This window comes from Pseudomonas sp. GW821-FHT05D12 (assembly GCF_059419825.1).
The window spans coordinates 115,344-230,686 of record NZ_JBWKSN010000003.1 but is presented as its reverse complement, the minus strand read 5'-3'; the positions used below and the strand labels follow the sequence as shown (position 1 = coordinate 230,686).

Genomic DNA, 115,343 nt, shown 5'->3' with positions numbered 1-115,343 from the left:
ACCAGGGCGGCGTCAGACGGTTCTTCAGCGTGGGCCGAACCTGCCAACAAAAGGGAAGTACTGGCGAGGGCGAGCAGCAGGGTCTTGAACATGAAGGCTACCGGAATCCATGGCAAGCGCAGAGAGTGCCGCGCGCCCGCCATGGTGTCCAGCGACGTTTAGCGAACGACGATACCGCGCGCTGCCATGTAGGCCTTGGCCTCGGGAACGGTGTATTCGCCAAAGTGGAAAATACTCGCCGCCAGCACCGCGCTGGCGTGGCCTTCGATCACGCCGTCAGCCAGGTGCTGCAGGTTGCCCACGCCGCCGGAAGCGATCACCGGAATGCCCAGCGCGTCGCTGATGGCGCGCGTCACGCCCAGGTCGAAGCCATTTTTCATGCCGTCCTGGTCCATGCTGGTCAGCAGGATTTCACCGGCGCCCAGGCCTTCCATCTTCATCGCCCACTCCACCGCGTCCAGGCCGGTCGGCTTGCGACCGCCGTGAGTGAAGATCTCCCAGCGCGGGGTTTCGCCCGGGGCGGAGACTTTCTTCGCATCAATGGCGACCACGATGCACTGCGAGCCGAAGTGCTGCGCGGCTTCGCCGACGAACTCCGGGTTGAACACCGCAGCGGTGTTGATCGAGACTTTGTCCGCACCGGCATTGAGCAGGTTGCGGATGTCTTGCACGGTGCGCACGCCGCCGCCCACGGTCAGCGGGATGAACACCTGGCTGGCCATGCGCTCGACGGTATGCAGCGTGGTGTCGCGGCCGTCGACGCTGGCGGTGATGTCGAGGAAGGTAATCTCGTCGGCACCTTGCTCGTCATAGCGACGCGCGATTTCCACCGGGTCGCCGGCATCACGGATGTTCTCGAACTTGACGCCCTTGACCACGCGACCGTTGTCGACGTCCAGGCAAGGGATGATGCGTCTGGCTAAAGCCATTGACTTAATCTCCGATTAAGAAGCTTCAAGCTACAAGCGGCAAGCTGGAGCAGGTGTGCTTTGACTTGCAGCTTTCAGCTTACGACTTGGAGCTGTTCGCGTAGGCATCGCAGTAAGCCTGGGCTTCGGCGACGTCCAAAGTACCTTCGTAGATCGCGCGGCCGGTGATGGCGCCGATGATCCCGGGAGCCTTGGCGTCCAGCAGCGACTTGATGTCGCCCAGGTTGTGAATGCCGCCAGAGGCGATCACCGGAATCTTGGTGGCCGCAGCCAGCGCCGCAGTGAACGGCACGTTGCAGCCCTGCATCATGCCGTCTTTGGCGATGTCGGTATAAACGATGGCGGACACGCCGTCGGCTTCGAACTGCTTGGCCAGGTCGATCACCTGCACGGTGCTGATTTCAGCCCAGCCGTCGGTGGCGACGAAACCGTCCTTGGCGTCCAGGCCCACGATCACCTTGCCCGGGAACGCGCGGCAGGCTTCGGCGACGAACGCCGGATCCTTCACGGCCTTGGTGCCGATGATCACGTAGCTCACGCCCGCCTTGACGTAGTGCTCGATGGTTTCCAGGGAGCGGATACCGCCGCCGATCTGGATCGGCAGGTTCGGGTAGCGCTTGGCGATCGCGGTCACTACTTCGCCATTGACGGGCTGGCCTTCGAAGGCGCCGTTCAAGTCCACCAGATGCAGACGACGGCAGCCACCTTCCACCCATTTGGCAGCCATGCTCACCGGGTCATCGGAGAACACGGTGGAGTCTTCCATGCGGCCCTGGCGCAGGCGTACACAAGCGCCGTCCTTGAGATCGATAGCGGGGATAATCAGCATGCTTTTTCCTTCGTCAAAAGAGTTGCGAGTTGCGAGCTATAAGCTGCAAGCAAGCACGCGTATCAATTCTTGCAGCTTGGCGCCTGACGCTCTCAGCTGCTCTTTTCAAGCGACCACAGGTCGCTTTCGATGCTTTCGAACCTTTCTTTAAGGAGCGTCTGCGTGTCGAAAATCGCCCTGTTGTAATAGTGCGGAGCCACTTCGGTGGTGAACAACTCAAGGATCTCGGCGACCTCGAACGAGCCCAGCTTGAGCTCGAAACGGTCTTCCATGAAGCGCTTGATCTTGAGGATCGCCTCACCCTCCTGCTCAGGCGTGAGGTTGAGCACCGGCAGCTTCGGCTTCTTGGCCATTTACCAGCGACCGTCCCAGGCGGCGAAGTTCTGCAGCAACTGCAGGCCATGGGTATGGCTCTTCTCCGGGTGGAACTGCACGGCAAACCGCGAGCCCTCGGCCAGCGCGGCGGCGAAGTCGACGCCATAATGCCCGCCACCCACCACCTGGCGCGGGTTACCGGCGGCGATGTAGTAGCTGTGCACGAAGTAGAAACGCGCCATGTCAGGGATTTCGTGCCACAACGGGTGGTCGACGGTGCGACGCACTTCGTTCCAGCCCATGTGCGGGACCTTCAGGTGTTCGCCGTCTTCATGCAGGTCTTTGCCGAAGAACTTCACCTGGCCTGGGAACAGGCCGATGCAGTCGACGCCGTCGTTCTCTTCACTGCTGTCGAGCAAGGCTTGCATGCCCACGCAGATGCCGAGGAACGGGCGATCCTGGCTGACTTCGCGCACCAGGCTGTCAAAGCCCAGGCGACGGATCTCGGCCATGCAATCGCGAATCGCGCCGACGCCCGGGAACACCACGCGATCGGCTTCGCGAATCACGTTGGCATCGCTGGTGATCAGCACCTTGCCGGCACCGACGTGCTCGAGGGCCTTGGCCACCGAGTGCAGGTTACCCATGCCGTAATCGATAACCGCGACCGTCTGCATTACAGGACGCCCTTGGTCGATGGCATTTGCCCGGCCATGCGTTCATCAAGCTCGACAGCCATGCGCAGCGCGCGGCCGAAGGCCTTGAACACGGTTTCGATCTGGTGGTGGGTGTTGGTGCCGCGCAGGTTGTCGATGTGCAGGCTGACCAGTGCGTGGTTGACGAAGCCCTGGAAGAATTCCTGGAACAGGTCAACGTCAAACCCGCCTACGGTGGCGCGGGTATAGGGCACATGCATCTGCAGGCCAGGGCGGCCGGAGAAGTCGATGACCACGCGCGACAACGCTTCGTCCAGCGGGACATAGGCGTGGCCGTAGCGACGGATGCCTTTCTTGTCGCCGATGGCCTTGGCAAATGCCTGGCCCAGGGTGATGCCTACGTCTTCCACCGTATGGTGGTCGTCGATATGCAGGTCGCCCTTGCTGACGATATCCAGGTCGATCAGCCCGTGACGGGCGATCTGGTCCAGCATGTGCTCAAGAAAAGGTACACCGATATCAAATCGGGCCTTTCCGGTGCCATCCAGGTTGATCGAGGCTTTGATCTGGGTTTCCAGAGTGTCGCGCTCGACGGACGCCTTACGTTCGGCCATCACCAGCTCCGCAAAATCATTGGGCGAAAAAGGCAGCCATTATAGGGGCGCGGGCGCTAAACAGAAACATCGGAGGGGATAAGACTGATGGAGTGTCGACGATAGACATGTGCATACAAGCAGGCGCCCCAACATGGTGCGCCCGAGGTATTTACTCGAATGCCCTCGGCGGCTTCGCTGTAACATGAACGCAACGTTTAAAACCTGATGAACTGAACAGTGACAATACCCAGAGTCTTAAGGCGCAGCGGCATTCTCCTCTTGTGGGCACTCACCTACTACGTGACCGGCGTCGCCTCGCTGGCCTTTGCTGATCCTGTCTCGGGCATGGCGATCATCTGGTTCCCGGCGGGTGTTTCGGTATCAGCCTTCCTCAGTTCGAAACGCGCACACTGGCCGCTGCTGTTCCTGGTGTTGCTGGCCGCGCGAGTGTTGCTGGATGAGCCAGGCTGGCAACACTTACCGGTCGCCGTGGCGCTTTCGGCCCAGGCGCTGGCGGGCTCGGTGGCGATTGCCTGGCTGGTTCGGCGCTTCGCCCGGCGTGGCGACGACCTGCACGCCATCGTGCTATGGCTGCTGGCAACCGTGGCCGTGTGTGGCGCCGAGGCATTGCTGAGGAAAGCCTGGCTGATGCTGGCCGGGGAGGCCTCGTCGCATACGCTGATGAGCAACTGGATGGCCGGCGTCAACGGCGTGTTCTTCGCGACCGTCGTGGTGATGAACGTACTGACCCGCAACCTGCGCGACGTCGCCCTCAGCGCGCGCGCGAAATGGGCCGGCGCCGTGTGCGTGGCGCTGCTGGCCGTGATGACCTGGTACGTGTTCGGCACGACGCCGCACTGGCTCACCGACATGCTGGACACCGACGCCGGTGCTGCGCTGTATTTCATCCTCACCTGCCTGCCCATCGCCCTCACCCTCGCCGTCTGCGTGACCTGGCGCAGCCCCGGTGGCTCGCTCGCGCTGCTGGTCCTGGGCAGTATCGTGGTCAATTACACCGATCAGCAGACAGGCCCGTTTTATGTGCCCGGCCTGCTGGAAGGTGAACCCTTGCTGCTTGCGCAAAGCTACCTGTCGATCACTGCTTTGCTGGTGGTCGCGATACGCCTGATGACCCAGGCAGCCAAGCCTTATGACCCGCAAAGCGGCCGCCTGGCGGGTGATGGCGTGATGTACCAACTGCACCCCGGCACGGGGGAAATCCTCTGGGACGACAATCTTGCAACGCTCCTGGATGTGAGCACCCTGCCACTGGGCACCGTGCAACAGGTCCTGGAACGCGTGCATCCCGAGGATCGCGACAAGCTCAAGCGCCACTGGACACCGGCCACCCACGCGCGCGCCGCCTCATTGGCGTTTCGCATAGACAAGGGCAACGGTGACTGGCTGACTCTTTATGACCAGAGCCCCGGCGCCCTGCGTGATGCGCACGGCCAAGTGATTGTCGGCAACTGGCAACCGAGTCGTTATGACTGACCCCATGACTATTGCCGACCCGCGCCTACCTGTACGAGTACCTTCATGATCCAGATTGCTTTACTGCTGTTCGGCGCAGAATTCGTCCGTTCCAAGTTCTGGTTTCTCGGCTTGGTCGGCATCGTCTGGGGCGCGCTGGGCCTTGGCGTGATGATTGATGGGCTGGATGGCGAGCTGTATTTCCCGCTGCGCGCGTTCGGGTTGATGTTGCTGCTCGAAAGCATTGTCACCCTGAGCGTGGCCGCCAGTGGCGTGGGCACTCAGCGGGCCGTGCTGTATTTCAAGGGCGGCATCTGCTTCTTCGTCGCGGTGCTGATTCTGGCCGACAAGGTCTACAGCAACCTGCTGCTGGCGATCATCTTCGGCTTCACCTACTTCGTGATCGGCCTGCTGACCATCACCTCGGCCTGGGTAGTGAGGTTCCCGCATTGGCGCACATCGCTGATCAGCGGCGGCGCGCAGGTGGTGTTTGCGGGGTTGCTCGTCAGTCCCTATCCGATTGCCAACAGTGCAACGGTGTCGTTTTTCCTCGGCGCGTTGATGATCGTCAGCGGCTTGAACACCGTGCGCATCGCGCGTCGCGTCCGGCGCCTGCGCCACGGCACCTCGACGTTCGAGTTGCTCGCGCCCAGGGACCTGCTGTCGGACTTCAAGAAGTTGCCGCCGCAAGCACCGCTCGAACAGGAGGAGCCCGAACCTGCCTGCAACGATCCGCTGGTGGTGCATATCTGGACACCGGAAGGCACCGCGAGCGCCACGACGATCCCGCGCCCGATCATCAACCGCTACATCGCAGCGGTGGATGCGCAAGGCGTGATTTCCACCGGGCATGCGGCCCTTGAACTGTCGCCCTCGGTGTACCTGAGCCTGTACCCGGTCGCCGACATCGATCGCTCGCCGTCAGAGTTTTTCCGCATCCTCAAGGCCACGCGCAACAACGACGTGCCCGGCACATTCCAGCCGGACTACGCCACCGAAGTCGCCAACTGGTGCGACTCAGACCGCAAGATCGTGTTTCATCGGTACAGCCGCAAGGCGCTGATTGAGTTCTCGACCCACTATCGCCAACAGGCCACCTACAACCTGACCTATCGCAACTGCTCGAGCAGCGTGGCATTTGCGTTGGAAGCCTCGATGGATGGCGTGCTGTCGGAGCGGTCCCGGCATTGGCGCTCGGTACTGCAGACCTTGCTGATGCCCGAGCTGTGGATCGCCGCGCAAGTGCGCAAGCGCGCCATGACGATGGCGTGGACACCCGGATTGGTAATGGACTATGCCCGCGCGTTGCGGGTGATTGTGCATCCGGTGCCGCAGCCATGGTTTCAACGGATTCCATGGCGCGGCACTGCGGCCAAGGCCGCGCCCGACAAGAAGCAGGACTAGCACGGCCGGATGCCCGGCCCCCCTCACCTTGCGTGAAAGGGCGCCGGGAAACTGCGTATCAGTGGAACAGTACCGCGGTCTTCTGCAGGGTCACCCACACACCCCACGCCAACGGAATACCCACCACCAGCCAGGCGGCGATCGCCAACGGCTTGCTGCCCGCAGACGCTTTCCACTCCAGCGACGTAGAGGCATCGGTACCTTTGTCATGACCCAGCGCCTGTTCGGCGGCCAGTTCGGCATCGGTCATGAAGTACTTGTCGGCCACCGGACGCACCAGCAGGTTGCAGAGGAAGCCCAGCACCAGCAGGCCCGCGAGGATGTACAAAGTGATGTCGTAGGCCGCAGCGCGATCCACGCCGATGCTCAACTGGTACTCACGCAGGTAGTTCACCAACACCGGGCCGAGTACGCCCGCAGCGGCCCAGGCGGTCAGCAGGCGACCGTGGATCGCGCCGACCATCTGAGTGCCGAACAGGTCGGCCAGGTAAGCCGGGACGGTCGCAAAACCACCGCCGTACATCGACAGGATGATGCAGAACGCGGCCACGAACAGCGCCACGTTGCCCAGGTGCCCCAGGTTCGGGATCAGCGCGTACAGGGCAAAGCCCAGGGCGAAGAACACGAAGTAGGTGTTTTTACGCCCCAGGTAGTCGGAGAACGACGCCCAGAAGAACCGACCACCGATGTTGAACAGGCTCAACAGACCGGTGAAGCCCGCGGCAATTGCCGCAATTGAAGCCAACTGACCGGCATCAAGCTGGCCGAATGGCACGTCCACACCCAGCAACTTGCCGCCGAAGACTTCCTGCAGCAGTGGCGAAGCCATGCCGAGGATGCCGATACCGGCGGACACGTTCAGGCACAGCACCAGCCACACCAGGCGAAATTGCGGGGTTTTCCACGCCACATTCACGTGCACGTGACGGTGGGTGATCATCGCGTTGCTGGCTTTTTTCGCCGGCGCGGTCCAGCCCTCAGGCTTCCAGCCGGTCGGCGGAACGCGGTACAGCAGCGCGCCGGCGATCATGAACACGAAGTAAATCGCCGCCATGACCACAAAGCTCTGCCACACGCCCACGCTGGTCGGCGTGGCAAAGTGGCCCATCAGCGCTGCCGCCAGGGGAGCGCCAACCATTGCGCCGCCGCCGAAGCCCATGATCGCCATGCCGGTGGCCATGCCGCGCTTGTCCGGGAACCACTTGATCAGGGTCGACACCGGCGAGATATAGCCCAGGCCCAGGCCGATACCGCCAATGACCCCGGAGCCGATCCACATCAGCCAGATCTGGTGGGTATAGATACCCAGCGCCGAGATCAACAGGCCGCCACACCAGCACAGGGCCGATACAACCCCGGCTTTACGAGGCCCGGCATGTTCCAGCCAGCCGCCCCAGATCGCTGCCGAGCAGCCCAGGAAAATGAAGAACAGGGTGTAGATCCAGCCCAGCATGGAGATGGGCCAGTCGCATTGGGACGAGAAGACTTGGGCGATGAACCCCATGTCCGGCGCACAGGCGACCGGCTTGGTGATGCCCAGCGCCTTGGACAGTGGCAGCCAGAACACCGAGAAACCGTAGGCCATGCCGATGCACAAGTGGATGGCCAGGGCGGCCGGTGGAACCAGCCAGCGGTTGAACCCGGGCTTGGCGATAATGCGCTCCTTGGACAGGAACGCAGGCTGTGCGGCAGTATGACCTGCTGCAGTGCTAGTGCTCATTGGTGTTTCCCCCAGTTGTTAGTATGTGTCCGTCAGGCGCTCTCTCCCTCGGCCTTGCACGCAAAGCGTTGGCCGTTGTTGTTGAGTAAAGCTCCTTTTAAGCGCGACGTTGTGTCGCAGAAGGCAGACGAACCTGCGCAGATTAGCACCTGTGGATGACAGAAAAACCAAACTGATATCACCTTTTTCAGGAAATCTGTTTTGTTTGACGCCAGAAACCCGTTCCCGCGCCCCTGGATACAATGTAACGATCCGCGAACTGACGCGGGCCGTCGGGCGTTATACTCTGCGGCTAAATTTTGAAATCGACATACAAGGACTCGCCCATGAAAGCGTTCGGCAAAATCCTGGGTCTGGTACTTCTCGGGCTGTTGCTGATCATTGTGGCTCTGGGCTTTGCCCTGACCCATCTCTTCGATCCCAACGACTATAAAGACGAGATTCGCCAGATAGCCCGCGACAAGGCCCACATCGAGCTGACGCTCAATGGCGATATCGGCTGGAGTTTGTTCCCTTGGCTCGGCCTTGAACTGCACGAAGCCAGCGTCGCGACCCTGACCAACCCGACTCAGCCGTTCGCCGACCTGCAGATGCTGGGCCTGTCGGTGCGCGTGCTGCCGCTGCTGCGCCGCGAAGTCCAGATGAGCGACGTGCGTGTCGAAGGCCTCAACCTGCGCCTCACCCGCGACAAGCAAGGCCACGGCAACTGGGAAGACATTGGCAAGAACGTGTCGTCGGCCAGCACCGGCGCACCCGCACCGACCGAGCAACCTGCCGAGACCGAGCCGGAAAAACCGTCAAAACCGATCCGCCTGGATATCGACAGTCTGACGGTCAACAACGCCCGCATCGAATACAACGATGAACAGACCGGCAAGCAGTTCAGCGCCGAAAGCATCCAATTGAGCGCCGGCGCCGTGCACGAAGGCGCGAGCATTCCGGTGAAACTCACCGCCTTCTTCGGCAGCAACCAGCCGGTGATGCGCGTCAAGACCGAGCTCAACGGCAACCTGCGCATCCAGCGCGCCCTCAAGCGCTACCAGTTCGAGGACATGAAAATCACCGGCGAAGCCACGGGCGAGCCGCTGCAAGGCAAGACAGTGACCTTCTCCACCCAGGGCCAGTTGCTGGTGGACCAGGCCGCGAATATCGCCGAGTGGACCAACCTGAAACTGTCGGCCAACCAGCTGCGCGCCTTGGGCGAGCTGAAGGTCAATGACCTGGACAAGACCCCGCAATTCAGCGGCGCGCTGTCCATTGCCCAGTTTGACCTGGCCAAGTTCCTCGACAGCGTCGGCCACCCGTTGCCGCCGATGGCGGACGGCAGCCTGAGCAAGGTCGAGCTGGTCAGCCGCCTCAAGGGCACGCCAAACAGCCTGGCGCTGGAAGACCTGAACCTGAAACTCGACGGCAGCACCTTCACCGGCCGCGTTGCCGTGGACGATTTCGCCAAGCAGTCGCTGCGGGTTCAGCTCAAGGGCGACACCTTCAACGCTGACCACTACCTGCCGGCCAAGTCCGACTCCGCCAAAGGCGCGAGTGCCGCCCGCCAGGCCGAAGTGCAGAACAGCGAAGCCGGGGCCATGGCCGCCGGTGGCACTACACCGCTGCCGGACGCGCCCACCAAAGGCGCCTGGAGCACCGACAAGCTGCTGCCGCTAACGCACCTGCGCACCCTGGACATAGACGCCGACCTCGCCTTCGGCCAGCTGACGCTGAGCAAGCTGCCGATCCAGAACGCGGCACTGAAAGCCTCCGGCGTCGACGGCCAACTCAAGCTGGACACCCTCAGCGGCGGTCTCTACAACGGCACGTTCCAGGCCAACGGCAACCTCGATGTGCGCCAGGACATTCCGGTCCTCGCGCTGCAAACGCATATCAAGCAGGTGCCGGTTGAACGCATCCTGCAGGCCCAGGGGCAGAACCCGCCGGTCAAGGGCCAGATCACCCTCGACAGCAACCTCAACGGCCGTGGCAACAGCCAGAAGGCGCTGATCGACAGCCTCAACGGTACCGCCAGCTTTGTGATCAACAACGGCGTGCTGCTCAACGCCAACCTCGAACAGCAACTGTGCACCGGCATCGCCCTGCTCAACCGCAAGACCTTGAGCACCACGCCCCAGGGCAAGGACACGCCCTTCCAGGAACTGCGCGGCAACCTGACATTCCGTAACGGCGTGGCCAGCAACCCCGACCTGAAAGTGCGCATTCCAGGGTTGACGGTCAACGGCAACGGCGACGTCGACTTGCGCGTACTCGGCATGGACTACCGCGTCGGCATCATCGTCGAAGGCGACCAGCGCGATACGCCGGACCCGGCCTGCCAGGTCGGCTCCAACTTCCAGAACATCGAAGTGCCGCTGCGTTGCCGTGGCCCGCTGGAACTGGGCGCCAAGGCCTGCCGCCTGGACAAGGACGGCCTGAGCCAGGTCGCGATCAAGGCGGCCGGCAACAAGCTCAGCGAGAAGCTGGAAGAGAAACTCGACAAGGTAAACCCGCAGTTGAAAGACGCGTTGAAAGGCCTGTTCAAACGATGAGAAACGAGCAGTTTTCAGAGGCCGTACTCAACTGGTACGACCGCCACGGTCGCCATGACCTGCCCTGGCAACAGGGCATCACGCCTTACCGGGTGTGGGTCTCGGAGATCATGCTGCAGCAGACCCAGGTGAGCACCGTGCTCAACTACTTCGACCGCTTCATGGCCTCGTTGCCAACGGTCGAGGCCCTGGCTGCCGCGCCGGAAGATGAAGTGCTGCACCTGTGGACCGGCCTGGGGTACTACACCCGGGCGCGCAACCTGCAAAAGACCGCGAAGATCGTCGTGGCCGAGTACGGCGGCGAGTTTCCCCGGGATGTCGAAAAGCTCACCGAACTGCCGGGTATCGGCCTGTCCACCGCCGGCGCGATTGCCAGCCTGAGCATGGGCCTGCGCGCGCCGATCCTCGACGGCAACGTCAAGCGCGTGCTGGCACGCTTTACCGCGCAGGAAGGCTATCCGGGCGAGCCCAAGGTGGCGAAGCAGCTGTGGGCCACCGCAGAACGCTTCACTCCGCATGACCGCGTCAACGCCTACACCCAGGCGATGATGGACATGGGCGCCACCCTCTGCACCCGCAGCAAGCCCAGTTGCCTGCTGTGCCCGCTGGAAAAAGGCTGCGAAGCCCACATGCTCGGCCTGGAGACGCGCTACCCGATCCCCAAGCCGCGCAAGAGCATCCCGCAGAAGCGCACGCTGATGCCCTTGCTGGCCAATGCCGAAGGCGAAATCCTGCTTTACCGGCGCCCATCCACCGGCCTGTGGGGCGGTTTGTGGAGCTTGCCGGAGCTGGACGACCTCACCGACCTGGAACACCTCGCCCACCAGCACGCGCTGGCACTGGGCAAACAGCAGGAACTGCCGGGGCTGATCCACACCTTCAGCCACTTCCAGCTGGCCATCGAACCCTGGCTGGTCCAGGTCGAGGAATCCGCCCATCACGTGGCCGAGGCCGACTGGCTCTGGTATAACCTCGCCACCCCGCCGCGCCTGGGCCTTGCCGCCCCGGTCAAGAAACTGCTGAAGCGCGCGGCCGACGTATTGAATGCAGGAGTGTCGTCATGACCCGCACCGTAATGTGCCGCAAGTACAAAGAACAATTGCCCGGCCTGGAACGCCCTCCGTACCCAGGTGCGAAAGGCCAGGACATTTTCGATCACATTTCCGCCCAGGCATGGGGCGACTGGCTGAAACACCAGACGCTGCTGATCAATGAAAAACGCCTGAACATGATGAACGCCGAAGATCGTAAATACCTGTCAGGCGAAATGGACAAGTTCTTTTCCGGCGAGGATTACGCCAAGGCCGACGGCTACGTGCCGCCTGCTCAATAATTGATCAAAAATCGGGGTCGGCACGTAAGCGACGGTAATAATTAAATATTTTTTGAAAACTTGCTTGACGACCCCCTGAAAAACCCGTTTAATGCGCCCCGTTGCCCAGATAGCTCAGTCGGTAGAGCAGGGGATTGAAAATCCCCGTGTCGGCGGTTCGATTCCGTCTCTGGGCACCACTATTAAGTTTCAGGTGGTGCAAATATCATCTGAAACACACAAGAAACCCGCCTAGTGCGGGTTTTTTGTTGCCTGCGATTTTTCGGTCTACCGAGGCGATTCAACATCGCCCCAAAGCATCGATCACCCTCCTCCACATCAGCGCCTTCCGCCCCTCACATGACCGGCCAACCACTCGACCGGCAGACGCATAGCCCGTCACTGACTCACTCCAGCAAAAACACCATCAGGGGATTATCGTTCAAGCGCCCCTCGAAGCTTGGCGCCAGATGTTCCAGGGGCGTGCCCTTGAGCAGCGCGGTTTCCTTGCGCGCCACGATAACCCACGCCGGGCGGGGCAGAGTGTCCAGCCGCGCAACGTCGGCGCCACCGACAAACAATGGCTGCTCGTCATGCTCCAGATTCATCATGTAGCGCACCGCCCAGGTGTCCCGACCGAGATTCACAAATACCAGCGGCCCCGGTTGCGCCGCGCGCAGGGCTTCCACCTGGCTGACAAACTGGCGGGTGTCGAACTGCAGGTCCTTGGCGGGCTCCACTACCGTCACCAGCACCAGCCACTGCGCCGCGAGTGCGAACACGCTGAGCCACACCAGCCGCCCTGCTCGCCGCCAGGCAAGCAGCGCCGCGACTTGCAGGATCACCAACCCACCGATCAACAACGGCAGCGAGACGCCAGGCCAGTAACCGTGTTTCTGCCAACTATGCCGACAGACAAACACGACAACCACGCACAACGCCGGCAGCGCCGCGACAAGCCCCTCGTAGCATCGGCGCACGCCAATCAGCCATCCTTGCGCCTGGAGCAGCCCATAGGCGGCGACAGCGGCAAACATCGGCACCATCGGCAGGATGTAATAAGCGCGCTTGAAGTGCGGCACCGACAACCCGAGCAGGATCATCAAGCCGCAGGCGCCGAGCCGCACGACCAATTGCACATCATCGTCGAAGCGCTGCGCCCAGTGCTGGCGCAGGGCAACCAGTGTGGCCAGCGCCAGGGGTACCACGGGGAAATAGCGGTACAGGCTCAGCTGGAAGTAAAAATAGAACGGCTCGCCGGTCTCATCGAGGCGCCCGCCCACCTGCATCTTGAACACCTCATCGGCAAACGCATCGCCGCCACTCAAGCGCGCGAGCTTGACCAGCAGCCACCAACAGGCCGCCAGCAACACCAGCCCGACGATGCCGTGGATCAACACCTGCTTGACCCGCTCTCCAGGCCGGGCCAGTGCCCAGTACACGCACACCACGCCACAGACTTCGATCAAGCCCAGCGGGCCGCGAATCGCAAAGCCGAGGATGAACAACGGGAATACGGCGAGATGGCGCCACCGCGAGCCGAGGCGCTCGCCGCTGTGCAGCAGGTAGAAACTGCCCAGGCACAACAGCGCGACCATTTGGTCCAGGCAAACCGAGCGCGACTTCTCCAGCAACTGGGTCGTCAGCAGGGTCAACAGCACGGTAAGCAGCGCCCAACTGCGACCGTACGGCACCAGCAGGCGATAGATCAGCGCCACCACCCCGGCCGAGGCCAGCGCGGTCGGCAGGATATTCGCCAGATGGTTGGGCGCGCCGAACAACCGGGCGAAGACAAAACTGAAGAACGTCGCGGTGCCGGGATAGTCCGCGTAGGGCTGCCCGTAGGTGGTGGGGAAAAGACTCGCACCATGGCGAAACATTTCCTGCAGGAAAAGCGCCCAACGTCCGTCAAACCCTTGCGGCTGCTGATCCCAGATGCCCAGGGTAAACAGCAACAAGGCAATCAGGAAAATGCCCAGGGATTCCATGCGAAAACGGTTGCGATGATCCATCAGTAGACCTGTCAGGTAGGGAGCGCCAACCTATGTTGCCGAGCGAGCCCCTGAATAGCGCCTGAACAAACCTGAACATTTGCGCTTTTACCGACCTGCGGGCCACACCGCTTTGGGAATCAGCCTAACGTAAATCAGCTCACCCACCAGTTCGACCAGGGTTTGCAGGATGACCGCCGTCGCCGCCAGCCCTCGCACGTCTTCCGGCAAGGCCAGCGCCAGGGGCAGCACCACCAGCGAATTACGCGTCGACGCGCTGAAGGTCACCGCCCGTGCCGTTGCCGCCGGCAGCGCGAACAGCCGCGCCGCCAGCGCGCCCATCAGCGGCGCCAGCACCAGGAAGCCGACATACACCGGGATCACCGGCAGCAGCAGGTTGATGTCGCGCACCACCGAGGTGATTTGCGAACCGATCACCACAAACAGCACCGCTGCCATCGCCGGCACCGGCAGCCACGCCCAGGCGCTGTTCCAGGCATTGATGAGCGACGATTTGCGCGCCAGCGACGTCGTGATCACCGCGAGCACCATCGGCAGCACAATCAACCACAGGAACGCCTCGATAAATGGCCCCGCCGCCACCACGACCTCGGACTGCGCGCCCAGCATGAAACCCAGGTACAGCGGCAACAGCAGCAACTGCAGCAGCAACAGCACCGGCGTCGCCGCCAGCATCAATCGCGCGTCACCTTTGCCGATGTGGGTGAACACCACCACGTAGTCGATACACGGCGTGAGCAACACCAGCAACGCGCCCACCAGCAACGCCGGGCGCTCCACCAGGCCACGCGTCAACGCCCACACCAGCAACGGCACCAGGATGAAATTGGCCAGCAGCAACGCCGCGAGGAAGCGCCTGTTGCCCAGGCCCTGACGCAGATCCAGAAAAGGGATTTGCAGGAACATGGCGTACATCAAGACCGCGATGGCAGGCGTGACCAGCGCACCCAATCCATGCCCCCAGGACGGCGCAAGCAGACCGAAGCCGACGGCCAGAATGACGGCGACGAAGTAGACCGGGATCTGGTTGTGCTCGAGGGTGTCGCGGGTCATGGACTGACTCCGGTTGATCAAAAGTTCGTAAGCCTAAGCACCCCAGGGGATAAGGTCGAGCATCGCAATAATTCCTGCGCCTGCGCCGGGCGAAATTTGTTAATTTCGGCTGACTACAAAAGCGCATGGGCCTTCCAGCCCACATCGAAGCGCAAGGATCGAGTCGACCTATGAACCTGCCCACCCGACCTGCCCCAGAAGCATTCCGCGAGCCCGCTGCCGACGGTTACCCTCTCGGCGGCTTCAGCTGGCGCCACGTCCGAACCGACCTGGCGCGCCCCGCCGTGATCATCAACGCCGCCACCTCGGTGCGCTGCCGCCATTACTCACGCTTCGCCGATTACCTGTTCGCCCACGGCTTCGACGTGATTACCTACGACTACCGAGGCATCGGCGAATCCCGCAGCGGTTCGTTGCGCGGCTTCAAGGCCTCGTGGTCGGATTGGGGCGCGCTGGATTTCGAGGCGATTCTGCGGCGGGTGCAGCGGGAGTTTCCGGGCCAGCCGATTGATGTGGTCGGCCACAGCTTCGGCGGTTGTGCAGCAGGGCTCGCCGCCTCAGGCGCGCTGATCCGGCGGATCGTCACGGTGGGCGCGCAGTTCGCCTACTGGCGCGACTACCAGGCGAGCGGGCGCTGGCGGATGTTTGCCAAGTGGCATGTGGTGATGCCGCTGGTCACGGCGCTGTGCGGGTACTTCCCGGGCAAGCGGCTGGGCTGGCTGGAGGACACGCCGGCAGGCGTGGTACGCGACTGGAGCACGCCGACGCCCAGATACGAAACGCGGCCCAGCGGTCGCGCGCTGGCGGGCTTGCCGTTCAGTCGTGTGAGCGCGCAGATCCTGGCGATCAGCATCACCGATGATCCGTTTGGCACAGTGCCGGCGATTGAGCGATTACTGGACTACTTCGACGGCAGCGAACGCACTCACCTGCGGATTGCGCCTGAAGATATCGGCGAAAAACAGGTCGGACATTTCGCGTTCTTTCGCAGCGAGTATCAGGATCGGCTGTGGCCGATTGCATTGGCGTGGCTGCAAAACGGCGAATTAACCGCAGATACCCTTGGGATTTCCCCCAACCTGCGCTTCAATACTCATCCCAGATCCTCAGGACGTTGAGCCCATGGCCTCGCCAAACAAGCAGCAAAAACGCGCCCAACGGGCAAAGGCCAAGGCCAAGCAGAACCGTACCCAGCGCGCCGTCGCGAGCAAGCCGGATGCGTTTGCCGGCGATGACAGCCGCATTGACCTTGAATCGGTGGATTTGACCGAACTGTTCGTCGAGATGCGCACAGCCGGCGAGATCAGCCAGCAGGCATTGTGTGCCGTGTTCCTGGCGCACCCGTTGCTGGCGCTGGTGCTGGAGCAGGAAGGCGAAGAGGAAGCCACCGACTTCATCCTGGCGGCACTGATCGAATATCGGCAGTGGGCCACGGACACCGATGATGAAGCGGCTGCGCTGGCGTGGATCGAATCGCCGCAGTTCCAGGCGGATTACCTCGCGGCCTCGCAGGCACTGACCCAACTCTGACTCTGTAGGAGCCGGCTTGCCGGCGATGGGGCCTTTGAAGACGCCATCGCCGGCAAGCCGGCTCCTACAGGCATTGGTGCAACCTAGCTAAGTGCTGCAGCGCCTACCCGCTGGGCCTTGCGACGGCTCGACACAAACAGCCCCGCCACGACCACCAGCAAGCTGAGGATACCGGTCGCGATGATCTCGACCCGGTGCGCTTCCTGGAACAGCATGATGGTCAGCGTGCCCACGATGAAGACCATCACTGCGTAGGTCAGGCCTGGGAACAGCCACATCTTGAACACAATCTTCTCGCCCGCCGCCGTGCGCTTCTGGCGCATGCGCAGTTGCGATACCGCAATCACCAGGTACACCAGCAACGCGATGGCACCGGAACTGGCCAGCAGGAACTCGAACACCGCCGCCGGGGCCACGTAGTTGGCAAACACTGCCAGGAACGCCGCGCCGGTCGACAGCAACACTGCCCAGTAAGGCGTGCCGCTCTTGTTGGTGCGCTTGGCGACTGCCGGTGCATCACCGCGACGACCCAGCGAAAACAGCATGCGCGAAGCGGTGTACAGCGCCGAGTTCAGGCAACTGGTCACAGCGACCAAGACCACCAGGTCGACGATCAGCTTGGCATTCGGGATGCCCATGCGCTCCAGCACGGTCTGGTAGGAACCTACGGCAGCCAGGGTCGGATCGTTCCATGGCACCAGCGACACCACGATGAAGATCGACAACAGGTAGAACAAACCAATCCGCCAGATGACCGAGTTGGTGGCCTTGGTGATTTGCTGGCCTGGGTTCTTCGATTCGGCGGCGGCGATGGTAACGATCTCGGTACCCATGAAGGAGAACATGGTGGTCAGGATCGCAGCCAGGACAGCGCCCATGCCGTTAGGCATAAAGCCTTGGGTGTCGAACAGGTGCGAAACGCCGCTGACCTGGCTGGTCGGCAGGAAGCCGAAGATCGCCGCGAGGCCGAGGATCACAAAGCCCACGATCGCCACGACTTTAATCAACGCAAACCAGAACTCGAACTCACCGTAGTTCTTCACGCTGAACAGGTTGGTCGCCGTCAGCAGCAAAGTGATGATCAGCGTAAAGGCCCAGATGGCCACATCCGGGAACCATGCATGCAGGATGGTCGCGGCGGCGTTGGCCTCCAAGGGGATGACCAATACCCAGAACCACCAGTACAGCCAGCCGATGGTGAAGCCGGCCCAATGGCCGATCGCGCGGTCGGCGTAGGTGGAGAACGAACCGGTGTCAGGCGAGGCCACGGCCATTTCGGCGAGCATGCGCATCACCAATACCACCAGCGTCCCCGCAGCGGCGTAGGCCAGCAGTACAGCAGGGCCGGCGGCAGCAATCGCGTGGCCGGAGCCGACAAACAAACCGGCACCGATGACGCCGGCAATCGACAGCATGGTGACGTGACGCGGTTTGAGCCCCTGTTCGAGGTCATTGGAGCTTTGCGTACTACTCATTGACACACCTTTACGAGGAATTGCGAAAACGGTCCGCCCGGCCTGAAATCTTTCTCGTGAAAAGAAACCAACAGGGCGTTCTTTATTTTTTACGCAAGATTTGCGCCAAAATGTTACAAGGCCGCGATTGACGCGGGCTGTAGGACGATTCAACAGCAATCGCAAGTCATTGAGAACAATGGCATTCCGCTATAGCGTTACCGTGCGACTCACTTCCAAGGCCACCCAGCGCACCAAAAACACACACAAAAAAGTACGTGACGCTCCATAAAAGGGCTGATAAGCACCGTTTGCCCGGTTAACCCTTCCAACACCCGCCCAAAGCTGGCACCATCGCGCCCTTTTTTACGCGAAGCCTGCGGTTTTACAGGTTCAAACGGTTGTTCGGTTGTTGATGGCGCGACACGCTGCTGTGCCGATGCGACACCCTGCCGCACACCGCCTGTTTACCGCCGGCCGCGCTGTTGGCTGCCATCAAGGCGCTATGCTAGCTTGGCGCCTCGCCAGGAAGGCGGCCCAACAGCAGGAACGCAATGAACACAATGAGGACCGCACATGGCCGAGGCCGCGCCCGCGCTTGAAATCCGCAACTTGCATAAACGCTATGGTGAGCTGGAGGTACTTAAAGGTATCTCGCTGACCGCTCGCGACGGCGACGTGATCTCGATCCTGGGTTCCTCCGGTTCCGGCAAGTCCACGTTCCTGCGTTGCATCAACCTGCTGGAAAACCCGCACCAGGGCCAAATCCTGGTCGCCGGCGAAGAGCTCAAGCTCAAGGCCGCGAAAAACGGCGAGCTGATGGCCGCCGACGGCAAGCAGATCAATCGCCTGCGCAGCGAAATCGGTTTTGTGTTTCAAAACTTTAACCTGTGGCCGCACATGAGCATCCTCGACAACATCATCGAGGCACCCCGCCGTGTGCTCGGCCAGAGCAAGGCCGAGGCGATCGAAGTCGCCGAAGCCTTGCTGGCCAAGGTCGGCATCAGCGACAAGCGCCACGCCTACCCCGCGCAATTGTCCGGCGGCCAGCAACAACGGGCGGCCATCGCGCGCACCCTGGCGATGCAGCCCAAAGTCATCCTGTTCGATGAGCCTACATCTGCGCTTGACCCGGAAATGGTCCAGGAAGTACTTAATGTGATCCGCGCGCTGGCCGAAGAAGGCCGCACCATGCTGCTGGTCACCCATGAGATGGGCTTCGCCCGCCAGGTGTCCAGTGAAGTGGTGTTCCTGCACCAGGGCCTGGTCGAAGAGCAAGGATCGCCACAGCAGGTATTTGAAAACCCGCTTTCGGCGCGCTGCAAACAATTCATGTCCAGCAACCGCTAACGGAGCAACATGCATGCAGAACTATAAAAAATTCCTTCTGGCCGCGGCCGTCTCGATGGCGTTCAGCGCCACGGCCATGGCAGAAACCTTGAAAATGGGGATCGAAGCGGCCTACCCGCCGTTCAACAATAAAGACGCCAGCGGCAACGTGGTCGGCTTCGACAAAGACATCGGCGACGCCCTGTGCGCCAAGATGAAAGTCGAAAAGTGCGAAGTGTATGTGTCCGACTGGGACGGCATCATCCCGGCCCTGAACGCCAAGAAGTTCGACTTCCTGGTGTCCTCGCTGTCGATCACAGATGAGCGCAAGCAGGCCGTCGACTTCACCGACCCGTACTACTCCAACAAGCTGCAGTTCATCGCCCCTAAAGCCACGACGGACTTCAAGACCGACGCCGCTTACCTGAAGGGCAAGGTCATCGGTGCACAACGCGCGACGTTGGCCGGTACCTACCTGGAAGACAAACTGCCGGAAACCACCGCCAAGCTCTATGACACCCAGGAAAACGCCTACCTCGACCTGACGTCCGGCCGCCTCGACGGGATGCTCGCCGACAAGTACGTGCAGTACGAATGGCTCAAGAGCAAAGACGGTTCCGCCTATGAATTCAAGGGCGACCCGGTGGTAGAAAGCGACAAGATCGGTATCGCCGTACGCAAGGGCGACCCGCTGCGCGAGCGCCTGAACAAAGCCCTGGCCGAGATCAAGGCTGACGGCACCTACAAGAAGATCAACGACAAGTACTTCCCGTTCAGCATCGAATGATCTGAACGGCCTGACCGGCGCGCCCCCTCGGGCGCGCCGGCTTTCAGCAATGCCTGCCGCGATATGAAAACACCATGAATTTCGATCTCTACGGATTCGGCCCGGCGCTCGCCGCTGGCGCGCTGATGACCGTCAAACTGGCGCTCACGGCCCTGTGCCTGGGGCTGGTGCTCGGCCTCGCCGGCGCCTTGGCCAAGACGTCCCCGTACAAGCCGCTGCAATGGCTTGGCGGTGCTTACTCGACCATCGTTCGCGGTATTCCCGAGTTGTTGTGGGTACTGCTGATTTATTTCGGCACGGTCAACCTGATGCGTGCCCTGGGGGAGTTCTTTGGCAACCCCGACCTTTCTTTAAGTGCCTTTGCTGCCGGGGTCATTGCCCTGGGCCTGTGCTTTGGTGCCTACGCCACAGAAGTATTCCGTGGCGCGATCCTCGCCATTCCCAAGGGCCACCGCGAAGCCGGTGTGGCATTGGGGCTGTCGAAGTTTCGCATCTTCACTCGCCTGATCATGCCGCAGATGTGGCGCATCGCTTTGCCGGGCCTGGGCAACCTGTTCATGATCCTGATGAAGGACACCGCGCTGGTGTCGGTGATCGGCCTTGAAGAAATCATGCGCCACGCGCAGATCGGCGTGACCGTGACCAAGCAGCCATTCACCTTCTTCATGGTGGCCGCCTTCATGTACCTGGGCCTCACCGTCCTGGCCATGACCGGCATGCACTTCCTGGAAAAACGCGCCGCCCGCGGCTTTGCAAGGAGCACCCAATGAGCGGCGACTACAGCTGGCTGGCGCATTTCGACCTGGGCCTGAACTGGGCCGTGATCATCAAGTGGCTGCCAAAATTGGCCCAGGGCGCGACCCTGACCCTGGAGCTGGTGGCCATTGCCGTGATCGCCGGCCTGCTGCTGGCGATCCCCCTGGGGATCGCCCGTTCCTCGCGCCGCTGGTATGTCAGCGCCCTGCCCTACGCCTATATTTTCTTCTTCCGTGGCACGCCACTGCTGGTGCAGCTGTTCCTGGTCTACTACGGCCTGGCCCAGTTCGACGCGGTGCGCAACAGCTTCATGTGGCCGTACCTGCGCGATCCGTTCTGGTGCGCCACGGCGACCATGACCCTGCACACCGCCGCCTATATCGCCGAGATCCTGCGCGGCGCGATCCAGGCCATCCCACCTGGCGAGATCGAAGCCGCGCGCGCCCTGGGCATGTCCAAGCCGAAGACGCTGTTCTACATCATCCTGCCCCGCGCCTCGCGCATCGGCCTGCCGGCCTACAGCAACGAAGTGATCCTGATGCTCAAGGCCAGCGCCCTGGCCAGCACCGTGACCCTGCTGGAACTGACCGGCATGGCACGCACCATCATTGCCCGCACGTACCTGCCGGTGGAAATCTTCTTCGCTGCCGGCCTGTTCTACCTGCTGATGGCCTACATCCTGGTACGGGGCTTCAAGCTGCTCGAACGCTGGCTGCGCGTCGATGCTTGCCAGGGACGTTGAGGCACGCTTTGCGGCGTTGGATGCGTTTCTGATCGAGCACCAGGGGCTGTGGAAACCACGCCCCTTCACGCATCGCCAGCTAGCCTGGGAAACCCGGCATCCCGACCTCGCCCAGTGGCTGCGTCAACGCTCGCTGGCCGATGCCGACGCCAGTCACAACCATCCCCACGACCTGGCCGCGCCTGCGCCTTTTCCACAGCTCGCCGAGCAAGCCCTGCAACTCAGCGCTGTGGATAAGTTGCCGACGCAGCCCCTGCACCCCGCCCGCCAGCGCTTGAACGTCGACGTGCCGGGTCGCAAGTGGGAACAAATCGAAGCCTTCGGCGCTGCGCTGCCGTTTGCACACACACCCCGGCACTGGCTGGACTGGTGTGCAGGCAAGGGCCACCTGGGTCGTCGCCTGCTGCAAACAGGCCAAACATTGACCTGCCTGGAATACGACCCGGCACTGATCGCCGCCGGCCAAGCATTGAGCGAGCATCACGGTTTGCCGGTCACCCATCGCCTGCAAGATGTGATGGCCGACGTGGCTATCGGCCCCGAACACACGCCCGTCGCCCTGCACGCCTGTGGCGACCTGCATGTGCGCCTGCTGCACCTGGCCAGCGCCGCCGGCTGCAAACAGCTGGCGCTGGCGCCGTGTTGCTACAACCGCTTCAGCGCCGACACCTACCAACCGCTGTCCACTGCAGGCCGTGCATCGCGCCTGCAGCTGTCGATCGATGACCTTGGCCTGCCGCTGAGCGAAACCGTTACCGCAGGCAAACGCGTGCGCTTGCAGCGGGACACGTCCATGGCCCGACGGCTGGGGTTCGATCACTTGCAACGCGAGCTACGAGGCCACGACGACTACCTGCCCACGCCGTCCCTGCCCGCCAGTTGGCTGGACAAACCCTTCGCGGACTACTGCCGGGAGCTGGCAAGCCGCAAAGGGTTATCCACAGGTGAGCAGGATTGGGTGGCGTTGGAGGCATACGGGTGGCGGCGTCTGGCCGAGGTCAGGAACCTGGAATTGGTACGTGGTCTGTTTCGGCGCCCGCTGGAAGTCTGGCTGGTGCTGGATCGGGCATTGTTTCTGAGTGAAAACGGCTACACGGTCGAAGTAGGCAGCTTCTGCGAACCGACTCTGACGCCGCGCAACTTGATGGTGCTCGCCGAGCGCGATTAAGGGGCGAAATTGTCGCACCCCAACCTGTGGATAACTCTGTTGATGAATTCTTTACGGAGCCCGTAGCCATCTGCGCTACAGGCCGAAAGCCGCGCTGGTCATTTTTTGTTCACAAAATAAAACGCACGTAAAACAGGCAGTTGCGGCGTGATGAGAACGGCTCCACAAAATGGCTGTTTCGTGACAACTCAGTCCAACCGATTGTGCATAAGCATCTGCTGTTACGCGTATAAACCGCTATTCACAGGTATTTTCTGCGTGCGATCAGCAGCCGGCAAAGCGCATCGATATCGTCACCCGCCAGGCTCAACGCCTGGCTGTCCAAGGGATCCGTGCCAAACGCCAGCGCCTCACTGATCGCTAAATCGTGATGCACTTCCAATGGCTCCTTCGTACCGAGGCGCTGCCTGAACGCCTCAACCATATCCAGGCTGAAGGCATTGTCCTCATCGAGCTGATTGATCACAAAGTGAACATGCGGTGGCCGCTCGCGCTCAAGGTGCGGCGCCATCAAGGCATCGAGTTGATCCAGGGTGCCCAAGGAAGCGGCATCAGCCTGGGTAATCACCAACACCACATCGGCGACACTCAAGGCTTGATGAAAATAGACGTTATTGCCGGCAGGGGTATCGATGATCACCGTGTCGCGGGCACTCAGGTCCAGGGCTGCCAGGCGCTGAGCCAGCCATTGCGGCTCATGTTTGAGCCAGCGCTGGAGGTCGTCCTGCTGGCGGATATCGGTGTCGCCAAAGGTGATCACGCGACTGCCGACAAAACCCGGCTGCTGGAGAGTTTCCCAACGCGCATTGCGCAGGCTGGCGCGGCCAATCCCGGGCGATGCTCGGCTGACACCGAAGTGCAATCGCAATGCATCCTGGGGGTCCAGATCCACCGCCACCACTGACTCACCCAAGCGCTGCAAGCCGCTGCTCAACGCCGTGGCCAGGGTGCTTCGCCCCACGCCGCCATTGACCGACACCAACGCCACCACGCACGGACGCCGCTCGGCCTTGTCCACCGGCAGGCAATGCTCATTGGCGCTGGGAGTCTGCGGGGGAAACGGGGTGCCATCATCCACGGGGATGCTGCCGAAAAAATGCAGCCGCGCATTCAGCCCACGGGCGTCGCGACTGACATCTTTGCCAAGCAAGGCAAGAAGACCATCGGTAAAACTCATAGCGCGTTCCTCGTCACGGCGAAGTTTAAAGACGTGAGAAGGTCAGCTGATACGACTGCTTACCGCAGGTCTTTTTCTGGTCGCCCTAGTCCATGGAGTCTGCTTCAAGCGCATAAAAGTGTCATTATTTTGATGCCATGGCTGGCTATTTTTTAGACAAACGGCAAGTCGTCAATTTAATGACCATCAACGCGCCTGTCATAGGGGTTTTCAATCGATTTGCAGCATTAGGCGAGGACGGGCCCCATAACTAAATTCCAGTGCGGGGCCAGAGGTAATTCCTTGCTGGCTGTGCAAACAGAAGCCATTCCAGCGGGCAAAATAACCAGCCAGGCAAAAAAACTGCAATTGCGCAAAAATAGTCAGAATTCAGGGGTTTACAGAACCCCTCCAATCGCTATAATCGTCGCCCTAACACGCCGGTATAGCTCAGTTGGTAGAGCAACTGACTTGTAATCAGTAGGTCCCGGGTTCGACTCCTGGTGCCGGCACCATACAAGGTTCCAGAGAAGGCTTTCAAAATCTCTGAAACCCCCGAAAAACCCGCCTTCTGGCGGGTTTTTTCGTTTTTGGGTTCCATCGGTTTCCGTCAGAAGCTGGTGGATTCCAACCGTTTTAAGGGTAGAGTTTGGGATACAGGTCACTTCGATAAAAGGGAGTACCCTTATGTCGCGCACCACAGCTCCGCTCTCCGACGCAGCTTGCCGCCTGGCAAAACCTACAGACCGCGCCTACAAGCTTTTCGACGGCGATGGCCTCTACCTTCCTAGTCCAGCCCAATGGCCGCAAAGGCTGGCGGCTCCGTTACGTCAAACCTGACGGACGCGAAGGACTGACCTCGTTCGGCAACTACCCCGTCATTGGCCTCGCCGATGCGCGCCGCAAGCGCTTGGAGGTCAAGCGAATGCTTGCGGATGGCATTGATCCCATAGAGACCAAGCACCAAGCCAAGGCGGAAGCCGTGATCAAAGGCAGAACCTTTGAAAGCGTTGCGCTGGACTGGCACACAGAAATGTCGGCCAAGTGGGCACCAGGCCACTCCAAGACTGTGATGAGCCGCCTCAAAACCCACGTATTCCCGCTGATCGGCGCCCGCGCCATTGTCGACCTCGACACCCATGACCTCATGCAGCCCTTGGAAGCGATCAAGAAGCGCGGAACGATCGACGTTGCTTTAAGGGTACAAAACTACCTGCAGAGCATCATGCGCGAGGCAAAGCGCCTCCGGCTTATCACCACAAACCCTGCTTACGACCTCGAAGGCTCGATCAAAGCCCCGCGGGTGGTACATCGCCCCGCTCTACCCTTATCGCGACTGCCGGAACTGCAGGAGCGGATCGACACCTACAAAGGCCGCGCACTTACCCGGCTGACGGTCATGCTCTCGCTGCATGTGTTCGTACGCTCCAGCGAACTCCGCTTCGCCCGCTGGGGCGAGTTCGACCTCAAACGCGGCACCTGGGAGATACCGGACACTCGTCCAGCATTGGACGGAGTACCCTTTTCCACAAGGGGTACAAAGATGGCCAGGGACATCCACCTTGTACCCTTATCACCGCAAGCCGTGACTCTGCTTGAACAGATCCACGTCCTCACCGGCGAATTCGACCTGGTGTTTGCAGGCGATGCCAAGCCCTGGAAACCCATGTCTGAAAACACGGTGAACAGCGCACTCAGAAAAATGGGCTATGACACCAAAACCGAAATCTGCGGGCATGGGTTTCGTTCGATGGCCTGCAGCGCACTGATCGAGTCAGGATTGTGGTCGGAGACAGCCATTGAACGGCAGATGAGCTACAAAGAGCGGAACAACGTCCGCGCCGCTTACATCCACAAGGCCGAGTTCATTGAGGAGCGCAGGCTGATCATGAACTGGTGGAGCCGGTATCTGGGGGCCAACCGGCACGAGCATGTCACCCCGCACGAATTTGCAAACCAGACCGGGACGAACGTCACGCGGCTCAAGGCGAAAAGCCGCTTGAGGGAGTAGGCCGTTAGCCTACTCCTCGTCCTGTCCACTAATGTACGCTTTGTACGCCTGCCTTTCATGAGTCGGCTTGGACGGAAATGCCAACTGAATCTGCCTGCTTTTCACCATTCCATTCAAGTACTGCTGACGGAGGGCATCTGGACTGCGCTTTACCAAATTAGCCAAAACGTTGAGCGTCAGATAGTGCTCCTTGCATAGGGTGATAATCACCTGTTGCATACGATCCTTTTGCATGCGCTCTCGATTGCGCGGCTCCTCAGCCAGTATTTCGAGCTTTTCTCGAAACCCTGCATCAAGCCTGTCCAAAGCATCGATCAGCGGCGCGTCAATATGATCGCTCAACAGGCAGCCATCATCGTTTCGCTGCATATCCAGCTCGACCTTATGTTCGGAGCTACCTGCGTTATGTTCGGAGCTAGCCCCGTTATGTTCGGAGCTGCCGGCGTAATGTTCGGAGCTCTGTAGCGGACCTGCGAACACTTGCTCCGGCGTAGGCAGTTGCTCACCCGGCAGGTGATAAATCATGCCCCGTGATCGCCCGTCGGGCACAAGGAATCCCTCGCGTACCAACCGTGCAAGCAGTTGGCTCAAGTCATGAGCATGAGTATCACAAATCTCAAGGAGACGATTATGGCTGACCACCCGCTCAATCGCGGCTGTGGCCAAAATCAACCTAGCAGTATGTTCCAAGCTTTCGAAACGAACCCCAAATCGCTCTCGTAACTGCTCCACCACCCCTTCTGGAAGCAAGTCCAACATGCGAAGCTCAAGCAGGGTTTGCTCGGGCTCGGGCTTTTCATAAAGGGCTGGCGGTCGCCAATGCTGGCTGCGCCACCCGCTGTAGATTTTTGGAACCCCAGAACCACCACGCTCGCCAAGGCCGATAAGAAGAAACATTTGGTGCATTAGCCTGTTCCGGCAATCGCTGGTACCACCTTGCAACACCTGCTCAAGGGGTAAACGTAAGCCGCCAGGATTGCGAAAACCAAACAAGTCAGGACGCTTCACGACTAACACGGAAACCCGCCCGGTATAGTCAGCATGGACCAAGGTATTAACCAAAGCCTCGCGCAGAGCTTCATGTACCGGTGTGTCATCCTGGCGCTGATCACCTTTGAGAGCGAACGGTACCTTTAAGTCCTCAACCAACTTGCGATAAACCCGCCGGTAGAAATCAAACAGATTTCCTGACCAGGTTCCATCAGGGACGAGCCTATCCACCCAACGTAGTTCTGTTTTGGCGTACGGCCGCTCCTGATAGTCCACAAAGTAATGCGGCACACTCTCTTGGATCGAAAGCCAGCGTCCGAACATGAGTAAACCTGCCAGAGTCAGCCCTTCGACTCCGTTCGCGCGGTCCTTACGCCAACCTCCTATCTGTCGGAGAAACTCAATCCCTTGGTACTCCAGCGCTGGATGGCTTGGTTTTATGTCGCTTAGCATCTGGCGGTAGATACGCAGACTGTCCGGATCAATGTCCGCGAAGTCGTAATTCGGCAAAATCCGCTCGTCCCGACAGTCCTCCACTTGCTCTGCGAACATGCGGCGAACATCTTCCTCAGAGCAACGCCGATCACCCTCATGTAATCGACGATAAGTGTTACCTAGCGGCTGACCATTGAGAAATACCGGCTTCTGCTTACGCGAAGCCGCCGGGATTTTCACTTCAAGTACCTGCTTGCCCTCCAGCTCTCTGACGACCACCTCCCGGTCAGTCAGCAGATTGACACTGACCTTGGCCGGATTGTTGAGGGTATTGAACAGGTCAGTACGTACTTTCTCGATATTTGATAGGCCTGCGACGCTGAACTGCCCATCCTTCTCGCGCACGCCAAGCAGTACTACCCCACCCTGAGTGTTAGCAAAAGCGGAGTAGGTTAACCAGAAATCCTTAGGCAACTCTCCCTTCCCATCCTGCCCCTGAGCGAGCTTGCATTCGAGCTCGACAGATTCAACCAGCGAGGGCAGGTCTTCAAGGGTGTGGGGATTGAGTGACATCAAAAGACTTCCTAAATGATCAGCCTGCTTCAAGTAGCTGCAAAAGGTCGAAGAAAAGACATACGTGCGGGGATTGTACTCAGTCTTCCATAGTCGCACGCAACTCGACGAGCGGAGACTGATCATGAACTGGTGGAGCCGATACCCAGTCACCCATCAGCAGGAGGATGTCACTCCTCACGACTCTGCACGAATGTCACACGGCCAAAAGCCAATCGCGGCGCAGCAAAGTAAGCGTACGTTCTCGAAAGCTCGATGATCCGCTTGTCCACGCGGGTCCATCCAAGCGGGGCTGCAAAGCCGCCCTGTTTGGATGGACCTCACTTAAAAAAACTAAAGCCCACACAACTATCTGTGGAAAACCACTGATTTCCACCGGTGAATAATTTCATCCACAGCCGCAGAAACCCCGACAATTCGAGCCTTGACCCGAATTATCCACAGGCGTAGAAAAGATCGGGCAAAGCGCTGTCGTTGACAGCAACCCAGGTAGCCAGAACCTTTAAGGCTACGCCACACCGTGGTGGTTCTCCCAAAGTGCGATTAGCGTCCGGCGGCTCGCACGGTCACAGCGATGTGATGGATGCCTACTTTTACCAGTGTGCCCACTGCGGCAACTCATCCCCTTTCATAGCTGCCCTGCAGCAACCCTATCCACTTGGCCATTTCCGTGCGCCAACCTGCGCCCGTCTCTTTCTTCCGGAAAGAGACGGGCGCTCCTACCGCTGCTGCAGCCCAAATCGTACAAGGCTTTGCGGCATCCCCCCTCGTGACAATCGGCGTGACAAACACCGAAATCACCAGCAACAGCGATGCAGATGATGGTGCCGCAGCCCACGGAGTGGACTGCACCTGACTGACAGTCAGGCACGCCCCGGTCATCGCTTCACTGCCTTCACCCGACTCAGGATCTCGCGGCGCCGGTCTCGTCGGCCAGTGCAGCCTCCACCCGCCCACTTCTTTGGAAGTGTTCAGGAGGTCAGATCATGAGATGCCCAAGCTCCCGGTCGTAAAGAGCCGCCAGTCCTGCGTTAGAGGACAACCCTCACAGGTCGCAGGGGCCTTGATCCCTGATAACACTCAACATTCTTGGCGGGATGACGTGGGGAAAAGCTTCAACGTTTTGGCTTCGAGAGGAGTTTGGTCATGGGATTGGTCGGTAGACGAGATGGGCGGAATTTTGGCTATGGCCGGCAACTGAGTTATGCCGGACCGCAAGCGCTCAAGGATCTGTTTGCAGGTGGCCACTTCGCCACGGTCAAAGCGCATAGCGATCGCTGGCAGGCGTTTGTACGCTGGTGTCGGTCGAAGGATGGACCAGGGATTAACGATGCGCGACAAATTGATCGGAAGACCTTACTAGATTACGCCGGCCATCTGCATCACCAAGTTGAACAAGGCGCTATCAGCATCGCCACCGCGCAAAACCGGTTGTCCAGCGTAAACCGAACCATGGCCGCACTTCGCGGTGATCAGTATGTGAAAGTGCCGAGTCCGAGCAAGACGCTGGGAATGCGGCGGAACAGTGTTCGTCGCTCGGTGCCGCAAGGCCAAGACCGCGAACACGTGAAGCGGATCGTCGACGTGCTCTGCGAACACCAAATGCCGCGTGCGGCGGCCATCGCCCAGCTGACGCGAGCCACCGGCATGCACTTGCGCGAGGCCATCTTGGCCGACCTTCCGCGCCTGCGAAGAGAAGCCGAACACTACGACAAGATCAACATCCAGGATGGCACCAAAGGTGGCCGCGGCGGCGCAACCGCGCCTCGGTGGATCAGGGTGGATGACCATATTCGCGAAGCGCTCAGGTACGCCGAACAGGTCTCTCCCGACGGTAGCCGCAACCTGCTGGCACCGAACGAGAGCTACCTCGATTTCCAACCAAGTGTCATACGCCTCGCCCGAGACATCCTCCATACGCACAACCTCAAAAGCTTCCACGAATTGCGCGCGGCTTATGCATGCGAACGCTATGAGCAGATCACCCATCACCTAGCGCCCATCAACGGTGGCAGGGGCAGGCGCCTCGATCCATGCCTTGATCGAGAGGCACGCTTACAAATCAGCTATGAGCTGGGACACGGTCGAATCGACGTGGTATCGGCGTACATCGGTGGTCGGGTATGAATAAACCATTCGATATGGAGATCTTCTTGACTGGGGCACTGACTGGAGCACATGCCACACGAGAACGTCACATCCGCCAGGCAAAGACTATTCAAGCAGCCATTTCTGAACGCTGGAACCGAGATAATCCATGGACATGGCAAAGAAAGCATCTCGTTTGGTTTTTGAACCACCACATGAACTCAAACTCGAAATCGACGCGCTACTACTACCTGCTGACCACGAGCCTGATCACTCTGCGCCTAGGAAAATCCTGGAATTTTCAACGTTAGCCGAATGCCAGCAACTGCGCGCTCTGTATCCCTAACTGGCAGATTGAGCCAGCCAACAATTTGATTGGGATTAGGGCGGACCTCTTGAGCTCCTGAACCTAACCTCTGTTGTTTGATAACCTCTATGTTTTACTGATGGACTGAGGGTTGTAGCTCGAGGCTACAGGCTTCACCTGAGACGTAGAGGCTGAAGGCGGTGATAGACACTAGTCTGGTGGCGAAGCTAAGGGCTGAGAATGCAAGATTGGTTGCCTTGCTGGATGCTCATGGCATCGAATGGCGCCCGCCTGCTGAGCCAGTCAAGATAGCGATTGTCCAAGCAGAACAATCACAGCAACTCGATACTGATGGAAAGCTTGCCCTATTTCGAAGCTTGTTTCGTGGTAGGACGGACGTTTATCCCATCCGCTGGGAAAGCAAGGCAGGCAAATCAGGATACGCACCCGCTTGCGCAAACGAATGGAGGCCTGGCGTTTGTGAGAAGCCCCGAATTAAATGTGGCGACTGCAGTAACCGCCAGCTGCTTCCGCTGACCGATGAGGTGGTCTATCGCCATCTGGCGGGCGAAGTGGTCGTTGGTATCTACCCCCTACTCTCTGATGACACTTGTTATTTTTTGGCAGTCGACTTCGATGAGGCCGAATGGCGAGATGATTCCAAAGCTTTTGTGCAGTCATGCCATGAGCTGAACGTCCCGGTGGCGCTGGAAATATCGCGCTCAGGCCAAGGGGCTCATGGCTGGATTTTCTTTGAGCGTAATGTTCCTGCCTGCGATGCGCGCCGCCTCGGTGCCGCAATCATCAGTCATGCCTGTGAGCGCACCCGCCAGTTGGCGCTCAGCTCCTACGATCGACTGTTTCCAAACCAGGACTATATGCCCAAAGGCGGCTTTGGAAATCTCATAGCGCTCCCTTTACAAAAGCGGGCCAGGGCCCAAAACAATAGCGTTTTTGTAGACGATTCGCTTGAGCCTCATCCTGATCAATGGGCCTTCCTGGCATCGATTCAGCGCATGAGTCCAGAAGATATCCAGCCCGTTATTATCCAGGCGATGGGTAATCGGGACCCTTTAGGGGTCGCCTATGTCGATGACGAAGGTGATGCAGAACCTTGGAAAAATCGTGAATCGAGATCACGTAAATTGACATGCCCGTTGCCTGCTGCTGTCAACATCACGCAGGCTAACTTAATTTACTTTGAAAAGTCGGAATTGCCACAGCCATTGGCAAACCAGCTTGTCCGGCTCGCTGCCTTTCAAAATCCTGAGTTCTACAAAGCTCAGGCCATGCGCATGTCAGTGTGGAACAAGCCAAGGATTATCGGTTGTGCCCAGAACTTCCCCAAACATATTGCGTTACCACGTGGCTGTTTGGATGCTGCGCTGGAGCTTTTAGAGGAAAACGGGGTTACCCCTATTCTTAAAGACGAACGCTTCGCGGGCGACCCCATCGACGTGAGCTTTCTCGGGACCCTGCGTTCTGACCAAGAGGCTGCTGTCAGCGCAATGCTAAGTCATGACACCGGTATCCTCTGCGCACCGACAGCTTTCGGTAAAACGGTGAGTGCTGCTGCGTTGATTGCCGCACGTGGCATTAACACGTTGGTGCTTGTGCATCGGACGGAACTGTTAAGGCAGTGGCAAGAGCGCTTGCAGGCGTTCTTGGGAGTCGGGAATGGTGTCGTTGGTACTCTTGGGGGCGGAAAAGCGAAGCTTACAGGCATCATCGACATTGCCGTCATGCAGTCGCTATCGCGAAAAGGCGAGATCAGCGATCAGGTAAAAAACTACGGCCAGATCATCGTTGATGAGTGTCATCACCTATCAGCAGTGTCATTCGAGGCACTACTGAGGAGCGCGACCGCGCGGTACCTATTGGGACTCACAGCGACCCCAGTGCGCCGAGATGGACAGCAGCCCATTATTTTTATGCAATGCGGACCGATCCGACATTCTGCTGCTCGACCACCGAGTGCGCCCCATGACCTCTCTGTCGTGCCTCGATTGCTGCCCAAACCAATAGTGGTCCCCGACGGCTTTAAGATTCAGGACGTTTTTCGGCGTCTAGCCGACGACTCTGAGCGGACAGCCAAAATCGTCTCGGAGATTGAGCTGGCGTACAACGAGGGTAGAAAAATTCTAGTGCTAACGGAGCGGACGGAACATGTGGATGCCCTTGAATTAGAATTGAAGCAGCGCGTGCATAACCTTTTCACGCTTCATGGGCGAGTGCCCAAGAAACAGCGGATTTCCCGTATGCATGAGCTTGAGTCCCTTCCCCCTGATGCTCCACGAGTGCTGTTGGCAACAGGAAAACTAGTAGGTGAAGGCTTCGATCATCCGCCGTTGGACACGCTGGTGCTGGCAATGCCCATCTCATGGAAGGGAATCCTTCAGCAATATGCGGGGCGGTTGCATCGATCACATGCCGATAAGGCCGACGTGCGAGTGATCGACTTCGTTGACGAGGGTAATGTCGCGCTGATGAGGATGTGGGATAAGCGCCAGGCGGGTTACAAAGCGATGGGCTACCGCATGGCTGATTCTATGGCCACCATGGACCTACTCTAACTCTAACGTGGTTGACCGTTGACACATCAACGGCCCAACTCTCATAGACGAATGACCGGCCGCTGTAGGGGCAACTCCGGCCCTTCGCCGTTAGTCACGTCAAGCAAGATCCTCAGCCGTACGAGGACCTTGAGGTAGTTTTAGAGGTAGAATCGCACAGGGCTTTAAGTATTAATCAGCTAATTCAATAACTTATTAGATCGTTCGACTCCTGGTGCCGCACCATACGCAGTACCAGAAAAGGCTCACCGAAAGGCGGGCCTTTTTTGTGCACTCTAGATTTTTGTAGGAGCTGCCGAAAGCTGGGAAGGCGTCATCCAACACAAGAACAAAAAGCCCCCGGACCTACCTCACTCCGCAGGAGCCGAGCTTGCTCGCGATAGCGATCTCAAGCAATCGAGCAACAACAGGCATGAACGTCGTTACAGCTTCCAGTCTGGCGCATTTAATCCATCCATTAACTTTCACTACTGGAGTCGCCTACGAACAACGACGCATCAACCGAGCAAGTCCCGTATCACTCAATGCTCGCTCAACAGCGTACGAGTATCCGTGAGCGTCGCCCGCTGCGCCTAGACGATGGCTCACAACTGGCACTGAACGCGGATACTGCATTGGATATCCGCTTCGACTCAAAACAGGGGTTGATCCAGTTGTACCGTGGCGAAATGCTTGTTAAGACCGCCCAGGATCCCACCCAGCGCCCATTTATCGTTCAGACCTGCGAAAGTCGGGCACATGCGCTCGGCACCCGGTTTAGCGTCCGTCAGCTGACCGAACAAACGCGTGTTGGAGTACTGCAAGCCGCTGTTGAAGTAAATCCGCACCAGCATGTTGAACGCACTCTGCGCCTCAATGCTGGAGAGCAAGACACCTTTGACCGCGATGCAGTCGATGTAGCCAGCCCTTTAACCCCGTAAAGGGCATGCTGAGCGTAGATGACTGGCGGCTGGGCACTTTCATCGAAGAGCTGGAACGCTATCGCCCTGGCGTACTGCGCCGCATCGGTTCAGGGGCTGAGCATCTAAGGCGCGTTCCGCATCGACGATACGGATACCGTGCTGGAAAACCTGAGTCAGGCCTTACCGGTGAGAGTGCACTACCTGACGCGCTATTGGGCTAGCATCGAACCGGCATGAGTTCGATTTGAAAATGTTTAACGAGTCACCTTGCTGATTTTGATTCTCATCCGTCAATGACACAAGCCGCGATGACGGCGACTTTCTGCCATGACAACGGAAGGATCAACGAATGCCCCTGCTTCCCCTCTATGCGAAGACTTCAATGACCCGCCCGGTTCGCTTGGCCCTCTTTGGACTGAGCCTCGCGAGTCTGTCGGGGCTGGCGCTAATGTCCACGCCAGTTTTGGCGCAAAGCCAGACGTCCTACCAGATCGCCTCAGGCCTGCTTGGCACTGCCCTGACCCAGTTCGGAGTGCAGGCGGGCGTGACTATTTCATTTGATACCGAGCAAACCCGCCGTCTGACTACGGCGGGCCTGACTGGCGTGTACAGCGTCGAGGAAGGACTGATGCGCTTGCTGGCGAACAGCGGGTTACAAGCGCAGCGTCAGAGCAATGGTGGCTACGTGTTGATCCCTGCCAATAACGGAACAACGGTGGTGCTTGGCGCGACGAGTGTCACGGGCCAATCGCTGGGAGCGACGACAGAGGGGAGCGGATCGTACACCACCGGCTCCATGAGTACCGCGACCAAACTGGCCACCTCCATGCGCGAGACGCCGCAGTCGGTCACGGTAATCACTCGCCAACGCATGGATGACCAGAATATGCAGTCTCTGGAGGACATTTCGACTCACACTCCAGGCCTGACCATGCGCAAAACCGGTGGTGAGCGCCCAGAGTTCTATTCCCGCGGTTCCGCCATCGACAACATCATGATTGACGGACTGCCAGTCGCGTATGACAGCGACACCCTTGGCACGTCGACCCTGGCGATGTTCGACCGGGTTGAAGTGGTGCGCGGAGCGTCGGGCCTGATGCTCGGTGCCGGCAACCCCTCCGGCACCCTCAACCTGATCCGCAAGCGCCCCACCGTCGAGCCGCAAGTTTCAGTCACCTTGGGCGCCGGCTCGTGGGACAACTACCGCACCGAAATCGATGCCAGCAGCGCACTCAATTCTGTCAGTTCGATCAGAGGCCGCGTGGTCGGTGCCTTCCAGGACAAAGACAGCTTTACCGATGGCTACAGCAGCAAGCGCCAGTTGTTGTACGGCATCACCGAATTTGACCTGAGCGAAGCCACGACCCTGACCCTCGGTGCGTACTACAACCGTGAAGACAACCCGGGAGCCGACTGGTCGGGCATCCCGACCAGGGCCAATGGCACGTTCCTGCCGATATCCCGCTCGACGCGCATGAGCCCGAACTGGACCTACTGGAACAAGAAAAACACCAGCGCATTTGCCGAAATTGAGCACCGCTTCGACAACGACTGGAAACTGCGCCTGAATACCACGTGGCTGCGAGGCGACCTGGACATGCTGGGCACCAGTTTTTATCGACTGGACCCCAGTGCAGATCAGTTGAACCTGAACGTGGGCCGCTACACCTACCAGCACACACAAAAAAGCGTCGACGGCTACGTTTCCGGACCCTTCGCCCTGTTTGGTGCGACCCACGAACTGGTACTCGGTGGCAGCTATCGCAATGATAAAACCGACGACGGCCCCGGCGGTGGTTTCCTCAATGACCCAAACATCGTGCTCGACCCATCAAACTTCGACTATCACGGAGTAGAAAAACCGGCCATCAACTACAACTGGTCTCGTAAGGGCAAGGTCGATCAATACAGCACCTACGCCACCGTGCGCTTCCATCTGCGCGACGACCTGAAATTGATCCTCGGTTCACGCCTGGATTGGTATGAATACGAACAGAACACTATTTCCGGCGACTACACGTTCGGCGCCGACTACAAGGCTACGCGCGAATACACCCCCTATGCCGGCCTGATCTACGACATAAACGATACCTACTCGATGTACACCAGCTGGACCAGAATCTTCCAGCCGCAAGCCAACGTGGACTTCCAGGGCAGCCTTCTGCCGCCGGTCACGGGTACCAACCGTGAAGTCGGGATCAAGGGCGAGTACTTTGACGGGGCGCTGAACGCTAGCCTGGCCTACTTCCAGTTGAACCAGGAAAATCTCGCCCAAGGGCTTGATGCCTGCGCACCGGGTGTTGCTTCCTGCTCCGTGGCCTCCGGCGAAGTGGAAACCAAAGGCGTCGACCTCGAACTGCAAGGCATGCTTGCCCGTGGCTGGCAGGCCTCCGCCGGCTACACCTACGCCGGCGCCAAGAACGTCAAGGGCGGCAGCGGTCGCTTCGACAGCGACACGCCATACAACCTGCTCAAGCTGTCCACCACCTATCAATTGCCGGGCGACCTCGAAAAATGGTCGATCGGCGGTTCATTCCGCAGCCAGAGCAGCACATACACAACCTACGGCGTATCGCAGGGCGGCTACAGCATCGTCGACCTGATGACCGGCTACAACGTGAACAAAAACCTCAAGGTCCAAGCCAACCTGAACAATGTGTTCGACAAGCACTACTACCAGAGCATCAGTAACCCGGCGGGCGCAAACATCTTCGGCGACCCGCGTAACGTGGCCGTGACCATGAAGTGGAGCATGTAAGCTACATCTTCGGAGAATGACAACATCCTGCTTGGGCAGGTGTGCGCCGCAACATGCGCTTAGGCGCTGTCCACCCCGGCAGCGCCGAGCAATAAGCCGCAAGCAACAAAAAGGGCACTTGCCTAACCGCCAAGTGCCCTTTTTATCACCCGCAAATACGCTTAACGCGCCAGCATGAACGTCTCATATTCCAGGTCTTCCAGCGCCGACGACAGGCGCGCCAGCCCCAGCAAAACACACACCAGCAACGACAGCGTGAACCCGTAGCCGAAGAAGCTCGGGCCCAGGTGCATGCTGAGGAGGGTCAGGCCGGCGTTCAACACGGCGAACAGTACGCACAGCTCCAGTACCACGCGACGTTTGTCGAGGTAAAAGAACACGTTGAGCAGCGCCATGAACACCACCTGGATGCTCACACCGATCAGGTCGATGTAGAACAGTGGCAGGTAGTAGCTGGAGATGCCGATCCACTCGAGCAAGCGCGGCGCGAAGAGGAACAGCAGGACCACGGTGAGGCCCTGGACCTTGCAGATTTCCAGCAGGCCCTGGCGAATGGACAGGGTCATTTCGGTTTTCAGCGAACCGATGTGCTGCAAGGTCTCGCCGTCGCGGATGGCGCGGAACAGCCGGTCGTACCATTCGGCGAAGTCGGTTTCGATGCGTACCAGGAAAACCGCCATGCCAGGGATGATCGCCAGGTACGCGATGAAAATCGGCATGTCATACAGGATCGAGGCGCGCAGCGGGCCGATGACGGCATTGGAAGTGCCGGGGTTGAACCAGAACAGGATCTTGTCGACCCAGATGCCGAAGTTGTAGAAGAACCCGGTGACCAGCAGGCTGAGGAACACGTTGCGACGATTGAGGAAATCGAAGGCAATCATTTTCTCGGCACGGTATTCGCGCAGGATGTCGTAGAGGTACAGGAACAGCAGGCTGCCGTGCCCGATCAACAACGCCAGCAACAGGCCGGGCATCTTCAGGAAGCTCAGCAACCAGGCACTCGCCACCATCAGCGCGTAACCCACCACCATCACCAGCAGGATGCGGTTATATTTTTTCATCCCCGAGAGGAAGATGATCACCAGCCACAGGTTGCACAGCACCACGAAGTTCGACAGTACCAGCACGCGGTAGATCAGGGGCTGATCGAACAGCAGCGCCAGCACGATGACACCCAGTACGCCGGCGCCGACGGTGACCATCAACAGGATGCCCAACAGGTTCGGCAGGATTTGCTCGTAGCGTTGCTCGAACAATTGGTCGGACACAAAGCGGGTGAAGAACAACTGCAGCCCACCCGTGAGGATCAGCGAGCTGGCCATCAGGTAGGTCACCGTCACCAGGAACTGCCCGACCAGTGAGTTGGGCAACAACAGGCCGAGGCTGATGATCCCCACCAGCATCACGCTGATGATCGACAACACCCACGGCCCGGAGCTGATCAAGCCCGCATACACGTAGGCGTGCAGGGTTGCGGTGTATGAGTCGCGCGAAAGAATCTTGCGCAGTTCGAAGCCAATACCGGCCATTTAATTGTTCTCCATGGCTGCCTGGTACAGGTCGCGGTAGCGCTGCAGCATCAAGGCTTCGGTGTAGTAACGGTGGACCCGCAAGAGCCCGCTGGCCTGTGCGGCCTTCCAGCGTTCCGGGCTGCGCAGCAGTTCGAGGATGGCCGCCGAGGTGGCTTGTGGGTCGGCGATCGCCACCACTTTGCCGGCGAGGCCAAGGTCACGGTCTTCGGCGCTGCCGCCTTCGATCAATTCTCGACACGAACCGACGTCGCTGCTGATCACCGGTGTGCCGGCGGCCCAGGCTTCGAGGATCACCAACGGCTGGGCCTCGCTGATCGAGGTCAGCACCATCAGGCCCAGTTTGGGCAGGATGTCCTGAATGCGCTGGAAGCCCAGGAAGTGCACCTTGCCTTCAAGCCCCAGACTGGCCATCAAACTGCGGCATTCGCTGACGTACTCGGGGTCTTCCTCTTCAGGGCCGACAATCCAGCCCTCGGCCTGTGGCATGGCGCTGATCACACCGCGCATGGCCCGCAGGAAGGTCTTGACGTCCTTGATCGGGACCACCCGCCCAATAAGCCCCACCACCGGCGCAATGCCCGGCTCGCGGGATTCCAAGGCCTTTGCCCACTGCGACAGGTCGATGCCATTGGCGATCAATTGCGTGCGGCTCGGGTCGGCGCCGTCCTTGATCTGGCGCTGACGGTTGCCGTCATACAAGGCAATGATGTTGTCGGCGCTGTTGTAGGCCAACTGGCCGATGCGTTCGAAATAGCGCACCCACAGCGTGCGGATATACCCCGAGCCGCCATCAAGGCTGCGGTTGAGCGCCTGGCCGGAGCTTTCGGCGATCCACGTGGCCTGGGCCAGGTCGATCTTGCGCTCCTTGGTGTAGATGCCGTGCTCGCTGAGCAGGTAAGGACATCCCCAGCGATGCTTGAGGATGCAGCCCAGGAGCCCCGCGTAACCGGTGGAGATCGAGTGCAGCACCCGCGCACGCGGCATCTTGCGCGAAGCTTCGGCGAGCATCAGCAACGGCGACTGCAGGGAGCGCAGGGTCCAGAAATAATTGACGAAGGAGGGGTCGGCGCAATGCTGGCGATAGCCTTCGCTGAGGGTCTCCCAACTGGCGCGGCTGCGCAGTACGTCGTCGAGGGTCATGTGCCCTTCGGCGATGCAATTGAGCATGCGCTCGCCCAGCTCGCGCGGGGGCGCGTCCGGGTGGTGCAAGAAGCGATACAGGTCGGCCAACTGCTGCGGGTCGGCCTCGCGCGGCTTACCGCGCTGGTTGGCGGGATGGGTTGCATCCTCAAGGAACACTTCTTCGATGTGCACCACGTTTGTCGGCACTTCATAGCGTCGCGAGGAGTACGCCGAGCGCTGGCCGCCGATGAACATGACCGAAAAGGTCAGCTCCGGCAGGCCCAGGATCATCTGGTGAATCCAGCTCGATACCCCGCCGCGCACGTACGGCCAGGTGCCTTCCAGCAACAGACAGATATCAGCGGTGGGTGTCGCTTCCTTATGATTCATTCCAGCTCCTCACCAGCTCAGCGAACGGTGGACGCTGGCGGGTTTTCTCGGGAAGGCTGGCGAGCAACCCAGGGATTTCGTGATAACGACCGGCTTCGAACGCCAGCTCTGCATGAAACGGCAGCAATTGCGCGGCGCCCAGGCCATTTCGCTCGGCCTCGTGCAACAGCGCTTCAGCCCGCTCGTTCTCGCCGCGCTCCAACGCGATACGTCCCGCCAACAGCAGCAGCTCACCGCCCTCGCCCGCGGCCAAACCTTGCTCGGCGTGTTCGCTGGCTTGATTGAGGACGTGTTCGAGCACACTGCCCTGGGCCAGGCCGAGGTAGGCCAGCTCCCAATACCAGCGCGCCAGCATGCTGTGCACCGGGCCTGCCATGCGTGGGCTCACGCCGGCCAATTGCTCCAGGGCCATCTGGATGTGCAGGTTGATGTCGCTTTCCTGCTTGTCGAGCATCGAGTACGCCAGCAGGCGCACGTCGTCACTCGGATCGCCCAGGGCCAATTTGAGGATGGGCACCGCGTCCTTGCCGGGCATGCGCCGCGTCGCCAGCAAGGCTGCCAGGCGCTGGTCCGGGTCGGGCGCGTGACGCAACACATCCTGCAGGCCGCCATCGGCAAAAATCGGCGTGCGTGTCTGTGCCTGCGCACGGAACGGCAGGCCCGGAATGCCGACAGCCTGCCAGGCCTGACGGTCGCGTTTGCGCGGCAGGTACAGCGCCGGGAAGATTGCCGCCACCACGCCCAGGGTACCGATGACCGGCACGAAGAATGCCAGGCAGAAAATGAACAGCGGGCTCCAGGGAAGCGGTGCACGGTAGCGCGCCGGCAGCATCCGCCACACGGCAGCGCACAGCATCAGGCAGGCGAGGCCGTGGCTGAAGATAAACACCAGCAGTTGATGCAACTCCGGCGCATTGAGCCACAAACTGGCCCAGCTGCCCGCCTCTAACAACAAGGCTCCGCTAAACAGCCACTTGCTGATCATTCAGGCCACACTCGTTGTGAAGAAAGTTACGCAGCCCGTTGCGGTCACAGCCAGGCTCCAGGTTGAAAGGCATTACCCGCACACCCAGGCTGTCAAAATCGGTGTCGATGCCGAAGTGCTCGTGCAGCAACAGGCCAATCCGCGCCAGGTAGCCTTGGGTGCCTTCCGGGCTGGTCAGCGGCAACAGGACCAACAGCAAAGGATGATCGCGGTTGTTGCGAACCGGCAGGTGCAGGTCGAGACCACGCTGGCTGCGCTCCATCAAACGCGTCAACTCGTCGTTGGGGCGCGTCATTTCAAACGCGAACAGGCCGGCCGGCAACGTGTGCTGCTCCGCATCCACCAGCGAGCGCTTGAGCTGCAAGGTGAATTGCTGCGCGTCGGCATCGGGCAGGCGCAGCACTTGCGGATCGCGGCGCAACAGGTCGGCGATGTGGCCGGCGAGCAACGACAGGAGGCTCAGCGTGCGGTCCTGGAACGCGAAGAACGGCATCTGCCGGACCGCCAGGATCGCCAGCAGGCGACCTTCGGCGTCGATCAGCGGGATGCATGCCTGCAGCGATGAGAACTGCGCGGAGTTGCCGGAGTCGATCAGGTCCTGACGCACGCTGACCAGTTCGCCACGTTCTAGGCACAGGGTGATCAGACCGTCGTCGGTGCCCAACGGGCCCATCACACCGATCATGGCCAAGGCCTCGGGCAGCACATTTTTTTCGCTTTCATCGACACGGTACAGCCCGGCAACGCGCAGGGCTCCGTACTGGCCCAGCATCGCCACGATCGGCTCGGCCAGGTCGCTCAAGGCATCGCCTTCGATCGGCATGCTGCGCAGCTTCTCGCGCAGGCCCAGCAACGAACTGCGCAGGCTCTGATCGCTGCCAGCGACGCGCTGCTCCAGCAAGTCATGGGAAACCCGCAGGATCTGGTGAGCGCGGGTGAACTCATCAAGACGGTACTGACGGTACTCGTTGGCCATCTGCAGACGCTCCAGGCGGCGCACCCACAGGTCGCGAACTTCACCCACGAGCATCCCGCACACCAGCACGCCGACGATAAACGACGGCTCAAGCTCGGTGTAGCCTGCATGCCCGGTGTAGCGCAGCACAAACAACGCCACCACCAGCAAACCTGCGCTGAACAAGCCGCGTACAAAACCGTAACGCACACCTAACAGCAGCGGCGCCAGGATTACCCAAGGGAAACCACCGTGCATCTGCAACGGGTCTTCGGGAGTCAGCCAGAGGCCGAGGCCAATCGCGGCACCCGTCACTATCAGCGTTTCCAGCCAAGACACCGGCCCGCTGGCGCGGGGCGCCAGGCTGTAATCCATGTGTGGAGAATTCATTGCGTTCACTCGAACCGAAGGGCGCCAACAAGTTTGTCGATTACCGTCTGAGCATTGCCCGCCAGGCTTTCACGGGACCAGCCGGCGCGCGCGCCGCTCTTGCTCCAGAGCACGGTACCGTCCTTGGCGTCCAGCACGCGCAGGCTGATGCCGACCGCTGGCTCGCCGTCCAGACCGTTCTTGTATTGCCACTCTTCGACGCTGCCTGCAACGACGTAGTCGAGCTTCTGGTCGCGGGCCCACTCGAGGGCGCCGGTGAGGCGCTCGTTGTCATCCATCAGCGCTTGTTCGCCCTGGGTAGTGGTCGGGTAGACGCGAGGCTGCAGACCGTGGCTGCTGAGGACGCTGAGCAGGATCTGCTCGCTGCGCTCACCGGCTTGCGGGGTCTGAGAATAGTTGACCATCGGCACGATGCCCCATTTCGCACTGCGCGACAGGTTCGGGCTGTTTTCACTGGTGAAGCTCGAGCAACCGGCGACGAACAGTACTGTCAGGGCCAGGCTCAGTGTACGAATTGCTTGCATAGGTTTTTCTCCCGTAGATTCTGTAATCAGCGCCCGAAACGCACGCCGTAGCTCATGCCCAGTGTGCCGCCGGACTTGCCATCCCCGCCCTGTGGGGCAGATTGGTAACCGAAGGTCAGGGCCAGTTCGTCATCACCCAGCACTTCAAACCCGATGCCCGTGTTGATGCCGTAGTTGAAAGTCTGATCGGTCCATTGCCAGCCCGCCGTCATGTCCACCAGCCAGGTGTACTGCGGCTTGCTGCGCACCAGTGCGCCGGGTATGCCACGACGCCACGAAGTGCCGACGTAGAGCTGGCCATAGCGGCTTTGCAGCAGGTCGGCGCCGGTCACGGTGTCGACATCGAGAGGATCAAGCTGGCCGGTGTCAGGGTCGGTCGACTGAGGCGTGATCTTGACGGCGCCGCCATTGCGGCTGGACAGGTAGTCCAGGTTGCGATCCTTCACGTTGTTTTTCTGGTAATCCAGGCCGCTGCGCACCGTCCAGTTAGGCCCGGCGAATTCCAGCGTGTGGTTGAGTTCCAGCTTCAACGCCTGACCAGTCCCCAGCGAGTCACCCGCGCGGGTCGAGAACGACCGCTGCGCCACTTCCCAGCTCAACTGATCGCGTGCGGTCAGGCCGTGACGGCCACCCACCCAGGCGCGGTCCTGCTGGCCGAAAGCACGCATCAGGCCGCTGTCGTCACTCTTGCGATGCCAGTCCAGGCCGGTCTCGATCTGGTGGCTGTTACCCAATTGCCACATGCGTGACAGGCCCAGGCCGTTACGGTCATCGTCCTTGCGCTGGCTGGTGTCGGCGAAGAGCTTCCAACTGCCGTTTTCCACCGAGCGAACCAGGGTCAGGGCGGCATTGCTCTCATCACCGATCCGGGACGAGATGATGTCGTCGCCCTTGTAGTTACCGTGCTCGGCTTCAAGGTCGGCGTACCAGTTGTCGCCCAGGTTATGCGCGATTTCCAGGCGCGGCGAGTCAAACGACAGGCCACCGAAATCCTGCTTCTGATAGGACAGCAACGCGCCTTGCGGGGTGCTTTCGTGAATTTCCACGGCCTGGCGACGCAGTTGCTCGTTCACTGAAGACGGCTGGTCGTCGCCGAGGGCAGACAGGCTCGTGTCCAGGGCTTCGTTGGTGCGCCCCAGACGGCTCAGCGCTTGTGAACGCTGGGCCGGGTTCAAGTCGCTGCTGGCCAGCAGGGTTTCAACCTGGGCCTTGTTGCGGCTGCGCAGGGCTTCCTGGATCTGCTCGTAGCGATCGACTTTCAAGCCTTGGCTGCGTGCCCACTCCAACCACTGGTCTTTCTGCGCTTCCTGGTTGGTCGCGTCCAGGCGGGCCAGCAGACGCTCGAACAACATCTGCTTCATCGACGGCGAACCGTCCTTCCACTTCAACAATTCCTGCTGCGCCTTGCGAGGCGAGTAGCTGCTGGACATCAACCGCAGCCAGATCGCATAACGCTGGGACGAAGGTTGCAGGTTGTCGGCCTCAGGGTTACGCAGCAGCTTCAAGCGCAGGCGCTGGGCGGCGTCCTGGTAACCGGCGGTGTCCAGTGCGTCGGCGTAGGCCGCTTGCACCAGCCAGTCGTTCGGGGTGAGCTTGAGGTACATGCGATACCACGCCAAAGCCTCGGTGTCGCGCCCCAGCAACTGGCTGGCGCTTGCAAATGGCAGCCACAGCAAGCGGTCTTCACGCGCATAGGCACGCCACTTGGTGAGCAGTGGCTTGAGCTTGGCGGTGTCGGCCTGGTCGACATACAGCCAGGTCAGGCGCTCGCGGAACAGGTTGTCATCCGGGTAGTTTGACAAGCCGAGCAGGTACAGGCGCTCGGCCTCGGCCGTGTCGCCCTGCTCGATAGCCAGCGCGCCACGCACGGCCAGGACCTGGGCTTGCTCGTAGGCCTGCGGGTATTTGCGGGCGTCATCCAGCAAGGCGATCACTTGGTCCCAGTCCTGCAATTCCTGGGCGAGCTGCAGGGCTTCGACCAGGCGTTGAGGATCCTGGGCGCGGTGCCAGCTGGCAACCATCAACTCCAGCGCGCGCTGGGGGTTGCTGACGCGGTACAGGGAGATCAACTGACTCTCGTCGCCGCTGACCAATTTGCCGTTGATGGCGAGCAGGCGCTCCAGCGACACACGCAAATCCTCATCGCGCTCCAGGTCCCAAGCCAGTGCGGCACGTGTGTGCCAGTACTCCGGATCCTGAATGGAGGGATCATCCACCTTGACCACGTCCCACGCAGCCTGCTCTTCGAACAGCTTCATGTGGGTGCTGGCCCAGTCGACCTGTTCGGCCGTGGTCAGCTTGTAGCGTTTGGCATAGTCCTTGTAGAGCTTGCCTTTGGCGGCGAACTGCCCGGTGTTTTCCAGGTTTTGCAGCAAGCGGGTCCAGGCCAGGCGGTGCGAAGGGTATTTGCGCAGGTACGTACGCAACCAGGCTTCGGCCTCGGCCGGTGTACCGCGCGATTCGTGACCGTAGATCAAGGCATCCAGCTCGATATCGGTGAGTGCGCGCTGTTGCATGATCTCGGCAAGCAACGGGATCGAGCGGTCAAAGTCGAACTGTTGGCTGGCCAGGCGCCAGGCGTGTTCGCGGGTGGCCGGGTCTTCCTTGAGCTTGAGCAGGCGAACCCAGTAGTCCAGGGCCGCTTCGTTATCGCCGCGCCATTCACCGAGGCGGGCCATTTGCTCGAGCAGCTCGGTGTCATCCGGGTAATCGACGGTCAATTGCTGGCCGGTTTCCCAGGCACCGGCCAGGTCATTGATGGCCAGGCGTACGTGGAATTCTTTCAGTGCAATTTTCGGGTTGTCCGGCTGCAGCACGCGCCACTGTTGGAGCACGCGCTGCGCAAGGTCGTAATGCTTGGTCGCCACGGCGACATCGACGCCCTGCTCCAGCCATGCCGGATCGGTCTGCGGATTGGTGAGGTCGGGCAACTCATCGGAGAGCACCTGTGCGGCTTGCTCATCTTGCCCTGCCGACAACAGGCTGTTGAACGCCAGTTGTGCGTACTCGCGTCGCTCGGCCGGTTGCTGGGCATCGCGTTTGAGTTGCAGGTAGATCTGCGCGGCACGCGCCGGTTTTTCACCGGCCATGAACCACTGCGCAGCGGCTTTGAGTGATTCACTGCGCTGCGCCGGATCGCGCGCGGCGATCTCTTCGAACACGCTGGCTGCAAATGCCGGTGCCTGCAATGTCAGCGCCAGCTTCGCCAGGTTCTGCAGCTGTGGCACCGCCAGTTTGCGGTGATCGAATGTTTCCAGGCGCTCGACCAGCGCCTGCTGCGCGATCAGGTCGTTGCTGCTGGCCGCGACCAGTGCATCCAGTTCCAGGCGATAGTACGCCTGGGTTTCCGGCTGCGGCTTGGGCCAGGCCTCCAGGTGCTGGCGCGCCTTGGTGTAGTCACCGAGGCGAATCAGCAAATCAACCAACTGCAGGCGCAGGTGGTCGTCATCCGGGTGGGCCGTCAGCAGCAGCTCGGCGTAGTTGGCCGACACTGCGTCCGGTTGGCGCCCATCCGGCTGGAAGACTTCTTCGCGCTGGAAAGTCGCCCATAGCAGGCCGCCCACGGCGACCGCGACCACCGCCAATGCCCAAGGATTGAGCAGGCGGCTATTTTTAGTTGCAGAGGAGCTGACCATTACTCACCTGCTTCATAGGTAATTGAAAAGTCCAGAGGCCGGCTGACGCCTTGCCCGCGAAACGCTGTCCATCGACTTCCACGCGACAAGCCGTCGCCGAGCGTACGGAGAAGGTCAGGTCGAACTGACCGGCAAACGCAAAGCTCACGCGATTTGCATCGATGTAGCGCCAGTCAAGCAACGGCAGATTTGCCTCCTCCAGGGCGGGCCTGGGGTCTCGATCCGGGCGCAGCACCAGCAAGGCCTTGTCGCTGCTCAGCGCCACATAGCGCCCTTGCGGCAAGTCGCGCACACCGGCGATGCCTTGGGATTGGAGCAGGTCCGGCCAGCCCATTTGCGCGTCAAGGCGCACGGTGCGCAGCGCGTCCATCCCGCGGATCTGCCAGGCGCCGTCAGCGGTTCGCGCCAGGCTCGCCTGGTACAAGCCGTGCAGGCGGTCGACGTAATCGCTCATCCACAAGGACATCGGCTGCTGATCGCGCATGTAGCCGTAGATCTCATGCATGGCCTTGATCGAAGCCTGCTTGGTGCTGGAGTAGAAGTGATAGTAAAGATGCAGCCCGCGCAGGCGGCGGGGGCTGTCGGTGAGCTCGAAGGTCTCGATCAACTCGCGGAAACCGTAATACGGCCCCTTCCACAAGTTGGTGTAGAGGTTTTCGTTGATGATCGGCGCGTAGTATTGCAGCCCGCCCGGGGTCGGTCGCAGCAGCGGGTTGAGGCCCGTGAGCGACGGGTTGGCCTTGGTCATGATGGTTTCGGCACCGTTGACGTTTTTCAAGCCAGCGTCGTAGGCCAGTTTGATCGTGTCGGACGATGGCAGCGCGTCACCTGGCCAGAACACCATCTTCACCGGCTTTTGCGGGGTGGTCAGGTTCTGGTTGATGTAGTCGCGCGAGCCGAAGATTTCACGCCGAAAATCAATTTTGTCGTAGCCGGCGATCTTCATGTTCATGCCGTATTCCGCGTTGAAGTTCTCGCGTTTCTTGGCTTTGTTCGGCTGCATGAAAAACGGGTGGCTGAAGGTGTGGGTGGCCACTTCAACTTTCGGGTTGGCGAAGATCTCGCGCGCAATCGGCTCCAGTTCGCGTGCCAGGAACGGGAACGCGCCACGCGGCGAAACTTCCCCTTCGATGATCGACACCGACGTCAGGAACGGGTTGGGCTTGATGTAGTCGTCCAGGGTGTGACGCCCGGCGTAAGGCGTGCCGCGTACTTCGGCACGCGAAGGAAAGCCGTCGCCATCAATGTGCACGGTCGCGATGCGACGGCCATTTTCGGTGGTGGTGTCCGGGCGCGGCTGGTTCGGCAGGCGCAGGCTGGCCTGGAGAAACGCAAAGGGATCGAGAATCCAGCGGCTGCGCTCGTTGTTGATTTCCAGGATATAAGGCGCGAGGGCCAGGCCACCCCATTTGCCCACTACTACCGGGGTGAATACGTCGCCACCGACGCCTTTCAACGACAGCGCCGGGGTCGGGCCGCCGGGCAGTACCGAGACCGCGGCCAGGTCACGGGAGCGCGGCACTACAGGGGCTTCAAAAGCGCCGAGCAGGGCCTTGTCCTGATGGGTGACGGTCAACACCTGTGTCGCAGGCGGCGCATCGCGCTTGAGGCCCAGGCGCTTGAGCAGCAGCTTGTCTTCGACCGGCAGCCCGCTGAAGAACACCACGGGAACCTGCTCGTCGAGGCGCGCATTGAGGAAACGGTTGAACGCCGGGGCATCCTGCGGCGGGCCGCTGGTCATCCAGGTGATCACGCCGGCGTACAGGCCACTGAAGCTGTAGAGCGGCAGATTGCTGTCGGCCGGCAGGTAGTCGACGCGGTAGCCCAGGTATTCGAGCAGGCCGCCAAGATTGGTATGGCCGGCGGCATCTTCCATCGCGCCTTCACGCGGATCGTAGATCAACGCGATACGGCGCGGCTGCACTTCGATACTGCTGATGCCCAGTGTGTTGAGGTCCGGGGTGCTGATGTACGGGATGAACCCTTCATCGCGCAGACGCTTGGCCAGCGTGCGGGCTTCTTCGCGGCGCTCCGGCGGCAGGTAGTCGATCGCGACCAACGGGATGCCTTTGGCACGCAGCGGTTGCAGGTGCGTTTCCAGCCACGCGCGGTCGGACTCCGATACCGGGCGATAACGCTTGGCGGCGGCATCCCAGCCGGCGTGGATTGACTCGACCGCAACGGCAGCGGCGACGCCGTCCAGTTCGGGCAGTACTTCGAAACCACGGTTGAAGAACAGCTTCAGCTTGGGCTGACGTTTGTGCAATTCACGCAGCAGGCTGGCCAGGCCAACGCGCTGGGCTTCACGGGAGGCTGCGGGCACCAGTTGGAAACTGTCGAGCGTATCGAGAAACAGACCGGCATAACCCTGGGCTTCCAACGCCTTCGCACGGCCAAACAAATGCTCGCGCCAGGCGGGTGAAGTGAGGTCCATGACCTGGCTGTCCCAGGCATTGTTGCGTACCGGCGAAACAGCTTTGGTCAGCCCGGCCTTTTCGATTTCCGCCTTGTTGCCGTCGAACTCCCCCACGGACAAGTAGGCAAACGGCTGGCTGCCCAGGGCCCGCAAGGTTTTCACATCGCCCGGTGTCATATGGCCTGGCTCGACCACGGCCCAGTCGAATTGCGACAACTCTGGCAGCGGCGGCTGGTCGGCGTACCAGAAAGCCACGCTGGCTGGCTGGGGTAACGCAGCAGCCTGGACCGCTGGCCCGCCGACGAACAAGGCAAGAGCAGCTAATAGCCGCTCAGCGATCACGCGGACACGCGTCCTGCGGAAAACGATTTCCATAATTCACTCTTGAAAAATGACTGAGCCAATACTGCGTTAACGACGGACAGGGTGACCGGCGAGTTACAAACTTCGCAAAAGCTGCGCCAGACCCTGGCCGATGGAGGTCGGTTCCGGGAGTGCAAAGCGTTCCAGCAAACGGGTGTTGTTGGCGCGCGAATGGCGAATGTCACCTTGGCGTGGCGCCTGGTAAGTCACGTTCAGCGGGGTGCCCGTGGCCTTGCCCAGTTCGGCGATCAGGTCATTGAGACTGGTCGCGCGGTTAAGCCCGACGTTGATGGCTTCAGGGGCCGGCTTGCGGGTCTCCACGGCCTGGACCAGGATGCTGACCAGGTCCTGTACATAGACGAAGTCGCGCGTCTGCTCGCCGTCACCAAAGACCGTGATCGGCTTACGGGCCAACGCGCGTTCGGTGAAGATGCTGATCACACCGGAGTACGGCGAGGAAGGATCCTGGCGCGGGCCGAAGATATTGAAGAAACGGAAGATCACCGGTTCCAGGCCGTGCTCGCGGCGATAGAAGTCCAGGTAGTACTCACTGGCCAACTTGTCGCTGGCATAAGGGGTCAGTGGCGACTTGGGGGTGTCTTCGATGATGGCCGTGCCTTCGCCGTTGTTGCCATAGGTCGCGGCGCTGGAGGCGAACACCACGCGCTTCACGCCGGCCTTGAGCATGCTCTGGCAGACATTGAGGGTGCCGACGAAGTTGGCTTGGTGGGTGGCGACAGGATCGTCTACCGACGCCTGCACCGACGCCACCGCGGCAAGGTGTACGACGGCGCTGCAGTCGCGCATGGCCTGGTCAACGACGGCGCTGTCCGCCACGTCACCGACGACCAGTTCGAGGTCGGCATTGTCGACGGGCAGGTTCGTCACCTTGCCGGTCGACAGGTTATCGAGTACGCGAATCTTGTAGCCTTTGCCAAGCAAAGCATCTACCAGATGTGAACCAATGAAACCTGCACCACCCGTAACCAGAATTCGTCCAACAGCCATGTAGTTTTCTTCCTAAAGACTCGAGCGCAGGCGTGTAGAAGCGAGCCTGCTAAATAAAGTGACAGCGTTTATTAGTTAACTCTGGCCGACGCCGCCGGACCGTTTGAATCCGAGCCGCCATATCCCTTTATCTTGAAAAACCACAGCGGGACGAACGCGCGTCATTAATGTCATTTTAATGGCTTAGAGCCATCAAAACCGTCGCGAATAATGTTGGATGAATATCAAACTGTCAACGCTTTGTCTTATCTGCCGCCCAACGGCATTTTTTGCGCAAAAACGTCACTTATTTGACGACATAAATGGTGCCATGGAGGGCGTTCGCTATCGAGTTCAGTCGCGGGAAAGTGCGGATACGTACGAGCGGAAAGTTATAAAAGACCGACATTTTAATAGTACCGAACGTACTAAAAGAACATTCAAAGGCCTTGCCTAATAAACGTGCCATCACAATAATGAGAGCCATTACCATTTACACTTCGGTGGCACGCTCATGTCGACCCTCGATCCTTCAACACTTCACCAGCTGTACAGCGAACACAACAGTTGGCTGAAGGGCTGGTTGCGGGTGCGCCTGGGGAATGCTGCGGATGCGTCCGACTTGGCACAGGACACGTTCGTACGGGTGATGACGGCTCGCCACACTACGCCCATCCGGGAGCCGCGCGGCTATCTGAGTGCGATTGCGCGTTCGTTGCTGATCGATAAATCCCGGCGCCGGGCCATCGAGCAGGCTTACCTGCAGGCATTGGCGCTGCGGCCGGAGCCGGTGGAGGTGTCGCCGGAGGTGCGCTTGTCGATCATTGAGATGCTGGTGTCCATCGACACGCTGCTGGATGGGTTGGGCACGCGCACACGCGAGATTTTTCTCGCGGTGCAGTTGGAAGGCTTGAATTACGTAGCGGCTGGCGAGCGATTCGGGGTGTCGGTGACCACGGTGAAAAATCACCTGGTTCGCGCCATGACCCAATGCCTGTTGCTGGTCGAAACCTGATGGCTACACCGCCGGACCTCAAGACGCTGGAGGCCGCCGCCACCTGGTACGTGCAGCTCAATGACGGTACGCCGGACGAGGCGCGCACTCATGCCTGGCAGGCCTGGTTGCAGGCCAGCCCGCAACACGCGGCGGCGTGGGCACGGGTCGAGGCGCTGCAGCAGCAGTGGGCGAAGATGCCTCGCCAGGCGGCGCTTTCCGGTCTGGGCGCGGCGCAGAAACAACGTCGCGCTGTGTTGAAGATTCTCGGCATGCTGCTCGCGGTAGGTGGCTGTTCGTGGCTGGCGGTGGAACAGGTGCCGTATCGCGCGGTGCTCGCACAACACCGCACCCACACCCGGGAACGGCGCTCGCTGAAGCTCGACGATGGCACGCAACTGGAGTTGAACACCGGCACGGCGCTGGATATCCGCTTCGACGCCCACCAGCGGCTGATCCAGCTGTACGAGGGTGAAATCCTGGTGCAGACCGCCAAGGACCCGGCCCAGCGCCCGCTCATCGTCAGCACCGGCGACGGCACGATCAAGGCGCTTGGCACCCAGTTCAGCGTTCGCCAATTGGAAGACAGCACCCACGTCGGTGTGCTGGAGGCCGCCGTTGAAGTCCGCCCGCGCCGCCAACCAGAACAGGCGTTGCGCCTGGAGGCCGGCCAACAGGTCACGTTCGATCACGATGCGCTTGAAAACGCGCGTCCTCTGCCTCCCGGCTCGGCGGCATGGGTTCGCGGCATGTTGAGCGTGGACGATTGGCGCCTCGGCGACTTCATCACCGAGTTGGGTCGTTACCGCCCAGGCGTGCTGCGTTGCGCGCCGCAGGTCCAGGACCTGAGCATTTCCGGCGCGTTCCGCATTGACGACACCGACACCGTGCTCGAGAACCTGAGCAAAACCCTGCCGGTAAGGGTGCGCTACCTGACCCGCTATTGGGTCAGCATCGAACCCGCCTGAAAACTGTTCGCGCGCAGCCTTGCCGATTTTGATCTCATCCCGAACAGTCGGTGGAAGGTTTTTGTGTAGCGGTACCCGCCATCGAGACTAGTCGGCGGGCGTCATTGACTCCAACCACCCGCACTCAGTGCCCGGCACTTTGCCCGCCGTCCACATGCAGAATCTCGCCGGTCACGAATGCCGCTTGCTCCAAATAGATAATCGCCTGGGCGATGTCACTCACTTCGCCCATATGCCCCATCGGGTGCAATTTCCCGAGTGCCGCGTGGGTTGGCTCGGCGTGCATCGGCGTCTTGATGATCCCCGGGCTCACTGCGTTGACCCGAATCCCGCGCTTGGCGTATTCAATCGCCAGCGACTTGGTCGCCGAATTCAGCCCGCCCTTGGTGAGGCTGGCGAGCACCGAAGGCACGCCGTCGACGGCATGGTCGACCAGGCTGGTGGTGACGCCGACGATGTGGCCGGCGCCGCGTTTTTCCATCTCGGCAATGGCGAGTTGGGTGATGTAGAAGAAGCCGTTGAGGTTCACCGCGAGCACATTGGCGTAGTCTTCTTGGGTGTACGTGGTGAAGGGCTTGGCGATGAAGATACCGGCGTTGTTGACCAGGCTGTCGATGCGCCCAAAGGCTGCCAGCGCTTCGCGGATGACGCGCTGGGCGGTGGCGGAGTCGCCGATGTCACCGGCGACGGTGAGGATGTTCGGGTCGGTGGACGGCTGGATCGAACGCGAGGTGGCGACCACGCGGTAGTCGAGGGCGCGGTAGGCCTGGACCACGGCAGCGCCGATGCCTTGGGAAGCGCCGGTAACGATAACGACTTTACTCATGATGATGCTCCGGTAATGGATTTGCGGTACTCAGTGGTGGTGATGCCGGCGTAGCCCCAGTTATCGGTGTCGATTTCTTCGATGACGATGTGGGTCAGGTCCGGGCGTTTGTGCAGGACGCGTTCGAGGGTTTCGGTGAACTCGGCGATGACCTGGGCTTTTTGCTCCGGGGTAACGCCGTCTCGGGTGATGCGCAGGCTGACAAAGGGCATGGCAATGGCTCCAGTCGCCGGCCATCGGGGTGATGGGCTGGCAGTGGGGCCAATTTAGGCGTGCGCCTTGAGCGGATAAAGGTGGGGCTGGGTACTTCATTAGTGACGCGGTGTAATGGATCAACAGCGCCGTATTGCTCTATCCTCGCTGGCGTATTTTTCGGTATAACCGAAGCCCACGCGTTGTGAACGGACTCCCATGAACGCCCTGAAGCTGACCTTTCTGCTGGTGATTTTCCCGCTGCTGTTGGCCGCACTCGGCGGTTGGGAGCACCAGCGCGCTGTCCAAACCAGCAACGCCGTAATCGACTACCGCCTCAATGTCGACATCGCCAAGCAGCAACTGCAGGCGCTGGCGGCGCAAGACCCGGCCGCGACCGTCGACCTCGGCAAAGAAAAAATCCGCGTGCAACTGGCGCTCTCGCGGCTGGACAAGATCGAAGCCGAACTGCCCACCGCCCATCACATCAACCGTGCACTGCGGGCGTTGGCACCGTGGGTGATCGGCCTCGGGCTGCTGGCGGCCTTGATTGGCCTCGCGGCGCTGCTCGGCACCCAGTGGGCCGGGCAACGGGCGCAGCAGTCGCGGGACAAACTCTTGCAGGCGTTCACCCTCGGCAGCCGCTTGCTGCCTTACGTGTTGGTCAGCCATGTGGTGGCGATGGCGGCAACGGTCGCCCTCGCCTTGAGCTATGAAAGTTTGGCGATGTGGCATGTCGGCCGGCTGGGCAGCGGTGAAATCAAGCTGATGGCAGTGCTGGGGGTGGTCGCGGCGTTCTGCGTGTATTCGATCTGGCTGTTGCTCAAGCAGTTGCGGCACATGCTGGGCATGTTCAAGCCCGAGCCGCTGGAGATCTTCGGCGCCGTGGTGACGCCCGAGCAGGCACCGGTCTTGTGGCGCCAGGTGAATGAGCTTTCGAGCACACTGGGTGCATTGGCGCCGGACCATATCGTCGTGAGCCTGGCCCAGGGCTTTTATGTGACGTCCAGCGAGGCCAGTGTGCTGCCGGCACAGACCCGCTTGACTGGGCGCACCCTGCACGTGCCGCTGCTGCACCTAGGCTTGCTGAGCCGCGCCGAAATCGGCGCGGTGATCGGTCATGAACTGGCGCACTTCGCCGGCGAAGACACCGACTACACCCTGCGCTTTGTGCCGATCTATGACGGCGTCAATCGCAGCCTGCAGGCCTTGCTGCAAACCCTGCTGGCGAGCGACCTGATCCAGGGCTGGCTGATGCGCCCATCATTCCTGTTCGGCGTGTTTTTCATGCAGCACTTTGATCACGCGGTGAATCATTGGAGCCGCGAGCGCGAGCTGCTGGCGGATGCCGCCGGTGCGCGCGTGGCCGGCAATCGCGCAGCGGCGTCGGCCCTGTTGCGGGTGTCGGTGCTGTATGCCCACGTCGAGGAATCGCTGCTGGCGTTATGTGACGCCGCATCAGAAGAAGACCTGCCCCGCGCCGTGCTCACCGCGCTGAGCGGTTGCGAATTGCATCTGCCGCCTGAAGCACTGGAGATTCATCAGCCGCATCCGACCGATTCCCACCCGTCCAATGGCGAACGCCTGCAGGCGCTTGAGGTGCCGTTGGACGAGGCGCTGCTCACCGCCACCCGACCCGTCGACGCCACCGCGGCAAACGGGCAAATCGATGGTTATTTCAGCGCGCCACAGACGCTGCGCGAGCAACTGTCTCGCGATCTGCTCGAGGTGGCCGTCGCCGAGAACGCCGTGCACACTCAACTGCTGGAAACCCTGGTCGTTTCGACAGATGGCGAACGCGCACTGCATGAAGGCGGCGCATGGCGCGGCGTCTTGATGGCGGTATTGACGATACCCTTCGTGCTGTTCGCCCTGTGGATAATGGCCCGCCCCTGGCTGGCCCCGGAGCGCCTGAAAGGCACGCCGTTGTCGACAATCGGCGTGGGCGCCGCCGTCGGTAGCGTCGCGCTGATATTCCTGGGGCTGGGCGTGCGGCGGTACAAACGCGCAGCGCAGGTCGCCTTGCGCCTGACGCCGGAGCATTTTGTCTTCGCCAACCTGAAGCAGCCGGTGCCGATCGAGCACATCGCCGATGTCTCGCTGCAGTTCATGCAGGGCATCTGGGTAACGCTGGAGTTGAAGCCGGATGCGCCCTTGCCTGAGCGGCGCAAGACCGCGTTTGGTGTGCCCGGCGCGCGGATCAACAAGAAGAAACGCCAAGTGCTGCTGCAGATGGCGCAGCTGTGTATCGACAACCAGAAGATCGAACCCTATGAGGGCCTGAGGCTGATGCTCGACTACGTCAATGCGTCTGTTGCACGCAAGGTCCTGCAGAGCCGGGAGGATTCTGCGCAGGCATAAAAAAACCCCGAACCAGTCGGGGTTTTTTATCGCCTTGGATCAGGCGCGACGCCAGATCAATTAGAAAACGTTGATCGGGTAGTCGGCGAACAGACGGATTTCGTTACCGCCTACGTTGTACTGGTCGGCGTTGCTGGAAACACGCAACCAGGACGCACGCGCACGCAGGCTCAGGTCTTTGGCCGGGCCACTCTGAACGACGTATTTGAACTGGTTGAAGATTTCACGCTCAGTGCCATTGCCGCGGTTGGAACCGTCGTCAATGTTGGTACCGCGCACGTAGGCAACGTTGTAGCTCAGGCCAGGCACGCCGAAGGTAGCGAAGTCGATACCGTAGGCTGCTTGCCACGAACGCTCGTCCTTGCCGTTGAAGTCGGACCAGTAGGAGTTGGCCAGCAGGATGGTGTTGCCGCCGTCGCCGATGCCGCCAGCGTTGCGGTAGCCGCCATACAGGTAGCCGGTGTCGCCGGTGCTGCGCTGGTGAGCCAGAGTGAAGCTGTGCGGGCCGACAGCCCACGTGGCGCCCAGGCTCCAGATTTTGTTGTCGCGGGCGTCTTCGTCTTTCTGGTTTTCCAGGGCGAAGCTCTTGTCCAGCTTGGTTTTGTAGCCGTTGAAGTCAAAGGTCAGCGACTGCTTCTCTGGCAGGGCCAGCACGTAGTTGACGTTGACGTATTGCTTCTTCAGCACGTCCTGCATGTCGGAAGCGTAGAGCGCAGCCGACAGGCTTTCGGTGAATTTGTAGCTACCACCGATGTAGTCGATGCTTTTCAGGCGACCGCTGTCGGTGCCTTCCATGCTCTTGCGCGCTTCTTTGGTGAAGTGACCTGCGTCCAGTTGCAGACCGGCGATCTCTTTGGAAACGATCGACGTACCGGTGTAGGTTTCCGACAACAGACGGGAGTTGTCGTACTGCAGTACAGGCACGGCCGGGAACTGATCACCGTACTTGAGCACAGTGTTGGAAACGCGGAACTTCACGGCAGCGCCGCCTTTGGCCAGGTCGTGCGGTGCCGAGCCTGGGTTGTTGCTGCCATCAGGGTTGGTGGTGCCATTGCCCTGCTTGAAGAAGTCGATGCCGCCCGCGCCGGCGCGACCTTTACCACCGTCCAGACGGATAGCGTATTGACCGATGACGTCCACACCCACACCGACGGTGCCTTGGGTGAAGCCGGACTCCAACTTACCGATGAAGCCTTGGCCCCACTCGGCTTTATCTTGCTTGCCGTTCTTGTAGTCACGGCTGATGTAGGCGTTACGTGCTGCGATGTTCAGGTGGCTGTCTTCAACAAAACCCTTGGATTGCTCCTGGTCGTTGGCCATTGCCTGAGTGGCGCTCAAAATCCCCAGAGCGATCAGACCCATCCGTTGCTTCAACATTTCTTATATTCCTTATTACTGGTTGAGTACGCGCTGTGACACCAGGCTCCGTGTCGCTTTTCTGGTGTCGACTTTTCCAGGAAAAAAGAAAGCCCGCGGACGACTTAACTGCCGCGGGCCTTTTTTATTGGATGAGTCATGGCGGTTAGCCACAGGCGTTGGGCGCAATCCTAGTCGCGCGTTGAACTATGTGTCAATTTCGTGAATCGTCTGTATTTAGGCGAAATAATTCTAAGCAAAGGCCTATTGCCGCTCTGGAAACGACAAAAAATCGCCTTTGGCGACCTCTGAAACACATCTAGTAACATATTTCAAAGCCGATACATTTGGGAATAGATAACGCACGTAAATGCAAAGCATTACCATTAACGCGCAATTTCCTCCCTAACAATTCGGATACATTTCCCCATGCCAGCCCCACGCCTGATGCCCCTCACCCTTGGGCTCTCTGTTCTGCTGTCTGCCGGTTTTGCCTGTGCGGCGACCACCCTGCCCGAAACCTCGATCAGCGCCGACGCCGACGAAGACGATCCCCGCGTCAGGGAAACCACCACCGCCACCCGGACCGCCACTGCGGTGCGTTATGTGCCCCAGGCGATCGACTCGGTAAAGACCGAAACCCTGCGCGCCTACGGCACCAATGACCTCGGCCAGGCGTTGAGCGGCATCCCCAACGTGAGCAGCGGCGCCGACACACGTTTCGACAGTTTGCGCATCCGTGGCTTCGACGCGAGCAATGATTTCTATCTGGATGGCATTCGCGACGACAGCCAATATGTGCGCGACCTGCATAACATCGAGCGCATCGAAGTGCTCAAGGGGCCAGCAGCCGTACTTTACGGGCGAGGCGGTCAGGGAGGGATCGTCAACCGCGTGAGCAAACTGCCCATCGCCGGCCACGCCTCGAGCATCGAGGCCCAGGGCGGCAGCAATGATTTGCGCAGCCTGTATGCCGATCTCAGCGCCGACCCCAGCGACACCCTCAGCCTGCGCCTGAACATGGGCAACCAGGACAACAACAGCTTTCGCGATGGCGTCAGCGGCAATCGCCAGTTGTTCGCACCGTCCATGAGCTGGCAACTGACCCCGGAACTGAACTGGCTGGTGCAATACGAATACAGCCGCTACAACCGCACGCCGGACCGTGGCATCCCCGGCGTCAACGGCCGCCCGGCGGATGTGAGCCGCGGCACCACCTACTTTGACAGCCGCGACTACATCGACGACAAGACCCAGTCGCTGCGCTCCAAGCTGGCCTACGAACTCAATGACAATTGGCAACTGCGCCAGACGTTGGGCGTGTTCAAGCTCGACAGCGATTTCGACAACACTTACCAGACCGCCTACGCGCCTGCGACTAACAGCGTCACACGCCAGCGCTGGCAGCAGGACCTGACCACCCTGAATATCTTCAACAACCTGGAGCTCGAAGGTGGCTTCAGCACCTTCGGCCTGGAGCACCGCCTGCTCAGCGGCCTTGAGCTGGGCAGCCAGCGTCGCGATCCCAAGCTGTACACCGCGACGGCGGTCAACCGTGGCGGGCAGGCCGTGCCGAGCCTGGACCTCAACCAGCCGAATCGCCACCTGAGCCACACCGGGCGAATGAGCGTGTCGAGCAACAATCACACTGAAGTCGACAGCCGCGCCGTCTACGTACAGGACCAACTGCGCCTGAATGATCAGTGGCAATTGCTCGCTGGCCTGCGCTACGACCGATTTGAAGTGGACACCAAGAACAAGCTGCTCAACACCCGGCAAGCGGTCGAAAGCCACAGCACCAGCCCGCGCTTCGGTGTGGTCTGGACGCCGCTGGAACATCACTCGTTCTACGCCTCGTGGAGCAAAACCTTTTCCCCGGCGGGCGGCGGCGTGATCGGCATCACCCCGAACGCCGCCGGCAGCGTCAACGACCTGAGCCCCGAACTGACCAAGCAGAAGGAAATCGGGGTCAAGAGCGACTGGCTCGACGACCGCCTCAGCACCACCCTCGCCGTGTACGAACTGGAACTCTACAATCGCCGCACCAGCGACCCGCTGGACCGCACCATCACCTTGCTCAGCGGCCTGCAGCGCTCGCGTGGCGTGGAGCTGACCGCCACTGGCAAGATTGTCGGCAACTGGTCGGTGCGCGGCGGCATCGGCTTGCAGGACGCTACGGTCGTGAAGGACAACAACGGCTTTGAAGGCAAGCGCGTCAGCGACGTCGCCAAGCGCAATGCCAGCCTGTTCCTCACCTGGAAACCGGAAATGGGTTGGTACGCGGAAACCGGGCTGACCCTGGTGGGCGACCGTTATGCCGACAGCCTCAACACCGTGGTCATGCCAGGTTATGGTCGCTGGGACGCATTGGCCGGGTTCCGTCAAAAGGAATGGGACCTGCGCGCGGCGCTGAATAACATCGCCGATAAAACCTACTACGCCTCGGCGACCAGCGTGGCGCAGATCCAACCAGGCGAGCCACGCAGCCTGGTGGTCACAGGCACTTACAGCTTCTAAATTCCCCCTCCACCTATAGGAGCCGGCTTGCCGACGATAGCGTCGGCGAGATCAGCGCAGGCCCAAGGCCGTCGTCGCCGGCAAGCCGGTTCCTACAAGGGTGCGATCAGTTCACACAGCGCGTGCACTTCTTCCTCACTGAACAACCCCACCGGGTAGCGTTCACTCATCACGCTGCGCAAGTCAGGCTGCTGCCGGATCTGTCGCGAACCGTTTTCCTTCAACCAGAGCGCCAGCGCATGGATCGCGTCACCGTTGACCCGCAAAGGGTGGAAGGTGCGCGTGTACATCAGGTTGGTATCGGCATTCATTTCAGCGCTCTCTCCTACTGCGTGAGCGGCTAACTTACTCAAGGTTTATGACAGAACTGCGCAGTCATCACCCTGGGCCACTGTGACAACACCGATACAAGAGCTATGCCAATGTCCCGTGTTTATAGGCATGCGGACACAAAAAAGCCCGCGACCTTGCTGGGCCGCGGGCTTGCTCAAAACGCTGAAACCGGCTAGCGCCCGCTCATCGCTCGAATGCTGTTACAACTGCACTCAGTTTTTGTGCGGGGCTGGCTGTTGTTGGGTCAGGCAATGGATATTGCCGCCGCCCAGTAACAGTTCACGGCCCGGCACCATCACCACTTCGTGCTGTGGGAACAGCTGCTGCAGGATGGCCTTGGCCTGGCTGTCCAGCGGATCGTCGAAGCTCGGCGCGATAATGCCGCCGTTGACGATCAGGAAGTTCACGTAGGAACCCGCCAGCCGCACGCTCGGGTTGCGCTCCTGGGTACCGTCCACCGGGTCCACGCCGGCGCATTCTTCCTCGGTGGCGTACAGCGGCCCCGGGATCGGCATTTTGTGCACTGTGAACGCGCGTCCCTTAGCATCAGTGCTGCTTTGCAGGACGTCGAGGGCGGCATGGCAGCGCGCGTAGTTCGGGTCTTGCGGGTCGTCGGTCCAGGCCAGCAGCACTTCACCCGGGCGCACGTAGCAGCAGAAGTTATCCACATGCCCATCGGTTTCGTCGTTGAACAGGCCGTCCGGCAACCAGATGATTTTATCCACCGCCAGGTTGGCGCTCAGCACCGCTTCGATCTCGCCACGGTCCAAGTGCGGGTTGCGATTGCGGTTGAGCAGGCACTCCTCAGTGGTGATCAAGGTGCCTTCGCCGTCGACGTGGATCGAGCCGCCTTCGAGCACAAAGCCCTCGGTGCGGTAGCGCGGCGCGCGCTCGATTTCGAGGATCTTGCCGCCTACCTGCGAGTCGCGGTTCCACGGCGAATACAGGCCGCCGTCAAAACCGCCCCAAGCGTTGAAGTCCCAGTTCACGCCGCGCACTTCGCCGCTGTTGTTGATCACGAAGGTCGGGCCGGTGTCACGTACCCAGGCATCGTCACTGGACATTTCCACCACGCGGATATTCGGCACATCCAAGCGGGCGCGGGCGTTTTCGTACTGGCCGGCGGACACCGCCACGGTCACCGGTTCAAAGCGCGCAATGGCCTTGGCCACCGCGACGTGCGCCGCCTGCGCTGGCTTGCCGCCCAGGCGCCAGTTGTCCGGGCGTTCTGGCCAGATCATCCAGGTCTGGGTCTGGGGCGCCCATTCGGCGGGCATGTAGAAGCCATCGGCGCGGGGGGTGCTGTGCAGGGTGGTCATGGCGTTCAGGACTCCGAATGGGGTGAAGGCCGACTTTATAACGGATAAAAATCGGCTTTAAAAGCGATCTGCGATCATAGTGGATAAATATGACAATAAATAGCCGATAACAATCGACTACCTATACAAGCTCATCCAGCACCTTCGACAGCATATCGACGAAGAAATCCACGCTGCGGCGGGAGGTGACCATCGGCGGCTTGATCTTGAGGATGTTCAAGTTATCACCGGTAGGCTGCATGAAAATCCCCAGCTCGCGCAGGCGCTCGCAGAGCAGCGCGGTTTCTTCGGTGGCGGGTTCCAGGGTGTGGCGGTCGCGCACCAGCTCCAGGCCCAGGTAGAAACCCGAGCCGTGAACGGCGCCGACCAACGGGTGACGGTCGATCAATGCTTCCAAACGCGCCTTGAAATGCCCGCCGACCACTTGGGCATTTTCCCACAGCTTTTCTTCCTCCATCACATCCAGCACTGCCATGCCGATGCGGCAACTGACCGGGCTGCCACCGGAGGATGAGAAGAAATAGCCCTCAGCCTCCAGCGCCTCGGCGATTTCGCGGCGGGTGATCACCGCCCCCAGCGGCTGGCCATTGCCCATGCCTTTGGCCATGGTGATGATGTCCGGCACCACGCCCTGCTCTTCAAAGCCCCAGAAAAAGTGGCCCATGCGGCCATAACCGACCTGCACTTCATCGGCGATGCACACGCCGCCCTGAGCGCGCACCAATGCATACACCTGCTGGAGATAACCAGGCGGCAGCGAGATGCCACCGGCATTGCCGTACACCGGCTCGCAGATGAAACCCGCCAATTGACGTTTGCTCGCGGCGATTTTCGCCAGGTTGTGTTCCACGCTTCGTACATAGTCCGGCGCGCTGTCCTGCCCGCGGAACTCGCCGCGATAGGTATTGGGCGCGGTCACCGGGTGCACCCACTCCGGGCGGCTGCTCAAGGCCTGGGGGTTGTCGGCAATCGAAGTCGAGACCGCATCCGCTGCCACCGACCAGCCGTGGTACGCCTCCAGCACGCTGAGCATGTCGCGCCCGCCGCTGTAGGCCCAGGCCAGGCGGATCGCCAGGTCGTTGGCTTCGGTGCCGCTGTTGACCAGGAAGACCCGGTCCATGCTCGCCGGCGCCAGCGCCAGCAAGCGCTCGGAAAACTCGGCAATTGCCGCGTAATGGAAGCGCGAGTTGGTGTTGAGCAGCGACCACTGGCGCGCCGCCACCTCGGCCATGCGCGGATGGCCGTGGCCGAGCACCGCCACGTTGTTGAGCATGTCCAGGTAGGAGCGACCCTGCATGTCGATCAGGTGGTTGCGCCAGCCGCGCTCGATACGCGGCGGATCGGCGTAATAGTGTTTCTGCGAGCGGGCGAAGCTGGCATCGCGGCGCGCCAGCAGGGCCTCGGGGTCCAGCTCGGGCTCGGCATCGCAAGCCAGCCCCAGCAGCGCGGCCGGCGAGGGGCACAGCACCTGCCACGCCTGCGCGCGCGAGGGCGTGCAGAACAACGGCGCCGACAGCTCGGTGCGGCACAGTTGCACGGTGAGCGGGCCTTCGACTTCGCCGATAACCTGGCCCTTGAGCACCGCAGCGCCCGGCCGCAGCGACGCCTTGACACCCCACAACCGCACGTTGGCTTCACCGCTGTGCACACGCAGTTCGCCGTTGGCGCCCAGGTGCACAGTGCCCGCAAACGGCGCTTCGACGGAGGTACCCTGGGGCACGTGCAGCTCGACGTGCAATGGGAACGTCTGCGGCTCATGGGCACTGTCGGGCTGAGTCCGTGACAAACGGTACTGCCCATAACGACTGGCCGCCAGGCCATGCACGGCGGCCGCGTCCTGCAGCAAACGCTGATCGGCGCCGGCAGGTTCCCAGTTGCCCGCCTCGAAATGCGCGCTGAGCACGCCCAGATCGATCAGCGCAAATTCGCGCCCCACCAGCCCTGGCAACAACGGCGCGAAGCCTTGGCTGACCAGCGCTGCAGGCGCCTGCCCGACGCTGCTGAGAATCGCCGCTTCCATCAACTCAAACGGCACCGATATCGCCACATGGAAGATTTCCCACTCGTGCTCGGCGTTTTTCAACAGGTAACTGTTATCCGGATCCAGGCGTTGCTGCTGCTCGCTGCTGAGTACCAGCACGGCCGCGCGGGCGACGATCAACGGCCACAGCACCTGCAATTCTTCGAGCTGCAGCGGTGTCACGGCATGGCAAGCCTGGATCGCCGGCAAGATCGCAAACGGGTCGCCCTCGGCATGGTGCAACAGGGCGGCGCAGGTCACGGACAGGTCAGCTATGCGCCAGGTGTGGACCAGGTCGCCGAAATCGATCACGCCCTGGACTTGCCAACGGCGCTGGGTATCGCGTTGCCAGACCACGTTGTCGTCGGTGATATCCATGTGCACCGCTTGCCACGGCAAGCGCTCGGCCAAGGGCCGGATGCGTTGCTCGACCTGCTCGGCCACCTGCTCCAGGGCCGCGCGATGCGGCAGGTTTTCCAGGCTGGCCAGCAGGTGGGTGATCAGTTCCCGTGCATGGCGCGGGTCCCATTGCAGGGTGCGTTCCAGGCCCGGGTGGGCAAAAGACGCGAGGGCCAGGCTCATACGGCCGCACAGGTCGCCGAAGCCCGCGATCACCTCACGCCCCAGGTGAGGCAGGTGGGTCAACGGCTGCCCGTCGATATAATCCAGCAGACGCACATGCAGGGTTTGCCCGTCGAGGTTGACGCTCAGCAGTTCGTCGCCGCTCAAGGCCGGGATGACCTTGGGTACACGCAGGCCGGCTTGCGCCTGCAAGCTGTTGAAGGCCGCGTGCTGGGCGTGCAATTCCACAGCGGCGTAGTCGCCCCGGCAGATTTTCAGAACAAAGCGCCCGCGCGGGCTGTCGACCTTGTAGTTGAGGTCCTGTTGGCTGCCCAGTGACTGCAATGTGCCCGCGAGGCCGTAATGTTGCTCAAGCAACTGCGCCGCCTGATCGGGGCCTACTTGCGGGCAGGGTAGACTGGCGCGATGAATCAACGTGGCGAGCAACATGGGGTGGCCTCGGTTTTTTTTCAGGGGTGTATATCGCCATTGTTCAGGGGGCTTACGCAACCCCCGGACACATACCGCCCTGTCCAGCGCCACAACACAGGCTATGCTCCATTCGCTAATCGTCCGTCTAAGGAAAAGGGCCCCCGACATGCGCATTCTCATTACCGGTGGCGCCGGTTTTATCGGTTCTGCTTTGGTACGTCACCTGATTCAGCACACCGAGCACGAAGTGCTCAACCTGGACAAACTCACCTACGCCGGCAACCTGGAGTCGCTGACCAGTATCGCGTCCAACAGCCGCTATGAGTTCGTTCAGGCCGACATCATCGACCAGGCCACCGTCAGCGCCGTATTGGCGCGCTTCGAGCCCCAGGCGATCATGCACTTGGCCGCCGAGTCGCATGTCGACCGTTCGATTGACGGTCCATCGGACTTTATCCAGACCAACATCGTCGGCACCTACAGCCTGCTGGAGGCCGCCCGGGGCTACTGGCAAACACTCGAGACCGCAGACAAAAGCGCGTTTCGCTTCCACCACATTTCCACTGACGAAGTGTACGGCGACCTGCATGGCGTGGACGACCTGTTCACCGAAACCACCCCCTATGCGCCGAGTTCGCCTTACTCCGCCAGTAAAGCGGCTTCGGACCACCTGGTGCGCGCCTGGCAGCGCACCTACGGCCTGCCGGTATTGCTGACCAACTGCTCGAACAATTACGGCCCGTTCCATTTCCCCGAGAAGTTGATCCCGCTGGTGATCCTCAACGCGCTCGCGGGCAAGCCATTGCCGGTCTATGGTGATGGTTTGCAGGTGCGCGACTGGCTGTTCGTCGAAGACCACGCACGGGCGCTGCTCAAGGTGGTCACCGAAGGCGCCGTCGGCGAGACCTACAACATCGGCGGGCACAACGAGCAGCAGAACATCAGCGTGGTTCGCAGCATCTGCGCCCTGTTGGAAGAGCTGGCGCCGCAGCACCCGGACGGCGTCGAGCAATACGCCGACCTGATCACATTCGTAAAGGACCGCCCAGGGCACGATCAACGCTACGCCATTGATGCCAGCAAGATCGAACGCGAATTGGACTGGGTGCCTTTGGAAACCTTTGAAACCGGTCTACGCAAAACCGTGCAGTGGTACCTGGATAATCTGGAATGGTGCCGCAGGGTCCAGGACGGCAGTTATCAGGGTCAACGATTGGGCAACACCGACATGAGGGATCTAATCGCATGATGAAAGGAATCGTATTGGCCGGCGGCTCCGGCACGCGCCTGCACCCCATCACCCTGGGTGTGTCCAAGCAATTGCTACCGGTGTATGACAAGCCGATGATCTATTACCCGATCTCGGTGCTGATGCTTGCAGGGATCAAGGAAATCCTGGTGATTTCCACCCCGGCGGACCTGCCGCAGTACCGCAATCTGCTGGGTGACGGCAGCCAGTTCGGCGTGACATTCAGCTACGCCGAACAGCCGACCCCGGATGGCCTGGCGCAAGCCTTCCTGATTGGCGAGCAGTTCATAGGCAGCGACCCGGTGTGCTTGATCCTGGGTGACAACATTTTCCATGGTCAGCGCTTCAGCGAGCAGCTGCACGCGGCCGTCAAACGCGGCAAGGGCGCCACGGTGTTCGGCTATTGGGTCAAAGACCCGGAGCGCTTTGGCGTGATCGACTTCGACAGCGAAGGCCGTGCCCTGTCCATCGAAGAAAAGCCGGCGGTACCGAAATCCAGTTACGCCGTCACCGGCCTGTATTTCTACGATAACGATGTGGTCAATATCGCCAAGGCGGTGAAGCCCTCCGCTCGCGGCGAATTGGAGATCACCGACGTCAACAACGCCTACCTGCACCGGGGTGACTTGCAAGTGGAACGTTTCGGCCGAGGCTTCGCCTGGCTCGACACGGGCACCCACGACAGCCTGCTCGACGCCTCGCAGTACGTGCAGACCATCGAGCGCCGCCAGGGCCTGAAAGTCGCCTGCCTCGAAGAGATTGCCTACGGCAACGGCTGGATCGATCGCGACCACCTGCTCGAACGCGCCAAATACTTTGGCAAGACCGGCTACGGCCAATACCTTTACTCACTGGCCGGAGACAACCAGTGAACGTCATTGAAACCTCATTGCCAGGCGTGCTGATCATCGAACCCAAAGTGTTCGGTGATGAGCGCGGTTTTTTCTACGAAAGCTTCAACGCCCGGGCTTTTGAACACGCCACCGGGCTGCAGCGCAACTTTGTCCAGGACAACCATTCACGCTCACAAAAAGGCGTGCTGCGCGGCCTGCACTATCAACTCGAACACACCCAGGGCAAGCTGGTGCGCGTGACCGCCGGTGAAGTATTGGACGTGGCCGTCGATATTCGCCGCAGCTCGCCGAACTTCGGCCAGTGGGTGGGGGTTCGGTTGTCGGCGCAGAACAATCGCCAGCTGTGGATACCGGAAGGCTTCGCCCATGGGTTTGTGGTACTCAGCGATTACGCCGAATTTCTGTACAAGACCACCGACTATTACCAGCCGAGCGCCGAGCGCAGCATCCTGTGGAATGACCCGGCGCTGGCCATCGACTGGGAACTCACTGCACCGCCGCAACTGTCTGCCAAGGACCAGGCAGGCAAACGACTGATGGAAGCCGACCTGTTCCCATGAAAATCCTCATCACCGGCCAACACGGCCAAGTCTCCCTGGCGCTGCAACAGCGGCTGCAGGATCTCGGCGAACTCATCGTGCTGGGCCGCGATCAGCTCGACCTGGCTGACGTCGACCAGATCCGCCAGCAGGTCCGTGCCCAGCGCCCCGACCTGATCATCAATGCCGCGGCCCACACTGCGGTCGATCAAGCCGAAAGCGAAGCAGACATTGCCTTCGCCATCAACGCGATTGCCCCCGGCGTCCTCGCCGAGGAAGCCGAGGCCTTGGGCATCCCGTTGATCCACTACTCCACCGACTACGTGTTTGACGGCAACAAACCCGCGCCCTACACCGAAGCCGACACACCGAACCCCCTGGGCGTCTACGGCCAGAGCAAGCTGGCGGGTGAGCAGGCGATTGCCGCCGTGGGGGGTGAGTACCTGATCCTGCGCACCAGTTGGGTCTACTCCAACCACGGCAAGAATTTCCTGCTGACCATGCAACGCCTGCTGCAGGAAAAACCGCACTTGCGTATCGTCGCCGACCAGATCGGTGCGCCGACCTGGGCCGGCACGATCGCCAACAGCACCCGTGCCTTGATCGATCGCTGGCAGGCCGGCAAGGCCGGTGAATGGGGGGTCTACCACCTGACCGCCCAGGGCGAGACCTCTTGGTTCGGCTTCGCCGCGGCGATCGCCGAGCAGCTGCGCGCCGGCGGCACAGCCTGTGCCGAGCTGGAGGCGATTCCCTCCAGCGCCTACCCGACGCCCGCCAAGCGCCCGCTGAACTCACGCCTGGATTGCAGTCGCCTGCAGCAACAATGGCAGGTCAGCCAGCCACAATGGCAAGACGCATTGCGCGAGTGTCTTGCAAGGCAGCACTAGGCATAATGCGCCTGTACCCACAGGCGCACGACTCCCATGAACCCACCCCTTCCGCGAAGACCCCGCTGGCGCAGCCTCGCCCTGTTGGCGTTGTGCCTGGCGCCGCTGCTGTGGCCGCTGGAGCACTTGGCCGAGCGCTATTACCGCAGTGAACTGGCCGGGCAGAACCGCCAGACCCTAGACCTGTACGTGGCCAACCTGCTCGGCACGCTGCATCGCTATGAAGTGCTGCCGCAGATTCTCGGTGACTTGCCGGCCCTGCGCACGGCCCTGGATGCGCCGCAGGTGAGCACCAACCTGGTCAACGCCAACCTGCTGCTCAAGGACGTCGCGGCCCAGGCCGGGGTGGAAGTGATGTACCTGATGGACACCACCGGCAAGACCCTCGCCGCGTCCAACTGGGACAAACAAGACAGTTTCGTCGGCCGCAATTTCTCTTTCCGCCCCTACTTCAGCGAAGCCATGGCCGGGCGCCTGGGGCGCTTCTTCGGCCTGGGCACCACTTCGGCCAAACGCGGTTACTTCTTCGCCGCCGCCGTACGCGATGGCGCCACCATCATCGGCGTGCTGGTGGTCAAGGTCGACCTGGACCACACCGAGAGCCTGTGGGGCAACACCCCGGAACAACTGCTGGTCACCGACCACAATGGCGTGGTGATCCTGACCTCGCGCCCGCAATGGCGCTTCCGTGCCACTCGGCCACTGACCGCCGAAGAACGCCAGGCCATCATCGCCATCCAGCCCTACCCGACCCGCGACCCGCAGCCATTGGCACTGAGTTCCACGGCGTGGCTGCGCCAATCCACAGCCATCGCCGAGACCGGCTGGAACGTGGAGATCCTGGCGCCGCGCTCGCTGATCAACCGCCCGGTGCGCACAGTGGTTGCGGTGGGGGGCGCCACGCTGCTGGTGTTGATGCTGTTGCTCGGCCTGATGATGCAGCGCCGCCGCCACTATCTGGACCGCATCGCCTTCGAAGCCAAGGCCCGTCGTGAGCTGGAAATGCGCGTGGTCGAGCGGACCAGCGACCTCGAAGGCCTAAACCGCCGCTTGAAGCAGGAAGTGCTCGAACGCGAGCACGCCCAGCAGGAACTGGTGCGCGCCCAGGATGACCTGGTGCAGGCCGGCAAACTGTCGGCTTTGGGCACCATGTCGGCGAGCATCAGCCACGAACTCAATCAGCCCCTGGCGGCGATCCGCAGCTACGCGGAAAACGCCGAGATCCTGCTCGACCACGAGCGCACCAGTGATGCGCGGGGCAACCTCAAGCTGATCAGCGAGCTGACCGGGCGCATGGCCTCGATCATCGCGCACCTGCGCGCCTTTGCCCGCCGCGACCGCCATGCGCCGGAAAGCGTGGCGCTGCAGCCGGCACTGGACGACGCGCTGGCCTTGCTGGCCAAGCGGCGGCGGTCGATGGAAGTCGAGTTGATCCGCGATTTGCCGGAAGCGACCCTGTGGGTGCAGGCCGGCGAAACCCGCTTGCGCCAGGTACTGGGCAACCTGCTGGCCAATGCCCTCGACGCCCTTACCGAAAAAGGCCCGCCGCGCAAGCTCTGGCTGAGTGCCCAAACCACCGAACAGGGCGTCAACCTGTACATTCGCGACAACGGCCCGGGCTTTTGCATGGAAGCCCTGGGCCGCGCCAGCGAGCCGTTCTACACCACCAAGACGCGCACTCAAGGCCTGGGGCTGGGGCTGGCAATCTGTGACACCCTGATGCGTGCCTTTGGCGGCGAGCTGCTGTTCGCCAACCACAAGGAAGGCGGCGCGCTGTTAACCTTGAAATTGCGTGCCGGCTCGCCGGGCGTCAGTCTGCAACCGTCCGAGGACCGTAGTGTATGAGTATCGATAACCAGATTCAGGTGGTGTTGATCGACGACGATCCACACTTGCGTCAGGCCCTGTGCCAGACCCTGGACCTGGCCGGGCTGAAAGTCCTGACACTGGGCGAAGCCACCGGCCTTACCGCACGCCTGTCCCGCGATTGGCCAGGCGTGGTGGTCAGCGACATCCGCATGCCCGGCATGGATGGCCTGGAGCTGCTGGCCGAACTGCACGGCCAGGACGCGGAGCTGCCGGTATTGCTGATCACCGGCCACGGCGACGTGCCGCTGGCGGTGCAGGCCATGCGCGCCGGCGCCTATGACTTCCTGGAAAAACCCTTCGCCAGCGACGCCCTGCTCGACAGCGTGCGGCGCGCCCTGGCCCTGCGCCGGCTGGTGCTGGACAATCGCAGCCTGCGCCTGGCCTTGAGTGACCGCCAGCAATTGAGCACGCGGCTGGTCGGCCACTCCCCGCAAATGCTGCGCCTGCGCGAGCAGATCGGTGCATTGGCGGCGACCAAGGCCGATGTGCTGATCCTCGGTGAAACCGGCGCCGGCAAGGAAGTGGTCGCGCGCGCCTTGCATGACTTGTCGAGCCGACGCAGCGGGCCGTTTGTGGCGATCAACGCCGGCGCCCTGGCTGAGTCGGTGGTCGAAAGCGAGCTGTTCGGCCATGAACCGGGCGCCTTTACCGGCGCGCAGAAGCGGCGTATCGGCAAGTTCGAATTCGCCAACGGCGGCACGCTGTTCCTCGACGAAATCGAAAGCATGAGCCTGGATGTACAGGTCAAGCTGCTGCGCCTGTTGCAGGAGCGTGTGGTCGAGCGCCTGGGCGGCAATCAGCTGATTCCACTGGATATCCGCATCATCGCCGCCACCAAGGAAGACCTGCGCCAGTCCGCCGACCAGGGCCGCTTCCGGGCCGACTTGTACTACCGCCTCAACGTCGCGCCGTTGCGCATCCCGCCGCTGCGCGAGCGCGGTGAAGATGCGCTGATGCTGTTCCAGCACTTTGCCGACGAAGCCAGCAGCCGCCACGGCCTGCCGCTGCACGAGCTGCAACCGGGCCAACGCGCGCTGCTGCTGCGCCACAGCTGGCCGGGCAATGTCCGCGAACTGCAGAACGCTGCCGAGCGCTTTGCCCTGGGCCTGGAGCTGGCGCTGGACAACACGCCGGACAATCCGGCGGCCGGTGTACTGACCTCCACTCCTGGAGGCTTGAGCGAGCAAGTCGAACAGTTCGAGAAGAGCCTGATCGCAGCCGAACTCACACGCCCCCACAGCTCCCTGCGCAGCCTCGCCGAAGCCCTGGGTGTGCCGCGCAAGACCCTGCACGACAAGCTGCGTAAACACGGCCTGAACTTCGCCGACAGCGGCAACCACAGTACCGACGACGAATGACCCCGCCCACCCATCAAGAGGCACCCATGAGCCGCGACAGCCGTTACCTGGAATCCATCCTTCACCACGACATTCCCCTCACCCGGGAAATGGGCCTCAAGGTGCTCGACTGGCAACACGGCCAATTGCAGCTGCACCTGCCCCTGCAGGCCAATATCAACCACAAGAGCACCATGTTCGGCGGCAGCCTGTATTGCGGCGCGGTGTTGGCGGGTTGGGGTTGGCTGCACCTGCAGCTGCGCGAGGAAGGCATTGAAGACGGGCATATCGTGATCCAGGAAGGGCAGATCAGCTATCCGCTGCCGGTGACGCAGGATGCGACAGTGATGTGCGCAGCGCCGGAAGAAAAGGTGTGGAAGCGCTTTCTCGCCACCTATAAGCGTTATGGCCGAGCGCGTTTGACCCTGGAGACATGGATTGTGAATGAGGGCAGTGAGGCGCGCGCGGTGGTATTTACCGGCCAGTACGTCCTGCACCGCTAAAAGCATCAGCGTGGAAGCGGCTAGCCTGCATCCCGCGCCCGACGCAGTTCCCATGTGGGAGCGGGCATGCTCGCGAAAGCGGTGGATCAGCCAACATGTTCGGTGACTGGCATACCGCCTTCGCGGGCAAGCCCGCTCCCACATTGGGATGCGTCGTCCATTGCTGCGGCGCAAGGCCCGGCAATTTCCACCGCACAGCCAAACGCGAAGCTTCACACCGATCAAAAATGTGGGAGCGGGCTTGCCCGCAAAGGCGGTGGATCAGCCAACATGTTCGGTGACTGGCATACCGCTTTCGCGGGCAAGCCCGGTCCCACATTGGGGGATGCGTCGTCCGCTCTTGCGGTGCAACCCGGCAATTCCAACCGCACAGCCAAACGCGAAGCTTCACACCGATCAAAAATGTGGGAGCGGGCTTGCCCGCGAAGGCGGTGGATCAGAACCGGCTAAGCTGGCTGACCCACCGCCAGCGCCTCCAAGGTGGCGCCGTTCGAATGTGGGAGCCAGCTCCCACATTGAATCCCCGACCGACTCAGGAACGCGCCAGGGTGAGCAGGCGGTCCCGCCAGGCGGCCTTGGCTGGCAATGCCAGGAAGAATGGGTTCAACAATGAGGCCCGCGCCGGGTAGCTGAACGGCTCGCCGCTCAACTCCAGTACCTCACCGCCCGCCCCTTCGAGCACGCCCTGGGCGGCTGCGGTATCCCACTGCGACGTTGGCGCCAGGCGCGGATAGCAATCGGCGCTGCCCTCGGCCAACAGGCAGAACTTCAACGAGCTGCCGATATTGGCCAGCTTCAAGGCGCCCAAGCCTTCGCTCAAGCCGTCCAGCAAACGCTCCTGCTCGGGGCTGGTATGCCGACGGCTGGCCACGACGGTGAAGGACTCGCCCACGGCCGGCGACTCACGCACCTGGATCTGCTTGGGGGCTTCGTTGACATCCGAGCGCCAGGCACCGAGGCCCGCGCCACCAAAGTAGCAACGGCCACTGGTGGGCATGGACACTACGCCAAACACCACGCGGCCCTGTTCGATCAACGCCACGTTGACGGTAAATTCCTCGCTGCCGGCGATAAACTCCTTGGTGCCATCCAACGGATCCACCAGCCACCAGCGCTGCCAACCAGCGCGCACGCTCTGGTCAATATCGGCATCCTCTTCGGACAGCACCGGGATGCTCGGGTCCAAGGCCGTGAGGCCGGCGAGGATCAGGTGATGGGCGGCCAGGTCTGCCGCCGTCACCGGCGAATCATCGGCCTTGGACGTCACCGCCACATCCGCGCGCCAATACGGCAGGATCACTTCACCCGCCTGGCGAGCCAGCTCAATCACCGGGGCGATAAACGGGTGGCCTAAAAACAGTTCGCTCATGCGATAAACGCTCCACGCTGAATCAACAAATCTCGTACCAGATACAGCGCGGCCAGGGCGCGGCCTTCGCTGAATTGCTCGTTCTGCGCCAGTTGCGACAGCTCGTGCAGGTTGACCCTGTCCACGCGCATTGGTTCGGGCTCATCGCCCTCCAGGCGTTCTTCGTAGAGATCAGTGGCCAGCACCACCTGGATCTTCTGGCTCATATAGCCAGGCGACAGCGACAGCTCGGTCAGATGCTCCAGCTGACGTGCACCGTAGCCCGCTTCTTCCTTGAGCTCGCGGTCCGCCGCCGCCAGCACATCCTCACCGGGCTCGATCAAGCCCTTGGGCAACGACAATTCATACTCGTCCGTGCCGCCGCAGTACTCTTCCACCAGCAACGCGTGCTCGTCGTCGATCATCGCCACGATCATCACCGCGCCGTAACCGGCGCCGCGGCCTACCAGGCGCTCGTAGGTCCGTTCCACGCCATTGGAAAAGCGCAATTGCACTTCCTCCACGCGGAACAAACGGCTACTGGCGACTATTTCGCGGGCGAGGACGGTGGGTTTCTGGCGCATAAGCGGCTCCTTGGCGTGATCGGGTTACTATACCGTGGCTTTTCCGATTGTCTGTGTCGGATATCTTTACTTACATGAGACCACTCCATGCCCTCTCTGCCCTGGCACGCCATCGACACCGTCCTGCTGGACATGGACGGCACGCTGCTCGACCTGCATTTCGACAACCACTTCTGGATGGAACACCTGCCCCAGCGTTACGCCGAGCTGCACGGGGTGAGCCGGGCCATGGCCGAGATGGAATTGCAGCCGCTGTTCGAGCGTAACGCCGGACAGTTGCAATGGTATTGCCTGGATTTCTGGAGCACCGAGCTGAATATCCCGGTGCGCGAGCTCAAGCTGGAAACCGCCCACCTGATCGCCCTGCGTCCGGATGCCGACACGTTCCTGGCGGCGATCAAACAGGCCGGCAAGCGGGTGATCCTGATCACCAATGCTCATCGTGACTCGCTGTCGTTGAAGCTGGAACGCATTGAACTGGCGCCGTATTTCGAGCGATTGATCAGCTCCCACGACTACGGCTTCGCCAAGGAAAACCCGCAGTTCTGGGACGCCCTGCAAGCCGACATTGCCTTCGACCCGGCGCGCAGCCTGTTTATCGACGACACCTTGCCGATCCTGCGCAGCGCCCGCGCGTTTGGCGTGGGGCATTTACTGGCAGTGAAGGAGCCGGATAGCCAGAAGGGGCCGAAGGACACGGCTGAATTTGCAGCAGTCGGTGATTACCGCGATCTCATTGTCGGACTCTGAACCATGTGGGAGGGGGCTTGCCCCCGATAGCGGTGGATCAGTCACCTTGATATCGACTGACACTCCGCTATCGGGGGCAAGCCCCCTCTCACATTTTTACGTCGTGTATTACTCAGGAATACGCAGTGTCTGCCCTGGGTAGATTTTGTCCGGATGCGACAACAGCGGCTTGTTGGCCTCGAAAATCTTGTTGTACTGGTTGGCGTTGCCATACACCGCCAAGGAAATCGCGCTGAGGGTGTCGCCTTTTTTCACCACGACGAAACGGGCGGCCGCCACGGCAGGACCGGAAACTGTAATCTGGTCCTCGACGCTGGCAACACCGGCGATATTGCCCGCTGCCAGGATGATTTTTTCTTTCTCCTCCTGCGTCGCTACCTCGCCGGAAATCGTGACCTTGTCACCCTCGACGGTAGCGTGAACGTTAGGGTTACCCAACCCGACATCCTCGATATGCTTTTTCAAATCTTCACCAGCGTTGGCATTGCCTGGTGTCAGCAGCTTGACCAGCTTCTCGCCGGCCTCCTTAACAAAGCTAAAAAGACTCATGGTGCGCTCTCCTTGGTAGTTGATGTCCAGATGCTCAAGACTAGACCAGTCCGACGGATTTGGGTTCCGGCCCGGCCACAGACCCAAACGCGCTAGAATCCCCCCGCCATTGGAATAAGCCCTGGAGCGAAGATGGACATCAAGCAACTCAAATTCCTCATCGCCCTCGACGAGACCCGTCACTTCGGCCAGGCGGCCGCGCGCTGCCACATCACGCAGCCGACCTTGTCGATGCGCCTGCGCAGCCTGGAAGAAGAGCTGGATTTGCCACTGGTCAATCGCGGCCAGCGCTTCGAAGGCTTTACCGCGCCTGGCGAACGCGTGTTGGCGTGGGCACGTACGGTGCTGGCGGCCTACGACGGCTTGCAGGCCGAAGCCGCGGCCTGTCGCGGCAACCTCGTCGGTACGTTGCGCCTGGGTGTGGTGCCGCTGTCGAGCTTCGATCCCCTGGCCTTGATGCAACAATTGCACAAGGAGCACCCGAGCCTGCGCTTCGAACTCTCGGCGCTCAGTTCCGAACAGATCCTCGAACAGCTGGCGAGCAATCGCCTGGACCTTGGCGTGTCGTACCTGGAGCGCCTCGACACCGAGCGCTTCGACTCCTTTGCCCTCGGTGAAACCCGCATGGGCCTGCTCTACGACCAGCGCTATTTCAGCTTCGGCGACACGCCGTTGAGCTGGGAGGCCCTGACCGAGCTGCCCCTGGGCATGCTCACCAGTGGCATGCATTTTCGTCAGTCCATCGACCATAACTTCCACAGCCGAAACCTGAACCCGCAGCCGCTGCTGCAGACCGACGCCGTCCACCAATTGTTACAAGCTGTGCACGGCGGCCTGTGTTGCGCCGTAATGCCACTGGACGGCGGCCTGGACGCACTCACCGAGCATCTACGCCTGCAACCGATCGAAGACGCTCACACCCTGGCACACCTGGGGCTGATCATGCGCCGCAGCGCGCCACGCTCAGCGCTGGCGGAAGCGTGTTTCGCACTGTATCAGAAATCGCAAACAACGCCTTGATCGACGTCATCTATCGGTAGATCAGTACTGGCAATTAGACGCGACGCTTTGTCGCGCCTAGTCTAAACACTGATCAATCCGTCGGTGGTACAGCCCCATGAACGCCAAGCGCCCAGTCTGCGCGGCGCCCGCTCTTGAAACACCCGCGCCCGCCGCCAGCCAGAGCTATCAGTTTTGCAACCTCGAACACACTGAAGTCGCCCGCACAGCGTTGGCGGAAGAAGTGGCGTTGGCGATTGCCTATAACGACATCAGCCAGGCGGTCATGCTGGTCACGCCGACGGATTTGGAAGACTTTATTGTCGGATTCAGTATCGGCAGCGGAATTATCGCCGACGTTAGCGACATTTATGACCTAAAACTCAGCGGTTCGGGTTCAGCCCAATACGCCCAGGTGCAAATCTCCAGCCGCGCCTTCTGGAACCTCAAGCAGCAGCGCCGCCAATTGGCCGGCACCAGCGGCTGCGGCCTGTGCGGCGTAGAAGCGGTAGAACAGGCACTGCCAGACCTGCAAGTGCTGCCAGGCGCGCCCTTGCCGCCTGCCGAATGGCTCGACGGCCTGCGCCAACGCATCAGTGCGTTCCAGCCGCTGGGCCAATACAGCGGCGCCGTGCACGCGGCAGTGTTCATGAACAACCAGGGCGAACTGCTGATGGGCCGCGAGGACATCGGCCGGCATAACGCCCTCGACAAGTTGATCGGCGCACTGATCCGCCAAAAAATTCCGACTGACGGTGGACTGGCGATTGTCACCAGCCGTTGCAGTCTCGAACTGATCCAGAAAGTCCTGCGCGCGGGCATCCAGACCCTCGTCAGCTTGTCATCGCCCACCGGCCTCGCCCTGCAATGGGCGCGCCGGCACAACCTCAATCTCATCCACCTGCCGCAGAAAAGCGCGCCGCGGGTCTATAGCCCTGCGATGGAGTACCAGCCATGAGCAATCATCACCAAGCCGACCAAACCCCGACCCCGCGCTACAAGCCTTACAAAGGCCCGGCTGGCGGCTGGGGTGCATTGATCAGCGTGGCGCAGGCGTGGCTGACCAGCGACAACGCGCTGAAAAACATCCGCATGATGCTCAAGACCAACCAGAACGGTGGCTTTGACTGCCCGGGCTGCGCCTGGGGCGACTCGCCGGAAAGCGGTATGGTCAAGTTCTGCGAAAACGGCGCCAAGGCGGTGAACTGGGAAGCCACCAAGCGCCGCGTCGACGCTGCATTCTTCGCCAAGCACAGCGTGACTGCGCTGCTGGAGCAGAGCGACTACTGGCTGGAATATCAAGGCCGCCTGACCGAGCCGGTGAGCTATGACGCCGAGACCGACCGCTACAAGCCCATCAGTTGGGAGGCGGCATTCGACCTGATCGGCAAGCATCTCAATGCGCTGCCCAGCCCGGACATGGCCGAGTTCTACACCTCGGGCCGCGCCAGCAACGAAGCGGCGTATTTGTACCAGCTGTTCGTGCGCGCCTACGGCACCAACAACTTCCCGGATTGCTCCAACATGTGCCATGAGGCCAGCGGCGTGGCCCTGGCGCAAAGTGTGGGCGTCGGCAAAGGCACCGTGACCTTTGACGACTTCGAACATGCCGATGCGATTTTCGTCTGGGGCCAGAACCCCGGCACCAACCACCCGCGCATGCTTGAACCGCTGCGCGAAGCGGTTAAGCGCGGCGCACAGGTGGTGTGTATCAACCCACTCAAAGAGCGCGGCCTGGAACGCTTCCAGCACCCGCAACACCCGCTGGAAATGCTCACCAACGGTGACAAGCCGACCAACACCGCCTACTTCCGCCCGGCGCTGGGGGGCGACATGGCCATCCTGCGCGGCATGGCCAAGTTCCTGCTGCTGTGGGAACGCCAGGCCCAGGCCGAAGGCAAGGAAGCGGTGTTCGACCACGACTTCCTCAACGAACACACGGCCAACGTGCTCGACTACCTCGGCCAGATCGACGACACCTCCTGGGATGAAATCGTCGCGCAGTCTGGCCTGACGCTGGTCGAGATCGAGCAAGCGGCGCGCATGTACGCCAAGGGCAAGAACGTGATCATGTGCTGGGCGATGGGCATCACCCAACATCGCCACTCAGTCCCGACCATCCAGGAAATCGCCAACCTGATGCTGCTGCGCGGCAACATTGGCCGCCCTGGCGCCGGCCTGTGCCCGGTACGTGGGCACAGCAACGTGCAGGGCGACCGCACCATGGGCATCAACGAACGCCCACCGGTGGCATTCCTCGATTCCCTGGAGCGCCGCTTCCAGTTCCAGGTGCCGCGCACCAACGGCCACAACGTGGTGGAAGCGATTCACGCGATGCTCGAGGGTCGCTCCAAGGTGTTTATCGGCCTGGGCGGTAACTTCGCCCAAGCCACGCCGGACAGCCCGCGCACCTTCGAGGCCCTGCGCAATTGCGACCTGACCGTGCAGATCAGCACCAAGCTCAACCGCAGCCACCTGACCCACGGTAAAGACGCACTGATCCTGCCGTGCCTGGGCCGCACCGACATCGACATCCAGGCCGAAGGCCCGCAGGCGGTGACGGTGGAAGACTCGTTCAGCATGGTCCACGACTCCAACGGCCAGTTGCAGCCGCTGTCGAAGCTGATGAAGTCGGAACCGGCCATCCTCGCCGGTATCGCCGCCGCGACGCTGGGCAGCAAACCGGTAGACTGGAATTGGCTGGTGGCGGACTACAGCCGTATTCGCGACCTGATCGCCGACACCATCCCGGGCTTCAAGGATTTCAACGAACGCCTGAAACACCCGGGTGGTTTCTACCTGGGCAACTCCGCCGGTGCACGCCGCTGGAACACCCCGTCGGGCCGCGCCAACTTCCGCCCGAATATCCTGCCCAAAGACCTGATCCACGAACGCACCCACGCCACAGGCCGCGTGCCGGACCTGATCATGCAGTCGATGCGCTCCCACGATCAGTACAACACCACCATTTATGGCCTGGACGACCGCTATCGCGGGGTGAAGGGCCAGCGTGACGTGTTGTTCGTCAACGAAGCCGACATCATCCGCCTGGGCTTCAAGCCGGGGCAGAAGGCCGACATCGTGTCGCTGTGGGAAGACGGCCGCGAGCGCCGCGTGAAAGGCTTCACCCTGCTGGCGTTCGATATCCCCGCTGGGCAGGCAGCGGCCTACTATCCAGAAGTGAACCCACTGGTGCCGCTGGAAAGCACCGGCGATGGCAGCCACACGCCAACCTCGAAATTCGTGGCGATTTGCCTGGAAGCGGCGAGCGACAGTGGCTTGATCATGGCCCGCTCGGCCTGACACACGGCGCAAGCCCGCGTGCTGTGACAGGACACCATGCTGTGTCCTGCCGGCTTGTTGCTGTGTCCAGCTGACCTGTTGCTATCTCTAGCCGGCTCACCACTGTGGCGAGCGAGCTTGTTATTGTGGCGAGCGGGCTTGCCCCGCGTTGGGCTGCGCAGCAGCCCCAATAACAGCAACGCACAGTTCCAGTCAGCCCCCAGTCGCCTGGTTTCGGGACCGCTTCACAACCCAACACGGGACAAGCCCGCCCACCCCATTACAAAGCACTCTAGAGCCCAAATCGCGGGCATAAAAAAGGCCGCTTTTGCACAAAAGCAGCCGTTCCGAAGTAACTAGAGACTCGAAAAAATTACTTAAGTTCCCCATACAAAACAGCAACTTAGCAAATTGTATACAACCCATACCACTGGTCGGTTTTCGATTGTCAGTGCCTCGATACAACCTCAGGATCGCGCCGTCATCCTCTTGAGGTCTCTCTATGAAGTTCTCCTCGATTCTCTTGTTGTCCCTTGGCCTGGTCAGTGGCGCAGCCATGGCCGGTGGCACCACCGAAGCCGGTGTGGGCGGCGCATTGGGCGGGGTACTCGGTTCAGTTGTAGGCCAGCAGATCGGCGGTAACACCGGTTCGGCCATCGGCGCAGCCCTCGGCGGTGCGGGCGGCAGTGCGGTCGGTGCCGACAAACGCAGCCGTGGCGAAGCCGCCATTGGCGGCGCCTTGGGCGCAGCCGGCGGTAACGTCGTGGGCCGCAGCATGGGCGGCAACACCGGCAGCCTGATCGGCGCAGCCGCCGGCGGTGGCGCAGGTGGCGCACTGGGTAACTACATGGGCAACAAGAGCGATGATGACGATCGTCGCTCCCGTGGGCGTGATAACCGTCGTTATGACCGTGATGACCATCGCGGCCGTGGCCATGCGTACGGGCATCGCAAGAACAAACATCACTACCGTCATCGGTAATTCAGCGACCTGAAGGACTCACCAGTCCACTGCGGGAGCTGGCTTGCCTGCGATAGCGTTGGACCAGGCTGACCGCCTGGCACCCAACCATCACGGGCAAGCCGGCGACGACATAAACGGCGTCACACCACCAACCGCTGCAGCGCCTCGCGCAGCGTCCCCGGAATGGCCACCGGCTGGTTCGTCCCGCGATCGACAAACACATGCACAAAGCGCCCCGCTGCGCAGGCGTCTTCTTCGCCAGCCTTGAACACCGCCAACTCGTACTGCACTGAGCTGTTGCCCAACTTGCCCACGCGCAGGCCAATGTCGATACGGTCCGGAAAGGCAATCGAGGCAAAGTAATCGCACGCCGAACTCACCACAAACCCCACGACCTCACCCTCATGAATATCCAACCCGCCCTGCTCGATCAGGTAGGTATTCACCGCGGTGTCGAAGAAGCTGTAGTAGGTCACGTTGTTCACATGGCCATACACATCGTTGTCGTGCCAGCGCGTGATGATCGGCTGGAAGTGACGGTAATCAGCGCGCTGTGGCATTGACTCAGGCATGGGCAGGTCTCACTGAAAGTAGGTTTACAAGTCATTCAGATGGGCTTGGGCCCACTCACGCACATCGGCGTAGGGGTAGTCCTCCAGCGCAGCAAAACCGGGAATGCCCCGCGCCTTCAGCTTGGTAAACAGCGGCACGCTGATGCCCCCCAGGAACCGCGTCAGCCGCTCGGCACCGGGCAGTTGGCCGGTATGTTCATGATGCCTGTGGATAAAGTCACCGCACAGGCCCATGAAGTTTTTATCCACAAGCGGCGGCAGACTGGGCGGTGCTGGCAGATGCGCCACGTCACCGTGGCAGACCGAACAATGTCCGCAACGCTGGGGCGCTTGTTCATCCCCGAAATACTGCGCCAGGCGCTGGCCGAGGCACTGTTCGGTGGCGAACAGATCAAGCATGGCGTGAATCCGCGCCACCTCTCCCACCTCATGCTGCTTGAAGCCTGTGTATAACTCGGCGCTCAGCGCCTGTGGGTCAAAATCGATATTGAGCAGGCTGTAGACCTCGGTCATCTGCTTGCTTTCCAGCTCGATCAGACCTTGTTCCTGGAAGTAATCCAGCGCCTTCACCACCCGATTGCGCTCGGCATTGTGCTGTTGATAAAGCGCGTCAAAATCCACGGTAGCCCAGGTTTTCGCGCGCTTGCACACCTGGACAATCGCCGCGACAAACTGCTGCCGCTCGCCGGAAAATCGTGCGAGCAACGCCTCAGGTTCAATCAGGTACTTGAAGCGGTACTCGGCATAAAACGCATAGCGCGGCGCGATCACGCCCCTGAGCTCCAATTGCACCAGCAGGGTCTTCAGGGGCAGCTCGCGGATATTGCTGTGGTCCGACAATGAGCGCAGCAGGAACTCCCATTGCCCCTCGCTGCGCGCGGCCTGCAACTCCTCCAGTACACGGCGAATACCGTCCTGCTCGGGGGTATCGCCGTACACGAAGTTCTCCAGCACGTTGAGGCTGTCGCGGTTGGCCAGCACCAGGCAGTCGGAGGGCTGCCCATCACGCCCGGCACGACCGATTTCCTGGCTGTAGTTCTCGATGGATTTGGGTAGGTCGAAGTGCACCACATTGCGGATATCACTCTTGTCGATGCCCATGCCAAACGCGATGGTGGCGACAATGCAATTGGAGCGCCCACTCATGAATCGCTGCTGGATACCTTCGCGTTTATCGTTGGGTAAACCGGCGTGGTACGCCTCGGCCTGGATGCCATTGCGATTCAGATGCTCGGCGATCTGCTCGGCGGTTTTCTGCAAGGTCACGTAGACGATGCTCGGCTGATCGGCGCGCTCGGCCATCCACTGCACCAGCCGCCGACGCTTGTCGGCGCCGGCTACCGGCTCAACCAGCAGGTTGAGGTTGGGCCGGTAGAAGCCCGTGGTGACCACATCCTGCGGCGCGATGGCGAACTTGGCCTGCATGTCGGCAATCACCTTGGGCGTGGCCGTCGCAGTCAGCAACAGCGCCTGTGGGATATTGAACTGACGCTGGTAGTCCGGCAGCTTGAGGTAGTCCGGACGGAAGTTATGGCCCCACTCGGAAATACAGTGCGCTTCATCCACCACCAGCAGCGAGATCTGCACGCTCTGCAGGAAGTTGCGAAAACGCTCGTTCTTCAGGCGCTCCACGGAAATCATCAGGATTTTCAACTCGCCCGAACGCGCGCGTGCCATCACATCATTGGCGTCATCGCGGCTTTGCGCCGAGTCGATGCTGCCCGCGCAAATACCGTGGCGCTGCAGGAAACCCAGTTGGTCCTGCATCAACGCCAACAACGGCGACACTACCAGCGTCAGGTGCGGCAGCAGTACCGCAGGCAGCTGGTAACACAGGGACTTGCCCGACCCGGTAGGGAAGATGGCTGCGGCCGAACGGCCGGCCAGTACGGCGCTGACCGTTTGTTCCTGGCCTAAACGAAACTGTGGATAACCAAAGACCTGCTGGAGGGTGTCGTGCATTCGCTGTCACTCCATTGACCGCTGAGTTGGCTCAAAAACATAGCCCGAAAAATTCAGCGAATCGAGAAAGGTCGCATGGAAAAAAGAGACAGGATGATACACAGGCTGAGGGATGGCCTAGGGCCGAAGTGGGAATTTTCGCGGGGTTTCGTAAGAACATCACAAACCAAAAGTGGGAGTTAGCTTGCCCGCGAAGGCGGTGTGTCAGTCGATAGAGTACTGACTGATAAACCGCCTTCGCGAGCAAGCCCGCTCCCACATTTTTAGCGCTGTATTACGCCTGAATCAGCGGTTCTGCACGCGCTCGATCGCCGTGTCGTACACCGGGTTGGCCTTCTGCTCCTTGGCCAACTGGTAGTGACGCAACGCATCCGGGAACTGCCCCGCCGCTTCGTAGATCCGCGCGATGTTGTAGTAAGCACCGGCACGCACGGTGGCGGCATTCGCGCCGGTCGCCAGGGCGATGGCCTTGCGGTTGGCCCAGATCGACTCGGCGGTGTTGCCAGCCTTCTGATACGCCAGGCCCAGGTTGCCGTAGGCCTTGCCGAAGCCGTTGTCCAATTCGATAGCCTGGCGGAACAGGTCAATGGCCTCGTCCAGCTTGCCAGCCTGGTAGGCCGCTTCACCTTGCACGTTCAGACGCTTCGCATCGGTCTGTGCGGAAGAGCTGACAGCCACTGCCGTGACCGCCACGCTGTCATCCAGCAGGGGTTTGACTTCATTGAGCACGTTCGCGGCATTCACTGTGACACCGCTGAAGGTGTTGATGTCCTGGAAGTCGCCGCTGCCGGTCATGCGGAAGACTGTCCACAGGTTGCCACTGCGGTTTTGCGGCACGTAGTAAGTGCGCACCAGCGATTGGCCCATGTACACGAACACCTTGGCTTCGCTGTTGGACAACTGGCGCGAACCTGGATTGCCGCGGTTGGTGAAGTCATGCACAGCGTAGACGTAACTTTCGCCGTAGTGCTTTTTCTGCAGGGTGATGGTTTCCGGGCCATAACTGTCGACGTCATCCACGTCCAGCTCGGCGTCGGTGCCCGTCTTGTTCTCGAAGTAAATATTGTTGCCGGGGAAGATCATGTGGGAGTCGAGGACTTCCGGATTTTTGCCCCAGGTCAGCACGACGCGCAGGCCGTCGAGGTTTTCCATCACGGGGCTAATGGCGTAGGTCATGCCTGCGCATGGGCACTTGACCACCAGGTTGGAGTAGCCGGGCTTCTTGATGATCAGCAGGTTGCTGGCATCGTCAGCGGCTTCGCTGGTCAGCGTCACCTGGCCCTGGGCGTTGGTGCGGCCCACGACGTTCTGTGCGCCGTTGCGCTGCAACAGCACTTCGGCATCGGCGATTTTCTGGTCCTTGACGACCGCGCTGAGCACCTCGATCGGCAACTGCGCAGCCTGGATGGAAAAGGCCACTGCACACAAAGACATCGCCGAGGCGACACGAAGCAAACCCATGCTTAACTCCCTTTAAGTAGTGGGCGGAATTGCCCTACAAGATTTTGCGGTGAAACATACGCTGAATTCAGCCCGCCGGAGGATTTTTTGTACAGAATGTGACGTGGTTTATATCCCGCCTGGCGACGCAAGCATTGCGCTACAATCAAACCTTGCTACCCAGGAGTACGCTGCGATGAGCGAACTGACGTTTGAGCAAAAACAGGATCATTACCACAAGATCCGCCGTTCCAATTACTTGGCCAGCCTGCGTCTGGAAGGGTTTGACACCCAACCGACCGACGTCGACAAGCCCCTGCCGACCCGCGAGGCCGTGCTCGCCAAGTACCGCAATAATTCGCGCTGATGCTCGACAAATACGGGGTGGGCCAGGATCCTTACTGCTATCCCGGTAGCAGCGTCCTGCGCAACCGCCTCGATTTGCTCGACGAAGCTGACCTGCACCAGGCCGAGCGCGAACTGTCCGAAATCGCCGTAGGCAACCTCCCCCTCTTTCCCCCGCCCTACGACCTCGAACGCTTACAACACATCCACCGCACGCTGTTCAGTGACCTCTACGAGTGGGCTGGCGAGCTGCGCAGCGTCAATCTCCAGAAAGGCGACACCCTGTTCTGCACCCCGGAACGCATTCCACCGGAAGCCGCGAAAATCATCCGGCATATGGAGGACGCGAACTGGTTCGTCGGCGTGAGCCAGGCTGAGCTGGTGAGCAAGATCGCCGAGGCCTATGGCGACCTCAACGTTATCCACCCCTTCCGTGAGGGCAACGGCCGGGCGCAGCGGATTCTGTTTGAACAGATCATCGTGAATGCGGGATTTTCGGTGAATTGGTGGCTGGTGAAACACGCGGCGTGGGTACCGGCGAATATTGACGCAGTGGCGTGTGATTATCGGGGGCTGGAGGCGATTTTTGAGCGGTGTATCAATCGGCCTGGCAGTGCTTGAGCGAACCGCGCACACTTAAACTATCTGTTTATTGTCGAAAACCAACTCAGTTCTAAGGTTCGCGGTGTCGCCGCCAAATCAGCGACTGGGTTTGGTCACCCGAAAAACAGCACACATAAGTTTACTTACTATTCGAACGTCTTTCGTCTCGTATAGCAGTGCTATGGCGGTTGTGGGGGGACGCTTTCGGACGTGCCGGAGTGCTGTTTCCGGCTGGCCAACCCGCGCGCAGTCCGCCGCCCATCAACGCATTCGCGCTGCCACCGACTTGCTGGAAACCTTCTCCCGCCGGACATTCGAACACGCCGACCTCAACGGCATTTCCCACATCACCAATGTCCTGTAGCTGCTAGTCCAGGACGGCTGTGATTTGCTGGAAGCACGTAGCATGTTCAACTGCAACCTCAACAGCCATACACCTCAGCTGTAACCTTTTGTAGGAGCGAGCTTGCTGGCGAAGATCGTCAAAAGTCACGCGGTGTATCTGGAATTACGCGGCGTACCCGAGCTCTTCGCTAGCAAGTTCACTGCAACAACTGAACGTTCTAACAATGGAAAATCTCTGCCGAGCTAAAAATCTCGGAAAGCCCTGTAAGAAACCTCCAAATGTCGTGCCATCCCCTTCCGAAACTGCTTAAAACTCCTGCCCGCCCCCCTACAAAACTCACCTTTCTCTGACTGAAACTAACGCCCTTTCAACAGCTCCCGGCATATATCCGTGAATATCGAAAGGACTCAATACAATGGCCACTACGGCGTCACCTTCACGGTGCTGCGTCTTATCGTCTCGCCTTCCAATCACCTTGCAATGGCAAACCTCTGCTTGCTGGAAGCAGGTATTTCTGCAAACGAGGTGCGCCGAAGACTCGTAGATCTCTACAGAAAAATGCTCGCTCGCGATTTGCCTTGCAGGATGACTGTGGCCATCTCCAAACCGCTGACCCGGCAACAGGCTGAATTACTCAACATTCGTGGGGAGATCGTTGCAGGATTAATCAGCGGCGCCGTGTCAGCACCAATGAGCCTGGCATCGCCTGCGGCGGGGCTCGCCGCTGGAGCCGCTGCAGGCCTGACGATTAAAGGGATCATTCGTAGCTATCACGCTGGTGATGTGGTTATCGGCCTCGACGCACAGGTAAACGGCGGAATTGGTCCTCAGCGATCACTGTCGGCCATGGTCCGGCAATTCCAGGGTGGCTAATGCAATGAATGAATACATTCAGTGGATCAACCTGCTTCTCCTTCTCGTACTGGCTGGAATTGTCGACAGAACAATAAAGCGCCCCTTACTCAGAAGATGGCTTGGATTCTACTTCCTGGTAGCCGGCCCAGCGCTCTTACTGTATGCCACCTCTTGGATCAGAGAGGCACAGCTTGAAAGCCTACCGATAATCGCCTTCGTGACAGGCATCGGGTTATTGAGCACCCAAAATATATATTGCAGGGCTAAAACCCATCACCCTTTATTCATCGCCCCAACCTTGAACCTTGCGCCAGACTTCCCTGATGACCCGCTCATGCTCCATCTCCTGCAAATTTTGCATGAAGGCATTGGCCTGCCCAAACACAAAACCGTCACCCTCGACACATCAGTCAACCATGACCTCGGGTGTAACAGTGCCGAAGCCAAGCAATTGATGGCACTACTGAAGCTTGAGTTCGGCATGAGGCTAGGGGACTACAACGACAAACGCTACTTCAAGCGTCGAGGCTTTGACGCGTATTTGCGATATGTGGAAAAAGGCAGCGAGGGAAAGCGCCCTTTAACCATTGGCATGCTCTACCACGCTGTTAAAGCCAAGTCCTGGGATACCCAGGCACTCGAGACGAAGGGGTATCAGAAACCGTGAATGTCTACCTGCAAGCAATGTGCTTCCTCGGTTTCTACCTGGTACTTCACTATCAAATTAACGACCGCACCCTCAGAAAGCGCTTCGCACTCACATTCCTCACAGCAGGCCTTCTTTTGACGCTCCTTCTACCCTATGTGCAAGTGATCCTCAGATTGCCCTTTCTACCTGTCTTCCTATTCTTGATAGGCTTGGCACTCTTTATCACCCGAAACACACACCGCTCCCAACGCGACCATTCCCCTCACCCATTCCTGCGTGCTCCCACCATGAACCTCGCGCCCAACTTCCCCGAAGATCCCGTCATGCGGCAACTCCTGCAACTGCTGCATGAGGAGATCGGACTGCCGAAACACAAGACCCTTCGCCTGCAGACCTCACTCAACTTCGACCTGGGCTGCGACGGCAGTGAGGCCAAGCAACTCATGGAAGCACTGGAGCAGGAATTTGCCCTCGACCTGGGCGACTACGACACTTATCGTTACTTCAACCCGCCGGTGTTTGATGTGTTTCTCAAGCGTCGGGCCAAGGGCCGTGGTGAGAAAGTGCCGCTGACCATCGGCATGCTCTACCTGGCCATCAAAACCAACAGCTGGGACACGCAGACCCTGGAAAACCTGAGCTAGTCCCAAGAGCACCGAACATCAAATGTGGGAGCGGGCTTGCTCGCGAATGCGCTGGGTCAGGTAGAGTATTTCTCACGGATACCCCCCCATTCGCGAGCAAGCCCATTCCCACATTTGGTTATGCGCTAACCTGGTGAACTGCCTACATACCAAGGACCTTACATGGACGTAATGATGGGCCTGCTGGCCGCCCTGCTCTGGGGCGGCACGGATTTTCTGGTGGGCCTCAATGCCCGCGCCGTGGGCGTTAAACGCGCGGTGTATTTCGGCCAGGCCCTGGGCTTTTTGATCATGACCCTGCTGCTGGTCATCTTCCCCGCCTTGCTGCTCAAATCCCTGGATGCCTCATTGAGCGTCTGGCTGCTGGGCATTACAGCCGCGCTGTTCACGGTCTCCGGCGCGCTTGCGTTGTCCAAGGCCTTTGCGCTGGGCAAAGCCGCCATTGTGGCGCCGCTGGTGACGTCCTACGGTGTGGTCACCACCCTGCTGTCGTGGGCGACCGGTGAACACATCAGCCTGGTCCAACTCGGTTGCATCGGCCTGTGCGTGATCGGCGTAGTCCTCTCCAGCATCCACAAGGACAACGGCGTTCCTCACAACAGCTCTAGCCACTCCATCGCCTACGCCATGCTCGCCGCAACGCTGTACGGCACCAGCTTCTGGCTGCAAGGCCGCTACACACTGCCTGCGTTGGGGCCTATCACTATGCTCTGGCTGGGCTATCTGGTCGGCCTCTGCGTTCTGGTGGTGATGGTGCTGAAGATCAAGGATGGCCTTAAGATTCCGCCGCTGAAAAACTGCGCGACATTGACCGGCGCGAGCTTGATGAACCTGGGCGGGTTCTCGGCATTTTCGTGGGGGGCGATGGAAGGGTCGGTGTCTGTAGTGACGGTGATCAGTACATTGTCAGGTGGGATTGCGGCGATTCTGGGGTTCGTGTTTTTCAAGGAGCGGCTGTCAGCAGTGCAGGTGCTCGGGGTTGTGCTGGTGCTGGTCGGCGCGGTGGTTTTGCATATCGCGCACTGACCCAACGCCCACAAAAAAGCCGCCCACGAGGGGCGGCTTTTTTACAGCGACCGAATCTTACAACTTCGGACCCGCAGCCTTGATCGCATCGCTCACTTCAAACTTCTTGAAGTTCTCGATGAACAGACCGGCCAGCGCTTTCGCTGCTTCGTCGTAGGCAGCCTTGTCAGCCCAGGTGTTACGTGGGTTCAGCAGGCCGGTTTCAACGCCCGGTACGGCCAGTGGCACGTCGAGGTTGATGGTGTCGAGGTGTTCGGTTTGCGCACCAATCAACGCGCCGCTCTGGATCGCTGCGATCACGCCGCGAGTAGTCGGGATGTTGAAGCGCTTGCCGACGCCGTAGCCGCCGCCAGTCCAGCCGGTGTTGACCAGGTAGACCTTGGAGCCGAAGCCACGGATACGCTTGATCAACAGCTCAGCGTATTCACCGGCCGGACGTGGGAAGAACGGCGCGCCGAAGCAGGTGGAGAAGGTCGACTTGATGCCGGCGCCCGAACCCATTTCGGTCGAACCCACCAGTGCGGTGTAGCCGGACAGGAAGTGGTAGGCCGCTTGCTCTTCGCTGAGGATCGACACTGGAGGCAGTACGCCAGTCAGGTCGCAGGTCAGGAAGATCACAGCATTTGGCTCGCCGCCCAGGTTCTGCTCGGAACGCTTGGCAACGTGCTCCAGCGGGTAGGCAGCGCGGCTGTTCTGGGTCAGGCTGACATCGGCGTAGTCGGCGTGCTTGGCATCGTCGATCACCACGTTTTCCAGCACGGCGCCGTGCTTGATGGCTTTCCAGATGACCGGCTCGTTCTTCTCGGACAGGTCGATGCACTTGGCATAGCAACCGCCTTCGATGTTGAACACCACGCCCTCGCCCCAGCCGTGTTCGTCGTCACCGATCAGGTAACGGCTTTCGTCTGCGGACAGGGTGGTCTTGCCGGTGCCGGACAGGCCGAAGAACAAGGTCACGTCGCCGGCTTCGCCAATGTTGGCGGCGCAGTGCATCGGCAGTACGTCGGAAGCTGGCAGCAGGTAGTTCTGCACCGAGAACATGGCTTTTTTCATTTCACCGGCGTAGCGCATGCCGGCGATCAGGACTTTTTTCTGGGCGAAGTTGAGGATCACGCAACCGTCGGAGTTGGTGCCGTCACGCTCAGGCACGCACTCGAAGTTGGCCACGTTGAGCACTTGCCACTCTTCACGACGGGCTGGGTTGTACTGGGCCGGGTTGATGAACAGGCAACGACCGAACAGGTTCTGCCAGGCAGTCTGGGTGGTCATTTTGACGGCCAGGTAGTGGTCTTCTGCAGCCCCTACGTGAACGTGGGAAACGAAATGCTCTTGCGCGTTGTTGAATGCCTCGACGCGAGCCCACAGGGCATCGAACTTGTCGGCCGGGAACTTGCGGTTGATCGGGCCCCAGGCGATGGAATCCTGGGTGGAAGGCTCTTCAACGATGAAACGATCGACTGGCGAACGACCGGTACGGTGACCGGTTTCTACAACCAGCGCGCCAGTATCGGCAAGCACGCCTTCACCGCGCTGCAGGGCTTCTTTGACCAGATCGTCAACACTCAGATCGGTGTATACGGCGTTATTGGCTTGCGTCATGAGGTTCCCCGTCGGCCTATGGCCGAGTGCTCCAAACGTTTTGTAGTAGAAAGTTGCGCACTACTACCGCGAAAAAAGTGGGCCGGATTATGCCAGAAAAGCCCAAAAAGAGTAGGGCCCTCCCGTCAGAACAGCGCTAATCCGGCATTCGTCAGGTGATTTACCTGTGCTTAAACGTTTTAGTGGCGGGTGTCGGAAGGGGTGTCGATACCTGCACCGGCAAACAACTGAGCAACATCGGCGGCATCGAACAGGTAGCGCTGGTTGCAGAACTGGCAGTCGATCTCGATATGGCCACCGTGCTCCACCACCAGATTCTGCGCATCTTCCAGGCCCAGGCTCACCAAGGCATTGGCCGAACGCTCGCGCGAGCAGCTGCAATGGAAGCGCAGGGTCTGTGCGTCGAACAGGCGCACGGCCTCTTCGTGGTACAGGCGATGCAGGATGGTTTCGTTGTCCAGGGCGAGCAATTCTTCAGCTGTCAGGGTGCCGGCCAGGGCGGTGAGTTTGCGCCAGCTATCGGTACGCTCATCGTCATCCTTGATGCGGTCAGCCGGCAATTGCTGCAACAGCAGGCCACGGGCGCGCTTGCCGTCGGCGTTGAGCCAGAACTTGGTGCCGACTTGCTGGGACATCACGAAATAGTTGGTGAAGCAGTCCGACAGGGTTTCGCCGTCGAGGTCGACGATGCCCTGGTAGCGCTGGCCTTCAGTCGGATCGACGGTGATCGCCAGTACGCCGTTGGCCATCAGGTCGGAAAGCGTGGCGTTTGGAGTAATCAAGTCGGCGTCGTAACGGGCCAGGCCGCGGATTTCGCGCTCGCTGGAGCACTCGATCATCAGCATCGGGACCGGGCCTTCGGAGCGGGCCTGCAGGATCAGCAAACCATCGAATTTCATCGTGCCGACCAGCAGCGCAGCTGCCGCCATCAACTCACCGAGCAGTTGCGCGACCGGCTCCGGATAGGGGTGCTTGGCAAGGACTTCGGCATAGCTGCGCTCCAGCGAGACCAGTTCGCCGCGGGCGTCGTTCTCGTCGAAGATAAAGCGTTGGGTGAAGTCGGTATCCGGTAGATCAGTCATAGGTCTGGGTATCTGAATTGATGACAAATTGATTACAAGGTTTATAAAATTAAACGCTTTAGCACCATCTTGGTGCGGCTTTCTCCTGGAAACAGAGAGCTTAATTGAGCGAGAGGGACAGTTTATGAACAATCCGGGTTTGTTCCAAGCCAAGTGGAACCTCCGGCGATGGGCTCTTTGCAATCTACTCGCTATCGGGCTGCTGTGTTTTTGGCTGTGGCCCACGGGCCAGATGCTGTGTGTGATTTTCGACGAGTGGCTGTTTCATCTGCTCAATGATCCGCTGGCGAGCAACTCAACGTGGCTGCATGTGTGGGCCGTGGCCAGTTTGCGGCCATTTGATGCAGTGGTCGGGGTGATTCTGCTGACGCTGCTGATTCGCGGTGAGTGGGTATTCAAGGCCGTACAAGTGCGCCAGGCAGTGTTAGGTTTTGTCGGCATTCTGCTGCTGTTGCTGTTTATCCGCATGCTGTTTTCCAAACTCGCGGCACAGATGGGCTGGCAACACAGCAGCCCGTCGATGGTCATCAGCGGCGCGATTCATATGAGTGACTATTTCCCGGGGCTGGAGAAGACTTGGGAATTGAAGGACCGCTCCAGCCAGAGCTTCCCGGGGGATCATGCCTCGGTGTTGTTGATCTGGGCGATGTTCATGACGGTGTTCGCCAAGCGCATCGGCCAGATCCTGGTGATCTGGGGCCTGGCGCTGTTGTTCATGATGCCGCGCCTGGTAGCAGGCGCGCATTGGGGGCAGGATGATTACATCGGCGGTGTACTGCTGGCGCTGTTGGCACTGGGCTGGGGCTATTACACGCCGTTTGCGGCGAAGGTGTCGAATGGGTTGCTGCGGCTGACAGCGCCGGTGTTCGGGCTGTTTCAGCGGGTGCCGCTGATCGGCCGACTGAGCATCATGAACTCGCCGCAATAACCGACTGTAGCGAGCGGGCTTGTCCCGCGTTGGGCGGCGAAGCAGCCCTGGAAACAGACGCCTCACTGGGGGTGGGATGGGGCTGCTGCGCAGCCCGACGCGGGGCAAGCCCGCTCGCCACAACGAGTCCGCTGCAGCACCGGGACAGATAGGGGTCGCCGGCGGAGCTAGTCGTCATTGCCACTGCCGCGAAACTTGAACAGATCGCGGCGTTGCTTCTTGCTCGGCTTGCCATCGGTGGTCATGCCGGTAGCGCCCGCCTTGCGCATGGCCGCCGCGTTTTCGCGCTTGGCGATACTCGCTTCAGTCTCGGTGTACAACGCCTGCGCTTCGGGCGCACCACGGCGCACAATCGAAAGCGCCTGGACCACTACGGTCTTCTCGTCAAAGCCTATACGAATCTGCAACTCATCACCGACACGTGGCTCTTTGCCCGGCTTGCAGCGCTCGCCGCGATGATGCACCTTGCCGCTCTCGATGGCAGCCTTGGCCAGGGCACGTGTTTTGTAGAAACGCGCGGCCCACAACCACTTGTCCAGACGGACCTTTTCTTCCTCTTCCTGCTTTTGAGCCACTTGAATTCCCCGCTCTGAAAAATGTCGCAACTTTACCGTTGAAACCCTTCGACGCATAAACCCCAAGGCTCACCTAAGATACGCCAGGTAGCACCCTGATTTCGCGAGGATTCACCGTGACCGACTTTCCCATTTCACTCACCTCGCCTAACCAACGGTGCGTGGGGTGCCAGCAAAGCGAGCCCTTGGGTTTCGACTTTGCCTTTGCCTACCAACCTATCGTAGACCTGCGAGACCATACGATTTTTGCCAACGAAGCCTTGGTGCGCGGTATCAATGGCGAAGGCGCGATGTCGGTACTGGAGCAGGTCAACGACAGCAACCGCTACCGTTTCGACCAGCGCTGCCGGACCCAGGCAATTGCCCAGGCCAGCGCACTGGGCATGCAAACCCACCTTTCCATCAATTTCATGCCCAACGCCGTGTACCGTCCGGAGCTGTGCATCCGCAGCACCCTGGAGGCGGCTCGCGCGCACAATTTTCCGCTGGACCAACTGATTTTCGAGACACTGGAAAGCGAGCATGTAGATAACTATCGCCATTTGACCAATATTCTGCGTGAATATCGTGAATTCGGCTTCAAGACCGCCATCGACGATTTCGGCGCGGGCTATTCGGGGCTGAATCTGCTGGCCGATTTCCAACCTGACTTGATCAAACTCGACATGGCGCTGATCCGCGATGTCGACCAGGACCGTGTCCGTCAGGTGATCGTCCAGGGGATTGTCACAATCTGTGAGCAGTTGGGGGTTACTGTCATCGCCGAAGGCATCGAAAGTGCCGGCGAGCGCGATTTCCTGTCCGACTGCGGAATATTTCTGATGCAGGGTTATTGGTTCGCCAAGCCCGCATTCAAAGCCCTGGCCGAGGTTTCCCCGCGCGCCTGGGCGAATTGACCGGTTACCCATATTGAAGACATTTGACCATTTGACCGTTGTGGGTCTGCGTGAGTGGGTGGCACTTCCCGACCTGGGAGTGGCAGGCCTGCGTGCGAAGATCGACACCGGTGCCAGCACCTCCAGCCTGCACGCCACCGATATCGAGCCGTTTGAGCGCGACGGTGAGAAGTGGGTGCGCTTCACCGCCCACCTGGGCAGCGTGGTGCAACTGCGTCACCGCCGCTGCGAAGCGCCCCTGGTGACGATGAAAACCATCAAGAGCTCCAACGGCCATGCGCAGGTGCGCTATGTGATCAGCACCACCCTGGCGATGGGGGATCGGGTATGGCGGGTGGAGTTCACCCTGGCCTGCCGCAAGGCCATGCGTTACCGCCTGTTGCTGGGTTCCAAGGCGCTGATTGACGGCCACCTGGTGGTCAATCCCGGCGTCAAGTACGTTCAAGACAAGCCGGTGTTCCCGGTCTCTACTATTTCTGCCCCAGGTGCTGCATGAAGATTGCTGTGCTGTCGCGAAACCCGCGTCTGTATTCCACCCGCCGCCTGGTCGAGGCCGGCACCGAACGTGGCCACGAAATGGTGGTGATCGACACGTTGCGTGCCTACATGAACATTGCCAGCCACAAGCCGCAGATCCACTACCGGGGCAAGCCGCTGGAAGGGTTTGATGCAGTGATCCCGCGGATCGGCGCCTCGGTGACGTTCTATGGCTGCGCAGTGTTGCGCCAGTTTGAAATGATGGGGGTGTTCCCCCTCAATGAATCGGTGGCCATCGCCCGTTCGCGGGACAAGCTGCGCTCGCTGCAATTGCTCTCGCGTCGCGGCATTGGCCTGCCGGTCACCGGCTTTGCCCACTCGCCCGATGACATCCCTGACCTGATCGAGATGGTCAACGGCGCGCCGTTGGTGATCAAGGTACTGGAAGGCACCCAGGGCATCGGTGTGGTGCTGTGTGAAACCGCGACCGCCGCCGAGTCGGTGATCGAGGCGTTCATGGGGCTCAAGCAGAACATCATGGTGCAGGAATACATCAAGGAAGCCGGTGGCGCGGATATCCGCTGCTTCGTGGTGGGTGACAAGGTGATTGCCGCCATGAAGCGCCAGGCCAAGCCCGGTGAGTTCCGCTCCAACCTGCACCGTGGCGGCAGCGCCAGCCTGATCAAGATCACCCCTGAAGAACGCATGACCGCGCTGCGTGCAGCCAAGGTAATGGGGTTGAGCGTGGCGGGTGTGGATATCCTGCGATCCAACCATGGCCCGCTGGTGATGGAAGTGAACTCATCACCGGGCCTGGAAGGCATCGAGACCACCACCGGCAAGGACGTGGCGGGGATCATCATCCAGCACCTGGAGAAAAATGGCGGGCCGAACATGACCAGGACCAAGGGCAAAGGCTAGTCTCAAGCTGTAAGCTGCAAGCCTCAAGCTGCAAGAAAGAGCAAATCGGCTTGCCTTGCTCTTGCAGCTTATAGCTTGAAGCTTGAAGCTTGAAGCTGGACCTGCCCCTACACCGCGTCGCGGGGCAACATCAGGCCGAGCGGCAGCCGTACGCGCGCTTCCAGGCCGCCCCCTTCGCGGTTGCGCAGTTCGACATTGCCGCCGTGCATCGAGGCGATCCGGCGGACGATTGCCAACCCCAGACCGGTGCCCTTGCCACCCCGCGCACGATCGCCACGGGTGAACGGGTTGAATATGCCTTCCAGCTCGGCCGGGTCAATGCCGGTGCCACGGTCCATCACACTCAGCACCACATAAGGTGCCGCGCTGTCGCCGGACACATACGCCGCCACTTCCACATCCGAGCCGGCATGGTGCAAGGCGTTGCCAATGAGGTTGTTCAACAAACGCTTCATGGACACCCGGCGCAGCGCAAACGGCTGGATCGGTTCCAGGCGCATGCGCACCTGTTCGCCGTTCTGGTTGTAAGGCGCTACCACCTCACGCACCAGGTCTGTCAGGTCGACCTCCTCCACCACCTCGTCACGACCATCGCGGATAAACGCCAGGAACTGGTCGAGAATCGCGTCCATGTCCTCGATATCGCGAACCATGTCATCGGTCAGGTCGGAATGATTGCCCATCAGTTCCAGAGAAAGCCGCAAGCGCGTCAACGGTGTGCGCAGGTCATGGGACACGCCCGCCAGCATCAGCTCGCGTTCGCGCCCGGCCTGTTCGACGTCCTCCGCCATCTGGTTGAACGCGCCATACACCTCGGTCATCTCACTGGGCGTATCGCTGACCGGCAAGCGCACGCTGCGACCCTGCCCCAGCTGGCGCGCAGCAAAGACCAGGCGCTTGAGTGGCTGGTTGAGCTGGCGCACGAAAATCCACGCCGAGGCGGTTGAGAGCAGCCCGATCGCCAGGAACCAGCCCAGCACGTTCCAGATCTTCTGTCCCCGCAGCGGATGCGGGTACAGCGGCACCTTGATCCAGGCATCCCCCAGGCTCGGCGCCCTCACCCACAATGCGGGTGAGACATGCATGCGCAACCGAACTTCGGTGTCCTCGCCCAGCTCGGCCTGCATCTGGCGCTGGTAGATCTCGCTGTAAGGCCAATGCTGCTCGCCTTCCGGCACGCCGGCCCCGTCAACCCGAATCAATGTCGACGCCTTGGCGATTTTTTCACGACTCTCGGGATCGGCTGCCCAATAGCCACGTAATGTCAGGGCGACACCGTGGCTGTACTGCCGATCCACCAGCACGTCTTCGTTCATCAACAGATAAACCAGCGTGAGCGCCTTGGAAAACAGAACGACGATCAGCACCAGCCAAAGGGTGCGGGAGAAAAAACTTTGCGGGAACCAAAGAGGGGTTTTCATAGAAGACAGCTGGACACCTGGCAGGAACGAGCGGCGCTCGCAGAATTGCAGACGCCGGGCATCCCGTCGACCCTCATGGAATCAAACGTTGGAATGCCCGCCCTGCAAATCATTGGTCACTTTGTTGCGGTGCCATCCGGCACAAACACATAGCCCACGCCCCATACCGTCTGGATGTACCGTGGTTTGGACGGATCCGGCTCGATCATCCGGCGCAGACGGGAGATCTGCACATCGATGGAGCGCTCCAGGGCGTCCCACTCCCGGCCACGGGCCAGGTTCATCAGCTTGTCGCGGGTCAGCGGCTGGCGCGCGTTCATCACCAGCGCCTTGAGCACGGCGAATTCGCCGGTGGTGAGCATGTGCACTTCATCGCCGCGCTTGAGCTCACGAGTGGCCAGCGACAGTTCGTAGTCGCCAAATGTGACGCTCTCGTCTTCGCTGCCCGGGGCACCGGGTACCGGAGCGGCCTGGCGACGCAGCACGGCCTTGACCCTGGCCATCAGCTCGTCAGGGTTGAACGGCTTGGCCAGGTAGTCATCAGCGCCCAGCTCGAGGCCCTTGATGCGGCTCAACTCATCACCCTTGGCGGTGAGCATGATGATCGGAATCTGGTTGTTCGCGCTGCGCAGGCGCTTGCAGGCGGTGAGGCCGTCTTCGCCGGGCAACATCAGGTCGAGCACGACCAGGTTGAACACTTCACGCCCCAACAGGCGGTCCATTTGCTCGGTGTTCGGCACCGCGCGGGCACGATAGCCCTTGGAGTTGAAGAAACGCTCCAGCAGGCTGCTCAGCCCCGGATCGTCATCAACGATGAGAATTTTTTCGCCTTCAGCAGTTTGTGCAGTGCTGCTCATTGGATGCTCCTCTTATCTCGGCGCGCATTATGGCGTAGCTGCCGTTATACGCACCGTGTGCATTGTTAGCAGATTTTTCCTCTACCGCCAGCGAACCCGCGTCCCACAACCACGGGCGCAGTACCCCCCAAGGACAGAACGCTGGTTATAATGCGGCGCCGTCGTGCAGGGCAACGTCAGATCGTTACCGTTTACTGCCGGGCTTTTTTTCACCCGCTTGTCGTGATTTTTTCGATTTCGAGGGTCAATAGGCAGCCTCTTGACCCAGGCAGCGGCGCCAGTCGGGCCGCTCAACCAGCCGCGCAAGGCCTTGTTTTCCGGGCCTGCGGGCTGCTTCTAAGAATTTCAGGTGGTTTTATGGACAGCATCAACAGCCGCATCGCCGAGGAACTCGGTGTACGCCCACAACAGGTCGAAGCGGCCGTCGCTCTACTGGATGAAGGCTCCACGGTGCCCTTCATCGCCCGTTACCGTAAAGAAGTGACCGGCAGCCTCGACGACACCCAACTACGACACCTGGAAGAGCGCCTGCGCTACCTGCGAGAACTCGACGAACGGCGTATCAGCATCCTCGCCAGCATCGAGGAGCAGGGCAAGCTGACCCCGCAACTGGAACGCGACATCAAGCTCGCCGACACCAAGACCCGTCTCGAAGACCTGTACCTGCCGTACAAACAGAAGCGCCGCACCAAGGGCCAGATTGCCCTGGAAGCCGGCCTCGGCGAGTTGGCTGACGGCCTGTTCAACGACCCGTCGCTGACCCCGGAAACCGAAGCCGCGCGCTTTATCGACGCCGAAAAAGGTGTCGCCGACGTCAAGGCCGCCCTCGAGGGCGCCAAATACATCCTCATGGAGCGTTTTGCCGAAAACGCCAGCCTGCTGGAAAAACTGCGCACCTACCTCAAGCAGGAAGCCACCCTCAGCGCCCGCGTCATCGCCGGCAAAGAGGAAGAAGGCGCCAAGTTCCGCGATTATTTCGAACACGATGAACCGCTGAAAAGTATGCCGTCCCACCGCGCGCTCGCGATTTTCCGTGGCCGCAACGAAGGCATTCTCAGCTCCGCGCTGAAAGTCGGCGACGAGCTGCCGGGCACCATGCACCCGTGCGAAGGCATGATCGGTCAACAATTCGGCATTCAAAATCAGAACCGTCCTGCAGATAAATGGCTGGGCGAAGTGGTGCGCTGGACCTGGAAGGTCAAGCTCTACACCCACCTGGAAACCGACCTGCTGGGCGAGTTGCGCGACGGTGCCGAAACCGAAGCGATCAACGTCTTCGCCCACAACCTGCACGACCTGCTGCTGGCCGCCCCGGCCGGCCCGCGTGCGACCCTGGGCCTCGACCCGGGCCTGCGTACCGGCTGCAAGGTCGCCGTGGTCGATGCCACCGGCAAGCTGCTGGACCACGCGACTGTGTACCCGCACGTGCCACACAACAAGTGGGACCAGACCCTGGCGATCCTGGCGGCCCTGTGCGCCAAGCACGCCGTGGACCTGATCGCCATCGGCAACGGCACCGCCAGCCGTGAAACCGACAAGCTGGCCGCCGAGCTGATCAAAAAATACCCAGCCATGAAGATGACCAAGGTCATGGTCTCCGAGGCCGGCGCTTCGGTGTATTCGGCGTCGGAGCTCGCGTCCAAGGAATTCCCGGACCTCGACGTGTCGATCCGTGGTGCGGTGTCCATCGCCCGTCGCCTGCAGGATCCGCTGGCCGAACTGGTGAAAATCGACCCTAAATCCATTGGTGTCGGCCAGTACCAGCACGACGTGTCGCAGCTGAAACTGGCGCGCGGCCTGGACGCGGTCGTGGAAGACTGCGTAAACGCCGTGGGCGTGGACGTGAACACCGCCTCCGTGGCGCTGCTGGCGCGAATCTCCGGCCTGAATTCGACCCTGGCGCAGAACATCGTCACCCACCGTGACGAGAACGGCGCGTTTAAAACCCGCGCCGCGCTGAAAAAAGTCGCACGCCTGGGTGAAAAAACCTTCGAACAGGCCGCCGGTTTCCTGCGCGTGATGAATGGCGACAACCCGCTGGACGCCTCGGCGGTTCACCCGGAAGCCTATCCGCTGGTGCAGCGCATTGCGGCCGAGACCGACCGCGACATCCGCTCGCTGATCGGCGACGCCGCGTTCCTCAAGCGCCTGGATCCGAAAAAGTACACCGATGAAACCTTCGGTGTGCCGACCATCACCGACATCCTGCAAGAGCTGGAAAAACCCGGCCGTGACCCGCGTCCCGAGTTCAAGACCGCCGAGTTCCAGGACGGCGTCGAAGACCTCAAGGACCTGCAACTGGGCATGATCCTCGAAGGTGTGGTGACCAACGTGACCAACTTCGGTGCCTTTGTGGACATCGGCGTGCATCAGGACGGTTTGGTGCACATCTCTGCGCTTTCGGAGAAGTTCATCAAGGACCCACGTGAAGCGGTGAAAGCCGGTGACGTGGTCAAGGTCAAGGTCATGGAAGTCGACATCCCGCGCAAACGCGTCGGCCTGTCGATGCGCATGAGCGACACCCCTGGCGAGAAAATCGACGGGGCTCGCGGTGCCCGCCCAGGCTCGGCGCCGCGCCAGTCGCAGAACAATGCGCCGCGCAAGGAAACCGCGACCGCCGCGCCGTCCAATAACGCCATGGCCTCGCTGTTCGCCAACGCCAAACAGTTGAAGAAACGCTGATGGAAATCCCAGCCGGCTTGACCCAGAGCGCCTTCAGCGAACTGATCGGCTGCCGCCTGCAACGCCTGGACGAAGGCGTTGCCGAGGTGGCCCTGACCCTGGAGCCGCAACTGCGCAACCGCGCAGGCAAGCTCCATGGCGGGGCAATTTTCAGCCTCGTGGACATCACCATGGGGCTGGCCTGTTCCAGCTCCCATGGCTTCGACCAGCAGAGCGCGACCATCGAATGCAAGATCAATTACATTCGCGCGGTCTCCGACGGTGACGTGTTATGCACCAGCCGCGTGATTCACGCCGGTCGACGCACCCTGGTGGTCGAGGCCGAGGTGTACCAGGACGAAAAACTGGTCGCAAAAGCACAAGGCACCTTCGCTGTCCTATAGCTCCCCGCCCTCGATTTGAGTTAATTTCGGCGCTGCGACAACAGCGTCGGAATTTTCTTGCTGCGCTATAGCCCAATTCAAGGAGTGAAGTAGGCTTTTCCAAAGCGAGTCAAATCGACTCAAAACCAGGCGATAACGCCAGTTTTAACTTCACCCTTGTAGACCGTCTTGCCCACCCCCATATTGGGGCGACTGACGCGTGAAGGAATCTAACTTGAGCGAACTTCTCAACCGCCGCCTGGCCCTGCTCGGCAAGCGCGAACACCTCTCCCTGCTAGAGCAATGCTTGCACGGCATCGAGCGTGAATGCCTACGTGTCACCGGTGAGGGTCGCCTGGCGCAAACGCCGCACCCCGAAGCCCTGGGCGCCGCGTTGACCCATGAACAGATCACCACCGACTACTCGGAATCGCTGCTGGAGTTCATCACCCCAGCCCTGCCCAACCCGGCCGATACCCTGAGCAGCCTGGACAAGATCCATCGCTTTGCCTACACCAAGCTCGGCAGCGAATACCTGTGGAGCCCTTCGATGCCGTGCCCGTTGCCGGCCGAGGAAGACATTCCGATTGCCTACTACGGCACCTCCAATATCGGACAGCTCAAGTACGTGTACCGCAAGGGCCTGGCCCTGCGTTACGGCAAGACCATGCAGTGCATCGCCGGTATCCACTACAACTTCTCGCTGCCGGAACAGTTGTGGCCGCTGCTCAAGGAGACGGAAGGGTTTGTCGGCACCGACCGCGACTACCAGTCCACTGCCTATATCGCGCTGATCCGCAACTTCCGCCGCTACAGCTGGCTGTTGATGTACCTGTTCGGGGCCTCGCCGGCACTGGACGCGGGCTTCCTGCGCGGTCGCTCGCATCAATTGGAAGTGCTCGACGCCGACACCCTGTACCTGCCGTACGCCACCAGCCTGCGCATGAGCGACCTGGGTTACCAGAGCAACGCCCAGGCTGGCCTGACGCCGTGCTACAACGATCTGGCCAGCTACACCGACAGCCTGCGCGAAGCGGTGGCAACGCCCTACGCGCCCTACGTCGAAGTCGGCACGCACAAGGACGGTGAATGGGTACAACTCAACACCAACATCCTGCAGATCGAAAACGAGTACTACTCCAACATCCGCCCCAAGCGCGTGACCTACACCGGCGAACGGCCGATCCAGGCGCTGATGGCGCGTGGCATCCAGTACATCGAAGTACGCTGCCTGGACATCAACCCGTTCCTGCCGATGGGTATCGACCTGCCGGAGTCGCGCTTCCTCGACGCGTTCCTGCTGTACTGCGCGCTGAACGACAGCCCGCTGTTCGCCAATAACGAATGCGGCAACGCCACGTCCAACTTCCTCAGCGTGGTCAAGGAAGGCCGGCGTCCGGGCCTGCAATTGCAGCGCCAGGGCCAGGCAGTGGACATGAAGGAATGGGCCACCGAATTGCTCGAGCAGATTGCGCCGCTGGCGGCCCTGCTGGATGCGAGCCACGGCATCAGCGAACACAGCGAGGCGCTGGACGCCCAACTGGCCAAGGTCAAGGACCCGTCCCTGACGCCATCGGCCCAAGTGCTGGCGGCAATGGCCGAGCGCAAAGAGAGTTTTGCGCAGTTCTCCCTGCATCAGAGCGAGGTCCACGCCGAGCATTTTCGCCGCGAGCCGTTGCCAGCCGAAGAGCAGGCGCGCTTTGAAGAGCTGGCGCGCACGTCGCTGGCACAGCAGGCGGAGCTGGAACAGAACGAAGTGGGCGATTTTGACGTGTTTGTCGGGTCGTACCAGGCCAGTATCCTGGCGATCAGTAACTAAGGCATCACGCCACCCCGTGTGGGCGCTGGCTTGCCTGCGATAGCATCAACCCGGTAGATCTGAACTACCGAGTCGTGAGCATCGCAGGCAAGCCAGCTCGCACATTTGGCCAATGCGCCCTCAACACCCGCATTCACTCTTCTCCTCATAAGCTAATTCGAAAATGTTATTTATTTTCGGATTCTTAGATCATTTAGTCTCCTCACACGCCGACCCTCGGCCGCCTGATTGAGGAGCTTCCCTTTGAAACTTTTGACCCCACTGCGCCTCCTGGCGGCGTTGTCCTTGGCCGGTGCCAGTCTGTTTGCCCACGCGACGGATGTAACCATCGCCTACCAGACCACCGTGGACCCGGCGAAAGTCGCCCAGGCCGACGGTGCTTATGAAAAAGCCACCAACGCCAAGATCGACTGGCGCAAATTCGACAACGGCGCCGACATCATCGCCGCCATCGCTTCCGGCGACGTGCAGATCGGCTACCTCGGATCCAGCCCGCTGACCGCAGCGATCACGCGCAAAGTGCCGGTGGAAACCTTCCTCGTTGCTACCCAGATCGGCGGTGCCGAAGCCCTGGTGGCGCGCAACGGTTCGGGGATCAACAGCCCGCACGACCTGGTCGGCAAGAAAGTCGCGGTACCGTTCGTGTCCACCGGTCACTACAGCCTGCTCGCCGCGCTGAAGCACTGGAACATCGACCCCTCGAAAGTGACCATCCTCAACCTCGCCCCGCCGGCAATCATCGCCGCCTGGAAGCGCGGTGACATCGATGCCACTTACGTATGGGACCCCGCCCTGGGCGTGGCCAAGGAAAACGGCAAGGTGCTGATCACCTCCGGCGAACTGGCCAAGTTCGGCGCGCCGACCTTCGATGCGTGGATCGTACGTAAGGATTTTGCCGAGAAGCACCCGGAAATTGTCACGGCCTTCGCCAAGGTCACCCTGGACGCCTACGCCGCGTACCGCAAAGACCCACAAGCCTGGATCGCTGACAAAGGTAACGTCGACAAACTGGTGAAGCTCTCCGGCGCCAAGGCCAGTGATATCCCGCTGCTGCTGCAAGGCAACGTCTATCCATTGGCGGCTGACCAGGTAACCCTGCTGGGCGCCCCGACCACCAAGGCGGTGACCGACACTGCAGCGTTCTTGAAGGAGCAAGGCAAGGTCGACGCCGTGCTGCCGGACTACGCCCCTTACGTCAGCGCCAAGTTCATCACTAACTGATTCAGGAGTTCATCGCGATGGCCTTGCTACAACTGGAGCGCATCAGCGCACAGTACCCAGGCGCCACAGAACCGGTACTGTCTGATATTTCATTGGAGCTCGGGCCCCAGCAATTGCTGGTAGCCCTCGGCCCGTCCGGCAGTGGCAAGACTTCGCTGTTGAATCTGATTGCCGGCTTTGTCGAACCGTCCGCCGGGCGCATCACCCTTGATGGCGTGCCGGTCAAAGGCCCGAGCGCCGAACGTGGCGTGGTGTTCCAGGACGACGCCCTGCTGCCCTGGCAGGACGTGCTCGCCAACGTCGGCTTCGGCCTCGAACTGGCCGGAGTGGCCAAGGCACAACGCGAAGTGCGCGCCCGGGAAATGCTCGCACTGGTGGACCTCGCCGGTTTCGACAACCGCCGCATCTGGCAGCTCTCCGGCGGCCAGAAACAGCGCGTCGGCCTGGCCCGCGCCTTGGCAGCAGACCCGCGCGTGTTGCTGATGGACGAACCCTTCGGCGCCCTCGATGCCTTCACCCGCGAGCAGATGCAGGAGCTGTTGCTGCAAGTCTGGCGGCGCACGGCCAAGCCGGTATTCCTGATCACCCATGACATCGAAGAGGCGGTATTTCTCGCCACTGACTTGATCCTGCTGGCGCCCAACCCCGGCCAGATCGTCGAACGCCTGCACCTGGACTTTGGCCAACGCTACGCCGCCGGTGAGTCGGCGCGGGCGATCAAATCCGACCCGCGTTTTATCGAAACCCGCGAACACGTGCTGGGCAAAGTGTTCTCGCAACGGCAGGTGTCCGCATGAGCAGCTACGAACTTCCCGCCACCGCGACCAAGTCGGTGCCGCACGCCGTTATCCCCGTGCGCCGCAGCCTGAGCACGCGCTGGATCAGCCTGCTGACCCTGGTGGCCTTGCTGGCCATCTGGTGGGCCGTGACCGCCACCGGTCTGATCGAGCCGCTGTTCCTGCCGCCGCCGTCTGCCGTGCTGCAAAAAGGCTGGCTGCTGGCGACCACGGGCTACATGGATTCCACCCTATGGCAGCACTTGGGCGCGAGCCTCAGCCGTATCGGCCTGGGCCTGGGCTTTGCAGTGCTGACCGCCGTGCCGGTGGGCATTGCCATCGGCGCCAACCGTATTGCGCGTGGCATTCTCGACCCGCTGATCGAGTTCTACCGGCCGATTCCGCCGTTGGCGTATCTGCCGCTGATCGTGATCTGGTGCGGCATCGGCGAGCTGTCCAAGGTGCTGCTGATTTACCTGGCGATCTTTGCCCCGATTGCCATCGCCACCGCGACCGGCGTGCGCACCGTCGACCCGGCCAAACTGCGCGCGGCACAGTCGCTGGGTGCGACCCGCGCCCAGTTGATTCGCCATGTGATCCTGCCGAGCGCCCTGCCCGACATCCTCACCGGCGTGCGCATCGGCCTGGGGGTGGGCTGGTCGACATTGGTTGCTGCCGAGCTGATCGCGGCCACCAGTGGCCTGGGGTTCATGGTGCAGTCGGCGGCGCAGTTCCTGGTCACCGATGTGGTGGTACTAGGGATCCTGGTGATCGCGCTGATTGCCTTCGCCATGGAAATGGGCCTGCGCGCCCTGCAGCGCAAATTGGTGCCTTGGCATGGCCAGGCACACTAAGCACTTATTGACGAGAACCGCATGAGCAGCCTGACCGTTACGCCATTAAGCACCGCCCTGGGCGCCCAGATCAGTGGCGTCGATATCACCCAGCCGCTGAACGTCGAACAGCGCGACGCCATCGAACAGGCGTTGCTCACGCACTCGGTGCTGTTCTTCCGTGGCCAGCCGATCACCCCGCAGCAACAGGCGCGGTTCGCGGCGAATTTCGGCGACCTGCACATCCACCCGATCTACCCCAATGTGCCGGAACAGCCCGAAGTGCTGATCCTCGACACCGCCGTCACCGACGTGCGTGACAACGCCGTGTGGCACACCGACGTGACCTTCCTGCCCACCCCGGCGCTTGGCGCGGTGCTCAGCGCCAAACTGCTGCCGGCGTTTGGTGGCGACACGTTGTGGGCCAGTGGCATCGCGGCGTATGAGGCGCTGTCCGAGCCGTTGAAGCGCTTGCTCGACGGGCTTACCGCCACCCACGACTTCACCAAATCCTTCCCGCTGGAACGCTTCGGCAACACCGCCGAAGACCTGGCGCGCTGGGAAGAAACCCGCAAGAAAAACCCGCCGCTGTCGCATCCGGTGGTGCGCACGCATCCGGTGAGTGGGCGTAAATCGTTGTTTGTGAGCGATGGGTTTACCACCAGGATCAATGAGCTCGAACCTGCCGAAAGCGAAGCGATCCTGAAGCTGCTGTTCGCTCACGCGACCCGCCCGGAGTTCACCATTCGCTGGCGTTGGCAGGAAAATGACGTGGCGTTCTGGGACAACCGCGTGACCCAGCATTACGCGGTAGATGACTACCGGCCGCAACGGCGCGTGATGCACCGGGCGACGATTCTTGGGGACGTGCCGTTCTAGATCACACAGAAGATCGAGGGTGGGAGCTGGCTTGCCTGCGAAAGCGGTGGATCAGCCAACATCTTCATCGACTGACACACCACCCTCACAGGCAAGCCCGGCTCCCACCGTGACCGAGTCGGGCCAAGGAAATTCGCCCCACTGAAAATCAACTGTGGGAGCTGGCTTGCCTGCGAAAGCGGTAGCCCAGCCAACACCTCCATCGACTGACCCACCACCCTCACCGGCAAGCCCAGCTCCCACAGTGACCGAGCCCGGCCAAGGAAATTCGCCCCACTGAAAATCAACTGTGGGAGCTGGCTTGCCTGCGATAGCGGTAGCCCAGCCAACACCATCATCGACTGACCCACCGCCATCACCGGCAAGCCCGGCTCCCACAGTGACCGAGCCGGACCAAGGAAATTCGCCCCACTGAAGATCAACTGTGGGAGCTGGCTTGCCTGCGAAAACGGTGGATCAGCCAACACCTTCATCGACTGACCCACCACCCTCACAGGCAAGCCCGGCACAGTGACCGACTACTGCAGATTACTCAGCAGTAGACGGCTTCTCCCACAAGTTGATCCCGCCTTCCTGCGCGAACCGATCGATCTCCGCCAGTTCTTCGGCACTGAAGCTCAGGTTCTTCAACGCCCCGACGTTTTCAATGATCTGCTCCGGCCGGCTCGCACCGATCAGCGCACTGGTCACCCGTGGGTCGCGCAAGGTCCAGGCCAGGGCCAGTTGCGCCAGACTCTGGCCACGGCGCTGGGCGATTTCATTCAGCGCACGCACATGGGCGATGTTGGCTTCGGACAGGTGCTTGGCCTGCAACGAACCGCCACCCGGACGATTCACTCGTGCATCGGCCGGCACGCCGTTGAGGTACTTGTCGGTCAGCAGCCCTTGAGCCAGCGGTGTGAACGCAATCACCCCGGCGCCGAGTTCTTCGGTGGTGTCCAGCAGGTCTTTTTCCACCCAACGGTTGAGCAGGTTGTAGGCCGGTTGATGAATCAGCAGCGGCACTTTCCACTCTTTGAGCAGCGCGGCGATTTCGCGGGTTTTTACCCCGGAGTAGGAAGAGATGCCGATGTACAACGCCTTGCCCTGTTGCACGGCGGTGGCGAGGGCGCTGGCGGTTTCTTCCAGTGGGGTGTCGGCATCAAACCGGTGCGAGTAGAAAATATCCACATAGTCGACGCCCAGGCGTTGCAGGCTCTGGTCGAGGCTGGCCAGCACGTATTTGCGCGAACCGCCGCCCTGGCCGTAGGGGCCGGGCCACATGTCCCAGCCGGCCTTGCTGGAGATGATCAATTCGTCGCGGTAGTGCTTGAAGTCTTCGCGCAGCAAACGGCCGAAGTTGATCTCGGCGCTGCCGTACGGCGGGCCATAGTTGTTGGCCAGGTCGAAGTGGTTGATCCCCAGGTCGAACGCGGTGCGCAACAGGGCGCGCTGGGTGTCGATCGGGGTGCTGTCGCCAAAGTTGTGCCACAGCCCCAGGGACAGTGCCGGCAGCACCAGTCCACTGCGGCCTACGCGGCGATACGGAATAGATTCATAGCGGTTTTCGGCAGCAATGTAAGTCATCGAATCCTCTCTTGGACGTAGGCAAATAAGGCCTGGGAATAAGGTTATTCCCAGGCCTTTTAACCAGCTGAATCGCTTAAGTCTGCCTTTCCGTTTTACAGCAATTGCCTACCAGAGTGGAACGACATAGCTGACATAAAAGCGGTTTTCATCTTGCACGGTGGCACCGCTGATGTCCGGGCTGGCGTGGGCATTTTTCCAGGTCACACCGAGCCCTTTGAGCGTGCCGGTGGGGACTTGATACGCCACGGCAACGTTACGTTCCCATTCGCTGGTGGTGCCTTGTGCGGTGCGGATGTCATCGCCGTGGGCATACGCCGCGGAGAACGTCAGGCCGGTGAGGCCGAGTTTGCCGAAGTCATATTTGTACTGCGCCAGCCAGGTGCGCTCGCCGGCATGCTGGAATTTGTTCAGTTGCATGTTGGTCAAGGCCGGAGTGTCGGCACCTGAACCTGGGCCCTGGCGGTTGTCGCCGCTGTTCAAGCCGGAATCCAGATAGGGAAAGTCGCTGTCGCCGCTGTTTTTCTGGATACCCAGGCCGACGGTATGGCCGTCCAGGCTGTAGCTCTCAAGCAAGCTGGCGGTGGTCTGGTTGATGCGCCCCTTGTTCACGCCGTCACCGTAGAGACCCGCCGCCGCGAAGTCCTTGTCACCGTCGGCGTTGCCGCCCACGCCCAGGCTGCGGAACACCCGCACATCGGTGTCGATCGCGCCGACCGACAGGGCGTCATGGCGCTTGGCACCGAGGAAGAACTGCTGGTAGTAGTCCTCAAGGTTGGAGTACCACAGGCTGACGGTGGTGTTCTGGATGCCGGTGTAGTCCGCACCGCCGAACAGGAAGCGATCGCTTTCCTTGGTGCCGCCGGCGGTGATCATGCCCTGGTCGCCGGTCTCGTTACGGATCTTGGTCTTGAGGATATCGCCGCCGGTGAAGGTGAAGTCGGTAAGGTCCTTGGACACCAGTTGCACGCCGGTATTGGTCTGCTGGTACAGGCGCCCGTCGGTGTTGGCCAGGACCGGGTTGTTGCCGTACAGCGTGCCGACGCGCAGCTCGTCCTGGGCGAAGCGCATCTTGAACGTCGGGCTGAGCACGCCGAACTGGTCGGCGGACTTGCCGTTGTCCAGCGGGAACATGCTGCCGGGGTAGCGGCCCTGGTGATCCTTGTCGTTGAGGTCGCCACCGGAATCCAGTTTCAGCCCGTAGAACGCCTGCAGATCCAAGCCGAAACCTACCGGCCCCTCGGTGTATCCCGACTTGAAGTTGAACTCGAAACCCTGGCCCCAATCGCGAATGCTGTGGGCCTTGGCGTTGCTGTTGACCACATCACGCCCCTGCTGGTTGAGATAGCGATTGAGCAGGGTCACGTCGGCGTGGCTGTCATCGATAAAATCGGCATGGGCGGACAGCATAAAGCTCGCCATGGCGGCACCCACCATAGGGCTTAATAACGTCTTCATTGTTACCGGTCTCCGTCACTGTTTTGAAATGAAAGCGTCAAACGCTTCACACAATTACGCAGTGGCCAGATGACAGTTGCGCGTCAAACCGAGGGTTTGACGAATGAAATTAAATTTAAGAAAGCCCCGTAGAACGGGGCTTTGCAGGGAGTTACAGGTCAGCGCACCAGGTGCAGGAACTGCAGGTGGCGCTCGTACTGGTCGAGGATGTCGTTGATGATCTGCTCCTTGGTGTACCCCACCAGATCGTAGTCCTGGCTGCCCTCACTCAGGTGCACTTCCGCGCGGTAATAGCGACGGTTGTTGATCTCCTTGGACCCCATGCCACCCCGGGCGAACGACGGCGTGAAGTAGCCGCGCATCTGCACCTGGTAGATGAATGGATGCTCCTCGCCATGCCCGATTTCGAGGCTGACGCTGTCGTTGGCCGGGTCCGGCTGAGTGACCACGCTCAGGCCCTTCTCGACGAACACCGCCGTCACTTCTTCGATCGCCGGGCGCACCGTCGATTCGAGGAAGCGGTACACCTCATCGCGTGACGGGAAATGCACGGCCTGGCTCAAGCGCTGGCGCCAGCCGCCACGGCCCTTGCGGGAAGCCGAGATCGGCGCCAACGAGTGCAACTGCGCGATCTGCTTTTGCGACTCGAGGTAGAAGGCCTTGTGCAGGCCCCACATCATCAGCAGCAAGATCATCGAGAACGGCAACGAAGTCAGCACCACGGCTGATTTCAACGAGTCGATGCTGCCGGCAAACAGCAGCGCACTGGTGACCAGCGCCGTCATCGCGCCCCAGAACACCCGCAGCCATTTCGGCCCGTCTTCATCGGCGTTGCCGCCCTTGGACGACAGCGTCGAGAGCACCACGGTGCCGGAGTCGGCCGAGGTCACGAAGAACACGAAGCTGATAAACACGGTGACCGCAATGACCGTCTTGCTCCACGGGTAGGTTTCCAACAGCAGGTACAGGCTCATCGACGGGTCATCGATGGCCGACTGACCGAGGGCCGTCAGCCCGTGATTGAGCACCTGGTCGATGGCGCTGTTGCCGAAGATCGACATCCACGCCAGGGTGAAGCCCAGCGGGATCAGCAGCACGCCGAAGACGAACTCACGGATGGTCCGGCCACGGGAAATCCGCGCGATAAACAGGCCCACAAACGGCGACCACGCGATCCACCAGGCCCAGTAGAACACCGTCCAGCCGCCGAGCCAGTCGCTCGGCTTGTCGTAGGCGTACACGTCAAAACTCTTGGTCGGCAACGCGCCAAGGTAGTCGCCGATATTCTGGATCAGCGTGTTGAGCAGGTGCTGGGTGGGACCTGCGAACAACACGAACAGCAGCAGCGCACAGGCCAACAGCATGTTGATGTCGGACATCACTCGCACGCCCTTGTCGACGCCGGCCACCGCGACCAGAATCGCCGCGCCCATCATCAGGGTGATCAATCCGACCTGGATCCACTGGGTATGGGCAATGCCAAACAGGTAGTCGAGACCGGAGTTGAGGTGCAGCACACCAAAGCCCATGTCGGCCCCCAGGCCGAACACCGTGGCGATAATGCCGAAGCCATCCACCGCATAGCCGATGGGGCCGTTGATGCGCTTGCCGATCAGCGGGTACAGCGCCGAACGCAGCGCCAGCGGCAGGTTATGCCGGTAGGCGAAGTACGCCAGGGCCATGCCGACAAAGGCGAACACGCCCCAGCCATGCAGGCCCCAGTGCAGAAACAGGATCTGCATGGCCTGGCGCGCGGCGTCGGCATTCATCGGTGCGCCCTGGGGTGGTTGCACCAGGTGCGTCAGCGGCTCGGAGACGCAGAAGAAGAACAGCGTGATGCTGATCCCGGCGGCGAACAACATGCCGGCCCAGGACAGGTAACTGAATTCGGGCTCGTCGTGGTCGGCACCGAGTTTTATCTTGCCGTAGCCCGATAGCGCGGTGACCACCACGAAGACCAGATACAGGGTCATCGCCAGCATGTAGTACCAGCCGACCGTATTGGCCGCCCAGTTTTGCGCGGCCAGCAGCCAGGCGCCGGCCTGTTGCGGGATAGCGATGACAGTGATGCCGAACAGCAAGATGAAGGTTGCAGCAAAGTAGAAGACGGGCGCATTCATGCGCACCAGGCCGCTGGCTGGGGTCGACGATGCACTCATGAACGATGCACCCCTCGGGCGGGAGATGTGGCTGTAAAAAACGGACTCAGCAAAGGTAAGCCTCCTGTTGTGAGCGGGCAGCGAACCACCGGTTTAACTTGAACGAACATTCAAGTTAAACATGGATAGGCGGTCTGGGACTAATCGCAGGGCTGAGTGGTAGATAATTCCTACACTAGCTCAAGGACTGGTATGACGGGTGCGGGAGGTAAAACGTTCAGCGATTTTCGGGAGAAATCCGCTCAGGTCTGGAATGCATTCCAACTGTGGGAGCGGGCTTGCTCGCGAATGCGCTGGGTCAGCCGATGATTCATTGACAGATACTCCGCATTCGCGAGCAAGCCCGCTCCCACAGGGGATGTGTGCAGTTTTTTTTACTTCTGCGCCCCATCATCATGCTGCAGATTCGCCTGGGTGATATTCGCCCCCGCCGGCACGCTGCGGGTCAGCCACACATTGCCGCCAATTGTTGAGCCCTTGCCGATGGTGATCCGCCCCAGGATCGTTGCCCCGGCGTAGATCACCACGTCATCCTCGACAATCGGGTGACGCGGGTGGCCCTTCTGCAGCTGCCCATCCTCATCCGCCGGGAAGCGCTTGGCGCCCAGGGTCACGGCCTGGTAGATACGCACCCGCTCGCCGATGATCGCGGTTTCGCCAATCACCACGCCGGTCCCGTGGTCGATAAAGAAACTCGGGCCGATCTGCGCACCCGGGTGGATATCGATACCGGTGGCCGAGTGGGCGATTTCGGCGCTGATCCGCGCCAGCAGCGGCAAACCGGCGCGATACAGATGGTGCGCCAGGCGATGGTGAATCACCGCGAGGATTCCCGGATAGCACAGCAGCACCTCATCCACACTGCGCGCGGCCGGGTCGCCGTGGTAGGCGGCCAGCACGTCGGTGTCCAGCAGGCTGCGCAGGGACGGCAAGGCCAGGGCAAAATCCTGGATCAGGCGGATGGCCAGGGCGTCGACCGCGCTGTCATCCTGGCCGCCCTGGCGCGCGGCGTAGCGCAGCTCCAGGCGCGCCTGTGCCAGCAAGGCATTCAGGGCGACGTCGAGGGTATGGCCGACGTAGAAATCTTCACTTTCTTCACGCAGGTCCACCGGCCCCAGGCGCATGGGGAACAGCGCACCGCACAGTGCTTCGAGAATCTGCGCGACGGCCTCGCGGGACGGCAACTCGCGGCCGCCATGCTCGCCGCTCAAGCGGCCATTGCGCGTTCGCCACTGGTCCCGGGCACCGCGCAGTTGGCTGGCGATGGTCTGTAATTGCCAATGACTGGAACGCTCACTCACGGTCTTCACTCCTGACGAAATGGCCATCACTTTACGGTATGCACCCTGGCCGCCCTTAAGAACCAATGGTGCGATGCTAAGAACTTCACGGAATAAGCGATTGGCGGTTGCCCGATGAAAAGTGCCTGCCTATAGTCGGCCAATCATTCAGTCACCGTGCGTAGCCATGATCAAACAACAGCTCGACCGTTTTAACCGCCTGGAACTGCTGGGCGGTGCCACTGCCCTGGAAAAACTCGAGCGGCTGTCGGCCTGGTTGGGCAGGGACATCTACGTCAAGCGCGACGACACCACGCCGCTGGCCATGGGCGGCAACAAACTGCGCAAACTCGAATACCTGGCGGCCGATGCCCTCGCCCAGGGTGCCGACACCCTGGTGACCGCCGGCGCGATCCAGTCCAACCACGTGCGCCAGACCGCCGCCCTCGCCGCCAAGCTTGGCCTGGGTTGCGTAGCGTTGCTGGAAAACCCCACCGGCACCGAAGACCCCAACTACCTGGGCAACGGCAACCGCCTGCTGCTGGACCTCTTCGACGCCAAGGTCGAATTGGTGGAAAACCTCGACAATGTCGACGACCAACTGAATGCCCTCGCCGACCGCCTGCGCAGCAACGGCAAGAAGCCGTACCTGGTGCCGATCGGCGGCTCGAACGCCCTCGGCGCCTTGGGTTACGTGCGCGCCGGCCTTGAGCTGGCGGCGCAAATTGAAGACAGCGGCATCGAGTTTTCCGCCGTGGTGCTGGCGTCCGGCAGTGCGGGCACCCACAGTGGCCTCGCCCTGGCCTTGAGCGACGTGCTGCCGAACCTGCCGGTGGTTGGCGTGACCGTGTCGCGCACCGAAGAAGCACAGTTTCCGAAAGTGCAGGGCCTGGCCGAACGCACCGCCGAGTTGCTGGGCGTAACGGTGCCCGAGGCGTTCAAGGTGATTCTCTGGGACGAATACTTCGGCCCCCGTTATGGCGAGCCGAACGCCGGTACGCTGGCGGCCATCAAGCTGCTCGCCAGCCAGGAAGGCCTGCTGCTGGACCCGGTCTACACTGGCAAGGCCATGGCCGGCTTGTTGGATGGGATCAGGCGTCAGCGTTTTGAGGAGGGTCCGATCATTTTCCTGCATACCGGCGGGGCGCCGGCGTTGTTTGCCTACAACTCGGTATTCAATTGAATAAACGCGGACTCAAAAATGTGGGAGCAGGCTTGCCTGCGATGGCGCTCTGTCAGCTACCGATGTGCTGACCTTTGCACCGCTATCGCAGGCAAGCCAGCTCCCACATTAAATAGCTCGTATATTCGATAATCGAATATCAATTTAGATTTATATTATTTTCAAGTCTTAAAAACCCGCTCTATCATCGCGCCGTAGGCGAAGACGCGCTACGCGCTTTAAGGCAGGATACGACTACTGCGTCACCTGCTTCGCTCAACATAAAAAACACAGGGGCTCTTCATGACTATTTCTGTATTGCGTCGCACGTTGTTGGTTGGCACTTTGGGCCTGGCACTCGGGGCTGGCCTGCTCGGCCAGGCAGTGGCCGGCGAGCAGTTGAACAGCATCAAGAAAGCCGGCGAGATCAAGATCGGTCTCGAAGGCACCTACCCACCGTTCAGCTTTGTCGACGAAAGCGGCAAGCTCAGCGGTTTCGAAGTCGAGCTGTCCGAGGCGCTGGCCAAAGAGCTGGGCGTGAAGGTCAAACTGCAAGCCACGCCATGGGACGGTATCCTCGCCGCCCTGGAATCCAAGCGCCTGGACGCCGTGGTCAACCAGGTGACCATCTCTGAAGAGCGCAAGAAGAAATACGATTTTTCCAAGCCTTACACCGTCTCCGGTATTCAAGCGCTGGTGCTGAAGAAGAATGTCGACAGCATCAAGACCGCCGACGACCTGGCCGGCAAGAAAGTCGGTGTGGGCCTGGGCACCAACTACGAGCAATGGCTCAAGGACAACCAGCCTAAAGCCATCATCAAGACTTACAACGATGACCCTACCAAGTTCCAGGACCTGCGCATCGGCCGCATCGACGCCATTCTGATCGACCGCCTGGCCGCTCTGGAATACGCCAAGAAAGCCCCGGACACCGCCACCGCCGGCGATGCCTTCTCCCGCCAGGAAGCCGGTATTGCCCTGCGCAAAGGCGAGCCTGAACTGCTCGACGCGGTGAACAAGGCCCTCGACAAGCTGCGCGCCGACGGCACCTTGAAGAAGCTGTCCGTGAAGTACTTCAACGCTGACGTCACTCAATAATGGAAGCAGGTTTCCAACTCGCGCTGGACTCCGCGCCCTTTCTACTCAAGGGCGCGTACTACACGGTGATTCTTAGCCTTGGCGGGATGTTTTTCGGCTTGCTGCTGGGCTTCGGCCTGGCCTTGATGCGCCTGTCGCGCTTCAAGTCAGTGAGCTTGCTTGCCCGCGTCTACGTGTCGTTCTTTCGCGGCACGCCCTTGCTGGTGCAGCTGTTCCTGATCTACTACGGCTTGCCGCAAGTGGGCATCGAGCTGGATCCGATCCCGGCGGCCCTGATCGGCTTCTCGCTGAACATGGCCGCCTACGCCTGTGAAATCCTGCGCGCGGCCATCAGCTCCATCGAGCGTGGCCAGTGGGAAGCCGCGGCCAGTATCGGCATGACCCGTGCGCAGACCCTGCGCCGGGCCATCCTGCCGCAGGCAATGCGCACGGCTTTGCCGCCCTTGGGCAACAGCTTTATTTCGCTGGTCAAGGACACCGCGCTGGCGGCCACCATCCAGGTGCCCGAGCTGTTTCGCCAGGCGCAACTGGTGTCGGCGCGCACCTTCGAAATCTTCACCATGTATCTCTCTGCAGCCCTGATCTACTGGATCCTGGCGAGCATCCTGGCGCATTTTCAAAATCGTCTGGAAGACCGGGTCAACCGGCATGACCTGGAGTCCTGAAGCATGATCGTGGTTGAAAAACTGACCAAACAATTCAAGGGTCAGGTGGTACTCAACGGCATCGACCTTGAGGTCAAGGAAGGCGAAGTCGTCGCCATCATCGGCCCCAGCGGTTCCGGCAAGACCACCTTCCTGCGCTGCCTGAATTTCCTCGAGCAACCCACCAGCGGCCGCATCAAGGTCGGGGACATCGAGATCGACAGCAGCAAGCCGATCAACCAGCAGCAAACCCTGGTGCGACGCCTGCGCCAGCACGTCGGCTTTGTGTTCCAGAACTTCAACCTGTTCCCCCATCGCACCGCGCTGGAAAACGTCATCGAAGGGCCGACCGTGGTCAAGAAGATGCCGCGCGAAGCCGCTGAGGCCCTGGGGCGCAAGCTGCTGGCCAGGGTTGGCCTGGCGGGCAAGGAAGACGCCTACCCTCGGCGTCTGTCCGGTGGCCAGCAACAGCGCGTGGCGATTGCCCGCGCGTTGGCCATGGAGCCGGAAGTGATCCTGTTCGACGAACCGACCTCGGCGCTCGACCCGGAGTTGGTCGGCGAAGTACTGGCAACCATCCGCAGCCTCGCCGAGGAAAACCGTACCATGGTGATCGTCACCCACGAGATGAGTTTTGCCCGTGACGTGGCCAACCGGGTGATCTTCTTCGACAAGGGGGTGATCGTGGAACAAGGCGAAGCCAAGGCGTTGTTCGCCAACCCCAGGGAAGAACGCACGAAGCAGTTCCTGAGCAAATTCCTCGCCCACTGACACCCTTCCGGGCTTGTGTGCGAGCTGGCTTGCCGGCGATAGCATCACTGCGGTGCGGCGGATACACCGAGGTGCCTGCATCGCGGGCAAGCCCTGCTCCCACCTGAGTGCGTTCCTACGCGAAGTCCTCGTTTCAAGGAGTAAA

At 60.8% G+C, this 115,343-nt stretch carries 95 protein-coding genes, 2 tRNA genes and 1 pseudogene (1 of these 98 only partly in view); 57 read left to right on the top strand and 41 right to left on the bottom strand.

Features of this window, described 5'->3' with window-relative positions; genetic code table 11:
- The 6 genes from AC07SI_RS06780 to hisB all read right to left on the bottom strand — a co-directional run.
- Positions 1-92 carry the beginning of a substrate-binding periplasmic protein gene (locus AC07SI_RS06780; protein WP_282396777.1) on the bottom strand. It extends 664 nt beyond the left edge of the window, so 92 of the gene's 756 nt are visible here — the first part of the coding sequence; the start codon lies at positions 90-92; its stop codon lies beyond the left edge, outside the window.
- A gap of 66 nt (positions 93-158) precedes the next feature.
- Complete coding sequence (gene hisF / locus AC07SI_RS06775) at positions 159-929, bottom strand: imidazole glycerol phosphate synthase subunit HisF (protein ID WP_065899801.1); 771 nt, start codon at positions 927-929, stop codon at positions 159-161.
- A 79-nt stretch (positions 930-1,008) separates the two neighbouring features.
- Positions 1,009-1,758 carry a 1-(5-phosphoribosyl)-5-[(5-phosphoribosylamino)methylideneamino]imidazole-4-carboxamide isomerase gene (hisA, locus tag AC07SI_RS06770; RefSeq protein WP_065899799.1) on the bottom strand — a complete coding sequence of 250 codons (750 nt, stop codon included), beginning with the start codon at positions 1,756-1,758 and terminating at the stop codon, positions 1,009-1,011.
- Positions 1,759-1,850: 92 nt separating this feature from the next.
- Entirely contained in the window at positions 1,851-2,111 is a 261-nt protein-coding gene (locus AC07SI_RS06765) for a DUF2164 domain-containing protein (protein WP_065899797.1), read from the bottom strand.
- Entirely contained in the window at positions 2,112-2,750 is a 639-nt protein-coding gene (hisH, locus tag AC07SI_RS06760) for an imidazole glycerol phosphate synthase subunit HisH (protein WP_145159878.1), read from the bottom strand.
- Positions 2,750-3,343, bottom strand: coding sequence for an imidazoleglycerol-phosphate dehydratase HisB (gene hisB, locus AC07SI_RS06755; RefSeq protein WP_017849940.1), 594 nt, complete (start codon positions 3,341-3,343; stop codon positions 2,750-2,752). Before hisB ends, hisH begins: the two co-directional genes overlap by 1 nt.
- A gap of 261 nt (positions 3,344-3,604) precedes the next feature.
- On the opposite strand from hisB, the gene AC07SI_RS06750 reads away from it, so the two are divergent.
- Both AC07SI_RS06750 and AC07SI_RS06745 read left to right on the top strand, forming a co-directional pair.
- Positions 3,605-4,819 (top strand): MASE1 domain-containing protein, encoded by a 1,215-nt coding sequence (locus AC07SI_RS06750; protein WP_495005426.1) that lies wholly within the window; start codon positions 3,605-3,607, stop codon positions 4,817-4,819.
- A gap of 45 nt (positions 4,820-4,864) precedes the next feature.
- Positions 4,865-6,202 (top strand): HdeD family acid-resistance protein, encoded by a 1,338-nt coding sequence (locus AC07SI_RS06745; protein WP_495005425.1) that lies wholly within the window; start codon positions 4,865-4,867, stop codon positions 6,200-6,202.
- 58 nt (positions 6,203-6,260) lie between these two features.
- Here the strand turns inward: AC07SI_RS06745 and AC07SI_RS06740 are convergent, their stop codons facing one another.
- Positions 6,261-7,922: an OFA family MFS transporter gene (locus AC07SI_RS06740; RefSeq protein WP_065899784.1), complete on the bottom strand. Its 1,662-nt coding sequence runs from the start codon at positions 7,920-7,922 to the stop codon at positions 6,261-6,263.
- 326 nt (positions 7,923-8,248) lie between these two features.
- Here AC07SI_RS06740 and AC07SI_RS06735 point away from each other — a divergent pair, with 326 nt between their 5' ends.
- The 4 genes from AC07SI_RS06735 (at position 8,249) to AC07SI_RS06720 (ending at position 11,971) form a co-directional block, all read left to right on the top strand.
- Positions 8,249-10,459: an AsmA family protein gene (locus tag AC07SI_RS06735; protein ID WP_495005424.1), complete on the top strand. Its 2,211-nt coding sequence runs from the start codon at positions 8,249-8,251 to the stop codon at positions 10,457-10,459.
- Positions 10,456-11,523, top strand: coding sequence for an A/G-specific adenine glycosylase (gene mutY / locus AC07SI_RS06730; protein WP_065899780.1), 1,068 nt, complete (start codon positions 10,456-10,458; stop codon positions 11,521-11,523). The genes AC07SI_RS06735 and mutY overlap by 4 nt, the downstream gene beginning before the upstream one ends.
- The gene (locus AC07SI_RS06725; RefSeq protein WP_065899778.1) at positions 11,520-11,792 is read left to right on the top strand and encodes an oxidative damage protection protein; all 273 of its coding nucleotides are present in this window, start codon (positions 11,520-11,522) and stop codon (positions 11,790-11,792) included. Before mutY ends, AC07SI_RS06725 begins: the two co-directional genes overlap by 4 nt.
- A gap of 103 nt (positions 11,793-11,895) precedes the next feature.
- Positions 11,896-11,971: transfer RNA gene (locus AC07SI_RS06720), tRNA-Phe, on the top strand.
- Positions 11,972-12,178: 207 nt separating this feature from the next.
- Here the strand turns inward: AC07SI_RS06720 and AC07SI_RS06715 are convergent.
- Both AC07SI_RS06715 and AC07SI_RS06710 read right to left on the bottom strand, forming a co-directional pair.
- Positions 12,179-13,783: an ArnT family glycosyltransferase gene (locus tag AC07SI_RS06715; protein WP_495005423.1), complete on the bottom strand. Its 1,605-nt coding sequence runs from the start codon at positions 13,781-13,783 to the stop codon at positions 12,179-12,181.
- 87 nt (positions 13,784-13,870) lie between these two features.
- Positions 13,871-14,836, bottom strand: coding sequence for an arsenic resistance protein (locus AC07SI_RS06710; RefSeq protein ID WP_495005422.1), 966 nt, complete (start codon positions 14,834-14,836; stop codon positions 13,871-13,873).
- A gap of 170 nt (positions 14,837-15,006) precedes the next feature.
- On the opposite strand from AC07SI_RS06710, the gene AC07SI_RS06705 reads away from it, so the two are divergent.
- Both AC07SI_RS06705 and AC07SI_RS06700 read left to right on the top strand, forming a co-directional pair.
- A complete protein-coding gene (locus AC07SI_RS06705; RefSeq protein WP_495005421.1) occupies positions 15,007-15,954 on the top strand; it encodes an alpha/beta hydrolase family protein in 948 nt (315 codons plus the stop codon).
- A gap of 4 nt (positions 15,955-15,958) precedes the next feature.
- The gene (locus tag AC07SI_RS06700) at positions 15,959-16,366 is read left to right on the top strand and encodes a hypothetical protein (protein ID WP_065899769.1); all 408 of its coding nucleotides are present in this window, start codon (positions 15,959-15,961) and stop codon (positions 16,364-16,366) included.
- A gap of 83 nt (positions 16,367-16,449) precedes the next feature.
- Here AC07SI_RS06700 and gabP read toward each other — a convergent pair whose 3' ends face one another.
- Complete coding sequence (gene gabP, locus AC07SI_RS06695) at positions 16,450-17,841, bottom strand: GABA permease (RefSeq protein WP_065899768.1); 1,392 nt, start codon at positions 17,839-17,841, stop codon at positions 16,450-16,452.
- A gap of 555 nt (positions 17,842-18,396) precedes the next feature.
- Between gabP and AC07SI_RS06690 the strand changes: the two genes are divergently transcribed.
- The 5 genes from AC07SI_RS06690 to AC07SI_RS06670 all read left to right on the top strand — a co-directional run bounded on the left by AC07SI_RS06690 (position 18,397) and on the right by AC07SI_RS06670 (position 22,602).
- The gene (locus AC07SI_RS06690; protein ID WP_017138656.1) at positions 18,397-19,170 is read left to right on the top strand and encodes an ABC transporter ATP-binding protein; all 774 of its coding nucleotides are present in this window, start codon (positions 18,397-18,399) and stop codon (positions 19,168-19,170) included.
- Between the two features lie 13 nt (positions 19,171-19,183).
- Positions 19,184-19,936 carry an ABC transporter substrate-binding protein gene (locus AC07SI_RS06685; RefSeq protein WP_065899767.1) on the top strand — a complete coding sequence of 251 codons (753 nt, stop codon included), beginning with the start codon at positions 19,184-19,186 and terminating at the stop codon, positions 19,934-19,936.
- A gap of 74 nt (positions 19,937-20,010) precedes the next feature.
- On the top strand, positions 20,011-20,706 hold the full coding sequence (locus AC07SI_RS06680; RefSeq protein WP_053253867.1) for an ABC transporter permease: 696 nt from the start codon (positions 20,011-20,013) through the stop codon (positions 20,704-20,706).
- A 38-nt stretch (positions 20,707-20,744) separates the two neighbouring features.
- Positions 20,745-21,434: an ABC transporter permease gene (locus tag AC07SI_RS06675; protein ID WP_058422651.1), complete on the top strand. Its 690-nt coding sequence runs from the start codon at positions 20,745-20,747 to the stop codon at positions 21,432-21,434.
- The gene (locus tag AC07SI_RS06670; protein WP_495005420.1) at positions 21,415-22,602 is read left to right on the top strand and encodes a methyltransferase; all 1,188 of its coding nucleotides are present in this window, start codon (positions 21,415-21,417) and stop codon (positions 22,600-22,602) included. The genes AC07SI_RS06675 and AC07SI_RS06670 overlap by 20 nt, the downstream gene beginning before the upstream one ends.
- A 241-nt stretch (positions 22,603-22,843) precedes the next feature.
- Here AC07SI_RS06670 and bcsQ read toward each other — a convergent pair whose 3' ends face one another.
- Entirely contained in the window at positions 22,844-23,779 is a 936-nt protein-coding gene (gene bcsQ / locus AC07SI_RS06665; RefSeq protein WP_495005419.1) for a cellulose biosynthesis protein BcsQ, read from the bottom strand.
- 418 nt (positions 23,780-24,197) lie between these two features.
- Between bcsQ and AC07SI_RS06660 the strand changes: the two genes are divergently transcribed.
- Both AC07SI_RS06660 and AC07SI_RS06655 read left to right on the top strand, forming a co-directional pair.
- Positions 24,198-24,273: transfer RNA gene (locus tag AC07SI_RS06660), tRNA-Thr, on the top strand.
- 172 nt (positions 24,274-24,445) lie between these two features.
- Positions 24,446-25,769: pseudogene (locus tag AC07SI_RS06655) on the top strand (tyrosine-type recombinase/integrase).
- 9 nt (positions 25,770-25,778) lie between these two features.
- On the opposite strand, the gene AC07SI_RS06650 reads toward AC07SI_RS06655, so the two are convergent.
- On the bottom strand, positions 25,779-27,767 hold the full coding sequence (locus AC07SI_RS06650; RefSeq protein ID WP_065899666.1) for an RNA/DNA-binding domain-containing protein: 1,989 nt from the start codon (positions 27,765-27,767) through the stop codon (positions 25,779-25,781).
- A 1,146-nt stretch (positions 27,768-28,913) separates the two neighbouring features.
- On the opposite strand from AC07SI_RS06650, the gene AC07SI_RS06645 reads away from it, so the two are divergent.
- From AC07SI_RS06645 to AC07SI_RS06625, 5 genes are all read left to right on the top strand, one after another.
- Positions 28,914-29,894, top strand: a complete 981-nt coding sequence (locus tag AC07SI_RS06645) for an integrase domain-containing protein (protein ID WP_495005418.1) — start codon at positions 28,914-28,916, stop codon at positions 29,892-29,894.
- Positions 29,891-30,166, top strand: coding sequence for a hypothetical protein (locus AC07SI_RS06640; protein WP_083221310.1), 276 nt, complete (start codon positions 29,891-29,893; stop codon positions 30,164-30,166). The genes AC07SI_RS06645 and AC07SI_RS06640 overlap by 4 nt, the downstream gene beginning before the upstream one ends.
- A gap of 196 nt (positions 30,167-30,362) precedes the next feature.
- Positions 30,363-32,735 carry a TOTE conflict system archaeo-eukaryotic primase domain-containing protein gene (locus tag AC07SI_RS06635; protein ID WP_495005417.1) on the top strand — a complete coding sequence of 791 codons (2,373 nt, stop codon included), beginning with the start codon at positions 30,363-30,365 and terminating at the stop codon, positions 32,733-32,735.
- A 524-nt stretch (positions 32,736-33,259) separates the two neighbouring features.
- A complete protein-coding gene (locus AC07SI_RS06630) occupies positions 33,260-33,655 on the top strand; it encodes a FecR domain-containing protein (RefSeq protein ID WP_495005416.1) in 396 nt (131 codons plus the stop codon).
- 430 nt (positions 33,656-34,085) lie between these two features.
- Positions 34,086-36,395 carry a TonB-dependent siderophore receptor gene (locus tag AC07SI_RS06625; protein WP_495005415.1) on the top strand — a complete coding sequence of 770 codons (2,310 nt, stop codon included), beginning with the start codon at positions 34,086-34,088 and terminating at the stop codon, positions 36,393-36,395.
- A 161-nt stretch (positions 36,396-36,556) separates the two neighbouring features.
- Here the strand turns inward: AC07SI_RS06625 and pelG are convergent, their stop codons facing one another.
- From pelG to AC07SI_RS06585, 8 genes are all read right to left on the bottom strand, one after another.
- On the bottom strand, positions 36,557-37,927 hold the full coding sequence (pelG, locus tag AC07SI_RS06620; protein WP_065899656.1) for an exopolysaccharide Pel transporter PelG: 1,371 nt from the start codon (positions 37,925-37,927) through the stop codon (positions 36,557-36,559).
- The gene (gene pelF / locus AC07SI_RS06615; protein ID WP_065899655.1) at positions 37,928-39,442 is read right to left on the bottom strand and encodes a GT4 family glycosyltransferase PelF; all 1,515 of its coding nucleotides are present in this window, start codon (positions 39,440-39,442) and stop codon (positions 37,928-37,930) included.
- Positions 39,432-40,427 (bottom strand): HEAT repeat domain-containing protein, encoded by a 996-nt coding sequence (locus AC07SI_RS06610; RefSeq protein ID WP_065899654.1) that lies wholly within the window; start codon positions 40,425-40,427, stop codon positions 39,432-39,434. Before AC07SI_RS06610 ends, pelF begins: the two co-directional genes overlap by 11 nt.
- Complete coding sequence (locus tag AC07SI_RS06605) at positions 40,405-41,772, bottom strand: PelD GGDEF domain-containing protein (RefSeq protein ID WP_065899653.1); 1,368 nt, start codon at positions 41,770-41,772, stop codon at positions 40,405-40,407. The genes AC07SI_RS06610 and AC07SI_RS06605 overlap by 23 nt, the downstream gene beginning before the upstream one ends.
- A gap of 5 nt (positions 41,773-41,777) precedes the next feature.
- A complete protein-coding gene (locus AC07SI_RS06600) occupies positions 41,778-42,296 on the bottom strand; it encodes a penicillin-binding protein activator LpoB (RefSeq protein WP_065899648.1) in 519 nt (172 codons plus the stop codon).
- Between the two features lie 26 nt (positions 42,297-42,322).
- Positions 42,323-45,931, bottom strand: coding sequence for a tetratricopeptide repeat protein (locus AC07SI_RS06595; RefSeq protein ID WP_495005414.1), 3,609 nt, complete (start codon positions 45,929-45,931; stop codon positions 42,323-42,325).
- The gene (locus AC07SI_RS06590) at positions 45,909-48,722 is read right to left on the bottom strand and encodes a bifunctional glycoside hydrolase/polysaccharide deacetylase family protein (RefSeq protein WP_495005413.1); all 2,814 of its coding nucleotides are present in this window, start codon (positions 48,720-48,722) and stop codon (positions 45,909-45,911) included. Before AC07SI_RS06590 ends, AC07SI_RS06595 begins: the two co-directional genes overlap by 23 nt.
- Before the next feature lie 63 nt (positions 48,723-48,785).
- Positions 48,786-49,718, bottom strand: coding sequence for an NAD-dependent epimerase/dehydratase family protein (locus AC07SI_RS06585; RefSeq protein WP_495005412.1), 933 nt, complete (start codon positions 49,716-49,718; stop codon positions 48,786-48,788).
- A 493-nt stretch (positions 49,719-50,211) separates the two neighbouring features.
- Here AC07SI_RS06585 and AC07SI_RS06580 point away from each other — a divergent pair, with 493 nt between their 5' ends.
- Together AC07SI_RS06580 and AC07SI_RS06575 are read left to right on the top strand one after the other, a co-directional pair.
- Positions 50,212-50,712 (top strand): sigma-70 family RNA polymerase sigma factor, encoded by a 501-nt coding sequence (locus AC07SI_RS06580; protein WP_106805426.1) that lies wholly within the window; start codon positions 50,212-50,214, stop codon positions 50,710-50,712.
- A complete protein-coding gene (locus tag AC07SI_RS06575; protein WP_213552173.1) occupies positions 50,712-51,659 on the top strand; it encodes a FecR domain-containing protein in 948 nt (315 codons plus the stop codon). The genes AC07SI_RS06580 and AC07SI_RS06575 overlap by 1 nt, the downstream gene beginning before the upstream one ends.
- Positions 51,660-51,783: 124 nt before the next feature.
- On the opposite strand, the gene AC07SI_RS06570 is transcribed toward AC07SI_RS06575, so the two are convergent.
- Both AC07SI_RS06570 and AC07SI_RS06565 read right to left on the bottom strand, forming a co-directional pair.
- Complete coding sequence (locus AC07SI_RS06570) at positions 51,784-52,485, bottom strand: SDR family NAD(P)-dependent oxidoreductase (protein WP_495005411.1); 702 nt, start codon at positions 52,483-52,485, stop codon at positions 51,784-51,786.
- Positions 52,482-52,697 (bottom strand): tautomerase family protein, encoded by a 216-nt coding sequence (locus AC07SI_RS06565; RefSeq protein WP_065899633.1) that lies wholly within the window; start codon positions 52,695-52,697, stop codon positions 52,482-52,484. Before AC07SI_RS06565 ends, AC07SI_RS06570 begins: the two co-directional genes overlap by 4 nt.
- 199 nt (positions 52,698-52,896) lie before the next feature.
- On the opposite strand from AC07SI_RS06565, the gene AC07SI_RS06560 reads away from it, so the two are divergent.
- Positions 52,897-55,038, top strand: coding sequence for a M48 family metallopeptidase (locus tag AC07SI_RS06560; RefSeq protein WP_495005410.1), 2,142 nt, complete (start codon positions 52,897-52,899; stop codon positions 55,036-55,038).
- A 60-nt stretch (positions 55,039-55,098) separates the two neighbouring features.
- Here the strand turns inward: AC07SI_RS06560 and AC07SI_RS06555 are convergent, their stop codons facing one another.
- Complete coding sequence (locus tag AC07SI_RS06555) at positions 55,099-56,415, bottom strand: OprD family porin (RefSeq protein WP_065899631.1); 1,317 nt, start codon at positions 56,413-56,415, stop codon at positions 55,099-55,101.
- Positions 56,416-56,823: 408 nt separating this feature from the next.
- On the opposite strand from AC07SI_RS06555, the gene AC07SI_RS06550 reads away from it, so the two are divergent.
- Positions 56,824-58,911: a TonB-dependent receptor gene (locus AC07SI_RS06550; RefSeq protein WP_495005409.1), complete on the top strand. Its 2,088-nt coding sequence runs from the start codon at positions 56,824-56,826 to the stop codon at positions 58,909-58,911.
- Between the two features lie 92 nt (positions 58,912-59,003).
- Here the strand turns inward: AC07SI_RS06550 and AC07SI_RS06545 are convergent, their stop codons facing one another.
- The 3 genes from AC07SI_RS06545 to AC07SI_RS06535 form a co-directional block, all read right to left on the bottom strand.
- Entirely contained in the window at positions 59,004-59,222 is a 219-nt protein-coding gene (locus tag AC07SI_RS06545) for a hypothetical protein (protein ID WP_495005408.1), read from the bottom strand.
- Positions 59,223-59,456: 234 nt separating this feature from the next.
- Entirely contained in the window at positions 59,457-60,563 is a 1,107-nt protein-coding gene (aguA, locus tag AC07SI_RS06540; protein WP_065899628.1) for an agmatine deiminase, read from the bottom strand.
- 121 nt (positions 60,564-60,684) lie between these two features.
- On the bottom strand, positions 60,685-63,594 hold the full coding sequence (locus tag AC07SI_RS06535) for an aminotransferase (protein ID WP_495005407.1): 2,910 nt from the start codon (positions 63,592-63,594) through the stop codon (positions 60,685-60,687).
- Between the two features lie 148 nt (positions 63,595-63,742).
- On the opposite strand from AC07SI_RS06535, the gene rfbB reads away from it, so the two are divergent.
- Genes rfbB through AC07SI_RS06500 form a run of 7 tightly spaced genes read left to right on the top strand, consistent with a single transcriptional unit; the run spans position 63,743 to position 70,814 of the window.
- Entirely contained in the window at positions 63,743-64,825 is a 1,083-nt protein-coding gene (gene rfbB / locus AC07SI_RS06530) for a dTDP-glucose 4,6-dehydratase (RefSeq protein ID WP_495005406.1), read from the top strand.
- Complete coding sequence (gene rfbA / locus AC07SI_RS06525) at positions 64,822-65,697, top strand: glucose-1-phosphate thymidylyltransferase RfbA (protein WP_065899625.1); 876 nt, start codon at positions 64,822-64,824, stop codon at positions 65,695-65,697. Before rfbB ends, rfbA begins: the two co-directional genes overlap by 4 nt.
- On the top strand, positions 65,694-66,239 hold the full coding sequence (gene rfbC / locus AC07SI_RS06520) for a dTDP-4-dehydrorhamnose 3,5-epimerase (protein WP_065899624.1): 546 nt from the start codon (positions 65,694-65,696) through the stop codon (positions 66,237-66,239). The genes rfbA and rfbC overlap by 4 nt, the downstream gene beginning before the upstream one ends.
- Entirely contained in the window at positions 66,236-67,105 is an 870-nt protein-coding gene (gene rfbD, locus AC07SI_RS06515; protein ID WP_495005405.1) for a dTDP-4-dehydrorhamnose reductase, read from the top strand. The genes rfbC and rfbD overlap by 4 nt, the downstream gene beginning before the upstream one ends.
- A gap of 36 nt (positions 67,106-67,141) precedes the next feature.
- Entirely contained in the window at positions 67,142-68,950 is a 1,809-nt protein-coding gene (locus AC07SI_RS06510; protein WP_106805432.1) for a sensor histidine kinase, read from the top strand.
- Positions 68,947-70,332, top strand: a complete 1,386-nt coding sequence (locus AC07SI_RS06505; RefSeq protein WP_065899621.1) for a sigma-54-dependent transcriptional regulator — start codon at positions 68,947-68,949, stop codon at positions 70,330-70,332. Before AC07SI_RS06510 ends, AC07SI_RS06505 begins: the two co-directional genes overlap by 4 nt.
- Before the next feature lie 26 nt (positions 70,333-70,358).
- Positions 70,359-70,814, top strand: a complete 456-nt coding sequence (locus tag AC07SI_RS06500; RefSeq protein ID WP_282396763.1) for a YiiD C-terminal domain-containing protein — start codon at positions 70,359-70,361, stop codon at positions 70,812-70,814.
- Between the two features lie 532 nt (positions 70,815-71,346).
- Here AC07SI_RS06500 and cysQ read toward each other — a convergent pair.
- Together cysQ and nudE are read right to left on the bottom strand one after the other, a co-directional pair.
- Entirely contained in the window at positions 71,347-72,183 is an 837-nt protein-coding gene (gene cysQ / locus AC07SI_RS06495; RefSeq protein WP_065899619.1) for a 3'(2'),5'-bisphosphate nucleotidase CysQ, read from the bottom strand.
- Positions 72,180-72,746 (bottom strand): ADP compounds hydrolase NudE, encoded by a 567-nt coding sequence (nudE, locus tag AC07SI_RS06490; RefSeq protein ID WP_065899618.1) that lies wholly within the window; start codon positions 72,744-72,746, stop codon positions 72,180-72,182. The genes cysQ and nudE overlap by 4 nt, the downstream gene beginning before the upstream one ends.
- Positions 72,747-72,833: 87 nt before the next feature.
- Between nudE and yrfG the strand changes: the two genes are divergently transcribed.
- Positions 72,834-73,496: a GMP/IMP nucleotidase gene (yrfG, locus tag AC07SI_RS06485; protein ID WP_120447393.1), complete on the top strand. Its 663-nt coding sequence runs from the start codon at positions 72,834-72,836 to the stop codon at positions 73,494-73,496.
- 108 nt (positions 73,497-73,604) lie between these two features.
- Here yrfG and lysM read toward each other — a convergent pair whose 3' ends face one another.
- Positions 73,605-74,045 (bottom strand): peptidoglycan-binding protein LysM, encoded by a 441-nt coding sequence (gene lysM, locus AC07SI_RS06480; RefSeq protein ID WP_065899616.1) that lies wholly within the window; start codon positions 74,043-74,045, stop codon positions 73,605-73,607.
- Positions 74,046-74,177: 132 nt separating this feature from the next.
- On the opposite strand from lysM, the gene AC07SI_RS06475 reads away from it, so the two are divergent.
- The 4 genes from AC07SI_RS06475 (at position 74,178) to AC07SI_RS06460 (ending at position 79,308) form a co-directional block, all read left to right on the top strand.
- Complete coding sequence (locus tag AC07SI_RS06475) at positions 74,178-75,065, top strand: LysR family transcriptional regulator (protein ID WP_495005404.1); 888 nt, start codon at positions 74,178-74,180, stop codon at positions 75,063-75,065.
- Between the two features lie 97 nt (positions 75,066-75,162).
- Entirely contained in the window at positions 75,163-76,002 is an 840-nt protein-coding gene (gene fdhD / locus AC07SI_RS06470) for a formate dehydrogenase accessory sulfurtransferase FdhD (protein WP_495005403.1), read from the top strand.
- Positions 75,999-78,347 (top strand): FdhF/YdeP family oxidoreductase, encoded by a 2,349-nt coding sequence (locus AC07SI_RS06465; protein ID WP_065899613.1) that lies wholly within the window; start codon positions 75,999-76,001, stop codon positions 78,345-78,347. Before fdhD ends, AC07SI_RS06465 begins: the two co-directional genes overlap by 4 nt.
- 481 nt (positions 78,348-78,828) lie before the next feature.
- Complete coding sequence (locus AC07SI_RS06460; protein ID WP_065899612.1) at positions 78,829-79,308, top strand: glycine zipper domain-containing protein; 480 nt, start codon at positions 78,829-78,831, stop codon at positions 79,306-79,308.
- Positions 79,309-79,430: 122 nt separating this feature from the next.
- On the opposite strand, the gene AC07SI_RS06455 is transcribed toward AC07SI_RS06460, so the two are convergent.
- The 3 genes from AC07SI_RS06455 to AC07SI_RS06445 all read right to left on the bottom strand — a co-directional run bounded on the left by AC07SI_RS06455 (position 79,431) and on the right by AC07SI_RS06445 (position 83,285).
- Complete coding sequence (locus tag AC07SI_RS06455; protein ID WP_065899611.1) at positions 79,431-79,862, bottom strand: acyl-CoA thioesterase; 432 nt, start codon at positions 79,860-79,862, stop codon at positions 79,431-79,433.
- Positions 79,863-79,886: 24 nt separating this feature from the next.
- Positions 79,887-81,824, bottom strand: coding sequence for a RecQ family ATP-dependent DNA helicase (locus AC07SI_RS06450; protein ID WP_495005402.1), 1,938 nt, complete (start codon positions 81,822-81,824; stop codon positions 79,887-79,889).
- A gap of 285 nt (positions 81,825-82,109) precedes the next feature.
- The gene (locus tag AC07SI_RS06445) at positions 82,110-83,285 is read right to left on the bottom strand and encodes a tetratricopeptide repeat protein (RefSeq protein WP_495005401.1); all 1,176 of its coding nucleotides are present in this window, start codon (positions 83,283-83,285) and stop codon (positions 82,110-82,112) included.
- Between the two features lie 175 nt (positions 83,286-83,460).
- Here AC07SI_RS06445 and AC07SI_RS06440 point away from each other — a divergent pair, with 175 nt between their 5' ends.
- The 6 genes from AC07SI_RS06440 to AC07SI_RS06415 all read left to right on the top strand — a co-directional run bounded on the left by AC07SI_RS06440 (position 83,461) and on the right by AC07SI_RS06415 (position 87,732).
- Positions 83,461-83,631, top strand: a complete 171-nt coding sequence (locus AC07SI_RS06440) for a YhfG family protein (protein WP_106805439.1) — start codon at positions 83,461-83,463, stop codon at positions 83,629-83,631.
- Positions 83,631-84,230 (top strand): putative adenosine monophosphate-protein transferase Fic, encoded by a 600-nt coding sequence (locus AC07SI_RS06435; protein WP_495005400.1) that lies wholly within the window; start codon positions 83,631-83,633, stop codon positions 84,228-84,230. Before AC07SI_RS06440 ends, AC07SI_RS06435 begins: the two co-directional genes overlap by 1 nt.
- A gap of 718 nt (positions 84,231-84,948) precedes the next feature.
- Positions 84,949-85,431 (top strand): hypothetical protein, encoded by a 483-nt coding sequence (locus AC07SI_RS06430; protein WP_065899607.1) that lies wholly within the window; start codon positions 84,949-84,951, stop codon positions 85,429-85,431.
- 4 nt (positions 85,432-85,435) lie between these two features.
- On the top strand, positions 85,436-86,080 hold the full coding sequence (locus AC07SI_RS06425) for a DUF1493 family protein (protein WP_201143329.1): 645 nt from the start codon (positions 85,436-85,438) through the stop codon (positions 86,078-86,080).
- Between the two features lie 269 nt (positions 86,081-86,349).
- Positions 86,350-86,706, top strand: a complete 357-nt coding sequence (locus AC07SI_RS06420) for a DUF1493 family protein (RefSeq protein WP_065899606.1) — start codon at positions 86,350-86,352, stop codon at positions 86,704-86,706.
- 174 nt (positions 86,707-86,880) lie between these two features.
- Positions 86,881-87,732, top strand: a complete 852-nt coding sequence (locus AC07SI_RS06415) for an EamA family transporter (protein WP_495005497.1) — start codon at positions 86,881-86,883, stop codon at positions 87,730-87,732.
- Positions 87,733-87,789: 57 nt separating this feature from the next.
- Here the strand turns inward: AC07SI_RS06415 and AC07SI_RS06410 are convergent, their stop codons facing one another.
- Positions 87,790-89,331 carry a phosphoenolpyruvate carboxykinase gene (locus AC07SI_RS06410; RefSeq protein WP_495005399.1) on the bottom strand — a complete coding sequence of 514 codons (1,542 nt, stop codon included), beginning with the start codon at positions 89,329-89,331 and terminating at the stop codon, positions 87,790-87,792.
- Between the two features lie 179 nt (positions 89,332-89,510).
- Positions 89,511-90,413, bottom strand: coding sequence for an Hsp33 family molecular chaperone HslO (hslO, locus tag AC07SI_RS06405; protein WP_065899604.1), 903 nt, complete (start codon positions 90,411-90,413; stop codon positions 89,511-89,513).
- A 124-nt stretch (positions 90,414-90,537) separates the two neighbouring features.
- Here hslO and AC07SI_RS06400 point away from each other — a divergent pair, with 124 nt between their 5' ends.
- Positions 90,538-91,341, top strand: coding sequence for a phosphatase PAP2 family protein (locus AC07SI_RS06400; protein WP_065899603.1), 804 nt, complete (start codon positions 90,538-90,540; stop codon positions 91,339-91,341).
- Positions 91,342-91,508: 167 nt separating this feature from the next.
- Here the strand turns inward: AC07SI_RS06400 and AC07SI_RS06395 are convergent, their stop codons facing one another.
- Complete coding sequence (locus AC07SI_RS06395) at positions 91,509-91,916, bottom strand: RNA-binding S4 domain-containing protein (RefSeq protein WP_065899602.1); 408 nt, start codon at positions 91,914-91,916, stop codon at positions 91,509-91,511.
- A 116-nt stretch (positions 91,917-92,032) separates the two neighbouring features.
- On the opposite strand from AC07SI_RS06395, the gene rimA reads away from it, so the two are divergent.
- The 3 genes from rimA to rimK are packed head-to-tail and all read left to right on the top strand — an operon-like array spanning position 92,033 to position 94,210.
- Positions 92,033-92,812: a S6 modification regulatory phosphodiesterase RimA gene (gene rimA / locus AC07SI_RS06390; protein WP_106805442.1), complete on the top strand. Its 780-nt coding sequence runs from the start codon at positions 92,033-92,035 to the stop codon at positions 92,810-92,812.
- Between the two features lie 13 nt (positions 92,813-92,825).
- Positions 92,826-93,308 carry a retropepsin-like aspartic endopeptidase RimB gene (gene rimB, locus AC07SI_RS06385; RefSeq protein ID WP_065899600.1) on the top strand — a complete coding sequence of 161 codons (483 nt, stop codon included), beginning with the start codon at positions 92,826-92,828 and terminating at the stop codon, positions 93,306-93,308.
- Positions 93,305-94,210: a 30S ribosomal protein S6--L-glutamate ligase gene (gene rimK / locus AC07SI_RS06380; RefSeq protein ID WP_003187674.1), complete on the top strand. Its 906-nt coding sequence runs from the start codon at positions 93,305-93,307 to the stop codon at positions 94,208-94,210. Before rimB ends, rimK begins: the two co-directional genes overlap by 4 nt.
- A 107-nt stretch (positions 94,211-94,317) precedes the next feature.
- On the opposite strand, the gene AC07SI_RS06375 is transcribed toward rimK, so the two are convergent.
- Together AC07SI_RS06375 and ompR are read right to left on the bottom strand one after the other, a co-directional pair.
- On the bottom strand, positions 94,318-95,631 hold the full coding sequence (locus tag AC07SI_RS06375; RefSeq protein WP_065899599.1) for an ATP-binding protein: 1,314 nt from the start codon (positions 95,629-95,631) through the stop codon (positions 94,318-94,320).
- A 116-nt stretch (positions 95,632-95,747) separates the two neighbouring features.
- Positions 95,748-96,488: an osmolarity response regulator transcription factor OmpR gene (gene ompR, locus AC07SI_RS06370; RefSeq protein WP_065899598.1), complete on the bottom strand. Its 741-nt coding sequence runs from the start codon at positions 96,486-96,488 to the stop codon at positions 95,748-95,750.
- Positions 96,489-96,845: 357 nt separating this feature from the next.
- Between ompR and AC07SI_RS06365 the strand changes: the two genes are divergently transcribed.
- From AC07SI_RS06365 to tauD, 7 genes are all read left to right on the top strand, one after another.
- Positions 96,846-99,170, top strand: coding sequence for a Tex family protein (locus AC07SI_RS06365; RefSeq protein WP_065899597.1), 2,325 nt, complete (start codon positions 96,846-96,848; stop codon positions 99,168-99,170).
- Positions 99,170-99,553: a PaaI family thioesterase gene (locus AC07SI_RS06360; protein ID WP_065899596.1), complete on the top strand. Its 384-nt coding sequence runs from the start codon at positions 99,170-99,172 to the stop codon at positions 99,551-99,553. The genes AC07SI_RS06365 and AC07SI_RS06360 overlap by 1 nt, the downstream gene beginning before the upstream one ends.
- 214 nt (positions 99,554-99,767) lie before the next feature.
- Positions 99,768-101,351 (top strand): glutamate--cysteine ligase, encoded by a 1,584-nt coding sequence (gene gshA, locus AC07SI_RS06355; RefSeq protein ID WP_065899595.1) that lies wholly within the window; start codon positions 99,768-99,770, stop codon positions 101,349-101,351.
- Between the two features lie 243 nt (positions 101,352-101,594).
- A complete protein-coding gene (tauA, locus tag AC07SI_RS06350; RefSeq protein WP_495005398.1) occupies positions 101,595-102,572 on the top strand; it encodes a taurine ABC transporter substrate-binding protein in 978 nt (325 codons plus the stop codon).
- A gap of 17 nt (positions 102,573-102,589) precedes the next feature.
- Positions 102,590-103,369, top strand: a complete 780-nt coding sequence (gene tauB / locus AC07SI_RS06345) for a taurine ABC transporter ATP-binding subunit (protein ID WP_065899593.1) — start codon at positions 102,590-102,592, stop codon at positions 103,367-103,369.
- Entirely contained in the window at positions 103,366-104,202 is an 837-nt protein-coding gene (gene tauC / locus AC07SI_RS06340; RefSeq protein WP_495005397.1) for a taurine ABC transporter permease TauC, read from the top strand. Before tauB ends, tauC begins: the two co-directional genes overlap by 4 nt.
- Before the next feature lie 21 nt (positions 104,203-104,223).
- Positions 104,224-105,060 (top strand): taurine dioxygenase, encoded by an 837-nt coding sequence (gene tauD, locus AC07SI_RS06335; RefSeq protein WP_106805446.1) that lies wholly within the window; start codon positions 104,224-104,226, stop codon positions 105,058-105,060.
- A 528-nt stretch (positions 105,061-105,588) separates the two neighbouring features.
- Here the strand turns inward: tauD and mgrA are convergent.
- From mgrA to epsC, 4 genes are all read right to left on the bottom strand, one after another.
- Positions 105,589-106,626: an L-glyceraldehyde 3-phosphate reductase gene (gene mgrA / locus AC07SI_RS06330; RefSeq protein WP_010214105.1), complete on the bottom strand. Its 1,038-nt coding sequence runs from the start codon at positions 106,624-106,626 to the stop codon at positions 105,589-105,591.
- A 108-nt stretch (positions 106,627-106,734) separates the two neighbouring features.
- Positions 106,735-108,063, bottom strand: a complete 1,329-nt coding sequence (locus AC07SI_RS06325; protein ID WP_083221307.1) for an OprD family outer membrane porin — start codon at positions 108,061-108,063, stop codon at positions 106,735-106,737.
- Between the two features lie 179 nt (positions 108,064-108,242).
- Positions 108,243-110,204 (bottom strand): choline transporter BetT, encoded by a 1,962-nt coding sequence (betT, locus tag AC07SI_RS06320; protein WP_162946137.1) that lies wholly within the window; start codon positions 110,202-110,204, stop codon positions 108,243-108,245.
- A gap of 413 nt (positions 110,205-110,617) precedes the next feature.
- Positions 110,618-111,544, bottom strand: coding sequence for a serine O-acetyltransferase EpsC (gene epsC / locus AC07SI_RS06315; RefSeq protein WP_495005396.1), 927 nt, complete (start codon positions 111,542-111,544; stop codon positions 110,618-110,620).
- A 166-nt stretch (positions 111,545-111,710) separates the two neighbouring features.
- Here epsC and AC07SI_RS06310 point away from each other — a divergent pair, with 166 nt between their 5' ends.
- From AC07SI_RS06310 to tcyN, 4 genes are all read left to right on the top strand, one after another.
- Entirely contained in the window at positions 111,711-112,706 is a 996-nt protein-coding gene (locus AC07SI_RS06310; protein ID WP_495005395.1) for a D-cysteine desulfhydrase, read from the top strand.
- Positions 112,707-112,988: 282 nt separating this feature from the next.
- A complete protein-coding gene (gene tcyJ / locus AC07SI_RS06305; RefSeq protein WP_106805449.1) occupies positions 112,989-113,783 on the top strand; it encodes a cystine ABC transporter substrate-binding protein in 795 nt (264 codons plus the stop codon).
- Positions 113,783-114,448, top strand: a complete 666-nt coding sequence (gene tcyL, locus AC07SI_RS06300; protein WP_065899582.1) for a cystine ABC transporter permease — start codon at positions 113,783-113,785, stop codon at positions 114,446-114,448. Before tcyJ ends, tcyL begins: the two co-directional genes overlap by 1 nt.
- A 3-nt stretch (positions 114,449-114,451) precedes the next feature.
- A complete protein-coding gene (gene tcyN, locus AC07SI_RS06295; RefSeq protein WP_065899581.1) occupies positions 114,452-115,198 on the top strand; it encodes an L-cystine ABC transporter ATP-binding protein TcyN in 747 nt (248 codons plus the stop codon).
- The last annotated feature ends 145 nt before the right edge of the window (positions 115,199-115,343 follow it).

Excerpts from the sequence above, each read along its gene's own strand:
- hisF (WP_065899801.1), bottom strand. The coding sequence starts at position 929 with ATGGCTTTAGCCAGACGCATCATCCCTTGCCTGGACGTCGACAACGGT.
- hisA (WP_065899799.1), bottom strand. The coding sequence starts at position 1,758 with ATGCTGATTATCCCCGCTATCGATCTCAAGGACGGCGCTTGTGTACGC.
- AC07SI_RS06765 (WP_065899797.1), bottom strand. The coding sequence starts at position 2,111 with ATGGCCAAGAAGCCGAAGCTGCCGGTGCTCAACCTCACGCCTGAGCAG.
- hisH (WP_145159878.1), bottom strand. The coding sequence starts at position 2,750 with ATGCAGACGGTCGCGGTTATCGATTACGGCATGGGTAACCTGCACTCG.
- hisB (WP_017849940.1), bottom strand. The coding sequence starts at position 3,343 with ATGGCCGAACGTAAGGCGTCCGTCGAGCGCGACACTCTGGAAACCCAG.
- AC07SI_RS06745 (WP_495005425.1), top strand. The coding sequence starts at position 4,865 with ATGATCCAGATTGCTTTACTGCTGTTCGGCGCAGAATTCGTCCGTTCC.
- AC07SI_RS06740 (WP_065899784.1), bottom strand. The coding sequence starts at position 7,922 with ATGAGCACTAGCACTGCAGCAGGTCATACTGCCGCACAGCCTGCGTTC.
- AC07SI_RS06735 (WP_495005424.1), top strand. The coding sequence starts at position 8,249 with ATGAAAGCGTTCGGCAAAATCCTGGGTCTGGTACTTCTCGGGCTGTTG.
- mutY (WP_065899780.1), top strand. The coding sequence starts at position 10,456 with ATGAGAAACGAGCAGTTTTCAGAGGCCGTACTCAACTGGTACGACCGC.
- AC07SI_RS06725 (WP_065899778.1), top strand. The coding sequence starts at position 11,520 with ATGACCCGCACCGTAATGTGCCGCAAGTACAAAGAACAATTGCCCGGC.
- AC07SI_RS06715 (WP_495005423.1), bottom strand. The coding sequence starts at position 13,783 with ATGGATCATCGCAACCGTTTTCGCATGGAATCCCTGGGCATTTTCCTG.
- AC07SI_RS06710 (WP_495005422.1), bottom strand. The coding sequence starts at position 14,836 with ATGACCCGCGACACCCTCGAGCACAACCAGATCCCGGTCTACTTCGTC.
- AC07SI_RS06705 (WP_495005421.1), top strand. The coding sequence starts at position 15,007 with ATGAACCTGCCCACCCGACCTGCCCCAGAAGCATTCCGCGAGCCCGCT.
- AC07SI_RS06700 (WP_065899769.1), top strand. The coding sequence starts at position 15,959 with ATGGCCTCGCCAAACAAGCAGCAAAAACGCGCCCAACGGGCAAAGGCC.
- gabP (WP_065899768.1), bottom strand. The coding sequence starts at position 17,841 with ATGAGTAGTACGCAAAGCTCCAATGACCTCGAACAGGGGCTCAAACCG.
- AC07SI_RS06690 (WP_017138656.1), top strand. The coding sequence starts at position 18,397 with ATGGCCGAGGCCGCGCCCGCGCTTGAAATCCGCAACTTGCATAAACGC.
- AC07SI_RS06685 (WP_065899767.1), top strand. The coding sequence starts at position 19,184 with ATGCAGAACTATAAAAAATTCCTTCTGGCCGCGGCCGTCTCGATGGCG.
- AC07SI_RS06680 (WP_053253867.1), top strand. The coding sequence starts at position 20,011 with ATGAATTTCGATCTCTACGGATTCGGCCCGGCGCTCGCCGCTGGCGCG.
- AC07SI_RS06670 (WP_495005420.1), top strand. The coding sequence starts at position 21,415 with ATGCTTGCCAGGGACGTTGAGGCACGCTTTGCGGCGTTGGATGCGTTT.
- bcsQ (WP_495005419.1), bottom strand. The coding sequence starts at position 23,779 with ATGAGTTTTACCGATGGTCTTCTTGCCTTGCTTGGCAAAGATGTCAGT.
- AC07SI_RS06650 (WP_065899666.1), bottom strand. The coding sequence starts at position 27,767 with ATGTCACTCAATCCCCACACCCTTGAAGACCTGCCCTCGCTGGTTGAA.
- AC07SI_RS06645 (WP_495005418.1), top strand. The coding sequence starts at position 28,914 with ATGGGATTGGTCGGTAGACGAGATGGGCGGAATTTTGGCTATGGCCGG.
- AC07SI_RS06640 (WP_083221310.1), top strand. The coding sequence starts at position 29,891 with ATGAATAAACCATTCGATATGGAGATCTTCTTGACTGGGGCACTGACT.
- AC07SI_RS06630 (WP_495005416.1), top strand. The coding sequence starts at position 33,260 with ATGCTCGCTCAACAGCGTACGAGTATCCGTGAGCGTCGCCCGCTGCGC.
- AC07SI_RS06625 (WP_495005415.1), top strand. The coding sequence starts at position 34,086 with ATGTCCACGCCAGTTTTGGCGCAAAGCCAGACGTCCTACCAGATCGCC.
- pelG (WP_065899656.1), bottom strand. The coding sequence starts at position 37,927 with ATGGCCGGTATTGGCTTCGAACTGCGCAAGATTCTTTCGCGCGACTCA.
- pelF (WP_065899655.1), bottom strand. The coding sequence starts at position 39,442 with ATGAATCATAAGGAAGCGACACCCACCGCTGATATCTGTCTGTTGCTG.
- AC07SI_RS06610 (WP_065899654.1), bottom strand. The coding sequence starts at position 40,427 with ATGATCAGCAAGTGGCTGTTTAGCGGAGCCTTGTTGTTAGAGGCGGGC.
- AC07SI_RS06605 (WP_065899653.1), bottom strand. The coding sequence starts at position 41,772 with ATGAATTCTCCACACATGGATTACAGCCTGGCGCCCCGCGCCAGCGGG.
- AC07SI_RS06600 (WP_065899648.1), bottom strand. The coding sequence starts at position 42,296 with ATGCAAGCAATTCGTACACTGAGCCTGGCCCTGACAGTACTGTTCGTC.
- AC07SI_RS06595 (WP_495005414.1), bottom strand. The coding sequence starts at position 45,931 with ATGGTCAGCTCCTCTGCAACTAAAAATAGCCGCCTGCTCAATCCTTGG.
- AC07SI_RS06590 (WP_495005413.1), bottom strand. The coding sequence starts at position 48,722 with ATGGAAATCGTTTTCCGCAGGACGCGTGTCCGCGTGATCGCTGAGCGG.
- AC07SI_RS06585 (WP_495005412.1), bottom strand. The coding sequence starts at position 49,718 with ATGGCTGTTGGACGAATTCTGGTTACGGGTGGTGCAGGTTTCATTGGT.
- AC07SI_RS06580 (WP_106805426.1), top strand. The coding sequence starts at position 50,212 with ATGTCGACCCTCGATCCTTCAACACTTCACCAGCTGTACAGCGAACAC.
- AC07SI_RS06575 (WP_213552173.1), top strand. The coding sequence starts at position 50,712 with ATGGCTACACCGCCGGACCTCAAGACGCTGGAGGCCGCCGCCACCTGG.
- AC07SI_RS06570 (WP_495005411.1), bottom strand. The coding sequence starts at position 52,485 with ATGAGTAAAGTCGTTATCGTTACCGGCGCTTCCCAAGGCATCGGCGCT.
- AC07SI_RS06565 (WP_065899633.1), bottom strand. The coding sequence starts at position 52,697 with ATGCCCTTTGTCAGCCTGCGCATCACCCGAGACGGCGTTACCCCGGAG.
- AC07SI_RS06560 (WP_495005410.1), top strand. The coding sequence starts at position 52,897 with ATGAACGCCCTGAAGCTGACCTTTCTGCTGGTGATTTTCCCGCTGCTG.
- AC07SI_RS06555 (WP_065899631.1), bottom strand. The coding sequence starts at position 56,415 with ATGTTGAAGCAACGGATGGGTCTGATCGCTCTGGGGATTTTGAGCGCC.
- AC07SI_RS06550 (WP_495005409.1), top strand. The coding sequence starts at position 56,824 with ATGCCAGCCCCACGCCTGATGCCCCTCACCCTTGGGCTCTCTGTTCTG.
- AC07SI_RS06545 (WP_495005408.1), bottom strand. The coding sequence starts at position 59,222 with ATGAATGCCGATACCAACCTGATGTACACGCGCACCTTCCACCCTTTG.
- aguA (WP_065899628.1), bottom strand. The coding sequence starts at position 60,563 with ATGACCACCCTGCACAGCACCCCCCGCGCCGATGGCTTCTACATGCCC.
- AC07SI_RS06535 (WP_495005407.1), bottom strand. The coding sequence starts at position 63,594 with ATGTTGCTCGCCACGTTGATTCATCGCGCCAGTCTACCCTGCCCGCAA.
- rfbB (WP_495005406.1), top strand. The coding sequence starts at position 63,743 with ATGCGCATTCTCATTACCGGTGGCGCCGGTTTTATCGGTTCTGCTTTG.
- rfbA (WP_065899625.1), top strand. The coding sequence starts at position 64,822 with ATGATGAAAGGAATCGTATTGGCCGGCGGCTCCGGCACGCGCCTGCAC.
- rfbD (WP_495005405.1), top strand. The coding sequence starts at position 66,236 with ATGAAAATCCTCATCACCGGCCAACACGGCCAAGTCTCCCTGGCGCTG.
- AC07SI_RS06510 (WP_106805432.1), top strand. The coding sequence starts at position 67,142 with ATGAACCCACCCCTTCCGCGAAGACCCCGCTGGCGCAGCCTCGCCCTG.
- AC07SI_RS06505 (WP_065899621.1), top strand. The coding sequence starts at position 68,947 with ATGAGTATCGATAACCAGATTCAGGTGGTGTTGATCGACGACGATCCA.
- AC07SI_RS06500 (WP_282396763.1), top strand. The coding sequence starts at position 70,359 with ATGAGCCGCGACAGCCGTTACCTGGAATCCATCCTTCACCACGACATT.
- cysQ (WP_065899619.1), bottom strand. The coding sequence starts at position 72,183 with ATGAGCGAACTGTTTTTAGGCCACCCGTTTATCGCCCCGGTGATTGAG.
- nudE (WP_065899618.1), bottom strand. The coding sequence starts at position 72,746 with ATGCGCCAGAAACCCACCGTCCTCGCCCGCGAAATAGTCGCCAGTAGC.
- yrfG (WP_120447393.1), top strand. The coding sequence starts at position 72,834 with ATGCCCTCTCTGCCCTGGCACGCCATCGACACCGTCCTGCTGGACATG.
- lysM (WP_065899616.1), bottom strand. The coding sequence starts at position 74,045 with ATGAGTCTTTTTAGCTTTGTTAAGGAGGCCGGCGAGAAGCTGGTCAAG.
- AC07SI_RS06475 (WP_495005404.1), top strand. The coding sequence starts at position 74,178 with ATGGACATCAAGCAACTCAAATTCCTCATCGCCCTCGACGAGACCCGT.
- fdhD (WP_495005403.1), top strand. The coding sequence starts at position 75,163 with ATGAACGCCAAGCGCCCAGTCTGCGCGGCGCCCGCTCTTGAAACACCC.
- AC07SI_RS06465 (WP_065899613.1), top strand. The coding sequence starts at position 75,999 with ATGAGCAATCATCACCAAGCCGACCAAACCCCGACCCCGCGCTACAAG.
- AC07SI_RS06460 (WP_065899612.1), top strand. The coding sequence starts at position 78,829 with ATGAAGTTCTCCTCGATTCTCTTGTTGTCCCTTGGCCTGGTCAGTGGC.
- AC07SI_RS06455 (WP_065899611.1), bottom strand. The coding sequence starts at position 79,862 with ATGCCTGAGTCAATGCCACAGCGCGCTGATTACCGTCACTTCCAGCCG.
- AC07SI_RS06450 (WP_495005402.1), bottom strand. The coding sequence starts at position 81,824 with ATGCACGACACCCTCCAGCAGGTCTTTGGTTATCCACAGTTTCGTTTA.
- AC07SI_RS06445 (WP_495005401.1), bottom strand. The coding sequence starts at position 83,285 with ATGGGTTTGCTTCGTGTCGCCTCGGCGATGTCTTTGTGTGCAGTGGCC.
- AC07SI_RS06440 (WP_106805439.1), top strand. The coding sequence starts at position 83,461 with ATGAGCGAACTGACGTTTGAGCAAAAACAGGATCATTACCACAAGATC.
- AC07SI_RS06435 (WP_495005400.1), top strand. The coding sequence starts at position 83,631 with ATGCTCGACAAATACGGGGTGGGCCAGGATCCTTACTGCTATCCCGGT.
- AC07SI_RS06425 (WP_201143329.1), top strand. The coding sequence starts at position 85,436 with ATGAATGAATACATTCAGTGGATCAACCTGCTTCTCCTTCTCGTACTG.
- AC07SI_RS06420 (WP_065899606.1), top strand. The coding sequence starts at position 86,350 with ATGAACCTCGCGCCCAACTTCCCCGAAGATCCCGTCATGCGGCAACTC.
- AC07SI_RS06415 (WP_495005497.1), top strand. The coding sequence starts at position 86,881 with ATGGGCCTGCTGGCCGCCCTGCTCTGGGGCGGCACGGATTTTCTGGTG.
- AC07SI_RS06410 (WP_495005399.1), bottom strand. The coding sequence starts at position 89,331 with ATGACGCAAGCCAATAACGCCGTATACACCGATCTGAGTGTTGACGAT.
- hslO (WP_065899604.1), bottom strand. The coding sequence starts at position 90,413 with ATGACTGATCTACCGGATACCGACTTCACCCAACGCTTTATCTTCGAC.
- AC07SI_RS06400 (WP_065899603.1), top strand. The coding sequence starts at position 90,538 with ATGAACAATCCGGGTTTGTTCCAAGCCAAGTGGAACCTCCGGCGATGG.
- rimK (WP_003187674.1), top strand. The coding sequence starts at position 93,305 with ATGAAGATTGCTGTGCTGTCGCGAAACCCGCGTCTGTATTCCACCCGC.
- AC07SI_RS06375 (WP_065899599.1), bottom strand. The coding sequence starts at position 95,631 with ATGAAAACCCCTCTTTGGTTCCCGCAAAGTTTTTTCTCCCGCACCCTT.
- ompR (WP_065899598.1), bottom strand. The coding sequence starts at position 96,488 with ATGAGCAGCACTGCACAAACTGCTGAAGGCGAAAAAATTCTCATCGTT.
- AC07SI_RS06365 (WP_065899597.1), top strand. The coding sequence starts at position 96,846 with ATGGACAGCATCAACAGCCGCATCGCCGAGGAACTCGGTGTACGCCCA.
- AC07SI_RS06360 (WP_065899596.1), top strand. The coding sequence starts at position 99,170 with ATGGAAATCCCAGCCGGCTTGACCCAGAGCGCCTTCAGCGAACTGATC.
- tauB (WP_065899593.1), top strand. The coding sequence starts at position 102,590 with ATGGCCTTGCTACAACTGGAGCGCATCAGCGCACAGTACCCAGGCGCC.
- tauC (WP_495005397.1), top strand. The coding sequence starts at position 103,366 with ATGAGCAGCTACGAACTTCCCGCCACCGCGACCAAGTCGGTGCCGCAC.
- tauD (WP_106805446.1), top strand. The coding sequence starts at position 104,224 with ATGAGCAGCCTGACCGTTACGCCATTAAGCACCGCCCTGGGCGCCCAG.
- mgrA (WP_010214105.1), bottom strand. The coding sequence starts at position 106,626 with ATGACTTACATTGCTGCCGAAAACCGCTATGAATCTATTCCGTATCGC.
- AC07SI_RS06325 (WP_083221307.1), bottom strand. The coding sequence starts at position 108,063 with ATGGTGGGTGCCGCCATGGCGAGCTTTATGCTGTCCGCCCATGCCGAT.
- betT (WP_162946137.1), bottom strand. The coding sequence starts at position 110,204 with ATGAATGCGCCCGTCTTCTACTTTGCTGCAACCTTCATCTTGCTGTTC.
- AC07SI_RS06310 (WP_495005395.1), top strand. The coding sequence starts at position 111,711 with ATGATCAAACAACAGCTCGACCGTTTTAACCGCCTGGAACTGCTGGGC.
- tcyJ (WP_106805449.1), top strand. The coding sequence starts at position 112,989 with ATGACTATTTCTGTATTGCGTCGCACGTTGTTGGTTGGCACTTTGGGC.
- tcyL (WP_065899582.1), top strand. The coding sequence starts at position 113,783 with ATGGAAGCAGGTTTCCAACTCGCGCTGGACTCCGCGCCCTTTCTACTC.
- tcyN (WP_065899581.1), top strand. The coding sequence starts at position 114,452 with ATGATCGTGGTTGAAAAACTGACCAAACAATTCAAGGGTCAGGTGGTA.